Here is a 104,637-nt window from a genome sequence, read left to right as displayed (position 1 = left end):
GATCCGGTTAGCTTGCTTCTCTTGAAATTCATGTTACCCATCTCATGTCATCCGGAGGGGTTTACCCTCCAAACCTGTTGCAAAATCCATTGGATTAGGACTTAAAGACATGTTTATTAATATTAATCGCGATAATGATAATGGCCAGATAATAATTAGGTATTATCGGAGAGCTTTGAATAAGCTTTGCAGTACACATGGGAAGAGAGATAATTCAACGGTCGTTCATCTGGCCCGACAACACTGATCAATCGAGGTTCGCCGCCGATGGTTCTGAATATTGTGTACATTTCATTAATCTCCGATTGGAGCGCATGAATGCAAAAAACATCGGGATGAGTTCCTGATTTCAGAAATGATATTCTGTTTGAATATTTTGTTCAAGCCAGTTACTGATCGACCCCGTTCTACCATACCAGGAATCAATCACAACCTTAATCGAGGATCACATCGTAGGGGAATTCGTTCATTGCATGGATTTTTAAATTCCCCAAATACCATCCATGCAGTGATCATCTGGTATGCCCATCAATTCTTGCAATCGGATGTTTGCTCATCATCCTTCTTGGAGAACTTATCTCCTATGGGTTTGACCTTTCCAGTAAATAAGCACCCGCAGAATGAACAGGACGTAACTCCCGACGGATTCGATGCTCCGCATCTTGGACACAACATCTCACATCACCGTCACCCACCCTTCTCTCTCATCGTTGATATAGCCGCCCATAGAATTCGCTAAGATTATAGTGGCATAGAAAGGGGCAGAAAGATGCGACACGATTGGTAAAAACCTAAGATGGCTGGGTTGAGCGCGACGAAATATCTGTGTGTCAATCCAGCGAGCCGCACGAATGCAATGGTTATTCCTCTCTGGCTCTTTACTGGCTCGGACCTCAGGGACCAATTTTTTTCCTTATCAAATCAGGCGACTCGAATCGACGAATACGGACCTCTTAGCTCGGGGGTAATCTCTTGAGCGATCTACCCTTTGACGACTGTTGCGAGGGCTGTCAATTCATCGACGGCGACGGCAAGGAGATCGAGGCATGCCGGGACATGACCAAGAGGTGCAGAGGCGACAGTTGCGACTCCTGCCCGCCGTGCAAACGCTTTGCCGCCTCTACCGGCTTCGTTGACGGTCGATCGCTAGGAAAGATGCGGCCGAGGGCCGAGAGTGGGCTTAACCGTCCTAAGAACACGCGACAGGAGGTGTTAGTATAACCGACACCTCAGCTTGCACCGAAGCTTACCTTCGCCTTGAGGCGATGGTGCGGCCGCCCGTTCCCATGAAGCCGAGGACGGAAGCGGAAGAGGACCAAATCGCCCTTGAGCTTTTCATCCTCGAGCACGAGGGCGAAGAGTCGCTTAGAGAATATCAAGCCAACCCAACCAGGAGGGCTCTCAAGTTCTGTGAGCTTCCTCAGCATCAGCGGGAGATCATCGAACGGGCGAGGCTGAATCAAAGAGACTTTTCCAAGCCAGCGCAGGAAGTGAAGGATGGATGCCGGGGGAGGTGTTCGATTTGAAGCTCTCCAAGCTGGCCAGCGTTATCGAGGCAGTAGGCGTTCACAAGGTCCGCATACGGAAGATGCATTGCGCTTTCTGCCACGACGAAGAGAGGAAGTGCCATTGCTCTCGTTACAACGGGCATTGGGACCGATGCACTAAGCGTCGGTTCGCCGGTCGAGAGGAAACGAAAGTTCCCTGTCCGGACTTCATCCGGAGGCCGGACGGCCAGGTGTTCGAACCAGTGGGGGATGAATGATGACCGCTCACTTCCTCAACAAGATCGTGTGGCGGTTTGAACTCTTTTTCGTCCTGCCCGCCAGGCTTACGATACGAGGAGTTCAGCGCCGGTTCAAGGGGCGTGATGCTTGATGGCTCTGTCTGAGAACGAGAGAGCAGCCATGACCTCCTCGAAAACTCCGGAGTGGGGTACTCCTTGGTCGCTGTTCTGGAGGCTGGATGAAGAGTTCAGCCTGAACCTGGACGTCTGCGCCACTCCCTTGAACGCCAAGTGCTCCCGATACTTCACCAGGGAGGATGACGGACTGGCTAAGGAGTGGGCCGGGCGTTGCTGGATGAATCCTCCGTATGGAAGGGAGATCATCAAGTGGATCCGGAAGGCTTACGAGTCCAGCTTGAAGGAAGCTGAGATCGTTGTCTGCCTTCTACCGGCCAGAGTGGATACCGAGTGGTTCCATGAATGGGTATGGGGGAAGGCTGAAGTTCGGTTCTTGAGGGGGAGGGTTCGCTTCATCGATGAGAGCGGAAGGCAAGCTGACCCAGCGTTGTTCCCGTCGATGGTGGCCATCTACCGGAGGCGATGCTGATGGACGAATCCATTGAGGCCCCCGTTACTTTTCCCTCGCTCAACAAGAACCCCCTAAAGGACCCCTGTTACTCGGACGCCATCCAGATAATGAACGGTCTGAAAAAGGAAGGCATGGACGCCCTGGAGATCGGGAAGGTGGTAAACTTCCTGGTGATGCTTTCAAGGAAGAACATCGAGACGGAGGCGTTACTGGAATGCAAGCCAGCGGTCCAGAAGCCAGCCATGCTTGAGGGCCTGGACCTGAAGCAACGGCTCATGCTGGACTCTTGCATCAAGCTCAGCAAGTTCACCGCCATTGAAGCTATTCACGACGTCAGGGAAGAACACGGCAGGCACTTCGGGAGCCGGGAATCGATACACATGGTTCGATACCTGCCGTTCGTCCGTCGCGTCGGAACGTTGAACGGGCAAGCGGCCTTCGTCCTCAGTCCGGAGACAATCAAGAGCGTGATCGCGGGGGCGAGGCTTTGAGGTGCCCCTTGAAGCCCGGCCTAGCTTGCTCGGCTTCCTCCGGAATAAGGGCGTCGACGCCCTGTCCCGCATGTTCGGAGTTAGGTAATTCCTATGTTCGGAGTTCGGGTACAAATCTGTCCATTCCGAACATAGCTCCGAACATGTCCGAACATATGCTGGCTAAGCGCTATGTTCGGAGTTTTCCAAATCTTTCCGCAAATTCCGAACATAGCTCCGAACATCACCATGTAGGAGGGGGGAGATGAGCACCCCCGTAAAACCCCTCTCCACCCGCGAGACCCGCCTAAAGATATACGCTCACTTAGCGGAAGGGAAGTGTCAGGCCAGCGTGGCTAAGCTCCTTGACCTCAAGCGATCGACTGTGAGCGAACATGCGAAGGCTTTGGAGGAAGGGAACTTCATCAAGCGGATTCCGGGCAAGGAGAAGCCGGTACTCTATGAGAAGGGGCCTCGCGGTCCTGAGCTGGATATCCTCTATGTTCGGAGTTCGGAGCAAATTAACGCCAGGGGTGTAACGCAATGTTCGGAGAATCTCGCCAAGGTTCCGACCGCTAACGTTCACCATTTGAAGTTCAGATTGAACGTCGTCAAGGAAGGCGACACTCAGTTCATCTACAAGCGAGGAAGACGGTACCGCAACATCGAACGGTCCTGGGGCCAGGTACCATATCAGAACAAGTTCGTTACGGTGGAGCTAGAACAATCCTTCGCTCCTGGAGGTCTGACCACGCTATACATCTACCCTCCGGAGATGGACCTGACCGCCGACGAGCTTCCTCGCTATGAGGAGATAGCCGCCCTCGCATGCATGGAGATATCTGGCTTCATGCAAAAGAACATGGGCTGGAAGTTGGGGATTCCTGAACTCACTGACTGGCAACGGCACATCGGTATCGATAATCCGGCATTAATGAAGGGCGTTGCCGAGAAGTATTTCATGAAGTCCAAGGACGGCAAGGTCTGGACCTCCAACAGCGGCGGGCGAAGCGAAGAGGAAACGGACTCCATCGAACACGCTCAAATCCTTCTCGACCTGCCTGGGGAAGTCCTCACCATCAAGACAACGATGGTCGACCTCGTTGAAGACTTGAAGCTCATCGTCGAAGCGCTGTCGCTCTCCAAGGATGGGATGGAGCGGGTAGCGGTCATCAACGGTATCGAGCTGAAGGCCAAGGCCAAGGAAGCCCTTGATAAGTTACAGGGTAGCGTGGAGGGCTCCAAGGCGGCCGCTCCAGACAGGAATATCAACGACCCGGGGGTGATGTTCGGATGATCTGGCCGAGGCCGAGAAGACGGGATTACCGACAAAGAGGGATTGATGGAACCTCTCAACGTGGTCCTGATAATGTGCGAGGTTTGTGGAACGCCGAACGAAGTCAATGTGGAGAAGCTGAAGGGGCGCAGGAGCCCGCGTTGCTGTCATTGCGGGTGCCCGTTGAAGGGTCTGCTCTAAGGGTTCTCTCGGTCCTCCTGGTCCTGGTTGCCTCTCCTCTGTTCCTAGCGTTAGCCATCCGGCAGAGGATGAAGGAACCTGCACCTCTTCCGACCGCGCTAGTCCTCCTGCCTCCACTCTCCAGGAGGGATGAACGATGAAGGCCGCTCTCTACGCCAGGGTCTCCACTCCCAAGTCAGATAAGAAGGCTACGAACGAAGGAGACCGCGAACGGCAGGACCCGGAGACTCAGCTCATAAAGCTCCGGGCCTTCGCCCAGGCGAGGGGATACGAGATCGCCGGTGAGTTCGTGGACCGGCTGAGCGGCAAGGATGCGAACAGGCCAGCGCTCGAAGCGATGATGAAAGCGGCCTTCCGTCACGAGTTCGACGCAATATTGATTGTTAGGCTAGATCGGATCATGCGTTCGATTGCTAACTTCGTCGTCCTCAATGACGAGCTGAACGCCGCCAGGGTCGGCTTGGTCTGTACGGATCAGCTCATCGATACCACCACGCCGAGCGGACGGCTACAGCAGAACATACTCCTCGCCTTCGCGGAGTACGAACGGGAGATCATCCGCGAGAGAGTGAAGGACGGTATCGCCCGGGCGAAGTCGGAGGGCAAGAAGCTAGGTCGGCCTCCGGTCTCGAACGATAAGGCTTCCGAGCGGACCTTACGTCGACGGAAGGCGGCGGCCAATAAAGGGGGGTCTCCCTCTTTATATACTGAGGGGGCGAAAACCTGATGCGGCAGAAAGAACTCTTTTTGGCCGCCTCTTTTCCTTACTTCGGGGGTTCGGTATGAACACTTGGGAGCACGTGTGGTTCTCCTTGGTGTTCACCGTCCTGGTGATGCTCTCCCTCTCGCTCGTGGTCATCGTTGCCGAACGGATCAGGAGAAGGGGGCGGTCGACGTGATGGCCGAGAGCAGGGGAGAGAGGGTCGTCAAGGTCCGATTGCCTGTGGCTCAGGAGATCGCCTTGACCAAGCTGGACCGTATCAAGGGTTGTCATAAGTCTGAGGTCGTGGCCCTCGCCTTTGATCTCTTCCTTTCGAGACCGTCGGAAGAAATCGTTACGATGGTCCGTCAACGGAGGGAGGCGCGATGATCTCCGAGGCGAAAAACAAAGTCGTCGTCCTGCAAGTCCGAATCACTTCACGTCAGGCCGAACGGCTGGAGAAGTTCTATCGCATCCTTGGCATCAATAAGTCGGAGATAACCGACATCGCCCTGGATAATTTCTTTAGTGTCGGCCAGGAGGAGGTGATGCGGAAGGTTGAGGAGCGCCGGAGGACTGGATGACAAGTAACCTCTGGCCCCCTTTTTAAATTTACAGAACTTGAGATGTATCCTCCTCTGACGAATGATTATCGGGGTTGGAGGCATCTTCAGGTTCGTAATTTCTATCGACCCTTTTATCAATCTCTTCATCGCTCTCTTGAGGGAACAGAGCTGCCTTGAATAGCCAGATAAATGACTGCCTTCTTTTTATCTTATCCCGATTGAATTCTTCTATCGGAATTGATGATGCAATCTTCGTGAAATGATCTACAATGTCCTCCGGTCTTTCCTCAGAAATAAGTTCGAGCTTGATGATTTTTTGACCGGCCTTTAGCTTCATCAGGGCATCTGGGACATAGATAAACCCATAGAACGTTTTTGAAACTACATTTTCACCACTAACGCTTACCCTAATAACGAACCTCTCTTGGGTCGTAAATGGATACGCATTAAACAAATCCATAGTGCTGGATGAGTAGATGGCAACCTCAGAAGACATAAACTGAACGAACGGCCTATTTGATGAGTAATCAGAATTGAAAAATTTTTCATGTGTCCTTAGTTCGATGCCCACATCATCAATCGGGCAACCAAAAAACTCAACCTTCATAAAGGGCCATTTAGCAAGCGCCCTGCCATCATTCCTTATTCTGAAAGCTAGCTTGAAAGTACGAGGTCCAATGCAATCTTCAATGGAAACTTGGGGAATAAGGTCCGGCCTCAAACGGCGTCCAAAGTGATAATCGACCTGGTAGTGCTCCATGGGAACGGACCTCGCTCCGATCCTCTCGTAATATTGATGATCGTCACAACATGACATGTGAGGACTATATGCACTGGCCGGGACATCTACAATGAATATGTTTCCCGCCCCATTGTCCGATTGCATGGAAATAAAATCTAAATCATTGATATGCGGCTGAATACCAGCGATTATTTTTTGGGAAAACCATTCTTTGGTGTATGCTTTCTTTGGATTCCAATCGATTCGAGCAGCAATCCTACTCTTGCCACCATTTTCTTCCCTTTCAGAAAGCCCCACAATCAATAGTCCACCAGAGGAGTTGGAAAAGGCCGATATCTCTTTTCCAAGTTCTGCGGGGTGCTCAAGTGATGCAATCGCTTTGAATTCCAAAGTCAAACTTTCTTCATATTTTTGGTCAATGATTACCTGAATATCTGACTCTCGGACGTCTCTAAGAGATTTTCCAAAGTATTCCTGAGCATAACCTTGCTGTCGAAAAGTCCCACCATTCATGGCTAAAGTAACGAGATCATTGTTCAAATAATATGTTCCCTTCGAGCTTTCTTCCCTACCCTGAATAATCCCTTGAATAATGTAGCTCTATAGTACCTATAGCGAGACCGAATTATTCAACGGTCGTCCATCTGGCTCGATATCACTTTTCGAGTAAGGTTCGACATAGACGTACATGAAAATTATTCAAATTAGATTTTCTCCGGTTAGCGAGAACAGAAACAGAGAAAACATCTGGATGAGTTTTCTAAAAACAGAGATGAATACGATTTGAATACTGTCTTTGAAGCTCTTATGCCGTAAAAGATGTGAGGATCGTTCTGTGTTTATGCCGTCCCCCTTCTATATCACCTTTCTGCATTTTTACTCCATGCCATCGCAGATATTTTTGGAGTTATTAGGGAAAAGCCGATTCCTAGTACTATATAAAATCCAGCTAGCCATACTTGCCATTCCTTCGAGTAGCTAGTTACCAATAGTGTAGCACCAAACGAGATTATTGCAAAGGACAGTGAATAGAGAAAATACTGGGTGCCCAACTTATTGGATTTTGTATTTCCATTTATTGACTCCCTAATGATGCCGATCTGCTTCTCGGAAGCATCATCCATCTTTTGATTTACCGCAGATTGATTTTTAGCTATGGAACACTCGATACGTTCCAAGCGAGCTTCAAGACCATCGAGACGTTCGAGAACGCTCAGCATCGGATCGGCAACAATCGGAGGGGCTGTTGTGTCGGGGGTGGTCTCGGACGGCATCATAGAATTGTACCCTACATCCGTTTGTTGTTTCTTTATCTTGACTACTTGATTTAGGGGCTAGAATGTTCTCCTCGCACTCTGTTCCCTCCGTTGCATAAATCGTTGCATACCTCGGCTCTATAGTACCATAGTATGCATCGAATTATGTAAAGTTCGACAGTCTGGCTATTTTCAAGGATTATGATATTTAGTTACGATGATGGCCATGAAAAAGTATGCAAATCGGAAAATCGAGGAAATGAGAAAGCTCAAGGTGAGAAAAACTACTGGCCATCTCTTGTTTACATATAGCTTTGCATAATTGTTGCATAATCGCTTACATAGTCTGTCTGGCTAGGTAATCTTTTGTTAGCGATGATCTATACTAGCAAAATTACTCATGCGACGAATTTGGTTGTTTGAGATCGATCAAGTTACTCTTCACTCAAAACATGGGTTTTTAAGAAATCTAATCCTCACTTGCCCAGAGTTGAGGGAATTCGAATGTGGGCGATTGCCGTAAAAATATGAAATTTAACAAAATTTTAATATAATAATAGTTAGCGGGAAGGTACATTGGTGAACTCCTATTTATATCATTTGGGAAACCTCCATATAGTGTATATGAACTTATCGAGGTTGAGGGCTAGAATGGAAGAGGACGGGAAGAGGGAAAAGGATCGAGAAACTCTTTCTCACAGAATTGCACGAATTTCGTGTGATGAAGAAAGTCGGGATAAATGTTATCGAGAACTAGATGAAACTATCTATAAGATAACTCCAGAAGACTTAAACAAGCGTTTTACAATCTGAACAACATACTCCTATGGCCTGTTGGCCATAGTAGTTTTATTAATGTATAGCTAGATTTGTGTTCATGGGCGGGGGATTAGTGATTGAGCCAATTTCCCATGTGCTCGATCATATAGGGGATTCTCAACAGGCTGAGTATATTCAGCATTATCTGATGAATCGCAATATGGACGTAAAAACCATCCTCGTTGAAGATAATTACATCGATAAAGACTACCTTATCGATTTTCAACGCTATTATTCCAGAGGCTTTGAACCACCGAAATTAACAACCAAGAGGGTGCATTTCTTTGGAAAAGAACTGACGTGTGAAAAGTTGAAAGAGCTTATCTTTAATCCATCCGCAACAGAAGAAATTAATCGTAACTATCTGGGGTTTGTCGTTGTAAAACCGATATTGAAGCCAAGCGCAAACAAGTATGATGAAGCAAGGAAGAATAATGCTTTACTTGGGCGAACAGTTTTAAGAATGTACCCAAGAGATGGCGGGGATCATAGCCGAGAGTATATTGCATGCCCACAAAAGGTGAATTTATATGGACATGAGTTGGCTATTAACGCTTTGCCTTTACAAAGCCAAGATATTGCTGTAGGAGCTTGTGCCTCTGCAGCTTTATGGTGTGCGCTCCAAAAATTATTTCATTTATTTGAGATTCAAAAAGGATCACTATATGAGATTACACAAGGCTCAGAGGATGGAGCATTATTAAGCACTAGAGTATTCCCATCGCAAGGGATGACAAAAGATCAGATTTGTAGATTTTTTAGAAAAAATGGATTGGAGGTAGAACAATACAACGTGGGCAATTATTTTGGGAAGCCCGACTATGCAATGATGATTGTCACCATTTTAAAATTTTTCATTCCCGCAGGAATACCGATAATTGCTTCTTTGAGACTAAAAAAGGATGGCGACCCAGAGGCACAATATCATGCAGTCGTCATATCTGGAATATCAGATAACTCGGATGGGACGTTTAAAGAAATATATGTGCACGATGACCAGGTTGGTCCTTACGCTTCAGTTCTCTCTGTAGATGGATTCAATACTTGGAAATACAAAGAAGATGAATGGTCAAAGAAAGAAGGAATGAAAAAATTCAATTCAATAACTCTCGATGCATTAATTGTCCCACTATATCACAAAATTAGGTTACCTTTCAAGGCGATATGGAATCACTACAAAAAGATAAGAGACGAGTTGCCCTATGCAAAGGTGCATCTATCTTTTTATGAAGTAGGCAAGTTTAGGAAGAAATTACTAGACATCACAATAAGCAACAAAGAAGAAATTATTACAATGCCGATGCCCAGGTTCGTGTGGGTAATCGACATCACATACATGGATGAAACAAAGGAAACATCAGTTCTCGATGCAACTGCCCCATATGTAAGAGAAATAGTTTCTTACACACCCAATTGAGAAACTTTGGTTTTACTTTGTGCGGCCACAATTTCACCCGAAGCCTTTTTTACAAATAGTGGGAACGATTCTTTATTAGAGATTAAAGTATGCAATCATCGAAAAATCGATTGCACTTTCGGACCTGCCACATTAGTATTATCAAAAAAGACACATTGGTAAAAACACTACGACCAGTTCCTTTTTCTACTCTCCTAGATTCTAACATTAGATACGCTTGTCTTTCGGGTACCCCCCACCGATATCAATCTAAACCAAACGATTTAATTAGGCACATCCACAGGAGAAAGACACATGGATCAATACAAGCTGGAGAAGTATACCGAATGGATCTATTCGAGACTTGAAAGAAGAGTCAAGCCTAATAAGCGTTCAAAGTGTGGGGCGTTGGACGAAATGAGACAGATCACCATTATGATTAAGGACAAGAACTTGGACGCAATGGACGTTGAGTTCGGGATGCCAAGCATGGACTCCTGCGATCAGTGCGATGGTGAATGTTTCAAGGAAGATTAAGCTCATCCAGTCCAGATAATATCGCCAAAACCTCTTCCCTTTTCTTCTAGCTGACAATATATTACTTGATTAAAAACGACTACTTTCACTCACTCGCTAAGATTTCCTCTATCTCGTGTAGTTTCTTTGCTACCTTTTTTCCCTTGCTAGTTAGCTCATAAACGTATGTTAAACGAGGTTTTTCTTCAATCTGAATGGTTACTATTCCGATAGTTTCCATTCTTTTCAAGAGGTTTTTCATCCGGTCATAGCCACCGGCAATATAGCGGAGGTCGGAAGCGCTGGCTGTTTGTAAATCAAATATTTTTAGAATTATACTTACCGCAGTCGGTTCATCCAGCACTTTGATATTTAGGTTTGTACCGTGTTCCATATCAAACAGAGAACGTGGCTTAACGAGTTATATCTGATTATCTCGAATTCAATATTGAATACGGAACTAATAAATATTAACCCTCGACAATTCACATTCGGAGTTCTACATTGAATTCCGAATGTGGTGGACTCGGTAGCGTCGTGGTGGACCAGCTACCCTTTGAACCGAGGAAGAAAGAAGCAAGAACGAACAACATCACACTGACCCTGGCCGGGACTTAGCGCTTCTTTTCCTCGATAATCCCCCGGAGTTCCACCAACTCCCCCGGCCAGGCTAACTTTCAACTCAGAGGAGTATCGAGAATATGAGAGACACGAACCACATCATTGGCATGGAGCTAGGGCTTAGGACCGCGATACGAGATCGTAGATTCAAGAGAGACGCCGGAGACGTGAATACCTGGCTTGATTCGATAACTCGATTGAACCGCTCAGAAAGCAACGAGTCAAAGCAAGTGGAGGACGGGGTCATTCTGGGCTACCTCATCGGCTACCGTCTCGGCCTCTCTGCTTGGGACGGCGAGGAATCGCCGCTAGATCGTCTGAAGGAATACCTGACCGCTCAGGGCATCAAGATCATGCCCAGGCACCTGGGGGCGGCTTAGATGGCCGTCCGGACATTCATCTTCAACGACTTCTCCAAGGCTTTCGAAGAGGCTTGCCATCAGAAGGATCAGGGATGCAAGGTAAGCCTCGGAAGGGAAGTGGGAACCGCTAACAAGTGGCATGTTCGAGCTGAGGACAAGTCGTTGAAGACTAGCCAGGGGGCTTGAGACATGCCTCTAACTGATTTCGGGAGAGCCATTCAGAAAGAGGCTAGGAGTGTCACAGGAAACCGCAAGCTCCGTTACGCTGACATCCTGGAGTGGTCGTCCGGAGCTGTCAAGGTTAGAGAGGGCGAGGTGAAGTATCACCTTCCTGGGCTGGACATCAACATCGTTGTCAAGGGGGCCTGACCGTGAATGCCGTACAAATATCGGGACCCCTGGCACAACGAAATGAGAAGGTTCATGGCGTCGGCCTCTATCAGCCCGACTACCCATTATCAATACACCTTCTGGCTAGACCGGGTTGGAAAGCTTCTGAACTACCCAACGCCCAAAGTCGTCACTCTTGCCCAGCTTCGACAGCTAGAAAGGTCATACCCAGGTGCAGAATCGACCAAGGCTGTCCCCTTCACTGTGACTCGGGCAATGCTGATCTACGCCGGATGTTCGGCGGCGAGAGAGTGGAAATTCCATCATCGGGTACGCCCGAAGGTGGATGGCGTATTCCTGTCCGATGTGGACGTGGCCACCATTCGCCAATATGCCAGGGCCAGCGGCACAATAACCGAGCTGTTGTTCTCCCTCGGAGCGGACAACGGTCTGAGAATGATCGATATGAGAAGGCTCACAATGGACAACGCCAGGGAGCTATCGGTCTACAAAAAATCAACCATTGTCGGCAAGGGGCGAGGAGGCGGGAAACCAGGCCATCTGGAGCTATCCCGCATGACCGAAAAACCACTGGCCGAGTATCTGAAGCTGAGAGAGGAATGGGGCTCCAGGTATCGAGACTCCGACCGATTGATAGTCGTCCCTTCGCCGTCCGGACTCCATCCGGCAAGCAAGCAGTATATCGCCGCTCGGATAACCGCGCTCTCGGCCGCATCAGGAATTCACTTCAGGACGCACGACTTGCGGAGGACCTATGGTCATCGGTTGCACATGGCCGGGGTTCCGATAGAGACGATAGCTCGGTTGATGCGCCACGATACGATCAATCAGTCGTTCCGGTCCTACATCGGCATAGATGCCGACGAGCTAAGAAAAGCTCAAGATTTACTGGGGTGAGCGCGGCCGTGCCCCTGCACGCCAATCCAGCGAGCCGCACGAATGCAATGGTTATTTAGGCCTCAGGCCATTCCTAAAGGTGGTCAGAGCATGCAGATCGGTATCGTCGGTAAGCCTAATGTCGGCAAGTCCACCTTCTTCTGCGCGGCCACCTTGGCCAACGTGGAGATCGCTAACTACCCGTTCACCACCATCAAGGCCAATCGTGGAGTCGCCTTCGTACGCGGGCGGTGCCCGCACCTCGATTTCAACACTCAATGCGTTCCGCGCAACGCCGGGTGCGACAACGGGACGAGGATGATCCCGGTCGAACTCCTGGACGTGGCCGGGCTGGTCCCCGACGCCTGGCAGGGTCGAGGGCTCGGGAACCAATTTCTCGATGACCTCAGGCAGGCCAACGCCCTAGTCCACGTCGTCGACGCCTCGGGCTCGACCGACATCGAGGGAGCGACTGTCCCCCAGGGATCGCACGATCCTATGGAGGACATCGCTTTCCTGAAGCGGGAGATATCGATGTGGATCCGGGGAATCCTGGAGAAGGGCTGGGAGAAGGCGGCCCGGCAGGCCCACATGACTGGCCAGTCCGTAGTGCCCATCATCCACGACCGCCTCACTGGACTGGGAGTGAGCGAGGCCCAGGTGGTGGCAGCGATGCGGGACGCCGCGCTGGCGGAGAATGCCATGAACTGGGGACCAGAGGACATGCTGCGCTTGTCCGAAGCGGTCCGGAAGTACTCTAAACCTATGATCATCGCCCTCAATAAGGCCGACCTGGCCGATGATGCGGCCCTCCAGCGCCTCACCGCGTCGGCTGGGGACCTGTGCGTGCCCACTATGGCCGAGGCCGAACTCGCGCTCAAAAGAGCGGCCAAGGCTAAGCTGGTCAACTACCTTCCCGGCGATGATAAGTTCTCCGTCGCCGAGCCGTCCAAGCTGAACGCCAACCAGGTCAAGGCACTGGACAAGATCGGAGAGGCGGTCGACCGCCTGCACGGCACCGGCGTCCAGAAGTGCCTGGAGAAGGCGGCGTATGAGCTGCTCGACCTCATTATCGTGTACCCAGTGGAGGATGAGACCCGCCTCACCGACCACGACGGCCGTGTCCTCCCAGACGCATTCCTGGTGCCCAAGGGAACAACGGCCAGGGGGCTGGCGTACAAGGTCCACACCGACCTGGGAGAAACCTTTATCCGGGCGATCAACGTCAGAACACATCGTACGGTCGGCAGTGATTATCTGCTGCAGAACAACGACGTGCTGACGATCGTGTCCAGGAAGTGATATCGTTGGGTCAATGGGATGTCCGCCTTCTTGCCGCCACCTACCGCCGGGTGGAGAACGACCAGCTCGCCATGGAGTTATATGGCAAGCTGGACGACGGGCGTTCCATCACCGTACGGTACATCGGCTTCGAGCCGTACTTCGACGTCGTCGAGCCTACCCCGGCGGTGATCGAGCAGCTGCGCAAGGACTCCGACGTCCGGCGGGTGGAGGATATCTCCCTGTTCTACAAGGGAAAGCTCCGGCCATCGACCAAAGTGTTCGTGAGGTTTCCCTGGCTGGTCCCTGACTTCCGCTCCCGCCTTAGGCGAGACTTCGACGTACTGGCCGCCGACATACCGTTCCACCACCGGTTCTTCTACGACTACGACATCGGCTCGTGCATCCGCGTGCATGGCCGCGAGGGAGTGGGGGAGTACCGGACCGACCTTGTAGTGGACATGGACCGGGCGGATGGTAAAGGGCCGAGCTTCGAGAACCTCCCTCCGTTCAACCCCGACCTCAAGGTACTATCGTTCGACATCGAGAACGCCATCAAGGACGGGACGATCCTCACCATATGCTACGTCATCCGCGAGGGCGGTAAGCTACGCGGAGGACCGCCCATCAGCGGGGACGAGAGGGAGATCATCGATGCCTTCACCCAGGTCATCCAGGAGGAGGACCCAGACGTCATCACCGGCTACAACATCGATAATTACGACATCCCTACCGTCATGGAACGGGCCAAGCTGGTCAAGGCCGGGAAGCTGGCCTGGGGGCGCGATCTCTCCGAGCCCCGCAAGGTCGGCCTTCGCGGCTGGAGGATCACGGGCCGCCTGGTAGTGGACGCGTGGTGGGCGGCGAAAATGCAGCTGCGGCCGAAGCAGGAGACCCTGAATCACGTGGCCAAGCTGTGCCTGGGAGAGGAGAAACTGGACGTCGAACCGTCCAAGATGGACGAGGAGTGGGAAAAGGATCGCGACAAGGTCATGCGCTACTGCCTGAAGGACGCCGAGCTTGCCCTTCGCATCCTCGAGTATGTCGGGTCGGTCCGCCGGACCATGGACCTGGCGGCGGTATCCAAGCTGCCGATGGAGGATGTGCAGACCTCCGGCAACTCGACGCTCATCGACTCCATCCTCATTAGGGAGGCAGACCGCGTGCCCGCGCCGTTCGGGCCGGTGGGGGTACCGCTGACCGGCAACTTTGACGATGACGAGGAGGCCATCGAGGGAGGGTATGTCCATACCATCGAGCCTGGCCTCTATCACTGGGTCATCGTGCTGGACTTCAAGTCCATGTATCCTTCGCTCATCATTAACAAGAACATCTGCTTCACCACCCTCAGCGATAACGGTACGATCGTCTCACCCAGCGGGGCCAGGTTCCTATCGAAGGACCAGCGGGAGGGTTTGCTGCCCAAGATCCTCAAGGACCTCATGGCCCAGCGGGATGATATCAAGCGGAAGATGAAGACGACCGAGGACCCTGACGAGTTCCGCTACTATGACGGGCTGCAGAATGCGGTCAAGATCCTCATGAACGCTGTGTACGGGGTGTTCGCCTCATCCTTTTACCGCTTCACCGACCGCAACATCGGGAGCGCCATCACCTCGTTCGCTCGGGAGACCGTCAAGATGCTCATCCAGCGTCTCGAGGGGGAGGGACGCAAGGTCGTCTACGGGGACACCGACAGCCTATTCGTCCAATCGCCGTACCACGACCTCGATGGGACGGTAAGGTTCGGAAAGGATATATCTGAGAGGTTCTCCCGGGAAATATCCCAGATGGAGTTCCAGAAGGTTCTGGAGCCGCTGTTCTCCCATGGCAAGAAAAAGAGATACGTCGGCCGCTCGGTATGGCCGGACCAGGAACTCCTTGTCCGCGGCTACGAGACCCGGAGGACCGACGCCTTCGACCTGCAGAGCGAGGTGCTCATGGCAGTATTTGAGAGGATCCTTGATGAGAAGACGGAGGAAGCGGTTAAGATCGCCCGGGAGAACGTTCAGCAGGCCATGGAGTGCAAGGTCCCCATCGAATCGCTGGTCATCTCCCGTACCTGTAAGTCATTCAACTCTTACAAAGATCCCGACTCCCAAGCGAATGTTCAAGCAGCCCGCAAGCTTATGGCCATGGGCTACGAGTTCGTCCCCGGCATGAAGGTCTCCTGGATTGTGACCGATTCCCGGAAGACGCCCCAGGAGGTCGAGCCGTACGTCAGCGGCCGCAAGTTCGAGCACCGCCCAGATTGCCGCTACTACGCCGAGAGGATCGCGCAGACCGCTGCGCGAGCGACCGAGGTCTTCGGTTGGGGGGAGAGGGATCTCCTCACCGGCTCGCAGCAGGTCACCCTCTTCGACACATCCTTCGCCGGGGGTTCCGATACCGGAAGTAAAAAGAAGGAGCCAGCGAGCAAGAAGATGGCGAGGAAGCCAGACCTCCGGGACTTCATGTGATCGGAGCAAAATAATGATGCTGGCTACGACCTCAGTATTGAACTTGAATATCCACGCAGATACGTTTAACTTCCCCACAGGATTTTTTCACTTGGGTATCGGATTTGATAGGCAAAATGGAGATCATCGGAGAATGGGCTGCTGACGGATCACTGGAAGAGAACGAGGAACACCGCATTATCAATATGAAGGAGCTCAACAAGGCGATCAAGCAGAAGGTATATGAGGTCGATCTTCAGCTCCTCATCGCAGGCCTTATCACCATCCTTGGCATTCATCAGGACGGAAAGGAGAAGCGCTACACGTTGGAGGTCCACATCCCCCTATTCCTGGAGGAGGATGAGGAGTACGACGTTTCTATGCTGGAACGCAGGGCCGAATCCCTAAAGACGCTCAAGGAGCGCGGTTACTACCTGGAGGGGCACCGCGGCGGGTTCGTCAAATGCTTCAGGGAAGGCTCCCTGAAGGAGCTAGAGGGCGAGCTTGACTTTATCGAGGGCGCCCTGGCCATCGCCGGTTAAGGCGCGGTCAGCCCATCCTTCGGGTCCCCTGCGGCCCCGATAGGATTATATAACCTGGCATACTGTCGGCCCATAGTCACGAGAGAAATCTCGTCGGAGATGTGCCTCTGGCGACAGGGGTGAATCCATAAACGCCGCCTATGCGGCATGGTGATGCACATGACAGCGAATCAAGAGAAAGCGCCCGCGGTCGAGTCTGAAGAGGAGAAGAAGACCGTAGTGGGCAAGAACATGTACAGTTTTATCGCCGAGGCCTGGAACAGGCCGTCCGACAGCTATGTGAAGGATCTGCAGTGGGCCCGTCTGATCGACTGGCGCCGCGAGGAGAATTTCATCAAGATCGACCACCCCACCAGGCTGGACCGCGCCCGCAAGCTGGGCTTCAAGGCCAAGCAGGGGTTCATTGTGGTCAGGGGCCGCGTCCGCAAGGGGTCCCTGAGGCGCCGCCAGATACGCAAGGGCCGCCGTGCCAAGCGCCGCGGTATCAACAAGATTACCATGGGCAAGAGCCTGCAGCGCATCGCTGAGGAGCGCGCTTGTAAGAAGTACCCCAACCTCGAGGTCCTGAACTCCTACTGGGTAGGCATGGACGGACTGCACGAGTGGTTCGAGATTATCATGGTGGACCCGCATCACCCGGTCATCAAGGCGGATAAGACCATCAACTGGATCTGCTCCTCCAAGCAGAAGGGGAGGGCGTTCCGTGGCCTGACCGCCGCCGGCAAGGCGGGGCGCGGACTGAAGTGGAAGGGCAAGGGTGCCGAGAAGGTCCGCCCGTCCATCAACGCTCACAAGCACCAGGGCAAGTGAGCATCAAACCCTTACCCAATCCCTTTCCTTCTTCCTTTTTTATCTGCACCGCTGCGGCAATAGGCCTCAGAATCGGATGTGTTTTAAAGGCACGGGCCGCAGTTACGCCGAGCGGATGGCGGCCAGACGTTCTTCGACCTCAGCATCGGTCATGCCGATGAGGGGAAAGAAGGCCGGCCATCTCGAGGACAGCTCCCTGATGCGGTCGATGTCCCCGACTCCATAGCCGTGCACGGTCGCCAGCCCCTTGACGTCGTGCAGCACCTTTTGGACGTCCTTTCCGACGAAGACTTTCAGCCGTGGGTCCCAGCTCTTCAGTATGGCCGCTGGGCCGTCTTCCGACGGCGCTGCCACAAACACCCGACATCCGCGCTTCATCAGCATCCAGGCGGCCAGAGCGTCCCGCTCTGTCTCCACCGCCGCGGCCACCTTCCCCTGGCTCCCCATGGGCAGGCCCGCCGGGCCGGAGAGATACTCACTAAATATGTAGGCCCTGCGCTCCCGGACCTCGACGTAAAAGGTGACGTCCGGCCGAGTGAGGTTGACCCGGGCTCCACGATCCTCGTTGGCGAGGAAGATCGCCGATCCGACCTCTCGCCCCACGTCCATGCTCTTGTACGGGTGATTCCCTTCCCTACGGGCCTTGACGGCAAAGGACTGGCCGTCGAGGAGCACTTTTTGAGAGTACTCAGCCGCGGTCCTCTGCATCGCTTCCATAGCGCTATCGGAGATGAGCGCCGGCGATACCGAGGCAATGCCAAACACCCGGCGGAGGATGGGGACAGCTTCATCGATGCGGTCCGTGGTGATGTAGATGCGCCCCTGCTCACAGGTCACTAGCGCTTCCAGGTTGTGGGCGGAGAGGGCGGTGAGCATGTTGTCCATGAGAATGCTCTCGAAGTACCTCCGCACCCCCGAGCTTTTCAGGCCTACCTCCGCATACCGGGCCAGGATGACGTCCACGAGCGTGTGATGAGCACGCCAGTTATTATTGTTTCCCTGCTCCGGCTTTCTGCCCGGACGCTATATCCGGCCATCTCTCGGATCGCGTGCTGGAGCCGTGAAGAAAAATGTCGTATTCAGAGCTATCAGGAAGACCGCACCTATGACTGAATCAACGGCAAGGAATGGGCCGAACAGCGTCGTGCTCGCTATACTGAACAATCCATCTCCTCGCTCGATTCGATGTAAGTGAGTGGAGGTTAGCTCATCCTCGATACGACCCCTTCATAGGTTTGTGCCGATAATTGGCGAGGCAATGACGTTCGATAAATGGGCCTCTCCCGGCCCTTGCCTTCGGCCCTCGTGGGAGCTCTACAAATGCACACATTGTGATCGTTCTAGTGGCCCTCCGTGAGATCTATCATCACGGTCTAGAGCTCACTCATGCAGGCGATGGGGGAGCGGGAGAGAATGACGGGCGCTCCCGGCCCCTGCATAGGGCAGACCTTATCTACGGCGCTCTCCATCGACCACCCGATGGACCTGGTCATGGCCTTGGCGGTCATCCTTATCGCGGCCCTGGCAGGGATCGTGGGCTCGATGTTCGGCATCGGAGGTGGGGTGATCATAATACCTGCCCTGACCATAGCGCTGGGCCTTCCGATCAAGGACGCCATCGGTGCCAGCCTCATCGGAGTGATAGCGTCTTCCACCGGGGCGGCGTCCCGGTATGTGGGGCAGGGGATCGTAAACATCCGCCTGGGAATGATGCTTGAGCCCGCCACTACCATCGGCTCCATGGTGGGGGCGGCGCTGGCGGTTTATTTGAACCAGTATGTTCTGTCAGCCATCTTCGCAGCGGTGATGTTCTATTCCGCATACTACATGCTGCGCCGACCCGAGGTCACCATCCACGGCAGCGAGAAGTGCTACGACTACCTGGGATGCTGTTACGATGACCCCCTGACCGGCGAGAAGATCGCCTACACGGTCCGAGGCCTGCCCAAAGGGCTGTTGGCCTCCTTTTTCGCCGGCAACATGTCTGGCATGCTTGGAGTGGGCGGCGGCATCGTCAAGGTCCCGGTGATGAACATGTGGATGGGGGTACCGATCAGGGCCGCCACGGCCACCAGCAACTTCATGATCGGAGTGACGGCGTTGGCCGGAGCGGTGGTGTTGTACGCTCACGGCCTCATCTCCCCGGTGCTCGCGGCGTTGGTAGCAGTGGGGGTTTTCGCCGGGGCTTCGGTCGGTCCCCGCATCTCCCGGCGGGCGGCAGGGCCGATGCTACGGCGGTACTTCGCCGTCATCCTGATCGCCGTGGCCGTGCTCATGCTGCTCAAGGCCACCGGTCTCGAGGTGGGGCTATGAGGTTCGACGAGCACGAACACTCCAGGACGGAGAAGTGGGTGCAGCTTGTACTCCGCTGGGGGATGGTCCTCAGCTTGAGCGTGCTGCTTCTCGGCTTGGCGCTTTTCGTACTGTCACCGCCCGGTCAATCGGAGGTCGATCTGAGCCCAGGCGAAATCGTTGCGGGGATAGTTGACGGGAACGCCGTCGCCGTCATCGACCTGGGGATCGTGCTGCTCATCGCCACCCCCTTGACCAGGGTGCTGACCACTCTCGTCATCTTCATCGTCGACCGGGAGTACCGCTTCGTCTTCGCCTCCCTGCTCGTCCTCGGGGTCATCTCCGCAGCCATCCTCCTCGGCTAGGGATTCCTTACCTCTGGCATGGAGAAGGAAACCTTCATGAGGCGGCGGCCATTCTATGCCCGGGATGCGTCGGGATGGGAAAGGGCAGATCAAAGGACGATAAGTGGTACTTTTCGTTCCTTCCAAACAACATGGCCGGCGGGAGCACCTCTCCGCTGATACCGCTATTCGTCACCGAAGGTCTCAAGGGCACCGTCGCCCAGGTGAGCTTCATCAGCGCGATATCATCCATGGCGGCGGTACCCTCCAACATACTCTGGGGCAATCTATCCGATGCGGCCAAGAAGCGGCGGCTGTTCGTTTTAATCGGCTTCGCCGGCCTGGCACTGGCCAACCTTATGATGGCGTTCTCCCTCAACTTCACCCAATACCTCATCGCCAACGCCATCCTGGGGCTACTATCCACAGCGGCCGCCCCGGTTGGCACCGTCCTCATCCTGGAATCCTTCAAACAGGAGGAATGGGCCAAACGGCTGGGGGATTTCTCGAAGATCGGAGGCATCGGATGGGTCGTCGGCCTGCTGGTGGGTACTATCTGGATCGCCGTTTTCTCAGGGGGATCGGACTCCGCCCTGGCCATGCGCGCCCTATTCATCCTGGCTGCCGGCCTATCGTTGGTATCCATGTTGCTGGCATACCGCTGGGTGCCTGAGCCGGAGGAGGTCCTGGATCGCTCCCAGATCAACGGTTCCATTCTCCACATCCCGCTGTACGTATTCGAACGGGCGCGGTACATGCCGCACCGAGTGATCCATATTCTGAAGGTCAGCTCCGACAACATGCGCCTGCGGTACCTGCCTGCCAACCTCCGGCGGTACTATGTGTACACCATGATCGTCTTCACCGGCTTCCTGACCTTCTATGTCGGCCTGCCGACATACCTAAAGCAGTACGTGGGAATGAGCAGCACCGAGGTCTTCATCATCTACCTGGCGTCATCGGCGGCATCGGCCATCACCTATTCTCAAGCCGGGCGATGGGCATCGAGTCTGGGCAGCAAGAGGACACAGAGCTTGGCGGTGACGGGCAGGGTCTTCCTCTTTCCGTCCTTCTTCCTCGTGACCATGCTAGGCCTCTCCCACGGCGTGCTGCTGGTGGTGTTCTGCGTCCTACACGCCGCGCTGGGGTTCTGCTGGGCTAACATCTCGGTGTCCGGCAACCACATCGTGTCCAACGTGTGCCTTAAGGAGCATCGGGCCGAAGCCACCGGACTGTACAGCGCGGTTCAGGGCGCCGCCAACGTGGCCGGGGCGCTGATCGGGGGCCAGATCGCCCAATATATGGGATATAGCGCGGTGTTTGGCGTCTCCTCGATGTTCCTGGTAGTCGGCCTCGCACTGCTAAGTGTGATTAAGACGGACAAGGTCGTAGAAGCAGCCGCAGCCCCAAGTCCGGCCTAGGTCCTCTTCATCGACTCGGCAAGGTTCTTGCCATAGATCATCGCCATGGTCTCCTCCCCGGGTAGGAGTTCCTTGTTCGGGCCGGTGCTGAAGTACGTCCAGGAGGTCACGTTGATGTTGGCGCCCTTCATGATCGCCGCAAGCTTCTCGACCATCCCCGATTGCTCTCCGGCCATCCTGGTGTCGAAGAGCACCCCCTTGGCCTTGCCGTTGGTGCTTACCGACCTCTTCAGCAGCCCGGAGATCTTCCTTCCGGCGAAAAATCCGCTGGAGGGGGCTCCGAGTACCCAGTAGTCCGCGCTCGCCAGGTCTGCCGGCGAAACATTTCCGACCGCTCTGCACGTCACATCGGCCAGCCCACTCTGCTTCATGCCTGAGCATATGGCCTGTCCGACCTTCTCGGTGTTGCCTTCGTATACGATCAGTGCCTTCATCGTCCTACCCCATTATTTTCTTAACAATATTGAACCCGGGATATACTTTCGAGAGCATATTCTTTTCTACCATTTTGTATTGGAATAATTCTATTCGGAGGGGGAGATCGGGACAGAGGGAACGACCGATTGCCTTTCGGCAATGATCAGGCCAGGACGTGGACCGGGTTATCGGACCCGGGCCGATGTAAGTACCTCAGCCTCCCGAGGAAGGGGAGAGCGTTAAGCCGCCGGTCCACCTGCGCCCTGGTCCCGGGAAGCGATCATCCCCTGGGAGTCGACGATTGTACCCAGCACGGGTGCGTCCCCGGACTGTTGCTGTCCACAGGACGGGGGTGCATCGAAGCGATATTGCCCATGGGGCACCGTTATCTCGAATCTGACCCCTTTTCCCGGCTCCCCCGCCTCCTGGATGGTCATTCCAGTGATGGCGAGGACTTCCCGGCAGAGGAAGAGCCCGAACCCGGTCCCCTTGCCATAACCGTTCTGGAAAATCCTCTCTTTTTCCCCCACCGGAATTCCCGGGCCGACGTCCTCGTAGGTGATTAGCAGGTGGTCGTCGCCCTCCTGGCAGTCCATGCTGACGATGGTGTGGTCGCTTGCATACTTTATGCTGTCCTCTACCAGATTGCTGAATACCTTGCCGAGCATGGGGTCGCCGTAGATGACCAAATTACGCAGCCGATCGGATGCTTCCAGCCTCTCGATCCTCTCCCAGTCCGTGGCGATGGAACATATCAGCATGCCGACCTGCTGCCATTGCGGCATCTTTGTTCCCATCTCCTGGTATGTCTTGGTGAACTCTATCTGCCGCCAGATCGATCCGGCGCACCTGTCGATGATATCCAGGCGGGCAAGGTTTTCCGGCTCATGCGATCGACGCCTGATGATGTCCAGGTTCCCGCGGAGGACAAGCAGCTGATTGTTGATGTCGTGCCTGGTGATGTTGTAGAGAAGGTTCAACTTGCGGTTGGCGCCCTGCAATGATTCTTCCAGCATCCTGCGCTCGGTGATGTCATGGAGTACAACGAGGACCCGGTCGATCCTGCCGCCGTCCCACAAGGGAGTCTTGCTAACAAGGATGATCTTCTTCCCACCGTTGAGGTCGATAACCTCCTCGGTGACCACCGGCCTGCCCTCTCTGATCGCTTGGTCGATCTCTTCGTGACTCCTCTCGTCGAGGAAGGGTAGGGCCTGGAAAACGCTGTGGCCCACGATATCGGTGTCTAGACCGAGATCCTGTAGTAGCTCGATGCAGGCGCGGTTGACGAGGACCATGTTATCATCCACGTCCATGACAAAGACCGCGTCGCCGAAGGAGTCGATGATGTTGCAGTACCAGCTTCCGGCGTCGTTCAGGGCTTCGAAGGCCTCCTTGCGCCGCAGGGCGCTGACAAAGAGGTCGGTGGCGATCCGCATCGGATCATGGATCGCCACGCTGTCATCACCCCGCATCAGGACATTTTCGAACGCCAGGAATCCGGGGAAATACCCTTCGATCATCATCGGGAAGATGGCGATGGGGTCCTTGACGTCCGATTCCGGGAACACCATCTCCTCCATTCCAGACGGGTTACCGATGACATATGGCGTGAGCGGACCATCGCATCGTTCGATCTTCTCCAACCACCTCTTGGATTGTTCCCTCGACGCCGCCATGAAGGGCATCGGCCGACAGGTGTGTTCATCGGCACACCAGGAGCTGACGCAATCGAAACCTTGCCTCCCATCTGAGTACATATAGATCGAGGCTCTCGACGCGCCCAGGGCGGTCCCAATGACCCGAAGTCCTTCGCTGAGGACCGCATTCAGGTCCTCGGGACGGGCGCTGGTGAAGCGCGAGGACATGGATGCAATCGCCTTACCTAGGGCGGAGTGATTACTCAAGGGGGCGTCCTCGCCGCTCTCGTCAGAGTCCGATACGAACACCACCGACCCGCCCAGCGTCTCACCCTCAAACTGGACGGAAAAAGCGGATATCCAGGCCGGTACGGGCATACCGTTGCTGCGCAGCAAGCGGACCTCATGCTCCCCGACCCTGTCCTGGGCCCCTTCCGGGCTCCACAGCGCCCTCCTTGTTCTTTCATCCATGAGGTCAATGGGGGATCTTTGGAGCAGTTCCTCACTGGTGTATCCCAAAGTCCTTGCCAGGGCATCGTTCACGTAGGTGGTCCTCCACTCGCTGTCGACCACCCAGATCCCCCCCAGAGCGTTCTTGATGATCTGGAGTAAGTTTGCCTCACTGGCCTTCAGCCGATCCTCCTGCCTCCTCCGTTCGTTGACATCTGTTACAAAATAGGTCGTTCCCGCGTACTCGCCATCTTTGAACAGAGGCCTGGCCGAGACCATGGCCCAGAACTCGGTGCCGTTGCCCCGTATCATCTTGTAGTCCGTTCGATTGGTGAAACCCTGGCTACGCTGCTCCAGGTTGGCAATGGCCTGTTCTTTGGATGCAGCGGCAATATGGGAGAGCACCGGAGTGTTGATTATCTCTCCCATCGGCCTCATGAGAATGTCTTCGATGCGATGGTTGGCATAGATGATGCGGCTCGTGGGATCGATGATCATCACGCCTTCCCCGATCAGCTCGAGCATGTCATCGTTCCCGACCCCGAAGCGGTCGAACAGCCTCTTGGCCCTGTTCATCTCAGTGACGTCCTGGACCATGGTGAACAACAGCTTGCGACCGTTGCTAGCCACCGGGCCGGTGAACACCTCGACGTCCTTAACCTCGTTGCTGGCCATCCGATGCTGGGAGGAGAAGCGGTGAACGCCCTTCTCAGCCAGCCTGCAACGTTCGATGGCGTTCGAGGAAACCACAATCTCCCGGACGATGTTCATCCGCTTGAGTGACTCGTGGTCGTAGCCGTAGAACCGGCACGCCGCTTCGTTGGCATCAACGATGTTGCCGTTCTGCGGGTCGACGAACAGGATGACGGCAAGGTTGTCGTTGTACAGCTCCCAGAACGCCGCCTCGCTATCGACCGTCACGCCCTCTCCCATCTTCTGCGGCGGCACCCTATAGGTCAGCAATCTTCCGACGACGTTGTTGCCGATGATCACCGGTAAGGAGTGCTCCTCTATGACCCGACCGTCCTGGAGCTCAAGGTGGATCCGGCTCTCCGTTTCCGGCCTGCCCTCCAACTGGTTGACGTATTTGGCATAGCCGCCAGGGTCCTTGAGCATCTCCAAAGCCGGGACGAGTGCTTTTACGTCGCTGCGGGCCTCAATCGCCGAGGACGGCAGCTTCCAGATATCCAACAGCCTACTGTTGTATTGCACGACGTGATTATTACTGTCAAGGAGAAGGACACCTTCATCGCTGGACTCCAGCATAGCTTTCATCTGAGACATCGACTTCTGGAGCTCGGTCTCTGCGTTCCTGGCCGCCGTGACATCATTGCCGATGACGAGGAACTCTCGGATGTTGCCCTCCTTATCCCGGATGGCCTTGGTGTTCCATGACGCCCAGGCATTCGTCCCATCCTCCTGCCGAATTGGGAAGGTGAATGTGGATGCTTTTCCGTCGCCGGACAAGAACCTTTTCATGAGCTCACCCAGTTCCCGTTCCGGAAATTCATCGGGGCGTATGAGGGCGCCAAACATCGGCATACCGGCTACGTCGGTGGTGCATCCGAAGTACTCCTTCCCGAACTGGTTGATGAAGGTTATATTGCCATTGGCGTCGAGCTTGAGAATAATGCTGCTGGCCCCCTCCACCAGGTCGCGATATTTCTGCTCGCTCTGGGCGACCTGATGTTCGGCCTTCTTGCGCTGGACTAGTTGGATGATGGCGTTCTTCAGCTCGCCGAACTGCACCTGGGGGTTGCCCCCTTTCTGGATATAAAAGTCAGCCCCGCTGTTAAGCGCCTCAATGGCAACCTCTTCGCGGCCTCGGCCGGTGAAGAGTATGAAAGGCGTGAGATCCCCTCTCGCCCTCAGGACCTTGAGAAGTTCGATGCCGTTCATTCCAGGCATCTGATAGTCGGAAACGATGACGTCGTACGACCGCCTGGACAGGATATCCAGAACATCAAGGGAGCATTGCTCGGTGTCCACCTGGATGTCTCCAGCGTATTCGAGGAACAGCTTGGTTATTTCCAGAAGGCCAGGTTCATCGTCGATGTAGATGACCTTGGGCAATTCCATGGATGGCAGGAGTTTTAACTCTATTTATAAACCATTTCGGGACAGTAACGAAATCCGTAATGAGAATGCAATTGAAATGTAATGGTATCCGCTACTCCGGCAATCGTCGGAGGACTTGCGACAAGAGCCGCCACAGCCGCACCATATTGGGACTTGGTAGACGGCCCCCTTCGAGATCAATACTTATAAAGTTCATCGAGCCTCTTGTTGAGCTTGGCGGAGATAGATCTGAGGTGTACCTTATCCTCTTCGTCCAAGCATTCCAGCATTCGGCTCATGAGGTCCTCCATGGCAGACTTGGAGTAATCGAATGCCTCCTCCCCTTTCTTGGTCAGGAAGAGCTTGTAAGTCCTGCTGGACTCGCTCCGGTTCTCCACGAAGCCGTTCTCTATGAGGTTCCTGATGACTCGAGTGGTGAGGCCCTTGTCCGCGCCGAGGGAAGTGCACAGGTCCTTCATGGAGATACCTTCGTTGTCACCGACCTCCATGATAAAAGGGAGCTGGGAGGCGGTGAATTCCTTGTCCTTCAGCAATTTGTTCATGTAGGAGTCCATGAACGATCTCATCTTCTTTGGTGAGACGAACATATCGCCGTGACGCATTCTATCGGTTTGAAAACGTCCATGAAGTATAATATCATTTTGACTTGACTTGTCAATAATCTTTAAATACAATATTGACTTGACTTGTCAACACTAACTATGGAGGTTAGTGAATGAAAAATAATAATCCAATTCACTGGTCGAACATCGATCCAAAGCATCGTCGCTTCATCATGCTGGGATTGGTGCTAGGGATGCTAGCCGCATGCCTGGACGGGACCATCGTATCCACCTGCGGCACGATCATAGCCGCTGACCTGGGAGGTCTTGGCCTTTTCAGCTGGATGTTCACTGCATACATGCTCTGCGAGACCATTACCATACCCATTGGGGGCAAGTTATCCGACCTATATGGAAGAAAGCCGTTCTTTCTGCTAGGCCTGACATTATTCCTCGGGGGCTCCATAGTCGCCGGGCTGTCCACGAGCATGGAGATGTTCATCATCTGCCGGGCCGTACAGGGTGTAGGAGGAGGGCTTCTCATGCCCGTGGCCTCCGCGGCCATTGCCGACCTTTATTCTCCTAGTGAAAGAGGGAAGATGCAGGGCGTGATGGGTGCGGTCTTCGGCCTAGGCACCGCCCTGGGGCCGGTGCTTGGCGGCCTAATTACCGACAATGTTAGCTGGCACTGGGTATTCTACATCAACGTTCCCGTTGCTGCGGTCGCGCTGTTCCTCACTGCCAGGCAGTTCCCGTCGATGGAGGCCGCATCCCATAAAAAGATCGACTACCTCGGCATGTCTATGCTGGGCCTCTTCCTGCTGGACCTTCTGCTGTTCTTCACCTGGGCGGGAAAGGACTTTGAATGGATCAGCTACGAGTCCGGACTCATGGTGGCGGTGGCGGCAGTGCTGCTGGTCGTCTTCAGCCTGATAGAGCATCGGGCTGAGGATCCGGTCATCGCGCCTCGCCTGTTCAAGAACCGGGTCTTCGTGTGTGGAGCTTTCGCCATGCTGATCTTCGGTCTTGCCCTGACCGGGGCAATGGCATACCTATCGATGTTTAGCATCTTCATCTTCGGGCTCACTTCTCAGGAGGCTGGCTATATGTCGATCTCCATGGTCGCCGGCCTGATGATCACGGCGATGCTTAGCGGCAGGTTCGTTCAAAGAACTGGTTACCGGCCGTGGGTCATCACAGGTCCGGTGATCTCGTTCATTGCCATGGTGCTGATGTCCACCCTCGGGCTTGGAGATAGCGTGTGGTACCTGGCGGCATACATGTTCCTCCTGGGCATCGGACTGGGCTGCGTAATGGCCGTCCTCATGGTAGCGGTACAGAACAGCGCCAAGCCGGATGAGATGGGCATGACCACTTCCAGCGTCAACCTTTTCCGAGCGATCGGAGGAACGGTGGCGACGGGCGTGTTCTCGTTCCTTATCAACCTGCGCCTTAATGACGTGCTGAGGGCCGACCTGCCTGCCGATGTCTATGGCCTCGTACCCCACGACACCGACGTCCTCGCGTACATCTCGGCGATGCCTCAGTATGCCACCCAGATCCTGTCGTCCTTCGCTACGGCCATGGACTTCGCCTTCCTGGTGGCGGGAGTTATCATCCTGCTCATCCTGCTGGTAGCGCCGTTCCTCAAGGGATACGTCGTCAATAAGGAGGAGGTCCTGAAGACCCCATCGGCCAAAGTTGTCGAGGAGCGGGATGCTCGGAAGGAGCCTCAGTAGGTTATCCATGTGAGGCCCTCCAAACCCGTTATGGCCCATTCGGGCCTTTGCCCTTTTTCCACCTTAAGCCTGGATTTCTATTGCTCAACTATTCCTATGCCCTCGTCCATACGTGTATTGGTCCGACGAACTCGAATCGCAATGATCGGCCGGACCGGAAGGCCGTGCAATGACCGGATATGTGGCGCTGTTCAGAGGCATCAACGTCGGAGGCAGGAACCGCGTCAAGATGAACGATCTTCGCGGTATGTTCCTGGACCTCGGGCTTGGTCAGGTACGGACATATGTCCAGAGCGGCAATGTACTGTTCGAGTCAGAGGAGACCGAGGACCTTCTGCGGGAGAGGATCGAGCACCAGAGCGAGAGGACGCTCGGCCTCAAGACATCGGTCATTCTCAGGACCTTCCAGGAACTGAGTGGGCTGATCCGCGACCTCCCCTTCTCACCAGACGACATCGACAGGACGGAGGCGTCCTCGAAAGTGGAGAGCCTTTACGTGGCCCTCCTGGCCCGACCTCCGGGAGCCGCAGAATGGCAGGGCCTTCTGGCGCTGAAGCAGGCCGGAGAGGAGTGTCAGAAGGCAGGGAGGGATGTCTATCTCCTTTTACCTCAAGGCATCCGGGGCTCCAGATCGGCCAATAACCTGGACCGGTTGGGCGTTCCCCTTACGATGCGCAACTGGAACACGCTCAAGGCGCTTCATGCAATGACTGAGGCAACGACCGAGAGGTGAACGAACGGGAGGGCCTTCGCCCAGTATGGTGCAATAGTACCTATCGTAAAGGCTACCAACCATTCTCCATCTTCCTGATGAAACCACGATAGAACGTCCGGAAGTCATCGTTATTCATCAGCTCCCTCATGATGACGCTCATGTTGGGCCCATATCTGAGGGGCTCAACCATCATGATGAGCTCTTCGTTTGTTCTTACTCTCAGCAGATCGAACGTATCCATGAACGTGATGTCGGCAAGAGGGGAGCATTTCCACGCTAATTGGTACTCTTCCATGTTCCCGTGGTTGATGGCGTCTGCAGCCATGCGCCCAGCAGCGAGAGAGTTACGAATACCACCAAATGTGATCGGGTTGGCCTGGCAGGCGGCGTCTCCGACGAGGCATGCGTCTCCATTCACTATTTTGTCCAAGCGGCCGATGGGTATGGCTCTCCTATGCGTGTCCACGACATCGCTCGGCGCTGCGTCAGTTCCTTCAGGAAAACCCACCTTAGTATACCTGCCAGAGGGGAACTCCCATCGGTATTTACCCATGTACTTGTTATCGAAGGTGAAGCGGAGCTCATTCTCCATCGGCCTATCGATCACGTGCTGGACCACCTGCATGTATACAGACGGCTCTGTACCAAAGAGCCCCCTTCTGACAGTGGAACGGGCCCCATCAGCACCGACGAGGTACCGGCATGAGATCGTTCCCTCGGAGCTTTCCACGACGTAGCCACCGTTGGTTCGCCTCACTCCTGACACAACTCCATTCACCACCTCGCCACCAGCAGAAGTGAACGGCTTCCGCAGGCTTGATACGAGCTTACCCCGGTCGATGATGAACCCGTCGATGTCTGATGTGAGCGTGATCCCGCCCGGCCAGTGCTCCACGGCTTTAGTCACAGCATTCCTTTGAATGTCAGCGCTTTCGAGGCCTACTTCGGCAAGCCCCCGGCTGCTGATGCCTTCGCCGCACATCTGATTGTACCTAAGGAAGCTATCCTCGTCTAGTCTTTCAATCATCAGCGCGCCGTCGGACAATCGATCGATTTCTAGATGCCGCACGACCGATGAGCCTCCCGGCCCGCCGCCGACTACGATGACGCTATAGTGCCTCATAGCCTCTTCCAGGAAGAATGCTCAACAGTTCTGTATAATCTTAGGTGGGAAAAGGGTTCGCTCCGCCCTTTAGTGCTGCGATCGAGCTACGCTCGAGCATTTAGACCATTAGCCCAGGCGCATATCAAAATTGGTTAGAAGGAAGAAAAGTGCAGGGGAAGGGATTTGAACCCCCGAACCACTAAGGATAAGACCCTGAATCTTACGCCGTTGGCCAAGCTTGGCTACCCCTGCTTGTAATGCCACCTTATACTGGCACTAGATATAAATCTTATCATGGGCACAGAGCTAACGGAGATAAAGAGGATGTTCAAGCCGATTTAGCTGAGGTTAAAATGATTAAATGCACCAACAGCATCCAGGTCGGCGGAAGGGGATGGGTATGGCGAATCAGGGCGCTCCAAAATGGAACGTTAAAGGCAGTGCTGACGAACTAGATGGCTCAACGTCGCTTGATGATACTCGACTATTCATCAACCGGGAGCTCAGCTGGTTGGACTTCAACCGTCGGGTGTTGGAGGAGGCGGAGGACCCTACTCAGCCCCTCTTGGAGAGGGTGAAGTTCCTGGCCATCTGCAGCGGCAATCTGGACGAGTTCTTCATGTCCCGCGTCCCGGGACTGGTGCGCCAGTCAGCAAAGGGAGCGCTGGAGCCCCCGCCCGATGGCATGAGCCCAGCTGAACAATTGGAGGCCATCGCAGGAGAGGTGGGAGGCCTCCTGGAGGAACATGCCAGGGTGTGGAACGAACAAATCCTCCCGGAGCTGGACGCAAAGGGCATCCATGTTCGCCAGATGAGGGATCTCCAACCAGATCAAAAGGCCGCCCTGCGGAAGTTCTTCGAGCGTGACCTCTTCCCTATCCTCACGCCCCTAGCTTTCGACCTGAATCATCCCTTCCCATTCATCTCCAGCGGAGCTATCAACCTCGCTGTGGTAATCAGAGACAACACTGGTCACGAAAGGTTTGCCCGGGTCAAGGTGCCATCGGGCAGCCTCTTCCCGAGGCTGATTAGGGTGGACCAGGAGGCAGGCACCTCGCGCGACTCGCATTATGTGTTCCTGGAAGACTTAGTGGCGGCGAACCTGGATCTGCTGTTCACCGGAGTGAACGTCGTTGCCGCCCATCCCTTCAGGGTCACCCGTGACGCCGAGTTCGAGATCGAGCTGGACGAGACCCATGACCTCCTGACAGCGATGGAAGAGGGGTTGGAGTCGAGAAGGGTCGGGGAGCCTGTGCGCCTGGAGGCGGCCGCGGACATGCCCAAGCGCTTGGTCGACATGCTGGCCTCCAAGCTTGAGCTCGCGTCCCATCTCATCTACCGATCCACCATCCCCCTGGCCCTGGCGGACCTATGGCAGCTGCACGGGATCGGCCGGCCAGACCTGCAGGATACGCCCTTCCTGCCCAACGTCCCGAAGCTCGTGTCCAACGAGCAGACCATCCTGACCAACGTGGCCGAGCACGACGTCCTGCTCTACCACCCCTACGACAGCTTCCAACCCCTGATCACCTTCCTCAAGCAGGCCGCGGTCGACCCCGAGGTCATGGCCATCAAGATCACCTTCTACCGCATCGACAGCTGTTCCCCGCTGGTGGACGCTCTCATGGAGGCGAGACGCAACGGAAAGGCCGTGGCCGCGGTGTTGGAGCTCAAAGCCAAGTTCGACGAGGTCAATAATATCTCGTGGGCCAGGCAACTGGAGCATGCCGGCGTGCACGTCGTGTATGGGCCGGTAGACATCAAGATCCACGCCAAGATGTGCCTGGTGGTGAAAAAGAGCCGGGACGGTCCCATCAGGCTGTGCCATCTGTCATCGGGCAACTATAACTCCAAGACCGCGCGCACCTACGGGGATATCGGCTACCTTACCTCCGGCCCTGATATCGCCGCGGATGTCTCCGACCTCTTCAACTCCCTCACTGGCTACTGCCGCAAGGACGATTTCCGCAAGCTCCTGGTGTCCCCGGGCGGTATCCGACGGGGCATCGTGGAAAGAATCGACCGGGAGATCGCCGTCCATCGTGAGCGAGGTAGCGGACATATCGCCTTCAAGCTCAACGCCCTGATCGACAAGGGCATCATCCAGGCGCTTTACCGAGCATCGATGGCGGGGGTGAAGGTGGACCTCAACGTGAGGGGACTGTGCAGCCTGAGGCCGGGGGTGCCAGGCATCAGCGACAATATCCGGGTCACCTCCATCATCTCGAGGTTCCTGGAGCACTCCCGGATCTATTGCTTCCGCAACGGAGGGGATGCCGAGGTCCTTCTGGGCTCATCGGACATGATGACCCGGAACCTCGACCGGAGGGTCGAGATACTCTTCCCTGTCCGAGACCCCCGGATTCGGGAGGCGGTTATCAAGGACATCCTGGAGGTGCACCTTCGAGACAACGTGAAAGCGCGCGAGCTGCAGTCGGACGGCTCTTGGCGCCGGGTGGTCCGCAAGGAGGGGGAGGAACCTCTGGATTCGCAGGAGTGGTTGCTGGCCAACAGGGGAGTGTGGCATGGGGAGAAGTGAGGACCCCGGGTTCTGCCTGCTCGGGGCGACCACTCTCCTCAACCAGGTGGCCGCACTGAGCGCAAGCGCCAAGGCCGCCCGGGAGATGGATATCGAGGGTGTGCACCAGATGAGGGTTGCGTCCCGCCGGCTGCGGGCCGCGTTGCCCATCTTCAGCTCCTGCCTCAAGGAAAGCCAGCATGGGCGGTGGCGTGATGGTGTAAAAGGCCTGACCAAAGCGCTTGGAGAGGCCCGCGACACCGATGTGCAGGTCGAGTACCTACGCTCTTTCCTGGACCACACGACCGAGGTCCAGCGCCCGGGAGTCCAAGCGCTCCTGGACCTCATGGAGGCCCGCCGACGGGAGCAGCAGGAGCAGGTCCTTGGGTGGCTGGACAACATCAACGAGGAGGGCGTGTTGAAGGAGATGACCGACCTGCTGGCCAGGCGCATCCAGCGCCTGGAGGCCCGGAAGCCCGACGTGAGGGGACGCCCGAGCTACGCCGCCGGTCTTGCCCATGTTTCCTACCGCGTCGGCAAGGTGCTGGAGCTAGAGGCGTCGGTCCACGATCCCCTTGCTATAGAGAAGCACCACGCCATGCGTATAGCGGCCAAGCGGCTACGCTACACCATGGAGACATTCCGCCCGTTGTTCGATGACCAGCTGAAGGAGGATATCAGCACCCTGAAAGGAATCCAGGACCTCCTGGGGGAGATGCACGATTGCGACGTCTGGCTGGCCGGCATGGATGCGGTGCGGGAGGAGCTCACCGAGATGCCTGGGGTGGGTATCGAGACTCTCCTTCCCGGCCTCGAGGCGGTCCGGAAGGATCGGGCCAGGGAGCGGTCCGCGCTCTACGCCACCTTCGTCACGCGCTGGAGCAAACTCCGGGACAAGCGGTTCCTGGAGCGGTTGTCGGACCGGTTCCAGGCGGGGATGGCATACAAGGATCTTGCCATCCCGGTGGTGGGCGCGTGCCAGCCGGCCAAGCTGGCCATCGTCTCCGACGTCCACGGCAACATGGAGGCGCTGAGAACGGTCATGGAGCACGCCAAGGCTCAGGGCGCGGGAGGGTTCATCAACCTGGGAGACATGGTCGGGTCCGGGCCGTGCCCAGAGGAGGTTGTCTCCACTATGAAGGGTGGGCACTTCCTAAGCGTGATGGGGAACTTCGACCTCAAGGTCCTGGAGTTCACCCGTGCCTCCAAACGTCCGAAGGCCGCCTCGGTGAAGGGGGCGGTCCTGGCGGCGACTGCCCGGGACCTATCCGAGGACAGCCTCAGGTTCATTTCCGCCCTCCCCCCAGAAATCAGACTCGAGGTGCTTGGCCGTCGTGTCCTAATGGTCCATGCCAGCCCAGGCGACCCGGACGAGCAGCTCGGACCGGACACCCCAGACCAGCGACTGGCAGAGCTCGCCCGCATCGCTGATGCGGACATCGTTATGGTGGGCCACTCCCACCGGGCCTTTGTACGCCAGGTCGGCGACACCTTGTTCATCAACCCTGGCAGCGTCGGCCGTCCGGTGGACCACGATCCCCGGGCGTCGTACGCCGTCCTGGACACCGCTGACTTCTCCGTAGCCCTCCACCGGATCGAGTATGATGTCGAGGCCACCGTCCGCGCGCTCAAGGAGAAGGGATTACCCGAGGACGTGGCGAAGGTCGTGCGGGAAGGCCGCTCGGCCTCCGAGGAGCGCGGGCGCAAGAGCATCCCGGTGGACCGGGTGGTGGCCATGGGGCGGCTGGAGAGGGTCGCCCGCAGGATGAACGTTGACCACCAGCACGCCGAGAACGTGCTGCGCCTGTCCACCTCTCTCTTCCGGCAGCTGAAGCCCCTTCATGGGCTGGGTGGAAAGGACCGCTTCGTGTTGGAGGCGGCTAGCCTGCTCCACGACGTCGGCACCACTGAGGGCATGAAGGGACATCACCGCGCCTCATACCGCCTGATCATGGAAGCTGAGCTGCCCCTGAGCCCGGAGGACAAGCGGCTGGTGGCATGCATGGCCCGCTTCCACCGGAAGCGTCCGCCGCGCGATGGGGACGCCGAGATTGCGGCCTTCGATGAGAAAGAGCGCCGCCGGCTTTACATGCTGACCTCCATCCTCCGGGTGGCCGACGGCCTGGACTACCAACACGTGGGGGCGATAAAGGACGTCGAGTGCGCCATCTCCGAGGCGGAGGTGGTCATCAAGATAAAATCCGACAACGACTGGACACCAGAGGCCGAGGCCGCCGTGAAAAAGGCCGATCTGTTCGAGCGGACCTTCGCCCGGAAGGTGAGATTGGAATGAACGGCTGGAACCCCCGCACCGGCCATGTGGTCGCCTTCATCGACTTGGGGACCAATTCCGTCCGCCTCCTGGTCGTCCGCCTGAACCCCAATTGCTCATACACAGTGATGACTCAGGAAAAGGAGGTCGTGCGCCTGGGCGAGAAGGAGTTCGTCGACCGAACCCTACGCCGGGAGGCCATGGACCGAGCGGTCCATGTCTGCACCAAATTCGCCGAGCTGTCCCGGACCTACGGCGCCGACGAGATCATCGCCGTCGCCACCTCGGCCGCTCGGGAGGCGAGCAACCAGGGGACGCTGGTGGAACGAATGAAGGAGGAGGCGGGGATCGACCTGGGCATCATCTCCGGCAAGGAGGAGGCTCGATTGATCTTCCAGGGTGTGAGATCGGCGATCGACCTGGGAGCGCGGACGGCGCTGTTCGTCGACATCGGCGGGGGGAGCACCGAGGTGATCGTCGGGGATCAGAACGGCCATTCGTTCCTGGACAGCCTGAAGCTGGGGGCCATCCGCACCACCGCGGCGTTCCTTCCAGACGGGTACAAGGGCCCCATCGAGGACTCGGTGTACAACAAGATGAAACGTCATGCGCGCAGCGAGATGGTCCACACGGTCAAGGCCATCTCCAAGCGTAAGTTCGACCTGGCGGTGGGGAGCTCGGGAACCATCATGAACCTGGCGGAGATGGCCGCGCGGGCCTACGGCGGTAAACCGGGCATCCTTCGTATGGCTCATCTCAAGAAGCTGACGGCGATGATGCGGGCCATGACCCTGGAGCAGAGGAAGCTGGTCCCGGGCATCAATCCCGAGCGGGCGGACATCATCCTGGGAGGGGCGGCCATTCTGGAGGCTTTCATGGAGGACCTCAAGGTAGAGGAGCTGACTATAAGCGAGCGAGGGGTCCTCAACGGGCTGCTGGTCGACTACCTGTCGGGCATCGAGGGATACCCCCATGCGGAGGGGCTGTCGATCAGGGACACCAGCGTGCTTCAGCTTGGCCGCTCTTGCAACATCGACGAGGGCCATGCCCGCACCGTTACCAGGATCGCCCTCGAGCTGTTCGACAGCGCCCAGGCCATCGGCCTGCATGACCTCAGCAAGAAGGACCGAGAGCTGCTGAGGCACGCATCGTTCCTCCACGACGTGGGGGACTTCATCTCATTCAACAACCACCACGCCCACTCCTACTACATCGTCAGGAACGCCGACCTGCTGGGCTTCGAAGGTCGGGAGCTGGCGACCATGGCCAACCTGGTCCGCTACCATCGCAAACGGCCCCCCCGGCGCAAGGACCCCACCCTGCAGGAACTGGACGAGAAGACCCAGCAGAAGATCATAATCATGTCTACCTTCCTTCGCCTGGCGGAAACGCTCGACCGCAGCCACGCCAACCTGGTCTCATCGGTGCAGTTCAAGAAGGGGAGTAAGAACGCCGTGGTCCTGGAGGTCACTTCCGATGCGGATGTGTCGCTGGAGGTATGGGGGGTAGAGAACCACGTCAAGGCGTTTAAGCAGGCCTTCGACCGCGACCTGAGCGTCGAGGTCAAGGGGCCTCGCAACGATTATGGCCTCGCCGGTCCTTCCTGGACCACATGAAGGAGAGGCTGCAGGAATACAAGGAGAAGCGGGACTTTACCAGGACCCCGGAGCCTGTCGGCGAGGAGGAGTATATGGCACCGTTCTTCGTCGTCCAGGATCATCATGCATCCTCCCACCACCATGACTTCCGTCTGCTCATGGACGGGACCTTGAAGAGCTGGGCAGTCCCCAAGCTGATGCCCGAGGAGCCGAAGGTCAAACGGCTGGCGGTGCAGACCGAAGATCATCCGGTGGCCTACGGCGGCTTCGAGGGTACGATCCCCGCGGGCGAGTACGGAGCCGGGGAGGTCCGGCTCTTCGACCGCGGGCCGTACGAGCTGCTGGAAAGAACGAGCAGTAAGATCGTCGTCAAGCTTGATGGCCAGAAGCTCAATGGAACCTACGCTCTGATCAAGTTCAAGGGCAAGGAAGGTTCAAAGAAGAACTGGCTCGTGATGAGAATGCGTTAATAAAACTACAGGAAGAGGTTTGATGAGAAGGGTTTCAGCCCTTCTTCATGATCTTCATCCAGCCGCCGCTCTCGAAGACACCGAGACCGCGGGTCTTGAGGGTCTTCTCGAACTCGTCCCAGGGAATGATTTCCAGGCGGTCGTTGGAACCCTTGGTGAACTGGATCCCGTTCGTTCCCTTCACCCGGCCGGGCTTAAGACCTTTCTTCTTCGCGATTTCCTTGGCCTTATCGACGTTGATCTGCTCCATGACCAATGATTTCCCTCCAGTGTTCATAGGGGCGATGGTAACCATTCGACCCAGATAGTAATGGCCCAGTTTCATATATAATATTTATCCTATAAACCTTCATAGCCAGTCTCCAAAAAGGTGCGAAAAAGTAGGTTATTAACGCTATTTATGGTAGATAGCCGTTCTTGACTGGCCCTCTACTCTAAAAAATGGTAACCGATAAATTGGTCATCAATACATTTATTGATGAACTGTATTCTCGTGATGGTTGGAACTTATGTCCTTGTTCGGTTCATCGGGCATCAGAGGCGTGGTGGGTCAGGATTTCACCGTTGACCTGGCGGTAAACATCAGTGAGGCCGTAGGAAGCCTACACAGGAGCATCGTTCTCGGTCGGGACACGAGGACCAGCGGCCCGATGGTGGCCCAGGCCCTCATCGCCGGAGCGACGTCCCTGGGCGCGGAGGTCCACGATGCCGGGATGGTGTCCACGCCTACCCTCGCCAGAGCGGCCTCGGAGTTCGATTGCGGCCTAATGGTCACGGCGTCCCATAATCCATCACCATACAACGGGGTGAAGATGTGGAATCCAGACGGTTCGGCCTTCGATACAGTACAGATGAACGAGGTGGAAAACAGGATCATCAACCATTCATACGAGCCCAAGGGATGGCGCCATGTCGGGTCCTGTCACAGGCTGGAGGGGGCGGTGCGGCGACACGTGGATGCGATCACCGCCTCGATCGGTGCGGCGACCTCCAGGGTCGTGCTCGATTGCGGCTGCGGGGCTACCTTCGAGGTCAGCCCTCTCACCCTGAGGACGCTGGGCTGCGGAGTGACCTCCCTAAACTGCCAGGCCGACGGCCACTTTCCCGGACGCACCCCGGAGCCGACCGAGGACCAGCTGTACGACCTAAAGGAGCTGGTGATGAGCAAGGGGGCCGATCTGGGCATAGCCCACGATGGTGATGGGGACCGCATGGTGGCGGTCGACGACAAGGGGCGATTCATCGACGGGGACCGCCTGATCGCCCTGTTCGCCACCTACCTGAAGGTCAGAGGCGTCGTCGCCCCCATGGACGCCTCCATGGTCCTGGACGACATCTCTGGCCAGGTCGTGAGGTGCAAGGTCGGCGATGTATACGTAGCCGAAGCGTTGAAGAGCAGTGGCCTGGAGTTCGGGGGGGAGCCATCAGGAACTTACATATTCCCTCAGGAAACGTTCTGCCCCGACGGCGTGTACGCCGGAGCCTTGTTGGCCAAGATGGCCTCGGAGGACCGCCTCTCGACGATGATCGATGCCTTGCCCTCATACCCGGTGCGGAGGTCGTCCCATAAGTTCGAGGCCCGCAAGCGCTCCGAGGTCGAGAACCGCCTCAGAGAGGAGTCCCAGGGCCTGGACTGCGAGAAGCTGCTCACCCTGGACGGCTACCGGGCGGAGTATCCAGATGGCTGGTTCCTCGTGCGCCTCTCGGGCACCGAGCCCAAGCTCAGGGTCACCGTGGAGGCTAGGGATGAAAAGGAGCTGGAGAGGCTCGCGGAGCTCTCTACCAGGATGGTCGGGAGGTGCCTGAAATGAAGGCCCTGGTGCTGGCCGCGGGAGAGGGGACGAGGCTACGGCCCCTTACTTCCAATATTCCCAAACCGCTGCTGCTGGTGGCAGGCCGCCCGTTCATGTCCCACGTGCTGGAGGCACTGGGGGAACTGGGCATCAAGGACATCTATATCCTGGTTGGGTGGAAGGCCAACAAGATCAAGGAATACTACGGCGACGGCTCCCGGCTGGGACTGAACATCAAGTATCTGGAGCAGAAGGAGAGAATGGGTACAGCCCATGCCATCGGTTGCGCCGAGGGCTCGATCAACGAGCCGTTCATGTGCTTGAACGGTGACGTGATCATGTTCCGGGAGGACCTCGGTTGCATGCTGGAGAAGTTCAAGGAAACGAACTCCACGGTCATGGGTGCGGTAACGGTGTCCGATCCTCAGAGGTTCGGGGTGCTGGAAGTGCACGGCGAACGGTTGCAGAAGATCCACGAGAAGCCCGAGGTCCCGCCGACCAACCTCATCAACGCCGGGGCCTTCGTCTTCAATCCCGAGATATTCGCCCGCATCCGGGCCACCCCCAAGTCGGTGCGCGGGGAGTACGAGATCACTGATACCCTGAACTCGCTGGCGGCGGAGAGCAACGTCTATGTCGAAAAGCTCACCGAGGGATGGATGGACGTCGGTCGACCGTGGGACCTCCTGGAGGCGAACGAGATCCTGATGTCCAAGCTCAAGCGGAGGATCGACGGGACGGTCGAGCCGGGAGCGGTTCTTAAGGGCGAGGTGATCGTGGAGAAGGGCGCCCTGGTGAGGAGCGGGGCGTACATCGAGGGCCCAGTATACATCTCGGAGGGCTGCGACATCGGCCCCAACTGCTACATCCGCCCGTCCACCTGCCTGGGACCAGGGGTCAAGGTCGGGGCGGCGGTGGAGGTGAAGAACTCCATCATCATGGCCAAGACCCACGTGCCCCACCACAACTACGTGGGCGACAGCCTCATCGGGGAGCGCTGTAACTTCGGGGCGGGAACCAAGGTGGCGAACCTGAGGTTCGACGATCGGACGGTGAAGGTGACGTTCAAGGGCCAGCTGATCAACTCTGGCCGGCGCAAGCTCGGAGTGATCATGGGAGATGATGTCAAGACCGGCATCAACGCCATGATCGACCCGGGGACCATCATCTTCGAGAACTCCCTCATCGGACCGGGTGCGGTGGTCCGGGGGAACGTGGGGCCGGGAAGTAGGGTACTCTAGAGGTCCACGACCTCCAACCCCACCTCCCTACCGTTCCGGTCATACGCTCTCCAAGAGCGCTTATCGAACGGCAGGCAGGTGATGATATGGGTGTTGCCGAAGTTGCCGAACAGGTGCAGATCGGCGTCCGAGGGCCGGTTCGACGGCCCGGGATGGGAGTGAACCGTGCCGACCACGCTCAGGTCGATGGGCAGCATGTGCAGTTGCATGAACGCGGAGTGCTCGTTGGAGTAGCTACCGGGAAAGAGGAGGATCTCGGTGATGACCCCATTCTCAGCCCTCAGGGCAGCCACGAACTCGTTGGGCAACGATTCCTTAGCGGCCTCGTTGACCATCTCCAGGACATCGGGGTCGATGCCCCACACCTTTCTGCGTTCGGTCAAGGGGAACACACCAGCTTCTCTCGGAGCCGGGGGTAGAAGTTCCTCTCCATGCGTACGAAGCGGCTCTTCCGTTCGGCCAGGCAGAACTCGGTCATCTCATCTCCCTCCATCGGCCTCTCCTGCTGGCCGTCGATGACGCACAGGCACGGTTTCGGCCGTGCCAGTTCCAAGCGCACGTGCGAGGATGCCGGCACCACCAGGGGGCGGGTGGCGAACTTGAACGGCGCCATCGGTGCGATGAGGAAGGCTTCCACCCGGGGGTCGATAATCGGTCCGCCTACCGACATGGCGTAGCAGGTCGAGCCGGTCGAGGTGGCGACGATGATCCCATCGGACCGGACGTCCATGGCCAGCTGATCGTCGACGTACACATTGAAATGACGGATCTTGGCGATGTGGGCGGTGTGCACCGCGGCCTCGTTGGTCGCGTCGTACAGCCTCTCGTTCCCCACCTTGGTCGCCAGCTTGGCCCGGTCCTCGATGAAGTAATCACCGGAGAGCAGGCGGTGGAGGCCGGTCCTGAGGCCTTCCTCGGTGATCTCGGTCAGGAAGCCCAGGGCCCCGGCGTTCACCCCCAGGATGGGGGCATCGGTGCGCTGCAGGGAACGGAGGATCGTTCCGTCCCCTCCCACCGTGACCAGGACGTCGATGTCCATGTCCTCTATGGGCATCCCCGGCCGGCCGAACAGCCGGGCCAGGCCGGATTCCAGGACGATGTCCTGGCCCTCCAGCTCGCTGAGCACCTGTCTGCTGACCCTGATGGCTTCGGGTATCTCCGAATTCGCCGTGAGACCGATCCTCACAATAGCACCTCCTTGGCCCTCTTGTCCCCGTAGGCCAGGAAATTGCTCCTGGCCGCCAGCTCGAAGGGCATGTCCAGGACCTTGCCGTCAAGGTCCACGATCTCCCCACCGGCCTCCCTCAGGAGGAGCGCACTAGCGGCGATGTCCACAATCCGGATGCCTTTCTCGTACGCCTCGGCATTGAAGTAGTAGGCATCGAAGCACCCTTGCGCCACCAGGGCCATCTCCAGCGACGCGCAGCCTATGGCTCTGACCCTCGAGGAGCGTTTGACCAGCTCGAAGGTGTGGGGGTGAACGAAGCGGCCAAGGTAGAAGAGCATGGCCGGCTCCGCGGTCTCGAACCTACGGACCGAGATCGGATCGCCGTCCAGGGTGGCACCCTGGCCACGGCTGGCTTTGAACAGCGCCCCGGTCACCAGGTCCAGCAGGACGGCGTGCTCCACGCCGAGCAGCGACCGCCGGCCGACCGCCAGGGATACGCTGTACATCGGGACGTTCATCGTAGAGTTGTGCGTGCCGTCGATGGGGTCCACCACCAGGGTGTCCTCGTACCCGCGGTCCACCAGGCCGACCTCCTCGCTGAGCACGTTCACCGGAAGGCTCCTCTCCTCGACGGCTTTCAGGATGACGTCCTCGGCGACCTTGTCGATGCTCGAGGTGGGCGTGCCGTCCGCTCCGATGTACAGCTCCTCCCCTCGGTCGAAGTCCTTGGGGAGCGATCTGACCGCGTCCCTGACAAGATAGGCTATCTGCTCCAGTTCCCTCAGCATCGCCGGTGTATCGCACCGCCCCCTTAATTATCTAGTGTGGCAAAATGGTTTTATGCTGGGCGTTACGTAGAACGGAACGAGGGCGAACAAGATGGAGAACAGACCTTTGATGGCTCCTCTGGTGACCATCGACCATGATCGGGAGAGATACAAGATCCAGATCGGACTGCCAGGTGTGAAGCGGGAGGGGATCGAGCTGGAGGTCACCGAGAGCAGCTTCTGCGTTCACGCGGATAGGGAGGACGCGGTCATTGCTGGTTGCTACTTCCTAGCTCACCCGGTGAACATCGAGGAGGCGGACGCGGCCTTCGACGGCAACATGCTGAACTTCGAGATCCCCTTCAAGACCCCCATCAGAGGGAGGACGGTGGAGGTCCGCGATGGTACTCTGGACTTCGCACAGGAGAATCCCCGGAGGATCGAGCTGAAGAACGGCTACGGCAGCGGAACCCAGTAGGCCATGGCCGCGAGGCCTGACGATGTTAGTATCGGCTACCAGCCCAACGGCTTGGCATGCGGCCCGTTGATCGGATGCTGGGTGGCCTTGAGGCCTGGGATTCGCATAATCTCCCTGATCCCGATGCCTGTCGGTCGCTAGGCTTGTTGGCGGCTTCGGCTCTCCCCTCATCTATTTATTCGGCGGTGCGTTCCATCGTATCGATGAGCGATTACGAGATGCACCCCGCCGGGTTCGAGGGCGTCTTCACCGACGGTGAGCGGCTGTACACCAGGAACTCCGCTCCGGGCAAGGCGGTCTACGGCGAGAAGCTCGTCCCCTGGAACGGGGCTGAGTATCGGGAATGGGTGCCGACGCGGAGCAAGCTGTCCGCCTACATCCGCTCCGGCGGGAAGTATTTCCCCTTCCGTCCGGACTCCGGGGTCCTTTACCTCGGTGCGGCCAGCGGTACGACCGCCAGCCACGTGGCGGATATCGTGACCCAGGGCACGGTGTACTGCGTGGAGATCTCCCCTCGTTCCTTCCGCGACCTGGTGCCGGTGTGTGAGACGCGGCCCAACATGGTGCCCTTCCTTGCCGATGCTACCAAGCCCCAGGAGTACTCCTTCGGGGTGTCCGGGGTGGACTTAGTTTACCAGGACATCGCCCAGAAGGGCCAAGCGCAGATCTTTCTCAAGAACTTCAAGGCCTTCGCCGCCCGGAGCGGGTTGCTGGTGATCAAGTCCCGCTCCGAGGACGTCACCCAGGATCCCCTGAGGATCTACGAGGAAGCGAGACGCCAGCTCCAGGCTGGCGGGCTCAAGGTTCGGGAGGTCGTGCGCCTCGACCCCATGGAGAAGGACCATGCCATGATTGCGGTGACTTCGCCATGAGATACGTTTACGGCATAGCGTTCCGCGGCGAGGAGTTCATCATGGTGTTCAATCCCCGCCGGGGCGGATGGGAGATGCCGGGCGGGAAGATCGAGGAAGGCGAGTCCGACCTGCAGGCGATGGTGCGGGAGTTCCGGGAAGAGGTCGGGTGGGAGTTCGTGGCCGTCGCCTCCACCGACGTCGAAGGGGTCAGTGTCTTTGCCGGGGAGCTGGGCGGGCCGGCGCCATCGGGAGAGATGGAGTGGAAGGCCTTTCGCGAACTTCCGGAGCGCCTATCCTTCCCTCTCGTGGAGTACATGCCGCTCATCGCCTGGGGCAGGGAGGCCGTGGAGCGCCACAGGGCCCTTCAGGCAGGGAGCGCGACCGCTTAAGGATTAAATACTAGGATGGGAATTGGCTTAAACCTCGCCACCTAAACGCTATTCAGTTCACAATTGGAGGTTTCATCATGGCTCGTATGCACGCCAGGAGGAGGGGCAAGTCCGGGTCCCAGCGCCCGTTGATCACTGAGAACCCGGCATGGGTCCCCCTCAACAAGGAAGAGATAGAGGAAATGGTCATCAAGATGGGGAAGGACGGTGTTCCTTCCGCTCGCATCGGCCTTCTTCTTCGCGACCAGCACGCCGTACCCGACGTCAAGCTCGCTACTGGAAGAACGGTCCTGGACATCCTGAAGGAGAATGACCTGCAGCCGACCATCCCGGACGACCTGATCGCCCTGATGAGGAGGGCTATCAACCTGCAGACCCACCTTCAGGAGAACAAGAAGGACCTCGCCAACAAGAGGAACCTTCAGATGGTGGAGTCCAAGATCCGCCGCATCGTGAAGTACTACAAGCGCGAGGGAAGCCTTCCCGCGGACTGGCAGTACTCCATAGCCAACGCCGAGCTCCTGATCGAGTGAGCGCGTATGGACCCAGGCACTCAGTTGCCTGATAAACTCCTTTCCCGCATTTCTATTGCCAAGGCGGAGCTGGAGCGTGCTTCGGAGGTCCGCCTTGTTTCTCATTACGATGCCGATGGCATATCCTCGGCTGGCGTCATGTGCAACGCCCTGATACGGGCAGGCAAACGCTTCCACGCCACCATGACTAAGAGTCTCACCGATAAGCTCATCGCCGAGGCGTCGCCAGGATGCGAGACCATGGTCTTCAGCGACATGGGCTCGTCGCATCTCGAGACCTTGGAAGGACTCAATTGCAAGGTCATCGTGCTCGATCACCATTCCCCTCAGAAGGACTCCGAGAAGGTGGTGCATGTAAACCCCCACCTGGCGGGCATCGATGGCATGACCTCGGCGTCAGCGTCGGCGGTGTGCATGCTGCTCGCCGCCAATATGGACGAACGAAACTGGGACCTGCTGCCTATCGCCTTTGCCGGGATCGCCGGCGACCGGCAGGCCATTCGCGGCCTCTCCGGTCTGAACCTGTGGCTGTTCGAAGAGGGACGAAAGCGGGGGGTAGTAGAGGTCCGCTCAGGCTCAATGCTTCCCGAGGGCCCTCTGCTAACCGGGTTGGTCGGATCGACCGACCCCTACATCATCGGGGTCTCCGGCTCCCCCGAGGGCACCAGGGCGTTGCTTTCCGAGGCAGGGATCTCCGAGGACGCGGACACCGACAAGCTGGACGTCGGCATACGGATGAAGCTGTCTTCCCTCATCGCCCTCCGCCTGACCGCCCAGGGAACGCCGATGAGCACCCTGGACGAGGTGGTGCACGAGCGGTACTTCTTTCCCCGGTGGGGCATGAGCGCCGACGCCCTGGCCGGCCTCCTGAACGCCTGCGGACGATCGAATAACGAGGGTGTGGGCCTCGCCCTATTGCTCGGCGACCCGTCGGCCATGGAACAGGCCCGAAAGCTGAGGCAGACATATGTCGACGAGGTCCAGGCTTCCCTGAGGACAGTAGTACGGAACGGGGTCGCTCAGATGGTCAACATCCAATACTTCATCAACGAGAACCTTGGCCTCTCTGGCATCCTTAGCGGGGTCACCATGCAGTACTTCGGGAACCGCGACAAGCCGACCCTGGCCCTCGCCGAGTCGGGGGACGAGATCAGGATCTCCTCCCGTGGCACCTTCGATCTCTTGGAAAAGGGCGTGGACCTGGCCGCGGCGCTAAGGGAGTGCGCGCAAAAGGTCGGAGGCGTGGGCGGCGGCCACCGCATCGCTTCGGGCGCCACGGTGCCCAAGGGCCGGGAGAAGGAGTTCCTCGACCTCGTGGATAAGATGGTCGGAGAGCAGAAGGCCCAGAAGAAGGACGCCGGATGATCAGCGCCAGGTGACGACCACTTCATCGGTCCGGTAGCGCTGGTCGACCTTGGTGTCCTCCACGGTCATGCGCACACCGGCTTTGTGCATCAGCATGCCGGTCCATGCGATCATGGCTCCGTTGTCAATGCACAGCCGAGGCTCGGGAACGAACATCTCCGCTCCCCGATCATGGGCCATCTTCGTCACCATGGCTCGAAGGCGCTTGTTCTGGACGACCCCACCGCCGAGGAGCACCTCTCTCTTCTCGATGTGCGCCATCGCCCTCTCAGTAACCTCGGAGAGCATGGCGAAGCAGGTCTCCTGTACCGAGAAACAGATGTCCTCCAGCCTCTCGCCCTTGGCCCGATGGGCGATCGCCGCGGTCATGATGCCCGAGAACGCCAGGTCCATCCCCTTCACCGAGTAGGGAAGGTCAAGCAGCTTGTCGCCCTCCAATGCCAGCTTCTCGATCTTAGGTCCGGCGTAGTAACCCAGACCGAGTTCTCGACCCAGCTTGTCGAACATGTTGCCTATCCCGATGTCCAGCGTCTCCCCGAAGATGCGGTACCGGCCGTTGGTGAAAGAGATGACCTGGGTGTTCCCGCCCGAAGCGTACAACAGCACGGGGTCGGTGCAATCGGTCTTGGCTACCCCGATCTCAAGGTGCGATATGCAGTGATTTACCCCAACGATGGGGCGGTCCAGGGATAGGGCGAGAGCGCGGGCGGCGGTGGCTACTGTCCTCAGGCAGGGGCCGAGCCCGGGACCCTGAGAGAAGCACACCACATCGACGTCCTTCATTCCGACGCCGGCGGCCTGGAGGGCCTTCCGGATGAGGGGCACGACGACCTCAGAGTGGTGATTGGCGGCCTCCCGGGGGTGGATGCCTCCCCTTTCTGGACGATACATGTCCAGCTCGTTCGCCAGCACGTTGGCCTCCTCGTCCACGATCCCCACCCCGCAGGTGTGGGCTGTGCCTTCGATCCCCAGACAGATCATGTTCTTAGGTCGCCTGCTCACGCCTTGACGCCGTTACCGGCTAGCTCGTTTAAACGGGCCATGATGGCGATGGCACCTTCAGTGACCTCGTCATCGACCACTAGGATAGGAGTGTGCTTACCCAGGATCTCATAGTACGCGGCCTCGGCTAATCCCTCGGCGGTAGAAGTGTCCACGTAGCTGACGCTCAAGCCAGCGGGGACCCTCTCCTTGATATAATCGCACTTCTGACAACCCGGTTTGGTGAAGAGTAATATCTCTGGCATCCAAATCTCAACCCCATAATGGGGGTGGGATTAATAGGTTTTCATAGCGACAGTTTTACTGGTGGGAAGCGTCGGCAGCTCTTTCCCTCGCTGATCGTAACACCAGAATATGCGAACACCGGCTGTATGGCGACCGTCGTGCGGCCTTTGCCTCAACATCCCCTTTCCGCTACCGGGAGTGAGCTCTTCATCAGGCGCATCTTCGACGATCGCTGAAATCTCTGCCCAAAGGCCGATGACCCGATGCGGGGATCGGGACGACCTGTATGGGAGCTGCAAGAAGGGCGTTCGGCACCTCTGGCCTGGCTTAGGAGAGCAAGAAGGACTCCAACGGGTTGAAGGCCGTGACCTCATCTGTCGATGGGGCGAAGGCCGATCGGCCCATAGGCCAAAGTGAGATATCTGGGCAATAGGTAAAGGATATCGCGCGGCTGAGGCTACTCAAATAGGCACACCAGGGGCTTAGCTTACTAGATCGAGCATGACCCAAGAATAATCCTCGGATGTTCAGTAACTTCTACGGCAAGATGTTGATCTAAAAATCGGTGATCTCTCCCAAGCTTGTGTAAGTGTGTATCTCTGGTCGGCATCCAGACATTTCCTGGATATCCTCGATGCACTTCCTCATCGGAACCCTGAACTCTATCGGAACGACCATGCCGAGGTGGAACCCCCTCGAAATGACATCGCTTGCCCTGATGACCGAATCCTCGGGGGAGGCGAGGCTCTCCAGCGATTCAACGATCTCATAGCCTATGAAATCATTGAATTCTTTGACGGTTATTATCGCTTCATTTTCCTTCAGAGTGTATTCGACCTCTGCGATAGGTTTTTCCTTTCTCATTTGACGACATCTCTGGGATGCCACGAGTTCGATGATAGCGAGGTTAGCCATGCCGGGGAAAACGGATTACTTCCTTATTTAATATCGGAAAGGATAATACTTACTCCGAGAGCGAGCGACCGTATTCATATTCCTCAGCTCCTTCACGGATGCGGCGAGGGATTGCTCGTGATCGCTTGCCTTTGTTCTGACGTTGGTGAAAAATAGGAAGAAAAAGAATCCTCGACCATACGGGCCGAGTTGGTTGCTGTTCATCCGCTACCGAGGAGGAAGTACAGCGAAGTTGCTTGCAGCATCCCATCGTTGAAGGGCTCAGTCCTCTTCCCTGACCGTTCCGATCTCTTCCTTCGATAGCTGATTTCGGACGGTGACTTCCTTTCCTCTCTCGGTTAGGGACCTGAGGTTGGACGCCGTGTTGGGATACGCTACGCCCTTTTCATCGACAAGTTCTGCCCTGTTGTACAGGAGGTCGATGCTATTGCTTGCTTCTTCTGGCGTCTTAAAGTCCTTCGGTTCAAAGGACTCCGAACTTATGCGTATCGGGGCCATTTGTTTCACCTCGACGTGGGCGTGCGGAGCGCATCCTTATTTGTAATTGTCTCTGAGGTGGCCGCGTGATGCCTCAATCAACCTTTTTGCTCCATGGTCGCTCAGGTTCAGAGTCCGAGGACATGGGCGGTCCATCTTCGTCAGATTACTAGATCAGGGCGTGAACGTTTCCCGAGAGTAATTTTATCCTAACAACGACGACAGCCCCAATCGCTCAGCATTTCAGCAGTTACCAGGAAGGGATTTATGATGTGATGATTTGTAATGATCAGCTGAAACGAGACTATGCGCCCTTTGTTGAACTAATCAATTCATAAGCCTTCATGTGGGCAGTACATGGATCGAATAACTTGATAGATCCGAAGGCATCTCCCCGATGAGCCAGCCGTTGGATGTGGTCTCGCTATAGAAGTAATTGCCTCCATCGTATCGTACATAGCTACCAGAATACTCGGTACCCTCAACGCCGACGGCCATATGCCCTACAGCCCCTTGTGTCGGCAACAGTTCTAGGAGAACCACACTATCATCTATTACCGGGGCTTTCAGAAGTGAGGCAAAGAGCGTGGAGTGGTCCTTGCAATCTCCGACGTCATCGACCAATGTCTCCACCGGATAACGGGGATAATCCACGTCATTGGTCGTATTCTCGTCCGTCCCGTAAGGTATGTTCTGTACGAAGGACAGGACGAATTGGGCAGTATCGTATCCGCTTGTCACAGAATCGTTCTTCAGCTCCTGAGCTATTCGATCCACGACCTCATCATTTGCCGTCACATAGGATGAGTAATCGGTGGTACGGGCCTGGTTCTTGTATTCGGCAAATAAGGGCTCGGGGATGGTAACGTTGATGGTCCAGACTGAGTTCGAATCATAGGGATATATCCATGAATAGGATGCCGAGAAATTGCCGACCGCATCCGTGATCTTCTGGCCGCCACCACTGGTATCGGTCGTGTTCAGAGATATCAAGCCGTGCGATATGGCCATTACCATGAGCAACAATACGAGTATGACCGTTATTGCGACGAAAATAACCGCACTAGCAACCCAATGCTTTTTCGGAGGCAATGAGCGCGAGCTACCGTATTGTGAACCGTCAGGGTCCGATGATGTGCTCGTTGGAATCGAAGATTTATACTGAGCATCTGGGACCGAGGGAGGCGTTGATGACGATTGCGCTGTTCCCTGAACAATTCGCGCTCCACATCTGTGACAGAAGATTGCGTGTTCTTGGACATTGATTCCACAATTAGAACAATAAGCCAATCGAGCCACCTCTGAAAGCGATTTAGTTCATGGCATTATAATAGGATTATGAATAATACCTCCTCTTTGACGACTAATAAAAAGTGATTCTAATAAAAAAGGCCATTATCTTGATCCGAAGGCAGAATGGAAACGAAAATGGAATGATTAAGAGGTTTTAGATGGTACATCAAAGTCGAACCCTGCCCCATCGAGGTGGCTGTTACCATTGATTGGCGACATTGGATAGCCAGTCACCTTATCTATCACGTAGTAGAAGCCCATCATGTAGGCATATTCGCTTCCAGCTGCTGTTAATTGCACCCTGAAGTGAAGTCCGTGTGTAATGCAATCGCCAGCATAGGACCAAGTGATGGAGTAAACCGGAGTGCTAAGGCCATTGACACTGACCATGTTGGGTTCGAGCAACGTCTCAGTGCCGGTGGAATCATTGACCAGCCACACCCTTTCAACGAACGGGAAATCGAGCACCGAGGTCACATACCCGCTGTATTGGGGATAGACGCAATGGTCGGTGAAGGTGAAGTCATAGATGCCACCTTCTGTAAAAGGGAACGTTAGATTGGTCGTCGATTCTGTCTGGAATATGGACCAACTTGCCAGAAATTGGGCCCCCTGGTTCCCTAAGACTGTATAGTTCAGGGATAACCCATCACCGATCTGCGCCCCCGTGTCCATATCGAAGGGGACGAATTTAACCTCCTGGATACCCAGCGCCCAGGTGGTCACAGCGATCGAGATATTGTGGTACGCCATACTGGACCCGTCGTAAGTCCACGTGCAGTTGGCTACCGATGCATGATCGATCAACACGCCACGGCAGCCGCCTTCGTATGGACTAAATAATGCAGTCACAGGCGCCCCCGAACCGAAGGAAGAATTGACCATGACCTTCTCGGGCGATAAGCTGTGGAAGTATGCCATGATCTCAATATGGGTTGCATTGGACTGATCAGCCACCCAGATGCTAAGGCCGCCCGCGCAGGGCTGAGCGTATCTTGGTTGCGCAAACGGATACAAGCTCATATCGCCGAATGGCAGGTTTTCAAACGTCATATTGACGCGCGGTTCACTCTTATCCACTTTCGCACTGCTGTCCGATACCGTAGGCACGGCAGCATTACCGCCATCGGGCGCAGCCGCATCGTTATTAGTTCGATCGTCACGAGAGCCATTGAAGCCGCTGGAATTACTGGAGTCGTATCCGGCCCTCTGGGCGTTCAAAAAGGTCGCTCCTGCCGCAACTCCAACCAATCCGATAACGACAACGATGACCGAGGAGATCACCAATGTCTTCTTTTCCATCTTCCCATCTCGTGGACCTTTGGTCCAAGACATGTATCCAGATCACTAGTATTTACGGCTTTATCTTTTTTGATATTTATAATGGTCTCTTTTAGACTCCCCGTTTGCTCGATGCCGTGTGAGATGTCCGATCACTATTCGTCTCTAGTTCGACCTCATGATCGCTTTAAAAAACCTATCCGAACCCTCTGACCTGCCACCTTTCTACCTGGATAGGCACCACACACAACATTTATCGTCTCTCCTCCAACTGAAAGCATTCGTTCGCCGCATGGACGTTTGAGCCCCCCGATAACTCCGCTGCGGTGACCATCCAGCCCATCCTCGCTTCCCTTAGGTGCTAGGCATTGAGCTGGATGAACTTCTCCCGAGAATCGCTGCTCATCCATCTTCCCCAGGGGCCATTTCTTCCATTGCCAAGAGGTCTTCTTTGAACAAGTACCCGCAGAAGGAGCAGGCATCGGCTCCTAACGGGTTAACGGCTCCGCATCTAGGACATAACATTTCCAATTTCCCCGGGGCCCTCTTGTTCAGGCACCTCTTCAAGATGTTGGTCTGAGAATCTTGTTATGTTACTAGATACTCAGAATTAATCCTCTGATACCATTTGCCGAAAGGAATCGAGGTAGGCATTCATTATCGGATGAACACACTTACGACAATGACGGCATCTCACATCGGATTAATTCCTATGGATTCCTCAAGGTCCATTCCATGCCTCGATTGATCCCATTAACAATGAATACGACAGTACGCCTGTAATAAATCAAAATCATTCCACGGGCCGTCATCTAGCTTGACGATTAATTATAGAAATTGCCTAGAAAATTGTATCCTGAAACTTCAGGTGAAATTGTTGAATGCATTATCCACGCCCTAACATTCTTATCACCAGATAGTAATGAATACGCATGAGGTGGGGAAGCAAGCAACATTTTACCGGCACAGGGATTTTCTGCCTGGTAATGGGTATAGCCCTGCAATGGCCGGGCACGATGTGGTTAATGACGGCGTTCAACAACATGATGGTTTGCCTTTACGTATCCGGTGCAGGCTTCCTATTCATAAGTCTAGGGATCGTCATCCTCGTTATCAACAGCCTTAGAGTGGAATGAGCCAGGAGTACGCTGAGTGTTCTCCTCACCCTATCCACTCACTGCATGATCGCTGCGTACAGCTTGCAATAGCCCTATGGCATGCGGCGAATCATGAAAGCTCGACAGCCTGACCCTTCGGCAGATACGGTGGACCGGGCCATAGTTCTATTATGTAATGGGGTGGGGAGCGGTTATATCCCTCCATCCCGATTCGGTGATGGATGGGACGATGGGATCGAAATTCATAGCTCAATGTAAGGCCTGCGGGTTCCGTTCGGAGGAGCTGTACGCTGGCTTCGGTTTCCAAGGAGCAGGGGACCACTACATGTGGCCATCCATATGCCCCAAGTGTCACAGCTTCGGTCTCAAGGACCAGAGGCATCCCCCGCAGAACTGCCGCCGGTGCAAGGCGGAGGTGGTGTTCTACGGTTCGGAGGATTTCTCCAAGAAGTACTATCCAGATATCACCAAGGTGGAGCCGGTCGGAGAGGATACCTCTAGGAACATAATGGATGGCAGGCATGTATGTCCTCAGTGCGGGAAGGTGACCCTGACCTTCGAGTCACGAGGGGACTGGGCCTGAGGCTAGGCACACGACCCTGCTCCGACTTTATTCGCGGTCGCCATCCTCAGTGGTCTCTCGGGTCTTGCTCATCGTGCTGTTAGTTTTTTCAAGTCAACGTATAAAAATGGATAAATAATCAAATTTTCCGCTCTTCGAGCGGTAACCATATAAATATGACGGGCTACGAAGGGCTCTTTGATGAAAAACAGGGCAAATGAGCGGACCGCTTGCTGTGAGAGGCCTTCCGTAGGAGATGCTGGCCGATGTTCCCATGGCAGCGAGTGTTGGCCGAGCATGAGGTCGACGGGGAGGGAAGAGATTGCCCCGTAGATTCCCCTTGGCCAAGTTTACCGGTGTCGGGCTTTTTGTCCTGGGCAGCATAGTGCTGGCCTTCTCCATAGTAGGGTTGGTGCCGGGTAACCAGCCGGATGAGGCTGGCGCGGTGATCTTCACCTACTTAATGATCGATATCCTGATGCTGTTCGTGGCCACCTTCATGGTCTCAGCGGGCATGTTCTTCTATATCTACGGGGGAAGCTGGAGGGGCTCCAGAGAGCTTAGGCATCGCAGATCGTGATCCTCCGCTTGCAACACCGCTGACGATTCATTCCTCAGCATCGCGGCAGAGAAGTGAGTACCATCTCCCCCGACATGATCGAGCATGAGGTCCAGTAGGCAGTGAAGTCAGAGGCAGCATTGTACGATTTCTTCATGGCAAAGGAGATGAAGGTCTCCGACCACGATGCATATAATCTTCTCAGATTGGTGGACGAAATGTGCTATCAGAACAGTAAGCCATCGAGGACCACTAACGGAAGGTGAAGAATGAGGCATAGGCTCCCATCTCCGAAACCAACTGGGTGCTATCGCGGTCGAGGACAAAGTAGTTGCGGACATCAACATGTCCCCGGAGGACCTAGACAGGCTCTCCGTTTTTTAAAACGGGACTGGCGACAGCTCCCTTGGCGCTCCTTTATTGGGCTGCGGCGACCGCCGTCGCCGTGCATCTGGCTCAATGAACGATCCGTCCACTCAGCATGCTGGTCGCCAGCGAAAAGGATATAGACCAGAACGATATATGGACAAATCCCGCATGGGACGGGCTCATGGTCTAGTGGCTATGACGTCTCCCTGACACGGAGGAGATCGCCGGTTCGAATCCGGCTGAGCCCACTTTTCTCATTTCACCATTGTCTGATCCGATTGAAGGACACCTGATTGTTCTTCGCCTGATGCGTACTCCTTCGCTCTTCGATCAGTATGGCCAGACATCTCGACCGTGCTGTTGCTCATCGCCGAGGAAGCTACCCACATCACTGGGTGGACCCCTAGGAATGTCATGTAAACATGAAAATCTACAAGGGCAGCCGATGCAGTCAACGTTGAGTCCATTATCTAGTCTCGTTTTTTGTAATATTACGTATTCGATGAATGTACGGTATTTGTAAAAAAATAAGATAAAACATTATAACATTGGTAACAAGTCACCATTTTGTCTCTCTAAAATTATATCGCATAGACAAACGTCTATTTGATGAGACGGTAGATTTATCTATTGAATCGTTGCTGTCCATTTTGCGGTCGAGAAGAACTCGGGTGGCAGCAAGATGAACGGCAAACACACGAATGAAATGAGGGATAAGGTGGAAAGAGGCATGATCGACAAGATGGCCGATCCCTCCCCATCGCTCATGGACCAGATGAGGGAGATTAGCGCTGTCGAATACGTCCTCAAGATCCCAAGGTCGATGGACCCCAAGGTGGCGGAGATGATTAACCTGAGGCACAAGCAGTTCGTGGAGGAGGAGATCAGGCATTTCACTCAGGCCCTGAGATATGCCGAAGACTCATCGGCCGAGCGCGGAGCAGCTTCTCGTCGGTCCCGTACGGATTGAACCGTGTCCGGACCGCATCTCCTTTCTTTATTTTACACTCACTTTGATAGCGAACTTGTAGGCGATTATAATCCTGGATAGCCCGTGGACGGCAGCGAATCTGGGATGCATATTGACAATGATAACTAGTCGGAAGTAGAAAGGAAAGAGAAAGGGTTTGAGAGAGAGCCATCATCCTCAGTGGATGGGTAGGCCCATCTCAACGAGCCTGTTCACGGCCTTGTCGTAGACCCCCAGATACTCCTGTGTGGGGAGGACCTTATTCACGTCGTAGCACTCCCTGAAGCTCTTGCCCTTAGGAGCCTTGGCGTAGTCCTTCTCATAGCTGCTGATGAGAGTCTCGAGTATCTCGTTCACTTTGGAGATCTTCATCCCCGCCGTAGCCATCGCGGCCTCTCCCATGATCCTGGCCTCCATACCGGTGGTGTAGTCCTGCACCACGCCCTTGGCCGCCGCGGACCCGGACAGCAGTTCCCTGCCGGAAGCGGTATCGGTGATGGCCTGGGCAGCTGTCTCCAGCAGGCACATTTCCGTGCACGGGCCGGCAATCGGGTAGTATTGATTGGCCAGGAGTAGGCCGGTGTTGGCATCGATCGCCGCGGCAGCATGAGCGGCCACCTGCAGCGTCTCCCTTGCCGTGGTGATACCCCACCGGATGTGGATCGGCCCATCGAGGTGGAAGCTTCCGGAGAGCAGCGAGAACGATGCCAGAGTGGTGGCGATGTCGCAGATCGCAGTCTCCTCCACCCCGCCGGTGTATCCGCCGAAAATGGGCATCTGCTCGACCATTATGGTATCCCCGTGTGCGGTCCACCCGGCGATCATGTTCAGACCGGCCATATCGATCTTTAGCTCGTTGAGCTGCGATACCTCGTGAGCATCACAGTTCCTCTGACCTCCAAGGAGGTCCCCAGCGAGACGGCCCGCTGCGGACAGCGGGGTCTCAGGGCCCTATATGGCCATGTGCGGCCGGCCAGCCCTGGTGCGAGCCTCCCGGACCGCCCGGAGCTCGGCCATGGTGGCCCGTATCTCCCAGGGAGTGTTAGTCTTGGCAGGGTGACCTTCGATGGTCGCCATCACGCCGTTGACCAGGGTATCCACGGTGGATTCCTGAGCGTAAGATTGCATGACCTGGATGAATATATCCTCGGAAACGGGGGCACCGGTAGGTCCGCCCTGGATGAGGGGTTTGATTGCTTCGTTGCCGTGCCTGGGGTTGAAGTAAGCGGCGTCGCGCCCCTCGCCCATGACCAGGCGCTTGGGAGCCCTCTTGATGCCTTCTTTGACCTCTTCCTCGGTGATCTTGATGACCTTTCCGGTGTCAGCGTTGTACATACCGGTCGTAACCAGCATCTCCATGCCGGCCAGGAACAGGTTGTTGATCAGCTCCTTGTCCTCAGGGATGATCTCCTTGCCGAAGTTGATGTTGTACTTCTGCCGGATGTTCATCAGGTTCATCGGGAGGATGTTGTAGTCGAACTCCTTCTCAACGACCTTTGGGCCCTTCACCGAACGCTCGTATGCCTCGAAGATATCGACTGGCTTGCTTGCTGCCATTATTTTCACCCCTTCATGAGCTGATCCACGATGGCGGCGGCCTCGGCCCCTGACGGGCAGTAGGCGTCTCCCCCTATACTCTTCACCCATTCCTCGTTGCAGGGGGCACCACCGAAGATGCTCTTGACCGTCACCTTCTCTTCCTTGAGCATCTCCATAATCTCCTTCTGACCGACCACGGTAGTGGTCATAAGGGCGGAAGCTCCGATCACGTCTGCTTTATTGGTCTTCACAGAATCGACGAAGGTCTCGATCGGGACGTCCCGGCCTAGGTCGATGACCTTATAGCCAGCACCGGTCAGCATGGCCGCAACGACGTTCTTGCCGATCTCATGGATGTCTCCGATAACCGTACCAATGACAACTGTGCCCTTGGTCGCGACGGCAGCTCCCTTTAGGTGGGGCTCGAAAATCTTCAACGCCGCTTCCATAGCGTTCGAAGCGGCGAGTACCTGCGGAAGATAGATCTTCGCCTCATCGAACTTCTGGCTGACGACTTCCATGCCCTTTCCCAGACCGTTCTCCACGGCCTCCGCCGGAGGAATCCCTGCGTCCAGTGCCTCCTGGGCGGTCTTCTTGGCCAATTCAACGTTCCACGTTTCTATTGACTTCTGAAGATTTGCTAATATCGTTCCTTTATCCATGAAGCTCTCCTATTGTATGCATATGCATTCAACTATTAAAGGATATCAGTAATTCAGTTAGACTATGCAATTATTTATGAAATGAGCGTACCAATAGACAAATCATCATATCTGGCTTCCTAACGAAGAACATCAACACGAAAAAGGGATCATCACCGCATATATTAAGTATAGAAGATTATCAGATGCAAAAGTAGTATATTGTATGCATAAAGATGCCAAAAGATACAAATATCGACAAGCCTTTCGTTTTATTAGCAAAATGTGCAAAAGGATCGCGCTCATCGATCTGAAACGAGGAATGATATGACAACCGCCGAGTCTGCAAGGAAGGAATTGTCCGACGCGATCGTCGCGTACAACAAGGATAGGGTAGTGACCGCCGTTCAAAACGCCAGGACCGTACTCAAGCCTCAGGAGATCATCGACGCGCTGGCCTCCGGGATGAACGAGGTCGGGGTACGGTTCGAACGGGGGAAGCTCTTCCTCCCTCACGTCATGGTCGCCGCGGACGCGATGACCATGGGAGTGAAGGTGATCGAAGGTGATCTGCCCAAGGGTGCCAGCAACGGTGGCCTCGGAGTAATCGTAACTGGGACGGTGGAGGGCGATGTCCACGATATCGGCAAGTCGATCGTATCGACGATGCTCCAGTGCGCTGGGTACAAGGTGTTCGATCTGGGGCGGGATGTGCCAATAAGGAATTTCATTGAGAGCGTGAAGGAGAACAATGCATGCATGGTCGGGATGTCCGCCCTCATGACCACCACCATGCAGAGCCAGAAAGAGTGCATCGACCTCCTCAAGGAGGAGGGGCTGAGAACCAAGGTCAAGGTCATGGTCGGAGGGGCACCGGCGACCCAGGCTTGGGCGGATAAGATCGGCGCGGATGGTTATGGGGAGAATGCCAGTGAGGCAGTCCACAAGGCCAACGAGCTGCTCGGCAACAAGTGAATGCAAAGGAGGAAAACGATGGCGACTGAATACGCGCTTCGCAGGGGAGATGGCAAACGTCTCCATATGAGCAAGGAGGAAATCAGGGACGGCCTAGAGGAAGGGTCGAACATCGCGGCCGATCTGGGTTCGATCTCACCCCTGACCAGCAATGATCTCGACAAGCTCGCCGAGATCCTGATGATGCCTGGCAGGATGGTCGGGGTGGAACATGGGATGGAGGTCCCGGTCACCCATGACATTGGGACCATCAGGCTGGATGGGGATCAGGGCAACAGTGGTGTGGGAATCCCATCCAGCAGGCTGGTAGGGATGATGTTTCACGAACGGGCCATGGGCGCGGACACCATGGAACTCGGCCACATCGATTACAGCTTCAAGCCGGTCAAGCCAGTGATCGCCAACGAGATGCAGGCAATGGAGGTCGTCCAACAGAACATGATCGTTCCCGTTCTGTACGGAGCCATGCCCAACATGGGCCTCTACTATACCCCGGACGGTCCCTTCGAAAACCCTGGCGACCTCATGAAGGCCTTTAAAATCAAGGAGGCCCAGGAGTCCACCGAGAAGGCTGCCGAGCACCTCACCCGAGACATCGTCTGGATCATGCAGCGGATGATGAAGGCTGGTGCCGACGGGGTCAACTGCGATACGACCGGTGCCGCCGGCGATGGTGACTTCTACGCCACCGTTCATGCTATTGAGGCATTGAGAAAGCAGTATCCCGAGATGTACATCGAGGCCGGGATGGCCGGGGAGATGGTCCTGGGCATGCACGGCGAGCTTAAGTATGACGGTCAGACCTTGGCCGGGCTGTGGCCCCATGAGCAGGTTAAGGTGGTGGCCAAGGCCGGCGCTAATATCTTCGGGCCTGTGGTCAACACCAACACCAGCAAGTCCACCCCCTGGAACCTGGGTCGGGCGGTAACCTTCGTCAAGGCCGCGGTCAAGGAATCACCAATCCCCTGCCATGTCAATATGGGCATGGGCGTGGGCGGTATACCTATGTTCGAGACGCCGACCATCGATGCCGTCTCTCATGCCAGCAAGGCCATGGTCGAGGTCGCCGGCGTCGACGGCATATAGGTTGGGGTCGGCGACCCGATGGGTATGCCGATCACTCATATCATGACCAGTGGTATGAGCGGAATCAGGGCTGCCGGGGACCTGGTGGCCAGGATGGAACTTGCTAAAACGATGAGGATCACCCAAGCCAAGGATTACGTGGCTAAGAAGCTAGGCGTTTCGACGATGGACCTCAGCGACGAATATGTCATGAGAGAGGTCAGGGAGCAGCTCGGAATCGGGGTGATCACCTCCGTGACCGGAGCTCCCAAGGGCCTTGCCGCCAAGATGAACATAGAAAAGCTTCTGGACATCAAGATCAACTGCTGTGAAAAGTTCAGAAAACAGCTGGCTTGAGGATGATGGTCTCACCAAACCCCTTCCCTTTTTCTTAACCTACTGAGCGGGAGGCGATCCGAGCGATATCGATTCGGACCTCGGCCGAGCGGAGAGGCTCGACATAAGTCGAAACAACCTAGCCGAAAATGGATATTTGGTCAATCCCGTTGCTTGTTTGTAGACAATAGACCATATTTTTAAATAAATAGTAGGCATATCAGTTATTACTGCATACATAAGCATGCAGGAGGATGTAAAATGGCTCAGCACTACTATCCAGGAAGGCAGATTCTGGATGGGGTCAGTTTAGAGCTCTTCTCTTCAGAAGGACTCAGGGCCATCGACTATGCCACCATGGAGATCCTACAGGACCCCGGTATCCAGGTTTCGGATGCCGAGGCCCGGAAGATCTTCAAGGATGCGGGCTGCGAAGTCGATGAGAAGACCCATGTGGTCAAGATCCCTCAGTACCTCGTAAGAAGAGCCCTGATGACCGCCCCCTCCAGGTTCACCCTCTATGGGCGCGATAAGAAGAACAAGCTGATACAGGAGCACCTCGGCAAGGTGCACTGGACCTGCTTCGGTACCGGCATCAAGATGTGCAACTACATCAGCAAGGGCCAGTACCAGACCGTCGACTCGACGGATAAGGACCTGGCGAACACAGCGAAGCTGGTCGACTGGGCCGAGAACATCGATTACTTCTCCCTAGCAGTATCGGCCAGAGATTGGGCGGGGAACGGCAAGGAAGATGTTCACGAGATGTACACCTCGATCATGAACACGACCAAGCACTTCCACCACATCGATCCGGTCGGAGAGAACGTGGAGTATTACTTCGACATGGCCAAGGCCTACTACGGCGGCGATGAGGAGGAGGCTCGCAAGAAGCCGATCTTCTCCATGCTCCTTTGCCCAACGAGCCCGTTGGAGCTGAGCAGCAACGCTTGCCAGGTCATCATCAAGGGCGCTCGCTACAGCATACCTACGAACGTCCTAAGCATGGCCATGTCCGGAGGTTCCGCCCCCATATTCCTGGCGGGAACTCTGGTCACCCACAACGCCGAGGTTCTGGCGGGCATTACCCTGTCCCAGCTGACGGTCCCCGGGTCCCCGGTCTGGTACGGTAGCTCCACCACTACCTTCGACGTGAAGAGAGGCACCGCCCCGGTCGGCTCTCCCGAGCTCGGCATGATCAGCAGCGCGGTGGCGAAACTAGGGCAGTACTACGGGCTGCCGACGTATGTAGCTGGCATATAGGCTGATGCCAAGCTCCCTGATGCGCAGGCGGGTCACGAGAAGACCATGACCAATCTTCTCCCCGCCATCGCAGGTGCCAACACCATCTATGGTGCTGGCATGCTGGAGCTTGGCATGACGTTCTCTATGGAACAGCTAGTGATAGACAACGACATCGTCAGCATGACCAAGAAGGTCATGCAGGGAATCCCGGTTACCGAGGAGACTCTGGGCGTGGAGGCCATCAGGAAGGTGGGCATTGGTAACAACTTTCTTGGCCACAAGACGACGATGGCGAACATCGACCTACCCTCTGACCCCATGGTGATCAACCGTGACATGATCGGGGACTGGATGATCGCTGGCAGCAAGGACATGGCCGCCGCGGCCCATGATAAGGTTGTCCAGATCATGAAGACCCACGTCGTGCCGCCGATCGACGCTGACATCGTGAAGGACCTCAAGGCCATCGTGGAGAGAGGAGACAAGGCGTTCAAGGGGCAGCACTGAAGGGTGGTCACAATGGCAACAAAAGAAGCAATCATTGAAATGGCCAGGAAAGCGGTCCTGGAGTACGATCAGGATGCCGCCGTCGAGGCGGCCAACGAAGCGATTAAGGCGGGCGTCAACCCGGTGGAGATCATTCAGAACGGCTTCACCAAGGCTATGAACGAGGTCGGCGACAAGTATGGGGCCAAGCAGCTATTCCTGCCGCATGTCATCGCCGCATCGGAGACCATGACCGCGGGCATCAACGTATTGACGCCATACCTGGAGAAAATGGGAGTCAAGGAAGGCCCTGGGCTGGGTACGGTGATCATTGGGACCATCGAAGGTGACATCCACTGCATCGGGAAGGACATCGTAGCTATCATGCTAAAGATCGCGGGCTACAATGTGCACAACATCGGCAGGGATGTTCCTGTGAAGGACTTTATCACTGCGGCCCAGAAGAACAATGCCAATATCATAGGCTCCTCCGCACTAATGACCAGCACCATGGTCAATCAGATCAAGATCGAGGATCTCCTCAAGGAGGAGGGGATGCGCGATAAGGTCAAGACCATGGTCGGTGGAGCACCCGTAACCAAGGACTGGGCGACGCACATAGGTGCCGACATCTATGCCGAGAACGCATCGGATGCTATAGGCAAATTGAAGGTCGCTCTGTCCTGAACGTTTTTCCTTTCCAGGTGCACACCCGTGCACCTGGTCGTTAATTTATTTAAAAATCATGCGGAGGAGAGGTCTTGGATACAAATGTAATAGGTAACGCTAATGTGAAAAAGGTCGGTGGGGTCGATCTCGAGGCACTAAGGCAGAACGAACACAAAAAAAGAATTCGAATAGGATACATGATGGCTTTGTTCTGCGCCATCCTTTGGGGCCTCTGGTACATCCCTGGAAATGCTCTTTGGGTACTGAACCCATTCGATGACATGCTGGCGGCGATGTCGATTACCGACGGGGAGACCACTGCCCTGATCGTCACCGCAGTGCTCATCTCGGCTTTCAACGCCCTCACCGTCATCATTGCTCTGATGATATGGAACGGGGCTCTTGGCAAGTTTAGAGAGATGGGCAGGACTCTTAGGGAGATGCGCCCGTGCACGAAGTGGTTCTTTTTAGCTTCGATCTTCGGGGGCCCGGTGGCAATCCTTGGATCGTTCATCGCCATGGGCTTCGTGGGCGCCTCATTCGCCGCGGTGGCAGCCCTGTTGTACCCGGTGGTCGGTTCGGCGCTGTCATACTATTGGCTTGGCCAGAAGATCTCCAAGCGGGCAATGATGGGGATCGTGATCATCATTCTTGGTGGCTTCACGATCTATGCAGGAGGCCTGCTCAACGATATAGCCAACGGGGGCGGGTCCTTCTGGGGATACGTCGGCGGCATCATGGCAGCGTGCGGCTGGGGCATCGAAGGAGCCATCGCCAGCAAGGGACTGGATATCTCCGAACCGGACATCGGCATCACCCTTAGGTTCCTCGGTGAGAACATCATCTGGTGGGTCATCATCATCCCCATCCTCGCTCTGGCCGGGTTCCCCCTGTACACTTACGCTGCCCAGGTGTTCGATCCCCTGGTCATGGGCGTGTTGATAATGGCAGGCATCACGTTCGGTTTCTGCTATGTCGCGTGGTACAAGTCCTTCCCCCTGATTGGAGTGGGCAGAGGACAGGGTATCGGTAACCTGTACGGCCTATTCGCGGTGATATTCATCTTCCTGTTCGTCGGGCAGGCCCCGGAGTGGACGATCCTCCTCGGCGGTATCCTGTGCGTAGCAGGCAGTTTGGTGATGTTCACGGAGGAGAGCCTGGAACTCCAATCCCTAAGAGGTGAGTGATACGGCTCGCAACCGACCGATCAAGTTCCGCATCCTTGAGATATGCTCGGACGGCAAGACCCATTGGAACAGCGACATCGTCAAGACCATCCAGTCCGAATATGAGGCGAAGAGCGCCTACGCACGGGATTCGATCAACTTCGACATCATCGAGCTGGCTGCTGGAGGTATGCTGAAGGAGGTCGACGTCAAGCAGGATGATGGCACCTATAAAAAGGGCGCTTTGCTCCACAAGTACGTGATTACGGATTTCGGAATACTGAGGGCGAAGGAGTCCTGCTTCGCAGGAATATGATAAGGAGGGAAAAAATGCAATCCGAAGTAGCCCAGGCGGCATACAACCAATACTTTGCGAGCGGCATAATACCGGCCTCGGACATAGCGTACATCGTCGTCATCCTGATAGTCGCCGCCCTTGCCCTTTGGCAGGCCCGGACGTTCGCGTCCAAGTTCTGACCCTACGCTACAGGCAATAAACCCCTTTCCAACCACCTTTTTTTAAAACGATCGACTGCCCGGAATGCCTGGAACGAATCAGCTTTGGTGTGATGCGCACATGAGGGCGCAATATTGGGGAGAGGAAAATATTGCATAAAATAACACTGGTCACTAATTTGTCTATTAAATGCTTTAGTTTTATTACATATGAATACAAAAAGCAAAGAATTATAGCTGAGCTGAACAATCCTCCGATGGCAAGGGCGTAAGGAGTGTTGGTTCGGTGACCACCAGGCCTCTACAGCCACGGCAGCCGGGTTCGACTCCCGGGCACTTCGCCACTCAAACCCTAGCCGATGGTCGATATGATGGAGTACACAGCATCACAGTTCCAACGCATACGGGAGATGGGGGGCGAGCCGGACGATCTTGCCCACTTCGTATCGGCGGAGGAGAGAGACCATTCCTTCCAGGATCGTGTCGCTGCCCTCCAGAGCGAGAACCGGACCGCCATTCGGGCGATCGCCGAGACACCCGCACGGAACCCCGTTGCGTCCCTAGAGGATGAACTGGCCAAGGTCCTGAACCAACGCGGTTTCGTCGAGGTCAAAACTCCCATGATCATATCTGGGGTTTCGCTGACCAAGATGGGCATAGCCGATGGGCATCCTCTCCTCGATCAAGTGTTCTGGGTAGGTTCGAAAAAATGCCTGAGGCCGATGCTGGCGCCTAACCTCTACTTCCTGATGAGGCATCTAAAGCGCAGCATCCCCCTGCCGATGAGGCTCTTCGAAATCGGACCGTGCTTTCGCAAGGAATCGCGGGGGTCCAACCACCTCGAGGAGTTCACCATGCTCAACTTGGTAGAGCTGGGGCCTGATGGCGATGCCATGGACCGCCTAAGGGAGCATGCTGAGGCAGTCATGGGTGCCGTCCACTTGGACTACGAGCTGGTGGTCACCGAATCGGAGGTGTACGGGAAGACTTTGGACGTCGAGGTCAACGGGGTCGAGCTGGCCTCAGGCGCTGTCGGTCCCCTGCCGATGGACGAGGCCCACGGCATCACCGATCCCTGGGCGGGTATCGGTTTCGGCCTCGAGCGCATCGCCATGCTCCAGAGGGGAGAGAGGAACATCAAGAAGGTGGGCCGGAGCCTGATCTACCTTAACGGCGCACGCATCGATGTCTAGCAGGTGAGATGTTTGAAGGATAATGATCTGGACGATATTCTGAAGAGGGCATGGGACCGAGAACCGCTCTCCAACATGGACATCCAGGGACTGTTGTCGGTCGGGGAGGGCGACGACCTCAAGGAGCTGTTCCGGGTGGCCAAGGCCATCCGTCGGAGGAGCTTCGGGGACCAGGTGTTCCTGTATGGATTCGTCTACTTCTCGACCTACTGCCACAACGATTGCTCGTTCTGCTTCTACCGAAGCTCGAACCAAGAGAGCGTCAGGTACCGCAAGACGAAGGACGAAATTATCGCGCTGGCGACATCGCTGGAAGATGCTGGGGTGCATCTGATCGACCTGACCATGGGCGAAGACCCTCTGTATCGCTCGGAAGGTCGGAGGCACGCCCTTCTTGATATTATTGGAGCAGTGAACGAGGCGGTCGATGTTCCACTCATGGCCTCCCCCGGCGTGATGCCCAAGAGCATGTTCGAACCCCTCAGAGAGGCGGGTGTGGATTGGTTCGCTTGTTATCAGGAGACACACAATCGCGATCTGTTCGTCAAGCTGAGGCCGGACCAGGACTATTCCTTCAGATATAATCAGAAACTGTGGGCGCAGGATGCGGGGATGCTCGCCGAAGAGGGCATAATGATCGGAGTTGGGGAGTCCCTGCGCGATCGAGCCGACTCCATCCAGATAATGGGCAATCAGGGAGTGCGCCAGGTCCGGGCCATGACCTTCGTCCCTCAAGCTAATACTCCGATGTGGTCGATTCCCTCATCCTCGTACACGGAGGAGCTGGTCACCCTAGCAGTCATGAGGCTGGTCCATCAGGACAAGCTCATCCCCGCCTCCCTGGACATCGAGGGGATCAGGGGGCTCCAGCCCCGTCTGGACGCCGGAGCCAACGTGATCACCTCGATCATCCCTCCGTCTGAGGGGCTGGCCGGTGTCGCTCAGCATGACCTGGACATAAATACCGGCGGACGATCGGCTCAGAGCATCGAGGGGATGCTCGAGGACCTTGACATCAAGGTCGGTTCGACCTCACAGTATGAGGAACTGATCGAAGGGTGGAAGCGTACATTGAGATGCGAGGTGCCGACGTGACCACCCTTGGCGTAGTCGGTGGTAAGCTCCAGGGCATGGAAGCCGCGTACCTGGCCAAGAAGGCTGGGATGAAGGTGGTGGTACTGGACAGGGACCCGAAAGCTCCAGCCTTGGCCCTGGCGGACGAGGGCGTGGTCATCGATACGACAATGGAGAGGAAACGCACGATCGATCTGCTCACGGATTGTGACGCGGTCCTTCCGGCCAATGAGAACCTCGATACCCTGGTGGGCCTCACCAACATGCTCTCTTGTACGGACGTACCGCTGATCTTTGATATCGATGCCTATCTGCTTTCATCATCAAAGATTAGGTCCAACCAGTTCATGAAGAGGCTGGGCATCCCTCAGCCCAGGACCTGGCCGGAATGCGGGTACCCGGTCGTGGTCAAACCAAGTGGAGGATCGGGGAGCGATGGTGTGACCCGGGCCACAGACCATCGGACGATGGTCTCCGGGGTGGAGAAGATCGAGGGGCGTGGCGACGAAGTGGTGATCGAAGAGTTCCTGGACGGGCCATCAGTGTCTATCGAAGTCATCGGCGATGGTACTAACTTCATTCCCCTGGTCACAACGGAGGTCTTCCTCGATGACGCCTACGACTGCAAGATGGTGGGCTCCCCTTGGGAGGCCAGGGACGGCGGTGCGGAACCGGTGCTGATCGACGCTTCGCGGACCATGGCCCAGGCGCTGGGACTGCGGGGCATAATGGATGTCGAGGCGATCGTCGTCAATGGTGTACCAAGGGTTCTGGAGATCGATGCACGGATACCTAGCCAGACTCCTACGGCAGTCTTCCACTCCCATGGCATCAATATGGTGGACATGCTCGTGAAGATGAGCCTCGGAGAGGCGTTGGAAAAACCCTCGAGAGACGGGGCGAAGGCCGCGTTCTACGAGCACATCTCGGTCGATGACGGCATCATGAGATCCTGCGGGGAAGGCAGGTTTGCCGAGGTCAGCAGGCCGCGGATCGTTCCGGGCCTGTTCGGATCAGACGAGATGATCACCGACTACGAGCCGGGGAAGAAGAGCTGGAGGGCCACCATCATCACCTCGGCTGATGATGCCAGAGCCGCCCGTGAGAAGCGCGCGAAGGTCATCCAGGACATCATCAACAACGAGGGCATCTCTCAATACACAGACCCCCAACCAGAGGGATATGAATGACCAGGCTAACCACGAATGACATCCATGACCTTTTCCGCTCCCTCAGCGAGCGGGATGCCGATCTGCGGAGAAAGACGGGGCTCACCCTGAAGGGGCTGGCCCTCAGTGCGGTCGGCCATGCCCAGGACGGCCTAGACCTTGGCCAGTTCCGGGTCGCTGCGGTCCCCGTCGATAGTGGCCAGGGCATAATCCCGGAGTTCAGCCGCTCGGTGTGCTCCATCGTTCGCCATATGGGCATGGACGGCTTCGTGACCGCCAAGGGGGATGTGGCCGGAATCGCGGAAGCGATGGCCGGGGGAGCGGACATCGTGTTCCTAGCTGATGATGATGAGTTCATCGCCCTGAACCTGCGTGCTGGACGATTTGCGGATAACACCCGATCCACCGCCCTGGGCTACTGTGCCGCTTTGGAGGCTGCCCTGGGCGGGCTCACTGGCAGGGACGTGCTGGTCATTGGCGCCGGGAGGGTGGGGTCCTATGCCATCCCGCATCTCCAGGCCCGGGGGGCCAAGGTGTCCCTTCTGGAGCAGGACCGGGACAGGGCTGTGGAGGCCAGCAGAAGATTCGGGGTGGCCCTAGTCCTCGATGCTCGGCATGGCATCTCCCAGGCCAAGGCTATCCTCAACGCATCCCCGGCCCCCGTGCCCGGTGGATGGATCTGCGAGGATGCGGTCATATCCTCGCCCGGCGTACCCTATGCCTTCGACGAGGAGGGGGAGCGAAGAGCCATGGCCATCATCCACGATCCCCTGCAGATAGGCGTGGCGGTCATGGCTGCGTGGAGCGCAGGGATGTCCTATCATGCCATCGGCGGCCCTCAACAAGCCCCGGCCGAGGTCCTTGAATGAACGAGGTCGGCATCGCCCTGGACCTGGGCACGAGCGGGTTCCGGGGCCAGGCCGTGGACCTCAGCGACGGCAAGACTGTCTCCACAGCGATCACCGTCCGTCATCCCCTTCCCGGGTCCAATGTAATAGACCATGTCAACTTCGCGATTGAGATCGGTGAGAACGAGGCCAATTCCATCATCATGGAGGCCGTCGATCGCCTCATCGACCACCTGGGAGTGGACCCCTCAAGGATCTCCAGAGTGGCGGTGTGCGGGAACCCGTTCCAGCTGTCCCTGTTCCAGAACATCGAGATCCGGGACCTGGCCTTCGCGGGTCGAAGGAAGCTGGAAAGACTCGGCGTGGTCCCTCCCAGGCGTGACGGGGATATCCTTCAGGCCCGTGCTCTCGGACTTAAATCGAATCCTTCTGCCGAGGTCATTATCCCTCCCGCCGTCGGACACGAGATAGGAGCGGACGCCCTGGCCATGCTCCTGCTGACCGGGGCCATGGACGAGGAGCGTCCGTGCATGGTTATCGATTACGGCACCAATGCGGAGATGGCCCTGGTCGCCGACGGACAGGTGTTCACCGGATCTGCTGCGGCCGGACCGGCATTGGAAGGCCAAGAGATCGCTATGGGGATGTTAGCCGCCCCTGGTGCCATTTCCGACGTCATGATCGCCGGCGACGGATGGGTCAATCTCGTGCTGGACTCCGATCTTGCTGCACAGGAGGGTGACGAGGTCGATCCCTTGAACGGTTCGGTGAGGTCCCAGGGCATTATGCATGGACGATCCAGGGGCATCACCGGCACTGGAGTAATAGCAGCCCTGGCCAGCGGTATTGGGACAGGGTTGGTATCCTCATCGAAGATCGGGACCCCGACCCGTAACCTGTATCTTCAGGATGGGGTGACGATATCAGAGAGCGATGTATCCGAGGCGGGCAAGGCCATCGGAGCGATACGGGCGGGTTACCTGACGCTGATGAATAAGGCGGGAATATGGACCGACCAGGTCTCCACCGCCTTCATGTCCGGGGCGACCGGACTATATGTGGATGCCCGTAAAGCCCAGCGCATCGGCCTGGTCCCTCCGGGGGCGGAGCGCATCGTCCAGGTTGGCAACACATCCCTCCTGATGGCTAGGGAACTGGTCATGGAACCGACCAGATTGGACGAGCTAAGATCGTTCTCCACCCACCTGCGCGCTACCCATTGCATGTTCGCCACCTCCGAGATGTTCAAGAATATCTACTCGATCGAGCTGTCACTGTGGGCTTATGGGATGCCGATGAGCGCCTACAATGACATGTTGGCGATCTATAAGCTTCCCCCCATACCGCTGGAGCCGGTGGAGGCAAACGTGTCCAGGAGAATGGAACGGGATATTCCGGACCTGGGGCCGATGGGCGTGACCATAGTGAGCGACATTGGGACCGAGCTGGTGATCGCTCTCGATGATTGTTTGAGCTGCAAGCAGTGCGAGAAGGCGTGTCGAGAGGGTGCCATTCGCATCGAGAATAATGATATGGGCGTAGGAAGTGCATTCATTCGATCAGAGCTTTGTGCGGGGACCGCCTGCAGGAGATGCGAGGCGGTCTGCCGGACCAAGACTCTTCGTCTCAGCAGGGCCAAGCCCTTGGGTTAGGGTCCCCGCCCTCCAGGCTCACCCTTTCTTCCCTTGCTCTAAGAGCTGCTGAACATCCATCCGCTGGGTGTAGATGCGCTTCTCATCGGTCTCGTGCAGATGTTCAAGGAAATATCTGACGGCCATCGAGCTGAACTCAGAACGGTTACGGAACAACTTCTTCCTCTTGACGTAGTCGTCCATCTGGTCCGCTATCCCCTTGGCCACACGATAGGAGATGGTAATCGAAGAGTCGTCGCTCTCATCGCTGTCCATGAACCGGGAAATGCCCATCGGGTTAAAGTAATTACGTATGTATACAAAAAATCTCCGAAATGAGATATGTCAAGGTAACGGCCCGCCTATTATTTGCGAGATTGTCTTGCTCTTGGGACATTGGAGGATCCCCTGTCGACCTTTGTAATCATTCTATTACAAATACATGCACAACGATGCAAATATCTATCGCATTAATAACGGAGAAGCGCGTTCCTCCGGGCGTTAGAAATGATCGGCCGTGGTCTCCTAGAAGATATTCTGGCACATGCTGCCAGCAGGTGCATCGTAGTGGACGCTGACGACAAGGTTATCTATGCCAGCCCGCGCCTCCGCGATCTCCTGGGCCATGATGCAGATGTTCTTATCGACCGACCGCTCAAGGAGACACTGGCAACGTCCGAGCTGGTGGAGGCGATCAGGACCAACGCCCGATTGACAATAGATGGAGGAGAAGAGACCGTTGCTCAGATCGAACTCTCTGACGCACTCTCAGGCCGGATCTATGAGGTCCGGTCGGTTCCCCATAAGAAGGATGGACAGGCTGGCATGGCGATAGTTTTCATTGACGAAGTCACCGGGCGCATGGACGCTGAACGAGCTCATCGGTGCATCGACCAGATCGTGAGCGAGTTAAGGCCGCCGACGGAGGCCGACAAGGCTGTTCCCAGGGTCCTCGCATTGATCAACGATACTTTCAGGTCCGATGTCTCGGCCGTTCTCACCCGACGGGATGGCTTATGGAGCCCAAAGTTCGCCTTGGGCCATGAGCTCTCGCTGATGAACTACTTCCGCCTCGATGAGAGGCCAGGCCTCACCAGAATGGTACAATCGATCAACGAGGTTCACATTCTCAACGAAGAGGACGAGAGCGGGATCTACAGCGTTCTCGCCAAGGAGTGGAAGGTCCGCACGGTGGTGGCGATACCTATCCACGCCGGTGGGGACGAGCGGGGCATACTCGTTCTAGCCTATCGTGCCCTTCCTGAACCCTTATCCAGCACCAATCTGCGCCACCTCCGGAACATAGGGGCGATCCTCTCCATCGCCTTCAGCGAGGATCGGGACGTTCTCCGATCGGAAAGCGGGGCAGGATGCATGAGCACAGAGCTGAGCGCCATAGAGACGTGCTCGGCCCTGATCGATGTCAGAGGAAGGATGAAGTGCTCAACCCCAAAATTCGATTCCCTGGTACCCGAGGCGTTCCGGGGAGCGAATATCCTGTCCATGCCGTACGCCTCCCTTCGTCCCGAGTTCAATGGCACCCCCCTTGAAAAAGTGCTCGAACGGACTGTGGCTTCCAGTGGGGCGATGACCGTCGGAACGATCCATAGGCCGGACGAACGAGGCAATTTCAGGGACTGGCAGATCGTCTTCTCACCGGTACCCAGCGGCAGGAGGGACCCTGACGTTCTCGTCCACCTCATCGATATCACCGAGTGGGGAGTGACTAACCGGAAGAACGCCAGGCTGATCCATGCCATCCGCGAGGAGCAGTACAGAGTGAAGACCCTATTGGACTCGGTCCCCGTGGGAGTATATATCAGTGATGCGGACGGCCGGATCCTGGAGATCAACGGGATGGGATCCAGGATATGGGGGCAGAACCCCCTGCCCCGAGACATCGAAGAGTATGGAGATTATAACGCCACATGGCCCACGACCGGGGTGCGGCTGACGACGGACGATTGGCCGCTGGCGAAGGCCGTTAGGCGGGGGGAGACCACCATCGGGGAAGTGATCGATTACCGTAGCTTCGACGGTCGAGAGGGCACCATCATCAACTCGGCCGCCCCCATCCGCAACTGCAATGGCGAGATCATCGGAGCGGTGGAGATCGACCAGGACATCACCGAGATGAAGGCGCTTGAGCGAAAGTTGGAGGCGGCCAAGGCCAATCTGGAAGCGATCATCAATCAGATGCCCGCGGGTGTGGCCATCGCCGAGGGGCCCCGGGGCCGGATCGTAAACTGCAACAACGAGCTGAAGAGGATGCTTCTCCAGAACGAGGAGATGCCCTCATCCATCGAAGGATACTCCCGATGGGGATTTCTCGACCCCGACAGCTGCGCTCCCCTAAACTCGGAGGAGCATCCCCTGGCCATTGCGCTCCGGGAAAGAAGGACGGTGAGCAATCACCAATCGGTGGTTCGGCAGAGGGACGGGGGTCTGATTACCGTCCTCACCAGCGCCTCTCCGGTCATCGGCAAGGATGGGAATATCATCGGAGCGGTGGCAATCTTCACGGACATATCCCATCAGAAAGAGATTGAGAACCGGCTGGAGAAACAGACCAGGGACCTAGCACAGTTCAACGCTGACCTTCAGAGGTTCGCATATGTAACGTCAAACGAGCTGAGGGAGTCGCTCAAGTCCATCAATAACTACCTGAGCCTCATCGAGAAGAACAGCTCGTGAACGACCCCGAAACGGTGCATCGACGGCATTGGACGAAGTAGATGGATCAACATCGACGGACGGCCAGGTGCGCTTCGTAATGACGGTGAGGCCGCCCTCAGCAAGGGCCCCTTGGTGTACGTGGTCGATGGATCGGAGAATCCGGGGTGGCCTTCAAGGTCCTGAACAGCTGCACCACCTTCGTGTACAGCTCACCCGAGCTGGACAGCAACGCCTCGCACAAGGCAGATGTCAGAGGGTCGGTCAGCGAGACCTGACAAGTACGAGCTGTGCACCACCTTCACCGTGACCGGTGCGGGATCGGTGCAGCCCAGCGGCAATGGCATTGGTGGGGGCCCACCCCCTCTTCTTTTTATGCTGCTTGGAACCATGTGGCCGGGGACGGCTACGGAGTCACGACACCATTGTTTGCAGCATGATCACTTTCGGTCACCCATACGGTCGAACTTGATGTCGATGTGGGTGCCATCACACAGAGGCATCCGCTTGGACTGCCCACAGCGGCACAGCGCCACCCGGTTTCTCACGATATAGGGCTCCCCGTCGGCGCCCTCGATTATCACCCCGCCCTTGACCCACAGGGGGCCGCTGACTCCGCGCATGGGGTCCTCGGTAACGCTGATCTCCCTCTCGAAGACCGGCTCGATGGGCTTTCCCGTTGCCTTGTCGTATACGACCAGACGTCCCGCTGGGCACTGTCCAGCCACCTCCACCGCCAACCCCCTCTTGTCCTCTTCCCCCGACTCGGAGACCAGCTTACCTATCCCCCCGCCGCGATGGCAGAACTGAGCTCTGGCGCAGGGCGCGGCATTAGGGTCCAGGTCCACTCCTGGACCCTTGACTAACTTGGGTTCCTCGGCCCGCGTCCGGCGCACCGCCGTCTCCGTCCCGTCGAACCCGGCAAGGTGCGAACCGTCACAGTAGGGCGGATCGTTCGATCTTCCGCACCGGCAGAGAGCGTAGTTCTCCTGATCGGTCAGGTCGGCGACCTTTTTCCATTCTCGCGGGTTCCCGTCTGGACCGCGCACGATCTCCTCGCGGACCAACGGAATGCGGCCCGATACAAGGTATGGGCCGTCCTTGCAGACCTGAATCTTGGCGTTCTTGCTTGCGACCATGGTTGAGCTATTGCCCCCGTCTAGCAGGGGCGTGGTAAGATGATATTGTTTTCCAATCAACAAGTAAAAAGGATAAAGAAGGGGTTTTGAAAGGGTTTGGCGTGAGGATATCAAGGGCGATCTTTTCGATCGTCCTCAGTTCATCTTCCTAGACACCCACAGGTACACACCGGCCAGGGCCCCGGTAGCTGCCAGGGAGATCATGGCCAGGGAGTTCTCTCCGGAGGACCCGCCCATCACATAGGCGTTGGACGAGGCGAAGGAGGTCGACTCCACCGTGACCGGATTAGCCACCGACGAGGAACCTATGATCGGCCAGTTGACCCAGCTGAACAGGTTCCTCAGCCAGTTGGAGCGCCAGGACGACACGGTCCGGGTATCGGTGCTGCTGGAGGCGGTATTGTTGGTCGTGGAGCTGCTGGAATTGCTTCCGGCAGAGGTACCGTTGGTGCCCGTGGTCTGAGTGGGGCTGGAGGTCTGGTTCGAGGTCCCAGTGGTATTGGCACCGGTGTTGGTGTCTTCGCCCGGGGTCACCGTGCCGTTGTTCCCGGAGGTGTTGTCATCGGTCTTCGCGGGAGCCGCGGTCACCGTCAGGGTGTACTCCTGGGTTATCGTCCTGCTGTCCGCGGAGGTCGCGGTGACCTTCACGTAGTAGGTTCCAGCCTGGGCAGGGGTGCCGGAGATCGTGTCTCCGCTGACCGACAGGAAGTTAGCGCTGGTGGTCAGGGAAACGGTGGTGGTCAGGGAGGTCGTGACACCATAGGTGTAAAGCGAGCCAGCCTGGACACTGGTCGACGGGGCGGAGGTGAACTTGAGCTCCGCCGGGGTCGAAGTGGTCACCGGATCGGGGAGCAGCCCGCCGGTGTACGGGTATTTCGCGGTCCCGGTCAGCACCATGGTGCCGATCATCTGCCCGCCGGCGTTGTAGATGCTCTGCTCACCGAAGGCGTACCTGGTGAGCGGATACACGCCATTGTAGCCGAGCTCACCCCAGTACAGGGGCTTGCCCGCCGCGTTGGCCCACGCCTGGGGGTCGCTGAACAGGTAGGTGTTCGAGGATCCGGTGGCCGAGGCGTAGTAGTGGCGGTGAAGGATTTCGAACCCGCAGTTACCAGTGGCGAGGTTGAAGTCGCTCTGGCCCCACGAGAACATCTTGCCGAGACCGGCGACGCCCATGGTCCTGGGGTGGGTGCTAGCACCAGCGGTAGCCGCAGCGACCGCCTTGGCCCAGGTGTTGAACGCGGTCTTGCCACCGTGGCTGCTCCAGTAGTTGGTGGCGACCAGGTCGTGATCGGGCTCGTTGAACACATCATACATGAAGATGGCGTTCTGGCCATCAAGGGCCTTCATGGTGTCCTTGGCGTAGGCGATGTAGTTGGCGTAGGCGGTGGAGGTGGTATCGAACACCGACCCGCTGCCGCCGTAGGTGTAGGTAGGATATTCCTGCGACCCGGCCAGCACGAAGCACAGCCACACGCCGTGCTCCTCAGCCTCGGCGCACATGGTCTTCAGGAGGGTAATGTACTCATCATGGTGGTAGAGCCACGCCTCATACTGGAGTGAAGACCCCCACTTGTCGCCCGCGCCTATGCGGACCATGTTGCAGTCATAGTAGGCGGTGATGGCGAAGTACTGGTGCCAGAACTGCTCGGCGGTCTCGTGGTAGGGTATGTAGCCCTGGTTGGAGGTGTCCGGCCCATTGAGGTGCGAGGTCTTGCCGGCAACAGCGGTCTCCCCGTTGATGTAGGCGAGGATCGCATATTGGAGGGCCGTGGTCTCCACCTGTCCAAAGAACTTTTGGGAGGTTGCCTCCCCGTTAATGAGTATCTGCGTGCCCGACACGCTGACCCGACCATAGGTGGTCGCCGCCGAGGCAGACGGAGCGTCGCAGATTATGATCATCCCAGGCAGTAACAGGGCCATTATCGCCAGAGCTACCGCTAGCTTGTGATTCATTTTAATCAACCTTTCCTCACGCGATTACTATTCCGACGAGCGGGACGTAGGGTACTTGAACGTTTCTTTTCAATCTCTAAAATATGTTTCTCAGTATTTTATTTGATAAATATTAATTTTAATAATGACCTCGATAGGCGAAAAAATAAGCCAGAGGTGCGTATGAGAGGGGTCATTATCAGTGCTCATTAATGATAATATCTGCCGTTTCGTCCGACATTTTTTGGACTTTGTCCGACGATCCGCTCAAGGTAAGCCCGGGCCCGTTCCATCTCCGTTTCCCATGTCGGCAGATGCTCAAACCTCGCCCTCGCGCAGGCCGACATCTCGGCTCGCAGGGAGGGATTGATCAGTGCACGTAGATTGCCGGCAATCCCTTCCTCATCCCCTCCCTCGCACAGGAAGCCTTCCCTTCTATCAGATATTATCTCCCGCGCCCCACCCGAAGCGGGGGCGATGACCGGTAGCCCGGCAGCCATGGCCTCCACGATCACCAGCCCGTACCCTTCGTGATAGGAAGGCATGACCAGGACGTCCGCCGAACACATCATCTCGACCTTCTCCTTTTCGGCCAGGCGCCCGTGGAAACGCACAACCTCGCCCAGACCCTCCGCCGCCACCACGTGCCCGACCGACAGCAGGTACTCCGTGTCCAGGGCCGCCCCTACGACGTCCAGGCGGACCGCGGACCGGGGGAGCTTGGCTATCGCCCGGACCAAGACGTCGAGCCCCTTGTGTGGCATAATGTTGCCTAGGTACAGGACGGTAAGTGGGCCTTCCCTTCCCTCCCGGGAGCAGGCAAGAGGGGCGATGTGGTCCCTCCCCGGGTGGGCGACCGCACCCTCTGCTCCAGGGACTAGCTCCAGCACCGAACATCTCGTGGCCCAGCTGTTGAAAATGAACCCGTCGGCCGTTCGCAGGTACCTCTGCTCCAGGATACGGGAACGGGCCGCCCGGCATGGGTTCCTCTCTGCCACCCATGAGAGGTGGTGCACGATGGGGATTATGGGCATTTCCGAGGATCGGCGGAAGCGCTCGTTGAGCAGACACAGGGACGGGTGGTTGAGCTCGTCCTCCAGCAACACCTCGGCATCCAACTCCAGCAATCGCCTCAGCAGACGTGGGTCGAGGTTGTCGAGCAAACCCGTCCCCGCCCTCCGGTGGGGCATGGATATGACCTCCACCCGATCCCCCCTGGCGCGGAGGTGCCGTACCAGCATGCGATCGTAAAGGTAACCGCCGGTCGGCGTCTCCAGATCACCGTAGATCACCAGGCCGGCCTTCATCCCTTCGGACCCTCATAACCGGCCCAAGCCTCCTGATCCTCCCACACCCGCACCTCGAGGGACCGGCCCGCAGCGAGCATGGGCCTCAGCTGGTCGTAGATCTCCCGTGAGAGGTTCTCCAGGGATGGTGCCATCGATCGGAACTCCGGTAGCTCGTTGAGACAGCGGCCCTCGTACCGTCGGAGGGCCGCAATCAGCGCCGACCTCAGGAGATCGATGTCCACCAAGTACCCTTTGGCGTCGACCTCCGCACCGGCAACGGTCACCTCTACGAGGTAGTCATGAGCGTGATCCACGCTCTCCTCCGGGGAGCCTCCGGCGAGGTGATGAGTGGAGGTGAGTCTGGCACTGAGCCCAGTGCGGTACATGTCAGCCCTCCGGATATTCTAATATGACCTGGATGGCGTCGGCGGCGTTCTCGTCGAGGAGCCGATATGCAGAGGGAGCCTTGCCGAAGGGAAGACGGTGAGTGATCAGGCCTGAAGGTCGGAGACGGGAGACCAGTCTCCAGGCTTCCTCGATCCGCCTCGCCTTGGTCCACCGAGGAGCCAACGCTCCGCCGATCCTGCTGACCTGACTGCTGATGATGCGCAGGCGCTTGCGGTGGAAGTCCTCCCCCAGGGGACAGCTGAATGCCTGGTTCCCATACCACGAGCCGATGATGATCCGTCCCTCCACCCCACACAGGTGGGTCGCTAGCTCTAGGGCCTGGGGGTTGCCGGTGAGTTCGAACGCCAGATCCGCAGAACGATCTCCAAGCCCGGTAATCTCCTGGAAACCTTTCGGTCCCTGCGACGGATCGACGCTGGCATCGGCCCCCAGGCCCATGCTCCGTTCCCTCCGCAAGGGAACGAGATCGGCGGTCACCAACCGCGACAGCGGCATGAGCGCCAGGACCGCAGTAGTTAGTAGGCCGATCACTCCCTGCCCCATCACCACTGCTCTCTCCCCCACCAGGGGAGCGGCGTCCATGACCAGCGAGAGCGCGGTCTCCGTCGGGGGGAACATGACGGCATCCTCCACTGCGATTCCCGGGGGGACCGTAAGGACCTCGGCCAAGGTGGCGTTGAACAGGCTCTCGTGGCTATGGAAACTGAAGACCGTTCTCCCCTCCCAGCCAGATGGCACCCCCTCGCCCGTCGATTCCACCACCCCCACCGTAGCATAGCCGTACTTGAACGGACGGTGGAGGCCTTCTCTCAGGGACGGGATGGTGGTGTCAAGGGGAGTCCCATCGTCCACCAGGCCACGGTAGAACAGCATCTCCGTCCCCGCGCTTATCCCCGAGACCAGGCTACGGACCTGGACCTCTCCCGGGGCGGGAGGGGGGACCTCCTCCCGGCGCAGCATGACCTCCCGGGGGGCGGTGAAGTAGAGCGACATGCGCATGTTCTTCTGCACGTCCCACAATTGGCAGCGGCCGGGTCATGTAACTATCGGGCAACGGTCGTTCTCTGGCAGACGTTCTTCTCGAACGTTTATATTCCTCCAGGCCAATCTCGATGGACCATGTCCGATGAGGTCCAGGGGCTTAGGGCGCACTGCTTGTGGCACGCCGCCGACGGGCGGTGCTCCAATTGCAAGGCCCGCAGGATCAGGAACGACGTCCTTAAGATGAAGGACTACGACATCTGTGAGAAGGATCGGGACTACGAGGGATGCGAGTTCTTCGTGGAGAAGCCCGTGCCCAAGAAGTAGGATCGCATGACCCCCGATGATATGCTGGACCTGATGGAAAGGCTCCTCGTGGAGGAGACCCGGGAGAACGCCTTGGAAGAGCTGGAGAAGATATGCCGGGAGGGCTGTACCGATCCCCGGGCGGTCACCTACCTCATACCTGTACTGCACGTCCCCGATGATCTGTCGAGACGCCGGGCCTCCTGGCTCATGGGCAAGCTAGCCCAGAACAAGACCTCCACCTTCTGGCCGCTGGAGGAGCTGAACAACTTGCTCCATGACCAGGATGCCGAGGTCCGGGAGAACGCCGCCTGGGCCATCGGAGAGCTGACCGGCATGAGGGTTGGGGGCCTGGGGAGCATCGAGCACCTCAACCGGCTGCTGATGGATCCCATACCCAGCGTGAGAGGGATGGCCGCTTGGACCCTGGGGCGGCTGGCGGAGCGGCTGAGGTTGGGATTCCAGTCCTCGATCGGACCACTCCGGTCGCTCCTCGACGACCGGTACGACAGTGTCCGCCGGAGCGCCCAGTACGCACTGGACCACCTAACGACCATTGGTGTCGAGGAATAAACGACAGGATCCCGGGTCGGGCGTGCCCTGGTGGCACGGCGCCCGAGGCTCAAGTTCATAAACGCCTGGGTCATAGGCATTACGAGGTATCAGGACATGAGTGCTCGTGAGGTGACCATCGGGCTCGTCCAGATGAGCATGGCGCAAGAGCCGGAGGCCAACCTCCGCAAGGCCATAAGGATGATCGGGGCTGCATCGGACAAGGGCGCCCAGGTCGTTTGCCTGCCCGAGCTGTTCGCAACCCCTTACTTCCCGCAGTACGACGTAGTAAAGGGCCTGGGGCGGGAAAGTGTTTATAATGACAGCATTCCCGGGCCGACCACCGAGGCGCTGTCCCGGGCGGCTGCCGAGGCCAGGGTCGTCCTCATTGGAGGGTCGATCTACGAGCGCGCCGGGCCCCGTCTCTTTAATACCGCTGCGATGTTTGACGAAGAGGGCAGGATGCTGGGCATCTACCGCAAGACCCACATCCCCCACGACGAGGACTTCTACGAGCAGAGCTACTTCGACCCCGGTGACACTGGATTCCAGGTGTTTCCCACCACCCGCGGGTGCATCGGCCCGATGATCTGCTATGACCAGTGGTTTCCGGAGGCTGCCCGGTGCAACGCCCTCAGGGGGGCGGAGATGGTGTTCTACCCCACCGCCATCGGGACGGTGAATGGGATCGAGCAAGCCGAGGGGGATTGGCAGCAGGCCTGGGAGAATGTCATGCGCGGCCACGCCATCGCCAACGGGATGGTTGTGGCGGCGTGCAATCGTGTGGGGGTCGAGGACAAGATGGAGTTCTGGGGTGGGAGTTTCGTGATCGACGCGTTCGGTCGGACCCTGGCGCGGGGCTCTGGAAGAGAAGAGATCGTCCTTGCTACCGTGGACCTGGAGCACGGCGAGAGCGTGCGGAAGGGGTGGCGCTTCTTCCACAACCGCCGGCCGGAATGCTATCGCGACATAGCGGAGAGGAAATGAACAAGGAGCGATGAGGATGGAGAAGACGACCCCGAGGTCCCTTGATTATTACATGCCCGCAGAATGGGCACGCCATGATGCGACCTGGCTATCCTGGCCCAAGAACCCCCTGACCTTTCCTGACGGCGTGCTGCCCGGCGTGGAAAGGACCTATGTCCAGATGATCGCCGCCCTCAGCCCGGGGGAGAAGGTCAAGGTGCTGGTCAACGACGACCATACTGAAGCACATGCGCGGGAGCTTCTGAACGGCTCCGGCGCTCACATGGCTAACGTGAAGTTTTTCCATATCCAGTCATCGGACGTGTGGATCCGTGATTACGGGCCGACCTTCCTCGTCCACAAGGACCGCCCGTGGAGGGCCGCGGTGAAGTGGAGGTTCAACGCCTGGGGGGGCAAGTATGACGATATCATGTACGATGACATCGCCGGGGAGGAGGTGGTCCAGTCGGCGAGGGTGAAGACTTTCCGGCCGGGCATAGTCCTGGAAGGCGGGTCCATAGATGTCAATGGCCGAGGCACCGTGCTCACCACCGAGCAGTGCCTTCTCAATCCCAACCGCAATCCCCAGCTCACCAGAGAGGACATCGAGACCTACCTTGAGCAGTACCTCAACATCTCCAAGGTGATATGGCTGATCTCGGGCATAGAGGGCGACGACACCGATGGCCACGTCGACGACTTCGCCCGCTTCGTGGGGCCGGAGACGGTGGTGTGCGCCTTCTCCGAGGAAGGGGGCGGCCATAACCCTGAGGTCCTGGCCACCAATCTGCGCATCCTCGAGGAGTATCGCGACAACTACGGGCGGCCGCTCAAGGTCGTCAGGTTACCAATGCCGGCGCCCATACCCCTGCCCGAGGAGGACCGGGTCCTTCCCGCGAGCTACGCCAATTTCTACATCGGCAATGAAGTCGTCCTCGCCCCGGTGTTCGATGATCCCCACGATGCGGAAGCACTGCGCGTGCTCGGCGAGTGCTTTCCCGACCGCCGGACCGTGCCCATCCTGGCCCGCGACCTGGTGTATGGATATGGGGGATTCCACTGTGTCACCCAGCAGGAGCCGGCGCCGACGGCGGTAAAGGGGACGGCCGGCGAGGCCTAGAGGAGAGAAAAGGGGCCGGCCGCCGCGTTGAGATTGATCATACCGTTTGGGTGAGGTGGTTGCCGCACTCCAGGGCCATGGCCGGGCAGGCATCCACGCACATCCCGCAAGCGATGCAGCGCTCCTGCTCGAACTGCACCTTCCAGCTCGCCTTGTTCAGCTTGTAGGCCCGCACCGGGCAGATGGAGATGCACATCGAACAGTCGGTGCACCTTGATTCGTCCCGGATCACGAACCGGGCGACCTCGCCCACCTGAACCTTGTTGTCCTCCAGGAAGGCGATGGCCTTGAGTATGCTGTCCTCGGTGCCCTTCAGGGAGAGGATGAGCTTCCCTCCTCGCTCGTTCACCTCGGCCCTCAGGATGCTGATGTCCAGATCGTAGTCCTTGGCCATGCGGAAGGTGAGGGGGGAGTCCACCTGGTCAGGCGAAAAGGTCAGGATGAGTTTCTTCTCGGCCATGTTCAAGCCTCCGTGCGGGAGTTGATCTCGAGAGGGCGCTGCACCTGCTCCGCGGGGAACGGCTCGACCGGGCGGGAGAGATGGAACCGCTTATCCTGAATCCACTTCTTCAGCTCCTTGGTGATGTCCAGGGCCTTACGGTACGAGGACAGGGACGAGGTGCGGACCTCCTTGCCGTTGATGTCGATGGACCCGCTGCGCAGCTGGGCATAGCTGACCTCCTTCATCGGCTTGCGGGCACGGGAGCGCACTGCGTAGTCCAGGACTGGAGCGAAGATCTTGTCATCAGTGATGGATAACGAGCGCACGATATCCTCGTCCAGGGCTGGTATGGGAACCCCTATGCCGAGGCCCAGGGACCAGCCGTACTTATGAAAGTATAGCCCCCGAACGTAGTCGGGAGACATCTGTTTGAGGTCACCGATAACCGCCAATGCGCGCGCCGCTGCCGCCGGCACCCCATTCTTCTCCGGCACATTGGTCTTGAACTGCGTTCCCTCCCACGATACGTATCCCACGCCTCCGCCGAGAAATATCCTGGTCCCCAGACCGATGGTCCTCAGCTTAGGATCGTTGAGCAGCGGGGACAACTGCCCGGCGCTGCAGAAGGTGGCGTTGCCATGCCGGGGCAGTAGCTTGCCCATGTACGTATAGAGGAGGTCGTCCGAGGAATTGGTGGCCACTGCGTAGTTCTGATACATGTTCCTCGGATTGAAGAGAAAAGCCTGGTTGACCGTTCTCAGGGAGATGTAGGTCTCGATGCTCTTGCGCGGATAGCAATCGGTGCCATAGGCAGTCGCCCGGAGCTTAACGGGTTTACCGGAGACCAGCTCCTCGATGACCTTGGCCCCGCCGTACTCCATCCCGTCGCCATCCCTTAGCTCCGTCGCCCCGATGTAAGCGTCCACCGCGGCCAGGCCGGTGTAGGCGGGCACGTCGTTCAACCATACCTTGGTCATCTTGATCGGCGGCTCGGCATGCCCGAAGTTGATGAAAGCGCCCGAGGAGCACATGGCGCCGAAGGTGCCCGTGGTTACTACGTCCACCTCCTTTGCCGTCCTTTCAACACCATGTTCCTGGACGGCGGCCTTGAGCTCCTCTGCTGTGAGCACGACCGCATCTCCGGAATCGATCTTCGAGTTGATCTCCTCGTAGCTCTTGCTCATTGTTACACCGTCTTAGCCAGCCATTTCCTTCTCTCGAATGCCCGGCCTTGGGTCTTGCTAACAATAGTTAAATTATTTAACCATTGTTATTCGAAGGAGCACACCTAGAATCGACGAACGATTAATAACGCCCTAAATGGTTGCATCTCCCGGATGATCTGGCTCGATAGCATTGCTGCGGCCGTGGTCGCATCGGAGGTCGTTCTGGATGGCACTTGAGCTTTCTCTCTATGTGGTGACGGACCGCGGCCTGTCGCTAGGGCGGGGGCATCTCGAGGTGGCCCGCCAAGCGGTGGCCGGGGGAGCGGACGTGATCCAGCTGCGGGACAAGAACCTCACCTCGGCGGAGCTCTACCATCTAGCGGTCCAAATGGGAAAGGAGGTCCAGGGAGCGGGAAGACTTTTCGTCATCAACGACCGGTTGGACATCGCCCTCGCGGCCGGGGCGGACGGCGTACACCTTGGACAGGACGATCTTCCGGCAATAGTGGCCAGAGCCATTGCTCCCCATCTGACCATCGGAGTCTCTGTCAGTTCGGTGGACGAAGCCGTCAAGGCGGAGCGGGACGGGGCGGACTATATCGCGGTCAGTCCACTGTTCGAAACCCGGTCTAAGGGCGACGCCGGTCCCGGACACGGCCTAAAGGTCCTAAGGGCGATCAAGGAGGCAGCCGCCATACCGGTAATAGGAATAGGGGGGATAGACCGTTCCAACGTGACCGAGGTCATCGAGTCGGGAGCGGATGGCGTGGCCGTCATCTCTGCGGTGGTGTCCCAGCCAGATATCGAGGTGGCGGCCCGGGAGCTGAGGTCCCTGGTGACCGATGTCAAGGGGCGCCGGGTCCACTGAGATGCATGTGGCAGAGGCTGAAAGTCCCGAAAAAATAAGGGCCGATGGTTAGAAGTTCTATATACCAACACTTATACGAAGGAAGACATTGGAACGATTGTTATGCTCGCTCTTGGCTTGCTCTCGGGGGATGCGGACTCCTCCCTGGCGGTAAGGATGGTTATGGACCAGGGGATCAAGGTCATCGTCCTTAGGTTCATTTCGCCCTTCAACCGACGTGTGTCCGGGGAGAGCAACAGCACCTCCGACCTGGCAAGCCGAATGGGTCTCAAGCTTATCGCCGTTCCGAACTGCCATGATTATCTGGATATCGTCCGGGAGCCGAAGTTCGGGAGGGGTTCGGGCATGAATCCGTGCATCGACTGCCGGATCTACCTCCTCAGGAAGGCAAAGGTCATCGCCGATGAGGAGGGGGCCGACTTCATCTTCACCGACGAGGCGATCGGGCAGAAACCGTTGAGCCAGCACTGGAAGATCATCGAATTCATCGAGAGAGAGGCAGGGCTTGAGGGGAAGGTGCTCCGGCCGCTCAGCGCTGGTTTGCTTCCCGAGACGGAAGCGGAGAGAATGGGATGGGTGGATCGAAAGGCGCTCAAGAGCGCTTCCGGCCAGAGGAGGAAAGGAGGGCCCATAGTAAAGGTCAGCGACGCCTTCGACTACCCATGTCCGGCAGGTGGATGCATGCTCACCGACCGCCGTTTCGCGGCTCGGCTGAAGGATTTCCTGGAGCACGGGGTGAACGAGCTTACCTTGAAGGACGTTAACCTCCTCAAGATCGGCCGCCACTTCCGCGTGGACGGTCACAAGGTGATCATAGGGAGGGATCGCGACGAGAACATCCACCTATTGACCTTTGCCTCCGACCAGTATGCCGTGCTCTCCCCGGTCTCCATACCCGGGCCGGTGGGGATACTCGAGAACGAGGGAATGGAGAGCCTGGAGACGGTAGCTTCCATGGTCGCCCGTTATTGTGATCATGGAGGCAAGAAGGTACAGCTGAAGGTCTCGTCAGTGTTCGGAGGCGGCACGCTGGAGGCTGAGCCGATGAAGGTGAAAGAGGTCGAAGCCTACCGTGTAGAATAGGCTGAATTCCCTGCCTCGATCGTCCAATCGAGACGAGGACTACTTGCACCGGCCCATGAGGCCACCCATGGCCTCGTGCGTCACCAACCCTATGACATTCTCCTGGGCATCGATGACCGGGAGGGCGGAGATGCGGTGCCTCTCCATCTTGGAGATGGCATCCTCGATGGGCTCATCGGCAGTGGTTGTAATGGCGGGCGAGGTGATTATCTCTCGCAGGTCGGTGAGACGCCGGGCTACCGCCTTGGCTATGTCCCAGGATGTGACCATCCCATTGATCTTTCCGTCCGCGGACACCACCGGCAGATGGTTGACCTCCAGATGTATCATGAGCTCGGCGGCCACCTCTATGGTGGTGTCCTCGCTTATGGTCCTGACCGGCGACACCATCACGTCCCCGGATGAGATGTGATTGAAGAAACTCTTCAAAATGTAGTTTACCTGCCCGCCCTCAATGAGGAAGGCATCATGGCCATAGGACGAGCGTATCTCGCTGTAGAGAACCTTGACGTTGTTCGCGGACAAGGCCGATACTATCTCCTGGGATTGGTAGACAGGATACAGCCAGTCGGACGATATCCCGACCACCAGGACCTTGGCCTTCACACCGGACAGACCGGTGATTAAAGACCTATCCACTGTGAGGTCGAAGTAATCTATGGCCTTGGTGACGTAGAGGTAGGTGTTGGGGTCGAACCTTTTTATGAAGTTGTCCCCTTGGTGGTAAAGGTAGCTCTCTACCTGGAAGTCGGTGGTGAAGTCGAACCCGACCCGATCCTTGTCCTTCAGCTGGCGCCCGAACTTGCTCAGCATGGAGTCGTCACTTAGATAGGTTATGTGCCCGACCATGCGAGCGAGAGCCAACCCTCTCGACGGGGGCTCTCCTCCATAGTAATTGCCCCCGTTCCAAGCTGGATCAGAGGTGATGGCCCGCCGCCCAACCGCATTGAACGCAATCTGCTGGGGGGTCGAGCAGGCGGTGCTGGCCATGACCACCGCTCTCTTCAAGGCCTCGGGGTAGGATATCGCCCATTGCAGGACCTGCATCCCACCCATCGACCCTCCGGCAACGGCCAGTAGGGTGGTTATTCCCAGATGTTCCAACAGCATTTTTTGGGCATTGACCATGTCCCTGATGGTAATGACCGGGAAGGTGGTCCCATAGGGCCCCCCGGTGGCAGGGTCGAGGGAAGAGGGGCCCGTACTTCCCCTGCACCCCCCTATGACGTTCGAGCAGATGATGAAGTACTTGTTGGTGTCAAAGCCCTTGCCAGGCCCAATGGCGATGTCCCACCATCCAGGTTTGGACTCTCCGTTGTGATACCCGGCGGCATGGGCATCCCCAGAAAGGGCGTGGCAGATGAGAATGGCATTGCTCTTCTCCCTGTTCAGACGCCCATAGGTCTCGTAGGCTATCCGCAAGGGGAAGAGCGTGCCCCCGCCCTCCAACTTAAGGGGGCCGGGGAGGTCGACGTACTTCGTCTCCACGATCCCCAGGCCATGTTCCATGTTTTCACACCCCGTTCAGTGCCTGATCGAGGTCAGCTATTATGTCCACCACATCCTCGATGCCCACCGCCAGCCGAATGTAGTCCGGGGTGACGCCAGTGGACTTCTGCTCCTCGAGCGTCAGCTGCTGATGGGTGGTGGACGCCGGATGGATGATCAGGGTCTTGGTATCCCCGATGTTGGCCAGATGGGAGGCAAGCTTGACCGTCTCGATCACCTTCTTGCTGGCCTCCGCCCCTCCCTTCACCCCAAAGCCTACGAGGGGGCCGTAACCTCCCTGCAGGTACCTCGATGCAAGTTGGTGGTTCTGGTTATCATGGAGACCTGGATAGTTGACCCAGGCGACCTTGGGGTGGTGCTCCAAGAACTTGGCCACGGCCAGGGCATTCTCGGAGTGTCTCTGAACCCTCAGGTGGAGGGTCTCCAAGCCCTGGATGAGCAGCCAAGAATTGAACGGCGAGATGGTGGCTCCTGTGTCCCGCAGCAACTGGACCCGGATCTTGAACGCCAAGGCCACGTTCCCCAGGCCTGGGAAGTTGCCGAAGGCGTCCCAGTAGACCAGCCCATGGTAACTGGGGTCAGGTTCGGTGAACTCAGGGAACTTACCGTTATTCCACTTGAACTTCCCGGAGTCAACGATCACACCACCGATGGAGGTCCCGTGACCTCCGATGTACTTGGTGGCCGAGGCCACCACGATGTCAGCACCGTGGTCGATCGGAGCGACCAGACCTACGCCAGTAGTGTTATCCACGACCACCGGGATGCCAGCATCATGGGCTATCTTGGTGATGGCTTCGAAGTCGGGTGTGTCCAGCTTGGGGTTCCCGATCGATTCCAGGTAGATGGCCTTGGTCTTTTCGTTGATCCCCTTACGGAATGCTTCGATGTCTCCCGAGCTCACGAAATTCACATGCCGCCCGAACTTGGGGAAGGTGTAGTGGAGCAGCTCAAAGGTCCCTCCATACAGGTTGTCCGCCGACAGGATCTCATCCCCCGGTCGGGTTATGGCGAGAAGCGCATAGGTGATCGCCGCTTGTCCGGAAGCGGTGGCCAAGCCAGCGGTGCCGCCCTCGATGGCGGCGATGCGTCTCTCGAACACATCGGTGGTGGGGTTCATGAGGCGGGTATAGATGTTGCCCAGCTCCTTCAGCCCAAATAGGTTGGCAGCGTGCTCGGTGTTCTTGAAAACATACGAGCTGGTCTGGTACAAAGGTACCGTCCTACATCCAGTAACGGGGTCTGGAACCTGTCCCGCATGGACGGCCAAGGTTCCTAATCGTCTTTGGTTCTTGCTCATTTTCATTCCTCTGCGTTGTTCATTTGTTCTGTTGGTCGTTCGTTCCGTGTTGCGCTTTTTTGGATCGTCAGATAGCGGTCATTGCTGCAGCCTACGAGGGGAGCTATCGCTGAAGATGGTTCATCGATAACCCTGTTGTACTGCCCGAACGGCTACAAGGAGAGAGCCCGAGATATCGGGCCCTGTTCAGCCTTCCTCCGGGAACAGGTCGGTGCTGAGGTACCTCTCACCGAAGTCAGGAGCTAACGTCACGACCTTCTTGCCTTTACCTAGCTCCTTAGCCAGCTCCAGAGCGGCGTACACCGCCGCACCGGAAGAGGTCCCTACGAAGATCCCCTCCTTCGTGGCGAGCTTACGGGATGTGACCTTAGCATCCTCATCCTTTACCTGAACGATCCTATTGACCAGGTCCAGGTCGAGCACCCTCGGTACGAAGCCAGCGCCGATGCCCTGGATAGTATGGGGGCCTGGCTTGCCGCCTGACAGAACGGGCGATGCCGCTGGTTCAACGGCCACGAGCAGGGCCTTGCTCTCTGATTCACGAAGCCTCCGTCCTACCCCGGTGATCGTTCCACCAGTACCTACCCCGGCCACGAAGGCGTCGAGGTCCGGCACATCTTGGAGGATCTCGGGGCCTGTGGTCTTATAGTGGATCTCGGGATTGGCAGGGTTATCGAACTGCTGAGGGAGGAAGGAGTGGAGCCTCTCCGAGTGTATGGCCTTCGCCTTATCGACAGCCCCGGTCATCCCCAATGCCTTGGGAGTTAGCACTAGCTCCGCGCCTAGCGCCTTCAACAGCCTCCGCCTCTCTATGGACATGCTCTCAGGCATGGTGAGCACCAGGCGGTAGCCCTTGACCGCACATACCATCGCTAGACCGATGCCGGTGTTGCCGGATGTCGGCTCAACCAGCACTATCTCCGTGCCCGGGCTCAGCTTCCCTTCCTGCTCGGCTGTTTCGATCATCGCCAGGGCGATACGGTCCTTGACCGACCTCATGGGATTGAAAGATTCCAACTTCACATACACTTCCGCGGAGTCCTTTTCCGGGATCTTGTTCAGTCGTACCAAGGGGGTCTTTCCGATCGTTTCCAGTATGTTGTTGTATTTCATTGCTCATCACCTTTCCATCATTTTGTCATCTATGTGAATTTAACATTAGCATGCACTATGACTGGCCGATGGGTCGGCAATCACATTGGGCCTATTGAGAAAACCATGGTCGAACGCATACATCCGAAGGCTTCCGTACCCGCTATCTCGGTAGCCTCCCGCGTCCCCGCTAAATGTGTCCGCCCCGAGTGGCCGTGAGACTCTTCCACGACCGATATGGCGGCAACTTCGCCCGATGCTATCGGGCCCGTTCGTTCTTCATTTTCGTTCAAGCTGATACCTTCTCTCCGGCAAGACTATCAGGTCATCGTTCACCGGATAATCCTGTAACAATTGTTAATTTATTTAAAGATAGGTATGCTTCCGATTCTATTGTGAATAATCAAGAAGGCCCGCTGATATTCTGTGCGCAGCTTTGAAAGAGCAGGGAGTGACCGGCCGGAGAGGGCATCTGGCAGGCGCCCCTGTGTTAATTCATTTTATCGCGACCCGTGCTCCGTTCTTAAGATCAGCAGGAGTAAGGGCAGCCACCTCATCCATGAGCGCAACCTTGAACGCGAACGGGCCGGAGGCTTTCCTAGCCGCACGTTCCCCGGCTATGCCAAAGGCCACCAGGGCAGCCGCAGAGGTAGCCAAATGGTCATCAGAGGTCGTTGCGAATGCTCCCACCAGTGAGGAGGCCATGCAGCCCGTTCCCGATATGCGGCCCATCATCTCATGCCCATTATCAATCAGGACCGTCCGCTTGCCGTCAGTGACGATATCGGTCGCCCCGCTCATGACCACGACCGCGCCGGTCATTTCTGCGAGAGCGCGGGAGACCTCCGTCGGATCGCCGCTTATCCCTTCCGAGTCTACCCCTCGGACCTTTCCTCCCGTTCCGGCCATGGTCCCAATCTCACCCCCATTGCCCTTGATGATTGCTATATGGACCTGCTGCAGCAGCTTGGCGGCGACCTCGGTACGATATCTGGTGGCGCCAGCCCCTACCGGGTCCAGGACGACAGGTATGCCCAGCTCATTGGCCTTGTTCCCGGCGATGACCATGAAGTCCACCTGCTCCCTCCGAAGCGTGCCTATATTGAGAACCAGCGCACCGGCCAATGAGACCATGTCGGCGACCTCCTCCTTGGCCTCGGCCATTACCGGAGCGGCACCGATGAACAGGGTGATGTTTGCGCAATCGTTGACCGTCACGTAGTTGGTGATGTGATGCACCAGCGGCCGCTTCTCCCTGAGGCGGCCTAACAGTTCCGATAATGTGCTAGCGTCCATGGAGATCCTTGTCCGGCCCGACATCCCTGTGAGAAGGATTCGAACGGCCGGGTTGAGATCGTTCGTTTCTATTTATCTCTTAATCCCGCCCCGATCGCAAAACAGCATCGCCATCGATACGGCCTATGAAGCCCCCTTTGCTCCCGGTCGACCAGACCACAGTTTCATGAGGCGGTAGACGTTATCTCACCTTGGGGATGCCGACATGAACAGGAAGAGTCCGCCCATGCACGGCGGGATGACCAGGAGTGAGTTCGACGGCCTGAGAGATGATCTGAAGAAGCTCATCTGCGAGCATCCTCGAGCCAAGTTCACCATCCTATTGGTCGACGGCCGGGGGCGCCGAACCGAAGATCTGTCCCGAGCGGCCAGGTACGGGTTCACCGTCCATGAGGACGATCGCCTCATCTTTGAAGAGGTGGGCAGGGTGACCGCCGGGGTCATGATCAAGGGGTGATCGCCGCGTGCCGCCGAGAGGGTCGGTCGGGCCTTCGAAGAGGAGGGGAGTAACCTTGATCCCCAGTAGGCTGAGGCCGTTCGTTTACATCATTCTATCCGCCGCCCTGTTCGGTATCAGCGCCCCGGTGGCCAAGCTTCTGGTTTCCGATATTGGCCCAGTGGCCCTGGCCGGACTGCTGTACCTCGGGGCCTTCCTAGGACTGGTTCTCCTAAGAGTATCGCCGTTGGGGAGGAACGAGAAGGAGACCGTGCTGAAGCGGTCAGAGCTTCCCTATCTTGCCGGCTCCATCATCTGCGGAGGGGTCATCGCTCCCATCCTGCTGATGACGGGCATCGCGTCGGTGACGGGCATCGCGTCCTCTCTCCTCCTCAACCTGGAGGGGGTGGCTACCGCGCTGATAGCCTGGTTGGCGTTCAAGGAGGCGGTGGGCAGGCGAACGTGGGCCGCCCTGGTCGTGATGACTGCGGCAGGGGTCCTGCTGGCCTTGGACACCGGGGGCGGGGAGACCTCGATTTTCGGGGCCGCCCTGATCGTCATGGCCATGGCTCTATGGGGACTGGATAATAACCTTACGAGCAAGATCGCCAGCACTGGCCCGCAGCGAATCGCGATGCTCAAGGGCCTGGTGGCGGGGACCGCCTCCCTATCTATGTCCTTCCTCCTGGGGCAGGCCCCTGCCCTAGGACCAGAGATACTGGCCGCCCTCCTGTTGGGCTCCCTGAGCTACGGTGTGAGCCTTGTCCTCTTTATCCTGGCCCTCGGATCTCTAGGCCCGGCAAGGACGGGAGCATTCTTCGCTCTGGGACCGTTCATCGGCGCGGTGGCCGCAGTGGTCCTGCTGCAGGAGATGCCCAACCTTGTCATTGTACCGGCCGGGGCCCTGATGGCCTTGGGCGCCTACCTGCTGCTGACAGAGAGGCACACCCACCTCCACTGGCACTCCCGAGTGGTGCACGAGCATGTCCACGAGCACGGCAACGAACATTCGCATGCTCACCACCCAGAGATCACCGGCCCCCATAGCCACGAGCACGTGCACGAAGCGGTCCTCCACGAGCACGAGCACTCACGGGACGGGGAGCATCATCAGCATTGAGATCCATCGTCAGGCACTGGGGCAATCTGGATTAGCATCGGGGGTGCCCTAAAGTTCACCCCAAAGGTTATTAAGCGGCCGTCTGTGTTGGCCGTCCTACCTAGCGGGAGCGTGTTCAGACTGCCTGATGCCGACCAAGCCTTGGACGCGATGTTCGCCGGGGACTCACCGTCCACCAGGCAACAGTCGTCCTACTTCTACCGGATGGCCCCGTTCCGGTTGCAGATCGAATGCACCGCGGAGTGCTCTGCCGATTGCACGTATTGCTATGCAAAAAGCGGCGGTCCGACCGGTGAGCCGCTGTCCTCCAGGGAGATCAAGGGCATCCTGCGCCAGGCGGCCAATATTGGCATAAAACAGATCGACTGGATGGGCGGGGACCCCATGGAGAGGCCGGACTGGAGGGAACTCCTCCAGACTGCCCGGTACAATGGGATGACCAACAACCTGTGGACCTGCGGGGCGAGGTTGAACGACATCGGGCAGGCTAAGTGGGCCATCGACCTGACCCGGGACGGGTACATCATGGTGCATCTAGATTCCCTGGACCCCGAGGTGCTGGTGGCGATGCGATCATCCTACAACCCTCGCACCACTCGGGACACGCTGAAGGGCATCGAACTGCTAGAGGAGATGGGCAAGCCTCCCCAGGAGATCGGCAACCTGCTAATGATGACCGCCGCCCAGGATGTCGAAGATATCAAGAGGACAATGAGCCAGCTGTATCATGGGTACGGCGTGAGGACCTGCCTGATGTCCCTCAAACCGGTGGACGAGACTGGAAAGCTGTATCCTCTGCTCCCCCGCCCGGAGGACGTGGCGGAGGCCTACCGCCATCGCGACCAGCTGTTCCTGGCCGGGCGGGATATGGGCTGCCAGGACTTTCCCCGCGAATACTGCGGGACCACCATGTTCATCTCCCTGGACGGGAGGGTATCATCCTGCTACTCCCTGCGCCGGAACCTTGGCTCGGTACGCGAGTACTCGCTCGAGGAGATCGCTTCCAATGCCTCCTCCTCGCTGTTCTTCACCGCCTTCAGGAAGTACTCCGACGATGTGGTGTGCGGCTCCTGTGACCGCGAGCTCTGCTGGGGATGCCGGGCCAACGCCTTCTACTTCGGCGGAGGCTCCTATCTCAAGGACCCCATCTGCCCCCGCGGCGCGGGGACAAGGCGGCCGGTCCTGCCGTATTAGTCGTACAAGGCTGGCTCGAGAACGAACTTGCAGAAGTTGCTCTTGGTGCCGAAGCACTCTGATTGAGTCACTCTCAACGGCACCCCGGTCCGGGAATCGAAGATCGATTCCATGATCCCTTCGTTGAGGATGCATAGTGTCTTCCCCACGTCCGGCGCGTCGGACATGTCATAATCGTCCTTGACGATGAGGGTCAGGGGCACCAGTGAGTACACGTTCACATCTCCGAGATCATGGCGGGCGTAGAACTCCTTGACCTCGTCGACCAGCCCTTTAACGTCATTGGACTTCATGTGCCGGGCCATGGCCAGCCCTATCTGGCGGCCGATATCCTTGAGCACGGGGTCCATGTTAAGACCGATGGCCTCCACCCCGATGACCAGCGCCCTGAGCTCGCCCTTGATGAATCGGGTGGGCGAGCCAATGCTCTTATCGATTATGCTGGTGACCGACCGGCTGAGGTCCTCGCGCGGAACCACCGAAGATCCCACCGGCTTGGAGACCAGATAGAAAATCTTGCGGCGATTGTCCGAGGGGTCGTCCCTGGACGCCACCAGCCCTTCCTTGACCATCTTGTCGAGGTGGACGGACAGCGTCGACTGGGCTTTGCCGGTGAGCTGGGCGATCTCCGATAGACTGAGGTCCCGCCTCTGCAGTTCGCTCAATATCTTCTGCCGTACCGGGTTAGAGATCTGCTTCAACCCGGAGCTGGTGGAGTACACATCAAGAGCGGAGCTCTTCTTCATCGGCTTCGATGGAATAATGGCGCAGTGCCTATTAATTCCCTTCGAATGTTCGCTTAACGGCGTTAAAGTATCAAGCCAACATCTTAGTATATCTGTTGGGAATGACACAGCGGGCATTACCATGAGGGTGCTGATAGGCAAGGATAGCATCGAGACGAGGGCGGTCTGGTTCGAGGACGGCATGGTCCGGATGATCGACCAGCGCCTGATCCCCCAGAAGTTCAAGATCATCGACATGGCCGACCATCACGAGGTCGCGGAGGCCATCCGCAACATGACCGTGAGGGGGGCCCCCTCCATCGGCGCCGCCGCGGCCTACGGAATGGCCCTGGCCGCCAGGAATGAGTTCGATGTTCAGAAGGCCGCCGAGGAGCTCAAGGGAACACGACCCACCGCCTTTGACCTGTTCTACGCGGTGGACCATATGCTCAGCTCGCTGGAGCTGGGGGATGACCCGGTGCAGGCCGCCGACGCCTATGCCGACCAGGTGGTGGAGCGCTGCCGCCTCATCGGCAAGTACGGCGCTGAGCTGATCGAGGACGAGATGAACATCATGACCCACTGCAACGCAGGGGCCCTGGCCACGGTCGACATCGGTACTGCTCTGGCCCCGATCAGGACGGCGTGGACCGAGGGACGGCATATCTACGTGTACGTGTCGGAGACAAGGCCGCGCCTGCAGGGCATGCGCCTAACCGCCTGGGAGCTGTACAACGAGGGTATCCCCCACTCCATCATCGTCGACGGTGCCGCAGGTCATTTCCTGCGTAAGGACGTCAACATGGTCATAGTGGGCGCCGACCGCATCGCCTCCAACGGGGACTTCGCCAACAAGATCGGCACCTTCGACAAGGCGGTCATGTGCCACGAGCTGGGGGTGCCGTTCTATGTCGCCGCTCCCATCTCCACCTTCGACTTCTCCATCCCCAGCGGGGACAATATCGTCATCGAGGACCGCTCGGCCGATGAGGTCACCCACATTGGCAAAGAAAGGCTGGCCCCGGAAGGGTCCCCGGCCCTCAACCCCTCCTTCGACATGACTCGGGCGAAGTACGTGACCGGGTTCATCACCGAGGTCGGGGTGCTGCGACCCGCTGAGATCGGCCGGGTGCGTAAGGAGAAGTTCGCCGAGGAGGGGGATCTCTGAACGAGGAGCAGGGCCGCCGAGACCTCGCGTCCATAGCCCGCCTGGCCTACGAACGTCGGTTGACCTTCGGGGCCGGAGGGAACCTAAGCCTCCGTTTGGACGAGAGCACCGCGCTCATCACCCCGTCGGGCACCATAAAAGGTCTCCTAGCACCGGAGCAGATGATCAGGGTGAGTATCGAGACCGGGAAGGCAGAGAAGGGGAGGCCGTCGATGGAGACCCCTTTCCACACCGGGATCTACCGCTCCCGGCCGGAGGTAGGGGCGGTTATTCACCTCCACCCACCGTCGTGCACCGTGCTCGCCCTCCTCCATCGCACGCTCCGTCCGGCCATAACTCCGGAGGGCGTCCTGGTCCTGGGCAACTTCGTGCCCATGATCGCCTACGCCACTCCCGGGAGCGAGGAGTTGGCCCAGAACATCGTGACCCAGCTCGGCACGGCCAACTCCTGCCTGCTGGAGAGCCATGGCGCCCTGGCGGTGGGCAGGGATGTCATGGACGCCTTCGGAAGGATGGAGACGATGGAGTACATCGCCTCCCTGCAGCTGCGCTGCGAGTCCCTGGGCGACCTGGAAGACCTTCCTGAGGAGGAGGTATCCAGGATGCTATCCAAACATTGATGAACAGACAAGGAGTCCCGGTCCGGATGATCCTGGTTACAAAGTGGTTCGGCGTCTTCCTGGTGGACAAAGAGAAGCAGAAGGTGATACGCCACACCCTCTTCGAGAAAGACCCCAAGGCCATCGCCACCAAGCTCGCCCTCGTCCAGAAGGGCGAAGTGCTGCCCGAGGAGGCAGCCATGGCCCAAAAAAGGATGCGAGTCGCCGAGCCCCGGCTGTCCCCCCTGGGAAAGCCAGAGTTCGTGGACTCCGCTTTCATCCGGCCGGAGGATTACGGGTTCTCCCCGCAGCTAATGCAGAAGGTCATGGTCGAGCTGGGAAAGCTGCGGACCAGGGAACCCCTCCCTGCCGACCGCTTCATCGTCCAGGCCGTGCGCGCACTTGACGACACCATTGAGATGATCAATCTCACCAGCGAGCGGCTGCATGAATGGTATGGCTTACACTTCCCTGAACTCGCGGACTATGCCCGGGAGGAACGTTACGCTCGGCTCATCGCCGAGAAGGGCTCGCGGGAGGTCATCCAGGATGCCCTGGACCTGCAGCTGGAATCGGTGGGTTCGGAGCTGGAGGAGAAGGACCTAGAGGTCGTGAGGGGCTTCGCGAACTCCCTCATCCAGCTTTACGAGGAGAAGGCCAGGCTGGAAGCGTACATCGCCGAGCGCATGGAGGAGGCGGCCCCCAACATCACCTCCATCGTCGGGGCCAGCCTGGGAGCGAGGCTCATCTCCATCGCCGGAGGGCTGAAGCGGCTGTCCCGCATGCCCGCGGGGACGGTGCAGCTGCTGGGTGCGGAGAAGGCCTTGTTCGCCCATCTCCGCCAGGGCAAGCGGCCACCCAAGCACGGGGTCATCTTCCAGCATCCCACCGTCCACAGGGCCCCCTATTGGCAAAGAGGCAATATTTCGCGGACGATGGGTGGCAAGCTGGCCATCGCCTCCAAGGTCGACTATTTCAAAGGTGAGTTCATCGGGGATCGGCTGAACGAGGACATCGCCAAGCGGGTCGAGGAGGTCATGCGCAAGTACCCCGAGCCTCCCAAGAAGGAGCAGCGGCCCCGAACCGACTACCGACCCAAGGGCCAGTACCATGGGCCGCCCCGCCAGGGACGGCCGCAGCAGCGTTGGGCCGGGAAGAAAGGGGGGCGGTGAGGGCAGTGTCCCGCTGACCGTCACTGGCCTACCGTACCGCTGATGACCCTCCATACGGGCGTTGGATGAAGCAAATTATTTAAACAGGGGGCGATTTCCCTCCAATTGATATATATGTGGACTCAGGCCGAGGTCAGGGAACTCAAGGTAGGACGCTACATGCTTATTGATGAAGAACCCTGCAAGATTCTCTCCATCGACACTTCCAAGCCCGGCAAGCACGGCGAGGCCAAGAGCCGGATCGATGCTGTTGGGCTCTATGACGGTAAGAAGCGCAGCGTCGTCCACCCGGTGAAGCACAAGGTCCAGGTGCCCATGATCGACAAGCGCAAGGGGCAGATCCTGGCCATAGCCGGGGACGAGGCCCAGATGATGGACCTGGAGACCTTCGAGCAGTTCTCCCTGCCCATCGATGAGGAGCTCAGGGGCCAGATCAACCCCGGTGACGAGGTCCTCTACATGGTCGCGATGGGCAAGAGAAAGATCACCAAGGTCTGAGCAGGTCACCACAATGCCCTCTCCAGGAATAACCTTCCTGGGCGCGGACACGCCATATCCGGCCTCCAAGTTCGTCGTACTGGGCGTTCCGTTCGACCTGACCACGGCCTTCCGCCCGGGAGCGCGGTCCGCCCCCACCGCGATACGCGAGGCGTCCTATCATTCTGAGAGCTACATGCTGGAGCATGGGCTTGACTTGACAGAGGTGGGCGTGCACGACCTAGGCAACCTACCCGACTACGCTACCGTCGATGAGATGGTAGAGGGCACCAAGCAGGCGGTCAAGGGCATAGTGGCCGATGGCAAGTTCCCCCTAATTTTGGGCGGAGAGCACACCATCAGCATCCCCACTATCGAGTCCTTCGAGGATGTCGGGGTCATCTTTATCGATGCCCACCTCAACTACAATGATGTGGGGATGGGACAAAGGTACTGCCATGACACGGTGGTCCGAAGGGTCGCGGAGCGCCTGGGCAAGGACAATGTCCTGGCCTTCGGGGTGCGCTCCATATCTAAGGAGGAGCATACTGAGGGCAACCTGCCAGAATACATCGATTCCTTCACCATCGCCCAGGAGGGCGTGGAGAAGGCGTTCAAGCGGGCCCTCAACATCATCAAGAAGGACAAGATCTACCTGAGTCTGGACGTCGATGGCCTGGACCCAGCGTTCGCGCCTGCGGCGGCCATGGCCGAGCCGTTCGGACTGACCTCGTTCGACGTGAAGAAGTGCATCAACATGCTCGGTCCCCGCCTGGCGGGCTTTGACGTGGTCGAAGTTTCCCCACCCTACGATAAAGGCAATACCGCAGCCCTCGCCGCCCGGATGGCCCAGGAAGCGGTGGCCGTGGCCTGGAAGTACCGCCGCGTGGAAAAGGAAAAAGAATCAACCGGCCCGCGTCCCTTCTGGAAGCGCTGACCGGCTTCGTTTTTCTACCCGATCAGGTCGCAGAGGACCTTCTCGCAGTCGTCGGAGCGCTTGCGAGCATCCTCCGCGCTCCTGGCCTCGGAGTACACTCTGAACAGCGGCTCGGTGCCCGACGGCCGGACTAGGGTCCAGCCGTCATCGTAGCAAATCTTCACACCGTCGGTGGTGTCCACCCGCTGCGCGGCGTAATGCTCGACCAGCGCCGCCAGCACCTTCTCCTTGCGGTCGTCCGGGCACTCCATCTTGCGCTTGTCCTGCGAGTAGTGGGGGATGCGGTCGACCAGCTTGGACAGGGGCCCGTCGGAGGCCACGATCTCCAGCATCTTGGCCACGGTCATCGCTCCGTCCCGGCAGTGCTGGTGCTGAGGGAAGATCAACCCGCCGTTCTCCTCGCCGCCGAACAGCGCACCGACCTCGATCATCTTCCTTGCCACCACCGGCGCTCCGACGCGGGTGTATATCACCTTGCCGCCGGCCCGGCGGACGACGTCCTCTACTGCCATGGACGATGAGACCGGAGTGACGACGGTCCCCCCTCCGTTCGCTCTTACCATGGCCTCAGCGGTTATGGCGAGGGACTTGTCCCCGTACATGTATCGGCCCTTATCATCCACAAAGATGGTCCGATCGGCGTCCCCGTCATGGGCGATACCCATGTCCGCCCCGGTGTCCTTCACCATAGCGATGAGGTCCTTGAGATGGGCCTCCACCGGTTCGGAGGGGTGCCCCGGGAAGGTTCCCTGGGGATTGCAGTTGAGGGTGATCGCCCTCACGTTGAGGTCGTCCAGCAGCTTTGGCGTGGAAACCGAACCGGCACCGTTGGCGCAGTCCAGGACCACCGTGAGCCCGGCCCCCCGGATAGCGTCGGCGTCCACCAGCCGCTTGACCGAGGCCAGATAGCCGTCGATAGCGCCCGTTGCCTGGCGCATGCTCCCCACGCCCTTCCAGTCCATGCTGCTGAAGCTCTTGGTGAAGTACAGGCGCTCGATCTCCTCCTCCTTGAACCGCGGCATCTCCGTGCCGTCGGCGTCCACACACTTGATCCCGTTGAACTCAGGGGGGTTGTGGGAGGCAGTGATCATGATGCCGCCCGTGAGCCCGTTGTTCTTGACGTAGTGCTGGACCACAGGGGTCGGGACCAGACCGAGATCCAGTACCTCCGCCCCGGCGCACATGACGCCGGCGGACACCGCGCTCTTAATCATCGTTGCGGAGGTGCGGGAGTCGTTCCCGATGGCCACCCGACCGCCCATGAACGTCCCTATCGCCTTCCCCAGGTCCATGGCCAGCTGGACGTTCATGTCCTTGCTGATCACACCCCGGACCCCGTTAGTACCAAAAAGCCTCTCCGCCATCATATCACCGAACTTTGTGCGCCTCGGAAGTAATTAGGATGTGTATAATGTCAGCGACGTCCTTGCACGAGTCCGCGGCGTTCTCGATGCCGTGGAGCATGTCTCTCAGGAGGAATACCGCCCGAGGGTCGATGTCCGAGAACAGTATCTCCTTCTTGGTGACAAAGTATAGCTCGTCCAGCACATGCTCGAGCCGCTCCACCTCCCGGGAGTGCTTCTCCGCCATCTGCTCGTTTATACCTAGATTCTCGATGCTGGCCCTGAGCTCCTTGGCCGCCCGCTCCAGTTCGATTGTCATTTCATGGTAGTGGGACCATAGGGTGACCGGGACCTTCACCTTCGCTTCCAGGATAAGCTGGAGATTCATCCCCGCCTCCTTGGACCAGTCGGCGATGAAGTCCATGCGACGGACCAGGCGCATAAGGTCCTCGCGTTCTTTGGGCTCCATGTCCCCCTTGCTCAGTTCCATGCTTATCCGCTCTTCGACGCTGTCCGCCTCCTGCTCGGAGAGTAACATGCGGTTAAGGGCGTCCATGGCCTTGATGGGGTCCGAGCCGCACAGGGCGGTCACCGCCTTGTTCAGCTCAGAGGCCGCATCCCCCACCGCGCGAACATGATCGCGTATCCCACTCATGACCACCGACTCGCGGCGCTTTCCGAACCACTCCAATAATGATTTCCTTTCACTCAAGCTTTATCGCCTCTTGCACGCCCTCGGGCGGTCTGGGGTAAAGTATTCCGGACCTCTTGCTCCAGATAAGGTCCACGCGGTCGCCTATATTATAATCTCGGTCCTCGGATGTACTGACATCGAAGGTCAACCGGTCCTCGCTCTCTGTTTCCACCGATATTCGGATGTATGTACCCATGAACGATATGCCCTTCACCACCGAGCGAAGACCTTCGGTGGCGGGGTGCACTCTTTCCGGGCGTATCGATAACACGACCGCGTCGCCGCTACCGAAGTCCGAGGGCCTAGCCTCCACCACCGTCCCGTCCCTCAGCTCGACCAGGGTACGGTCTTCCAGCACCTCTTTGACTACTCCCTCCAGCAGGTTCGTCTCCCCGACGAAGTTGGCGGTGAAGAGGTCCTTGGGGGCGAGATAGAGCATCTCGGGGGTGTTCGTCTCCACGATCCGGCCGTTGCGCATCAGGACGATACGGTCGGACACGGTCATAGCCTCCTCCTGGTCATGGGTGACATGGATCACCGTCAGCCCAAGGTCCTTGGTTATGCGCCTCAGCTCGTAGCGGAGGTCCATGCGCACCCTGGCGTCGAGGGCAGAAAGCGGCTCGTCCAGCAACAGAAGTTTGGCCCCCGAGGCCAGAGCGCGGGCCAGTGACACCTTCTGCTGCTCCCCGCCCGAAAGCTCGCCGGGGAACATGGACATGCGGTCCAGTAGCTTCACCAGCTCCAGATAGCGGCGGGGTATGTCCTGTGCCTCCTTCTCATCCATGCCCCTGACAATGGGGCCGTAGGCGACGTTCCCCAGAGCGTTGAGGTGAGGGAACAGGGCTATGTTCTGGAACACATACCCGATGTCCCTCTCCTCGATGGGCACTCCTTCCATGTCCCTCCCCCCGATGAGCACCTTGCCCTCGGTGGGCTCGATGATCCCGGCGATCATCCGGATCAGGGTGGTTTTTCCGCAGCCAGATGGCCCTAGGATGGTCACGTACTCGCCATCGGCGATCTTTAGGTCGATGTCCCGGGAGGCAGTCACTTTTCCGAACCGCTTCATGATCCCCTTCAGCTCCACCTCCGGCATCAGTCCACCCTCAGCTCATTGTCCAGTCCGCCCTCGGGGTACGGGAAGACCGAGGCCTTCTGCACCCCCCAATTGAGGCCGATCTCATCCCCCACCGTCACCTGATCCCGGCGGGAGGCCGGCAGCTTCACCGAGAACCTTTCCAGCCCCGGTATGCCGACGTCCAGATGCACTATGCGGCCCTCGAACAGCGTCCTCTCCACCGTCCCGGTAAGGAACGCGTCGCTCTTCTTCACCACCCTGGTGTTGCCGATCTTGATCGCCACCACTACCTTGGAGTCGACCGGCAGGGTGCATGGGCGGGCGAACACTATGCGGCCCTCCTCGTCGTGCACCGTCGTCGTTCGCCCATGGCCGGAACACAGGATCGACCCGGTGAAGAAGTTGGACTGTCCCACGAAGTTGGCGACGAAGGGGGTGGCGGGACTGTCGAACACCTCCCGGGGGGTGCCGATCTGGACGATGCGCCCGTCCCTGATGACGGCGATGCGGTCAGCCATGACCATGGCTTCTTCCTGGTCATGGGTGACATGGATGACGGTGAGGCCGAGGCTCTTGGCCATGGACCGGAGCTCGTACCGGAGATCGATTCTCAGGCGGGCGTCCAGGGCCCTCAGTGGCTCGTCCAGTAGAAGCACGTCCGGGCTCGTGGCCAGGGCCCTGGCCAGAGCGTTCCGCTGCTGCATTCCTCCAGACAGCTCGCGGGGGTACGAATCGGCCCTTTTAGTAAGACGCACGAGGTCCAGCAGCTCGACCAGAGTCTGCTTCTTCTCCTCCTCGGGCATCTTCCTGATGCTCGGTCCGAACAGGATGTTCTCGGCCACAGTCATGGTCGGGAACAGGGAGTAGGTCTGGGACAGCAGCACGGCGTTCCGCTCCTCCGGCTCCAGCCTGGTGATGTCACGGTCGTCGAAGAGCACCTGCCCGGAGTCCGGCTTGGTAAGCCCAGCGATGATCCTCAGGGCGGTCGTCTTGCCCGCTCCGGTGGGCCCCAGGAGGCACAGGTACTCGCCGTTGTTCACCGTGAGATCGAGGTCATCGGCGGCCACCACATCATCATACCGCTTGCTGATCTCCTGAAGGGCGATGCTGGGCGTTCAGATCGCCTCCTTCCTCTTGGTGATGTAGCGGAGCATGAGCATGAAGATGTAGGAGACGACGATCAGAATGATGCACGCCAGTCCGGCCTGGAAGAACGCGTTGCTCTTAACCAGGGAAACGATGAACACGGGGGCGGTCTGGGCGTTATTGCCCAGGATGGCCTGGGTGGCGCCGGTCTCTCCGAGGCTGCGGGTGAAGGCCATGATGGCTCCAGCAAGGATGGAACCCTTGATTAGGGGATAGAGCACCCGGCGGAACGACTGCATGGGGTTTGCGCCCAAGGTCCTGGCCGTCTCCTCGAAGGACGGGTCGATCTCCTCCACCGCCCCGGCCACGTTCCTCACGACCAGAGGATAGGTGAACGCTACGTGGGCCAGGATGAGGATGACGAACTGAGCCCCGCTGAGCACCCCCGCCGCGCTCCAGAATAGGCTGAGCGATATGCCCAGGGCGGCGGTGGGAACGATCAGGGGAACATTGACCAGTACATCGAGGATGTGTGACGACTTCCGGTCAGGATGCTTGGAGATGTAGAGCGCGAAGGGGATGCCCATGGCGATGTCAATAACCGTGACGATGCCGGCCAGCAGGAAAGAGTATCCCAGCGCGGAGAAGAACTGCCCCCACTCGGCGGCCTGAGGCGTCGAGAACAGCACGTAGGTGAAGATGAAGAAGGACGGCACCAGGACGAACAGGGCCAGGAAGAAGAGGGCCCCCCCGTCCTTAAGCTTGGGAAAGATGCCTCGGCTGAGCATCTTCTCCGGCATCGGCCACACCTTGCGCAGGGGGATGTGGAACTTCATGATGAGAAGCTTGAGCACCACCAGCAGGATCAGGGCCAGGATGATGAGCAGGATGCTTACGAAGGCCAGGGCCGGAGTGTAGCTGGGGTCGGTTAGGGACAGAGTCTTCCAATCCCCGATAAGCGTGGGCCCGGTGGCGAAGTCGCTGGCCGCGGTGACGCCCATGCGGGACATCGTGCTCAGGGCGATCATGGTCCCCCCGGTCTCGCTCATGCTGCGGGAGAAGCACAGGATCACACCGGTCGCCAGGCCAGCCCGGAAAAGCGGCAGGGTTACCGTGCGGGCAGCGGTCAGCCGGCTCGCCCCCAGCGTCCGGCCAGCGGTCTCGTAGGTCTCGTCGATCTCCTCCAGGATGGCCGACAGGGAGCGGACCATATAGGGATAGGAGAACACGATGTGCAGCAAGATGATCAGGATGAAGGGGGAGGAGATGATAGAAAGGGAGAAGGGGGGAGGGTTTGGGTTCACGACCCAGAAGATCGCTGCGGAGAAGCCCAAGGCGGCAGTGGGTACCGCCAAAGGCATATCTATCAACGTATCCAGCAACTCCTTTCCCCTGAAGTTCTTGCGTACCAGCATCCACGCTACAGGGAGGCCGGCGAGGAAGTCGATGATCGTGACGATGGTGGCGATGGCGAAGGACGCGATAATGGCGTCCTGGATCATACCCATGGTCTCCGGGTTGCTCAGAACGGTGAGGCTGATGGCATCCCAATCGGTGAAGGCATAGGTAACGACGTAGACCGTGGGCAGGACGATGAAGAGGAGGAAAAAAGCGATGATGAAGGCGTTCCAGCCCTTGCGGAACCCCTTGTGGTTAATGAACTCTAGGAATTGATCCCGTCGCTTCATTGCTTAACCCTGCAGGCCTTTACCACCGTAAAGACTGGTGCGATAAATAACTACTGGGAGAGGTTTGGGGCACCGTCACTGCCTGGCCAGGACCTGGTCCCTGACCACTTCATCCCTGGCCACCACGCAATCGGGGCCGATTATGCTGTTCTGGACCTTGGCTCCCTCCTCCACCAGCGCCCCTCGGAGCACCATGCTCTCCGATACCTCGGCGCCCCGGGATATGAGAACATCGTCCTCGATGTACACATGGGGACCGATCCGGCACCCTCGGAGGTGAGCGCGGAGGACCGTGTTGGCTCCGATCACCGCAGCCTCCTCCTCCTTGATGAGGTCGGGCGAGATCCTTCCCCCGCCCAGGTCGAGCAGGGTCCGCTGGGCGGCGAGGATGTTCTCCCGCGTCCCGCAGTCGATCCAGTGGCCCTTGAACTCGTAGCCGTAGAGACCCTTGTCGAGCACCTTAGGAAAGACCTCCCGCTCCATCGACACCACGCCCGACGGGATCTGGTCGAGGATCTCCCGCTCGAATATGTACACACCGGCGTTGATCGAGTTGGAGATGGCTTCCTCCCTCTTCGGCTTCTCCTGGAAGGTGGTGATTCGCCCACGCATGTCCCTCCCCACGACCCCGAAGGCCGAGGGGTCCTCGACCTGCCACAGGGACATCGTTCCAATGCCTCCATGGGAGCGGTGGTATCGGAGCATGTCGTTGAGGTCGATGGAGCACACCACGTCGCCGTTGAAAGCGATGAAGGTATCATCGAGATAGTGGGAGACGTTCTTGATGGCCCCGCCTGTGCCGAGGGGTTGCTCCTCGTTGACCAGGACGATCTTGCGGCCCACATCATGGGTGCTGAAGTACGCGTCCAGGGCGTCACGCATGTAGGAGACGGCGAGGATGACGGTGTCGACCTCAGCGGGCAGCGGATCGATTATGTGGCTAACCAGCGGCTTACCTAGGAGAGGTACTAGCGGCTTGGGCATCCCGTAGGTCAGGGGCCTGAGACGGGTGCCCAGGCCTCCGGCCAGGATCAGGGCTTTCATGTCCGCTCGACTACTGCAGAAACCTAGGCACGGTTCACAGCGGGGAGATGCTCACGACATTGTTGCCGCGCAGTACCACGACCCCCAAGCGTCTGGTCTGCTCGGAGGTACGCTCCTCGGTATCCTCCAGGACCATGTTCATGTAATCATCGTAGCCGACCAGCTTTCCCTCCAGGACCCTGGTGTCCTTGAGCAGAAGAGAGATCCGGTGGTCCATCGACTTCTCGAGCAGCGCGAGCGGCATCACCATAAATAATCACTTGCCTTGGGATTGTAGGGACGTAATTTAAGCTTTCCGTAAGGGGAGGGCGGGGCCAAGCGGATCGCAGAACGGCACTTCAGTTTTGTGGGCTGGTATATAGAATGCATTAAATCGTTCGATACAGTTGAAATCGCTGCGGCTATGGACACGGAGACTCGGCTCATCCTTGACATCGCGCTGATCCTAGGTTCAGCAGGTCTGCTCAGCATCCTGTTCGGGAAGTTGAAGATGCCCACGGTCATAGGGTACCTTGCCGGGGGGGTCCTCCTCGGCTCGGTGGTGGTGCCGGGAGTGGCCATGGACCAATCCACCCTTTCGATCTTCTCCACCATCGGCGTCATCCTGTTGATGTTCTTCATCGGCATCGAGCTCAACCTCAGGGGGTTGCGCCACACCGGGCCTTCGGCGTTCCTCATCGTGTCCATCGAGATGACCCTCATGGTCATCCTCGGATACTACTTCGGACTGATCATCGGCCTGGAAGAGGTCCAGGCGGTGTT

Annotated in this window: 105 protein-coding genes, 2 tRNA genes and 3 pseudogenes (1 of these 110 running past the window's edge); 69 read left to right on the top strand and 41 right to left on the bottom strand. The window is 57.7% G+C overall.

Annotated elements, in window-relative coordinates:
- Positions 1 to 972: 972 nt before the first annotated feature.
- The 10 genes from SA339_11980 (at position 973) to SA339_11935 (ending at position 5,546) form a co-directional block, all read left to right on the top strand.
- Positions 973 to 1,221: a hypothetical protein gene (locus tag SA339_11980; protein ID MDW5563934.1), complete on the top strand. Its 249-nt coding sequence runs from the start codon at positions 973 to 975 to the stop codon at positions 1,219 to 1,221.
- 65 nt (positions 1,222 to 1,286) lie between these two features.
- Entirely contained in the window at positions 1,287 to 1,526 is a 240-nt protein-coding gene (locus SA339_11975; GenBank protein MDW5563933.1) for a hypothetical protein, read from the top strand.
- Complete coding sequence (locus tag SA339_11970; GenBank protein MDW5563932.1) at positions 1,523 to 1,765, top strand: hypothetical protein; 243 nt, start codon at positions 1,523 to 1,525, stop codon at positions 1,763 to 1,765. The genes SA339_11975 and SA339_11970 overlap by 4 nt, the downstream gene beginning before the upstream one ends.
- 112 nt (positions 1,766 to 1,877) lie before the next feature.
- Entirely contained in the window at positions 1,878 to 2,333 is a 456-nt protein-coding gene (locus SA339_11965) for a DNA N-6-adenine-methyltransferase (protein MDW5563931.1), read from the top strand.
- Entirely contained in the window at positions 2,333 to 2,806 is a 474-nt protein-coding gene (locus SA339_11960) for a hypothetical protein (GenBank protein MDW5563930.1), read from the top strand. The genes SA339_11965 and SA339_11960 overlap by 1 nt, the downstream gene beginning before the upstream one ends.
- 244 nt (positions 2,807 to 3,050) lie before the next feature.
- Positions 3,051 to 4,082: a winged helix-turn-helix domain-containing protein gene (locus tag SA339_11955; GenBank protein MDW5563929.1), complete on the top strand. Its 1,032-nt coding sequence runs from the start codon at positions 3,051 to 3,053 to the stop codon at positions 4,080 to 4,082.
- A gap of 45 nt (positions 4,083 to 4,127) precedes the next feature.
- Positions 4,128 to 4,262 carry a hypothetical protein gene (locus SA339_11950; GenBank protein ID MDW5563928.1) on the top strand — a complete coding sequence of 45 codons (135 nt, stop codon included), beginning with the start codon at positions 4,128 to 4,130 and terminating at the stop codon, positions 4,260 to 4,262.
- A 136-nt stretch (positions 4,263 to 4,398) separates the two neighbouring features.
- Positions 4,399 to 4,989, top strand: a complete 591-nt coding sequence (locus SA339_11945; GenBank protein ID MDW5563927.1) for a recombinase family protein — start codon at positions 4,399 to 4,401, stop codon at positions 4,987 to 4,989.
- Positions 4,990 to 5,160: 171 nt separating this feature from the next.
- Positions 5,161 to 5,352 carry a hypothetical protein gene (locus SA339_11940; protein ID MDW5563926.1) on the top strand — a complete coding sequence of 64 codons (192 nt, stop codon included), beginning with the start codon at positions 5,161 to 5,163 and terminating at the stop codon, positions 5,350 to 5,352.
- Positions 5,349 to 5,546, top strand: a complete 198-nt coding sequence (locus tag SA339_11935; protein ID MDW5563925.1) for a hypothetical protein — start codon at positions 5,349 to 5,351, stop codon at positions 5,544 to 5,546. The genes SA339_11940 and SA339_11935 overlap by 4 nt, the downstream gene beginning before the upstream one ends.
- 28 nt (positions 5,547 to 5,574) lie before the next feature.
- Here the strand turns inward: SA339_11935 and SA339_11930 are convergent, their stop codons facing one another.
- Both SA339_11930 and SA339_11925 read right to left on the bottom strand, forming a co-directional pair.
- Positions 5,575 to 6,810: an ATP-binding protein gene (locus SA339_11930; protein MDW5563924.1), complete on the bottom strand. Its 1,236-nt coding sequence runs from the start codon at positions 6,808 to 6,810 to the stop codon at positions 5,575 to 5,577.
- 320 nt (positions 6,811 to 7,130) lie between these two features.
- Positions 7,131 to 7,544 (bottom strand): hypothetical protein, encoded by a 414-nt coding sequence (locus SA339_11925; GenBank protein MDW5563923.1) that lies wholly within the window; start codon positions 7,542 to 7,544, stop codon positions 7,131 to 7,133.
- Positions 7,545 to 8,403: 859 nt separating this feature from the next.
- Here SA339_11925 and SA339_11920 point away from each other — a divergent pair.
- Together SA339_11920 and SA339_11915 are read left to right on the top strand one after the other, a co-directional pair.
- Complete coding sequence (locus SA339_11920; GenBank protein MDW5563922.1) at positions 8,404 to 9,762, top strand: hypothetical protein; 1,359 nt, start codon at positions 8,404 to 8,406, stop codon at positions 9,760 to 9,762.
- A 294-nt stretch (positions 9,763 to 10,056) separates the two neighbouring features.
- Positions 10,057 to 10,278, top strand: a complete 222-nt coding sequence (locus SA339_11915; protein ID MDW5563921.1) for a hypothetical protein — start codon at positions 10,057 to 10,059, stop codon at positions 10,276 to 10,278.
- 85 nt (positions 10,279 to 10,363) lie between these two features.
- On the opposite strand, the gene SA339_11910 is transcribed toward SA339_11915, so the two are convergent.
- Positions 10,364 to 10,651: a hypothetical protein gene (locus SA339_11910; protein MDW5563920.1), complete on the bottom strand. Its 288-nt coding sequence runs from the start codon at positions 10,649 to 10,651 to the stop codon at positions 10,364 to 10,366.
- A 307-nt stretch (positions 10,652 to 10,958) separates the two neighbouring features.
- Between SA339_11910 and SA339_11905 the strand changes: the two genes are divergently transcribed.
- From SA339_11905 to SA339_11870, 8 genes are all read left to right on the top strand, one after another.
- Positions 10,959 to 11,258 (top strand): hypothetical protein, encoded by a 300-nt coding sequence (locus SA339_11905; protein MDW5563919.1) that lies wholly within the window; start codon positions 10,959 to 10,961, stop codon positions 11,256 to 11,258.
- Positions 11,259 to 11,426, top strand: coding sequence for a hypothetical protein (locus tag SA339_11900; GenBank protein MDW5563918.1), 168 nt, complete (start codon positions 11,259 to 11,261; stop codon positions 11,424 to 11,426). It begins immediately after the preceding gene.
- 3 nt (positions 11,427 to 11,429) lie between these two features.
- The gene (locus tag SA339_11895; GenBank protein MDW5563917.1) at positions 11,430 to 11,609 is read left to right on the top strand and encodes a hypothetical protein; all 180 of its coding nucleotides are present in this window, start codon (positions 11,430 to 11,432) and stop codon (positions 11,607 to 11,609) included.
- Between the two features lie 42 nt (positions 11,610 to 11,651).
- Positions 11,652 to 12,488, top strand: coding sequence for a site-specific integrase (locus tag SA339_11890; protein MDW5563916.1), 837 nt, complete (start codon positions 11,652 to 11,654; stop codon positions 12,486 to 12,488).
- 90 nt (positions 12,489 to 12,578) lie between these two features.
- Positions 12,579 to 13,769 carry a redox-regulated ATPase YchF gene (locus SA339_11885; protein MDW5563915.1) on the top strand — a complete coding sequence of 397 codons (1,191 nt, stop codon included), beginning with the start codon at positions 12,579 to 12,581 and terminating at the stop codon, positions 13,767 to 13,769.
- Between the two features lie 5 nt (positions 13,770 to 13,774).
- A complete protein-coding gene (locus SA339_11880) occupies positions 13,775 to 16,207 on the top strand; it encodes a family B DNA polymerase (GenBank protein MDW5563914.1) in 2,433 nt (810 codons plus the stop codon).
- Between the two features lie 116 nt (positions 16,208 to 16,323).
- Positions 16,324 to 16,728, top strand: coding sequence for a hypothetical protein (locus tag SA339_11875; protein MDW5563913.1), 405 nt, complete (start codon positions 16,324 to 16,326; stop codon positions 16,726 to 16,728).
- Between the two features lie 159 nt (positions 16,729 to 16,887).
- The gene (locus SA339_11870; protein ID MDW5563912.1) at positions 16,888 to 17,538 is read left to right on the top strand and encodes a 50S ribosomal protein L15e; all 651 of its coding nucleotides are present in this window, start codon (positions 16,888 to 16,890) and stop codon (positions 17,536 to 17,538) included.
- A gap of 102 nt (positions 17,539 to 17,640) precedes the next feature.
- On the opposite strand, the gene SA339_11865 is transcribed toward SA339_11870, so the two are convergent.
- Positions 17,641 to 18,501, bottom strand: a complete 861-nt coding sequence (locus SA339_11865; protein MDW5563911.1) for a THUMP domain-containing protein — start codon at positions 18,499 to 18,501, stop codon at positions 17,641 to 17,643.
- Positions 18,502 to 18,924: 423 nt separating this feature from the next.
- Between SA339_11865 and SA339_11860 the strand changes: the two genes are divergently transcribed.
- The 3 genes from SA339_11860 (at position 18,925) to SA339_11850 (ending at position 21,595) form a co-directional block, all read left to right on the top strand.
- Complete coding sequence (locus tag SA339_11860; protein ID MDW5563910.1) at positions 18,925 to 19,851, top strand: sulfite exporter TauE/SafE family protein; 927 nt, start codon at positions 18,925 to 18,927, stop codon at positions 19,849 to 19,851.
- On the top strand, positions 19,848 to 20,195 hold the full coding sequence (locus SA339_11855; GenBank protein ID MDW5563909.1) for a DUF1634 domain-containing protein: 348 nt from the start codon (positions 19,848 to 19,850) through the stop codon (positions 20,193 to 20,195). Before SA339_11860 ends, SA339_11855 begins: the two co-directional genes overlap by 4 nt.
- Positions 20,196 to 20,269: 74 nt before the next feature.
- Positions 20,270 to 21,595 (top strand): MFS transporter, encoded by a 1,326-nt coding sequence (locus SA339_11850; GenBank protein ID MDW5563908.1) that lies wholly within the window; start codon positions 20,270 to 20,272, stop codon positions 21,593 to 21,595.
- Here SA339_11850 and SA339_11845 read toward each other — a convergent pair.
- From SA339_11845 to SA339_11835, 3 genes are all read right to left on the bottom strand, one after another.
- Entirely contained in the window at positions 21,592 to 22,029 is a 438-nt protein-coding gene (locus SA339_11845) for a hypothetical protein (protein ID MDW5563907.1), read from the bottom strand. The genes SA339_11850 and SA339_11845 overlap by 4 nt on opposite strands.
- Before the next feature lie 222 nt (positions 22,030 to 22,251).
- A complete protein-coding gene (locus SA339_11840) occupies positions 22,252 to 26,178 on the bottom strand; it encodes a PAS domain S-box protein (GenBank protein MDW5563906.1) in 3,927 nt (1,308 codons plus the stop codon).
- A gap of 176 nt (positions 26,179 to 26,354) precedes the next feature.
- Positions 26,355 to 26,765, bottom strand: a complete 411-nt coding sequence (locus tag SA339_11835; GenBank protein ID MDW5563905.1) for a winged helix-turn-helix transcriptional regulator — start codon at positions 26,763 to 26,765, stop codon at positions 26,355 to 26,357.
- Between the two features lie 128 nt (positions 26,766 to 26,893).
- Here SA339_11835 and SA339_11830 point away from each other — a divergent pair, with 128 nt between their 5' ends.
- Entirely contained in the window at positions 26,894 to 28,459 is a 1,566-nt protein-coding gene (locus SA339_11830) for an MDR family MFS transporter (GenBank protein MDW5563904.1), read from the top strand.
- Positions 28,460 to 28,628: 169 nt separating this feature from the next.
- Entirely contained in the window at positions 28,629 to 29,192 is a 564-nt protein-coding gene (locus SA339_11825) for a DUF1697 domain-containing protein (protein ID MDW5563903.1), read from the top strand.
- 52 nt (positions 29,193 to 29,244) lie between these two features.
- Here the strand turns inward: SA339_11825 and SA339_11820 are convergent, their stop codons facing one another.
- Positions 29,245 to 30,201, bottom strand: a complete 957-nt coding sequence (locus SA339_11820; protein MDW5563902.1) for an NAD(P)/FAD-dependent oxidoreductase — start codon at positions 30,199 to 30,201, stop codon at positions 29,245 to 29,247.
- Positions 30,202 to 30,447: 246 nt separating this feature from the next.
- Positions 30,448 to 30,531: transfer RNA gene (locus SA339_11815), tRNA-Leu, on the bottom strand.
- Between the two features lie 148 nt (positions 30,532 to 30,679).
- Between SA339_11815 and ppk1 the strand changes: the two genes are divergently transcribed.
- Genes ppk1 through SA339_11795 form a run of 4 tightly spaced genes read left to right on the top strand, consistent with a single transcriptional unit; the run spans position 30,680 to position 37,137 of the window.
- On the top strand, positions 30,680 to 32,818 hold the full coding sequence (ppk1, locus tag SA339_11810; protein ID MDW5563901.1) for a polyphosphate kinase 1: 2,139 nt from the start codon (positions 30,680 to 30,682) through the stop codon (positions 32,816 to 32,818).
- Positions 32,805 to 35,090 carry a YfcE family phosphodiesterase gene (locus SA339_11805; protein MDW5563900.1) on the top strand — a complete coding sequence of 762 codons (2,286 nt, stop codon included), beginning with the start codon at positions 32,805 to 32,807 and terminating at the stop codon, positions 35,088 to 35,090. The genes ppk1 and SA339_11805 overlap by 14 nt, the downstream gene beginning before the upstream one ends.
- Positions 35,087 to 36,685 (top strand): Ppx/GppA phosphatase family protein, encoded by a 1,599-nt coding sequence (locus tag SA339_11800; protein MDW5563899.1) that lies wholly within the window; start codon positions 35,087 to 35,089, stop codon positions 36,683 to 36,685. The genes SA339_11805 and SA339_11800 overlap by 4 nt, the downstream gene beginning before the upstream one ends.
- Positions 36,682 to 37,137, top strand: coding sequence for a DNA polymerase ligase N-terminal domain-containing protein (locus SA339_11795; protein ID MDW5563898.1), 456 nt, complete (start codon positions 36,682 to 36,684; stop codon positions 37,135 to 37,137). Before SA339_11800 ends, SA339_11795 begins: the two co-directional genes overlap by 4 nt.
- A 34-nt stretch (positions 37,138 to 37,171) precedes the next feature.
- On the opposite strand, the gene SA339_11790 is transcribed toward SA339_11795, so the two are convergent.
- Positions 37,172 to 37,387 (bottom strand): hypothetical protein, encoded by a 216-nt coding sequence (locus SA339_11790; protein ID MDW5563897.1) that lies wholly within the window; start codon positions 37,385 to 37,387, stop codon positions 37,172 to 37,174.
- A gap of 259 nt (positions 37,388 to 37,646) precedes the next feature.
- Here SA339_11790 and glmM (SA339_11785) point away from each other — a divergent pair, with 259 nt between their 5' ends.
- Positions 37,647 to 38,948: a phosphoglucosamine mutase gene (gene glmM / locus SA339_11785; GenBank protein MDW5563896.1), complete on the top strand. Its 1,302-nt coding sequence runs from the start codon at positions 37,647 to 37,649 to the stop codon at positions 38,946 to 38,948.
- Entirely contained in the window at positions 38,945 to 40,171 is a 1,227-nt protein-coding gene (locus SA339_11780) for a sugar phosphate nucleotidyltransferase (protein ID MDW5563895.1), read from the top strand. Before glmM (SA339_11785) ends, SA339_11780 begins: the two co-directional genes overlap by 4 nt.
- On the opposite strand, the gene SA339_11775 is transcribed toward SA339_11780, so the two are convergent.
- The 3 genes from SA339_11775 to SA339_11765 are packed head-to-tail and all read right to left on the bottom strand — an operon-like array spanning position 40,168 to position 42,127.
- Positions 40,168 to 40,554 carry a Mov34/MPN/PAD-1 family protein gene (locus tag SA339_11775; GenBank protein ID MDW5563894.1) on the bottom strand — a complete coding sequence of 129 codons (387 nt, stop codon included), beginning with the start codon at positions 40,552 to 40,554 and terminating at the stop codon, positions 40,168 to 40,170. The genes SA339_11780 and SA339_11775 overlap by 4 nt on opposite strands.
- Complete coding sequence (locus tag SA339_11770) at positions 40,551 to 41,357, bottom strand: NAD(+)/NADH kinase (protein ID MDW5563893.1); 807 nt, start codon at positions 41,355 to 41,357, stop codon at positions 40,551 to 40,553. Before SA339_11770 ends, SA339_11775 begins: the two co-directional genes overlap by 4 nt.
- Positions 41,354 to 42,127 carry an inositol monophosphatase family protein gene (locus SA339_11765; GenBank protein MDW5563892.1) on the bottom strand — a complete coding sequence of 258 codons (774 nt, stop codon included), beginning with the start codon at positions 42,125 to 42,127 and terminating at the stop codon, positions 41,354 to 41,356. The genes SA339_11770 and SA339_11765 overlap by 4 nt, the downstream gene beginning before the upstream one ends.
- Before the next feature lie 91 nt (positions 42,128 to 42,218).
- On the opposite strand from SA339_11765, the gene SA339_11760 reads away from it, so the two are divergent.
- The 5 genes from SA339_11760 to SA339_11740 all read left to right on the top strand — a co-directional run bounded on the left by SA339_11760 (position 42,219) and on the right by SA339_11740 (position 45,725).
- Positions 42,219 to 42,584, top strand: coding sequence for an Hsp20/alpha crystallin family protein (locus SA339_11760; protein ID MDW5563891.1), 366 nt, complete (start codon positions 42,219 to 42,221; stop codon positions 42,582 to 42,584).
- Between the two features lie 203 nt (positions 42,585 to 42,787).
- A complete protein-coding gene (locus SA339_11755) occupies positions 42,788 to 43,456 on the top strand; it encodes a fibrillarin-like rRNA/tRNA 2'-O-methyltransferase (protein MDW5563890.1) in 669 nt (222 codons plus the stop codon).
- Positions 43,453 to 43,827 carry an NUDIX domain-containing protein gene (locus SA339_11750; GenBank protein MDW5563889.1) on the top strand — a complete coding sequence of 125 codons (375 nt, stop codon included), beginning with the start codon at positions 43,453 to 43,455 and terminating at the stop codon, positions 43,825 to 43,827. Before SA339_11755 ends, SA339_11750 begins: the two co-directional genes overlap by 4 nt.
- A 77-nt stretch (positions 43,828 to 43,904) precedes the next feature.
- Positions 43,905 to 44,360, top strand: coding sequence for a 30S ribosomal protein S15 (locus SA339_11745; GenBank protein ID MDW5563888.1), 456 nt, complete (start codon positions 43,905 to 43,907; stop codon positions 44,358 to 44,360).
- Between the two features lie 24 nt (positions 44,361 to 44,384).
- A complete protein-coding gene (locus tag SA339_11740; protein MDW5563887.1) occupies positions 44,385 to 45,725 on the top strand; it encodes a DHH family phosphoesterase in 1,341 nt (446 codons plus the stop codon).
- Here the strand turns inward: SA339_11740 and SA339_11735 are convergent, their stop codons facing one another.
- The 6 genes from SA339_11735 to SA339_11710 form a co-directional block, all read right to left on the bottom strand.
- The gene (locus SA339_11735; protein MDW5563886.1) at positions 45,726 to 46,727 is read right to left on the bottom strand and encodes a bifunctional N(6)-L-threonylcarbamoyladenine synthase/serine/threonine protein kinase; all 1,002 of its coding nucleotides are present in this window, start codon (positions 46,725 to 46,727) and stop codon (positions 45,726 to 45,728) included. It lies immediately after the preceding gene.
- Entirely contained in the window at positions 46,724 to 46,972 is a 249-nt protein-coding gene (locus SA339_11730; GenBank protein ID MDW5563885.1) for a hypothetical protein, read from the bottom strand. Before SA339_11730 ends, SA339_11735 begins: the two co-directional genes overlap by 4 nt.
- A 535-nt stretch (positions 46,973 to 47,507) precedes the next feature.
- The gene (locus SA339_11725) at positions 47,508 to 47,867 is read right to left on the bottom strand and encodes a hypothetical protein (GenBank protein ID MDW5563884.1); all 360 of its coding nucleotides are present in this window, start codon (positions 47,865 to 47,867) and stop codon (positions 47,508 to 47,510) included.
- Between the two features lie 261 nt (positions 47,868 to 48,128).
- Entirely contained in the window at positions 48,129 to 48,365 is a 237-nt protein-coding gene (locus SA339_11720) for a hypothetical protein (GenBank protein ID MDW5563883.1), read from the bottom strand.
- Positions 48,366 to 48,686: 321 nt separating this feature from the next.
- A complete protein-coding gene (locus SA339_11715) occupies positions 48,687 to 49,367 on the bottom strand; it encodes a hypothetical protein (GenBank protein ID MDW5563882.1) in 681 nt (226 codons plus the stop codon).
- A 414-nt stretch (positions 49,368 to 49,781) separates the two neighbouring features.
- Entirely contained in the window at positions 49,782 to 50,939 is a 1,158-nt protein-coding gene (locus SA339_11710) for a hypothetical protein (protein ID MDW5563881.1), read from the bottom strand.
- A 911-nt stretch (positions 50,940 to 51,850) separates the two neighbouring features.
- Here SA339_11710 and SA339_11705 point away from each other — a divergent pair.
- From SA339_11705 to SA339_11685, 5 genes are all read left to right on the top strand, one after another.
- Positions 51,851 to 52,054: a hypothetical protein gene (locus tag SA339_11705; protein MDW5563880.1), complete on the top strand. Its 204-nt coding sequence runs from the start codon at positions 51,851 to 51,853 to the stop codon at positions 52,052 to 52,054.
- 211 nt (positions 52,055 to 52,265) lie between these two features.
- The gene (locus tag SA339_11700) at positions 52,266 to 52,619 is read left to right on the top strand and encodes a hypothetical protein (GenBank protein ID MDW5563879.1); all 354 of its coding nucleotides are present in this window, start codon (positions 52,266 to 52,268) and stop codon (positions 52,617 to 52,619) included.
- Positions 52,620 to 52,920: 301 nt separating this feature from the next.
- Positions 52,921 to 53,178, top strand: a complete 258-nt coding sequence (locus SA339_11695; protein MDW5563878.1) for a hypothetical protein — start codon at positions 52,921 to 52,923, stop codon at positions 53,176 to 53,178.
- Between the two features lie 523 nt (positions 53,179 to 53,701).
- Positions 53,702 to 53,774: transfer RNA gene (locus SA339_11690), tRNA-Val, on the top strand.
- Between the two features lie 434 nt (positions 53,775 to 54,208).
- Complete coding sequence (locus tag SA339_11685; protein ID MDW5563877.1) at positions 54,209 to 54,496, top strand: hypothetical protein; 288 nt, start codon at positions 54,209 to 54,211, stop codon at positions 54,494 to 54,496.
- 177 nt (positions 54,497 to 54,673) lie between these two features.
- On the opposite strand, the pseudogene SA339_11680 reads toward SA339_11685, so the two are convergent.
- Positions 54,674 to 56,053: pseudogene (locus tag SA339_11680) on the bottom strand (monomethylamine:corrinoid methyltransferase).
- Between the two features lie 5 nt (positions 56,054 to 56,058).
- Complete coding sequence (locus SA339_11675) at positions 56,059 to 56,697, bottom strand: corrinoid protein (protein MDW5563876.1); 639 nt, start codon at positions 56,695 to 56,697, stop codon at positions 56,059 to 56,061.
- 306 nt (positions 56,698 to 57,003) lie between these two features.
- On the opposite strand from SA339_11675, the gene mtbC reads away from it, so the two are divergent.
- The 12 genes and pseudogenes from mtbC (at position 57,004) to SA339_11615 (ending at position 69,010) form a co-directional block, all read left to right on the top strand.
- A complete protein-coding gene (mtbC, locus tag SA339_11670) occupies positions 57,004 to 57,651 on the top strand; it encodes a dimethylamine corrinoid protein MtbC (protein ID MDW5563875.1) in 648 nt (215 codons plus the stop codon).
- A pseudogene (gene mtbB, locus SA339_11665) lies at positions 57,652 to 59,073 on the top strand ([dimethylamine--corrinoid protein] Co-methyltransferase). It abuts the gene before it with no gap.
- Between the two features lie 240 nt (positions 59,074 to 59,313).
- Positions 59,314 to 60,804 (top strand): annotated as a pseudogene (gene mttB, locus SA339_11660) ([trimethylamine--corrinoid protein] Co-methyltransferase).
- Positions 60,805 to 60,816: 12 nt separating this feature from the next.
- Positions 60,817 to 61,470, top strand: coding sequence for a B12-binding domain-containing protein (locus tag SA339_11655; protein ID MDW5563874.1), 654 nt, complete (start codon positions 60,817 to 60,819; stop codon positions 61,468 to 61,470).
- A gap of 74 nt (positions 61,471 to 61,544) precedes the next feature.
- Positions 61,545 to 62,639, top strand: a complete 1,095-nt coding sequence (locus SA339_11650; GenBank protein ID MDW5563873.1) for a DMT family transporter — start codon at positions 61,545 to 61,547, stop codon at positions 62,637 to 62,639.
- Positions 62,632 to 62,934, top strand: a complete 303-nt coding sequence (locus SA339_11645) for a hypothetical protein (protein MDW5563872.1) — start codon at positions 62,632 to 62,634, stop codon at positions 62,932 to 62,934. Before SA339_11650 ends, SA339_11645 begins: the two co-directional genes overlap by 8 nt.
- A 14-nt stretch (positions 62,935 to 62,948) precedes the next feature.
- On the top strand, positions 62,949 to 63,095 hold the full coding sequence (locus SA339_11640; protein ID MDW5563871.1) for a hypothetical protein: 147 nt from the start codon (positions 62,949 to 62,951) through the stop codon (positions 63,093 to 63,095).
- Between the two features lie 338 nt (positions 63,096 to 63,433).
- Entirely contained in the window at positions 63,434 to 64,267 is an 834-nt protein-coding gene (gene pylSc / locus SA339_11635) for a pyrrolysine--tRNA(Pyl) ligase large subunit (GenBank protein MDW5563870.1), read from the top strand.
- A gap of 12 nt (positions 64,268 to 64,279) precedes the next feature.
- Positions 64,280 to 65,362: a methylornithine synthase PylB gene (gene pylB / locus SA339_11630; GenBank protein MDW5563869.1), complete on the top strand. Its 1,083-nt coding sequence runs from the start codon at positions 64,280 to 64,282 to the stop codon at positions 65,360 to 65,362.
- Positions 65,359 to 66,531 carry a 3-methylornithine--L-lysine ligase PylC gene (gene pylC / locus SA339_11625; GenBank protein MDW5563868.1) on the top strand — a complete coding sequence of 391 codons (1,173 nt, stop codon included), beginning with the start codon at positions 65,359 to 65,361 and terminating at the stop codon, positions 66,529 to 66,531. The genes pylB and pylC overlap by 4 nt, the downstream gene beginning before the upstream one ends.
- Positions 66,528 to 67,379, top strand: a complete 852-nt coding sequence (gene pylD / locus SA339_11620) for a 3-methylornithyl-N6-L-lysine dehydrogenase PylD (protein MDW5563867.1) — start codon at positions 66,528 to 66,530, stop codon at positions 67,377 to 67,379. Before pylC ends, pylD begins: the two co-directional genes overlap by 4 nt.
- Positions 67,376 to 69,010: a methylamine methyltransferase corrinoid protein reductive activase gene (locus tag SA339_11615; GenBank protein MDW5563866.1), complete on the top strand. Its 1,635-nt coding sequence runs from the start codon at positions 67,376 to 67,378 to the stop codon at positions 69,008 to 69,010. Before pylD ends, SA339_11615 begins: the two co-directional genes overlap by 4 nt.
- An 18-nt stretch (positions 69,011 to 69,028) precedes the next feature.
- Here the strand turns inward: SA339_11615 and SA339_11610 are convergent, their stop codons facing one another.
- Entirely contained in the window at positions 69,029 to 69,265 is a 237-nt protein-coding gene (locus tag SA339_11610) for a hypothetical protein (protein ID MDW5563865.1), read from the bottom strand.
- 231 nt (positions 69,266 to 69,496) lie between these two features.
- Here SA339_11610 and SA339_11605 point away from each other — a divergent pair, with 231 nt between their 5' ends.
- Positions 69,497 to 71,683: a PAS domain-containing protein gene (locus SA339_11605; protein ID MDW5563864.1), complete on the top strand. Its 2,187-nt coding sequence runs from the start codon at positions 69,497 to 69,499 to the stop codon at positions 71,681 to 71,683.
- Positions 71,684 to 72,102: 419 nt separating this feature from the next.
- Here the strand turns inward: SA339_11605 and SA339_11600 are convergent, their stop codons facing one another.
- The 5 genes from SA339_11600 to SA339_11580 form a co-directional block, all read right to left on the bottom strand.
- A complete protein-coding gene (locus SA339_11600) occupies positions 72,103 to 72,801 on the bottom strand; it encodes a CDGSH iron-sulfur domain-containing protein (GenBank protein ID MDW5563863.1) in 699 nt (232 codons plus the stop codon).
- Between the two features lie 135 nt (positions 72,802 to 72,936).
- Positions 72,937 to 74,757: an Ig domain-containing protein gene (locus SA339_11595; protein ID MDW5563862.1), complete on the bottom strand. Its 1,821-nt coding sequence runs from the start codon at positions 74,755 to 74,757 to the stop codon at positions 72,937 to 72,939.
- A 188-nt stretch (positions 74,758 to 74,945) separates the two neighbouring features.
- Positions 74,946 to 76,043, bottom strand: a complete 1,098-nt coding sequence (locus SA339_11590; GenBank protein MDW5563861.1) for a glycosyltransferase family 4 protein — start codon at positions 76,041 to 76,043, stop codon at positions 74,946 to 74,948.
- Positions 76,040 to 76,411: a 6-carboxytetrahydropterin synthase gene (locus SA339_11585; protein ID MDW5563860.1), complete on the bottom strand. Its 372-nt coding sequence runs from the start codon at positions 76,409 to 76,411 to the stop codon at positions 76,040 to 76,042. The genes SA339_11590 and SA339_11585 overlap by 4 nt, the downstream gene beginning before the upstream one ends.
- Before the next feature lies 1 nt (position 76,412).
- The gene (locus SA339_11580; GenBank protein ID MDW5563859.1) at positions 76,413 to 77,444 is read right to left on the bottom strand and encodes a zinc-binding dehydrogenase; all 1,032 of its coding nucleotides are present in this window, start codon (positions 77,442 to 77,444) and stop codon (positions 76,413 to 76,415) included.
- 108 nt (positions 77,445 to 77,552) lie between these two features.
- Between SA339_11580 and SA339_11575 the strand changes: the two genes are divergently transcribed.
- The 4 genes from SA339_11575 (at position 77,553) to SA339_11560 (ending at position 80,358) form a co-directional block, all read left to right on the top strand.
- Positions 77,553 to 77,741, top strand: coding sequence for a hypothetical protein (locus tag SA339_11575; protein MDW5563858.1), 189 nt, complete (start codon positions 77,553 to 77,555; stop codon positions 77,739 to 77,741).
- A gap of 6 nt (positions 77,742 to 77,747) precedes the next feature.
- On the top strand, positions 77,748 to 78,293 hold the full coding sequence (locus tag SA339_11570; protein MDW5563857.1) for a HEAT repeat domain-containing protein: 546 nt from the start codon (positions 77,748 to 77,750) through the stop codon (positions 78,291 to 78,293).
- A 96-nt stretch (positions 78,294 to 78,389) separates the two neighbouring features.
- Positions 78,390 to 79,259: a carbon-nitrogen hydrolase gene (locus SA339_11565; protein ID MDW5563856.1), complete on the top strand. Its 870-nt coding sequence runs from the start codon at positions 78,390 to 78,392 to the stop codon at positions 79,257 to 79,259.
- A 16-nt stretch (positions 79,260 to 79,275) separates the two neighbouring features.
- The gene (locus SA339_11560) at positions 79,276 to 80,358 is read left to right on the top strand and encodes an agmatine deiminase family protein (GenBank protein ID MDW5563855.1); all 1,083 of its coding nucleotides are present in this window, start codon (positions 79,276 to 79,278) and stop codon (positions 80,356 to 80,358) included.
- Between the two features lie 37 nt (positions 80,359 to 80,395).
- Here SA339_11560 and SA339_11555 read toward each other — a convergent pair whose 3' ends face one another.
- Together SA339_11555 and SA339_11550 are read right to left on the bottom strand one after the other, a co-directional pair.
- The gene (locus SA339_11555; protein MDW5563854.1) at positions 80,396 to 80,818 is read right to left on the bottom strand and encodes a 4Fe-4S binding protein; all 423 of its coding nucleotides are present in this window, start codon (positions 80,816 to 80,818) and stop codon (positions 80,396 to 80,398) included.
- A 2-nt stretch (positions 80,819 to 80,820) separates the two neighbouring features.
- Positions 80,821 to 81,984 carry a homocysteine biosynthesis protein gene (locus SA339_11550; protein MDW5563853.1) on the bottom strand — a complete coding sequence of 388 codons (1,164 nt, stop codon included), beginning with the start codon at positions 81,982 to 81,984 and terminating at the stop codon, positions 80,821 to 80,823.
- 208 nt (positions 81,985 to 82,192) lie between these two features.
- On the opposite strand from SA339_11550, the gene thiE reads away from it, so the two are divergent.
- Entirely contained in the window at positions 82,193 to 82,834 is a 642-nt protein-coding gene (thiE, locus tag SA339_11545; protein MDW5563852.1) for a thiamine phosphate synthase, read from the top strand.
- A 102-nt stretch (positions 82,835 to 82,936) separates the two neighbouring features.
- Positions 82,937 to 83,917, top strand: a complete 981-nt coding sequence (locus tag SA339_11540; GenBank protein MDW5563851.1) for a hypothetical protein — start codon at positions 82,937 to 82,939, stop codon at positions 83,915 to 83,917.
- Between the two features lie 39 nt (positions 83,918 to 83,956).
- Here the strand turns inward: SA339_11540 and SA339_11535 are convergent, their stop codons facing one another.
- The 4 genes from SA339_11535 to thiM all read right to left on the bottom strand — a co-directional run bounded on the left by SA339_11535 (position 83,957) and on the right by thiM (position 89,138).
- Positions 83,957 to 85,426 (bottom strand): homoserine O-acetyltransferase, encoded by a 1,470-nt coding sequence (locus tag SA339_11535; protein ID MDW5563850.1) that lies wholly within the window; start codon positions 85,424 to 85,426, stop codon positions 83,957 to 83,959.
- 4 nt (positions 85,427 to 85,430) lie between these two features.
- Positions 85,431 to 86,726 (bottom strand): O-acetylhomoserine aminocarboxypropyltransferase/cysteine synthase family protein, encoded by a 1,296-nt coding sequence (locus tag SA339_11530; protein MDW5563849.1) that lies wholly within the window; start codon positions 86,724 to 86,726, stop codon positions 85,431 to 85,433.
- Positions 86,727 to 86,912: 186 nt separating this feature from the next.
- Positions 86,913 to 87,839, bottom strand: a complete 927-nt coding sequence (cysK, locus tag SA339_11525; protein ID MDW5563848.1) for a cysteine synthase A — start codon at positions 87,837 to 87,839, stop codon at positions 86,913 to 86,915.
- Positions 87,840 to 88,313: 474 nt separating this feature from the next.
- Entirely contained in the window at positions 88,314 to 89,138 is an 825-nt protein-coding gene (thiM, locus tag SA339_11520; GenBank protein MDW5563847.1) for a hydroxyethylthiazole kinase, read from the bottom strand.
- A gap of 181 nt (positions 89,139 to 89,319) precedes the next feature.
- Here thiM and SA339_11515 point away from each other — a divergent pair, with 181 nt between their 5' ends.
- From SA339_11515 to SA339_11505, 3 genes are all read left to right on the top strand, one after another.
- The gene (locus tag SA339_11515) at positions 89,320 to 89,571 is read left to right on the top strand and encodes a hypothetical protein (protein ID MDW5563846.1); all 252 of its coding nucleotides are present in this window, start codon (positions 89,320 to 89,322) and stop codon (positions 89,569 to 89,571) included.
- Between the two features lie 55 nt (positions 89,572 to 89,626).
- Entirely contained in the window at positions 89,627 to 90,670 is a 1,044-nt protein-coding gene (locus SA339_11510; GenBank protein MDW5563845.1) for an EamA family transporter, read from the top strand.
- 87 nt (positions 90,671 to 90,757) lie between these two features.
- The gene (locus tag SA339_11505) at positions 90,758 to 91,864 is read left to right on the top strand and encodes a radical SAM protein (protein MDW5563844.1); all 1,107 of its coding nucleotides are present in this window, start codon (positions 90,758 to 90,760) and stop codon (positions 91,862 to 91,864) included.
- Here SA339_11505 and SA339_11500 read toward each other — a convergent pair.
- Positions 91,861 to 92,610: an ArsR family transcriptional regulator gene (locus SA339_11500; protein MDW5563843.1), complete on the bottom strand. Its 750-nt coding sequence runs from the start codon at positions 92,608 to 92,610 to the stop codon at positions 91,861 to 91,863. The genes SA339_11505 and SA339_11500 overlap by 4 nt on opposite strands.
- 121 nt (positions 92,611 to 92,731) lie before the next feature.
- On the opposite strand from SA339_11500, the gene mtnA reads away from it, so the two are divergent.
- The 5 genes from mtnA to speB all read left to right on the top strand — a co-directional run bounded on the left by mtnA (position 92,732) and on the right by speB (position 96,942).
- Positions 92,732 to 93,757: an S-methyl-5-thioribose-1-phosphate isomerase gene (mtnA, locus tag SA339_11495; GenBank protein ID MDW5563842.1), complete on the top strand. Its 1,026-nt coding sequence runs from the start codon at positions 92,732 to 92,734 to the stop codon at positions 93,755 to 93,757.
- On the top strand, positions 93,754 to 94,377 hold the full coding sequence (locus tag SA339_11490; GenBank protein ID MDW5563841.1) for a class II aldolase/adducin family protein: 624 nt from the start codon (positions 93,754 to 93,756) through the stop codon (positions 94,375 to 94,377). The genes mtnA and SA339_11490 overlap by 4 nt, the downstream gene beginning before the upstream one ends.
- Positions 94,377 to 95,528: a ribosomal biogenesis protein gene (locus SA339_11485; protein MDW5563840.1), complete on the top strand. Its 1,152-nt coding sequence runs from the start codon at positions 94,377 to 94,379 to the stop codon at positions 95,526 to 95,528. The genes SA339_11490 and SA339_11485 overlap by 1 nt, the downstream gene beginning before the upstream one ends.
- Positions 95,529 to 95,642: 114 nt before the next feature.
- Positions 95,643 to 96,026: a translation initiation factor IF-5A gene (locus SA339_11480; protein MDW5563839.1), complete on the top strand. Its 384-nt coding sequence runs from the start codon at positions 95,643 to 95,645 to the stop codon at positions 96,024 to 96,026.
- 13 nt (positions 96,027 to 96,039) lie between these two features.
- Complete coding sequence (gene speB, locus SA339_11475; protein MDW5563838.1) at positions 96,040 to 96,942, top strand: agmatinase; 903 nt, start codon at positions 96,040 to 96,042, stop codon at positions 96,940 to 96,942.
- A gap of 14 nt (positions 96,943 to 96,956) precedes the next feature.
- Here speB and glmM (SA339_11470) read toward each other — a convergent pair whose 3' ends face one another.
- The 7 genes from glmM (SA339_11470) to SA339_11440 all read right to left on the bottom strand — a co-directional run bounded on the left by glmM (SA339_11470) (position 96,957) and on the right by SA339_11440 (position 104,125).
- Positions 96,957 to 98,309: a phosphoglucosamine mutase gene (gene glmM / locus SA339_11470; GenBank protein ID MDW5563837.1), complete on the bottom strand. Its 1,353-nt coding sequence runs from the start codon at positions 98,307 to 98,309 to the stop codon at positions 96,957 to 96,959.
- A 1-nt stretch (position 98,310) separates the two neighbouring features.
- Positions 98,311 to 98,997, bottom strand: coding sequence for a DUF47 family protein (locus SA339_11465; protein MDW5563836.1), 687 nt, complete (start codon positions 98,995 to 98,997; stop codon positions 98,311 to 98,313).
- The gene (locus SA339_11460; GenBank protein ID MDW5563835.1) at positions 98,990 to 100,075 is read right to left on the bottom strand and encodes an ABC transporter ATP-binding protein; all 1,086 of its coding nucleotides are present in this window, start codon (positions 100,073 to 100,075) and stop codon (positions 98,990 to 98,992) included. Before SA339_11460 ends, SA339_11465 begins: the two co-directional genes overlap by 8 nt.
- Positions 100,075 to 101,124: an ABC transporter ATP-binding protein gene (locus tag SA339_11455; protein MDW5563834.1), complete on the bottom strand. Its 1,050-nt coding sequence runs from the start codon at positions 101,122 to 101,124 to the stop codon at positions 100,075 to 100,077. Before SA339_11455 ends, SA339_11460 begins: the two co-directional genes overlap by 1 nt.
- A gap of 48 nt (positions 101,125 to 101,172) precedes the next feature.
- Positions 101,173 to 102,831, bottom strand: coding sequence for an ABC transporter permease subunit (locus SA339_11450; protein ID MDW5563833.1), 1,659 nt, complete (start codon positions 102,829 to 102,831; stop codon positions 101,173 to 101,175).
- Positions 102,832 to 102,906: 75 nt separating this feature from the next.
- Positions 102,907 to 103,875 (bottom strand): NDP-sugar synthase, encoded by a 969-nt coding sequence (locus tag SA339_11445; protein MDW5563832.1) that lies wholly within the window; start codon positions 103,873 to 103,875, stop codon positions 102,907 to 102,909.
- Positions 103,876 to 103,909: 34 nt separating this feature from the next.
- Positions 103,910 to 104,125, bottom strand: coding sequence for an LSM domain-containing protein (locus tag SA339_11440; GenBank protein MDW5563831.1), 216 nt, complete (start codon positions 104,123 to 104,125; stop codon positions 103,910 to 103,912).
- A gap of 153 nt (positions 104,126 to 104,278) precedes the next feature.
- Between SA339_11440 and SA339_11435 the strand changes: the two genes are divergently transcribed.
- Positions 104,279 to 104,637, top strand: partial view of a cation:proton antiporter gene (locus SA339_11435; GenBank protein ID MDW5563830.1) — the 5' portion only. The gene runs 1,441 nt beyond the window's last position; only the first 359 of its 1,800 coding nucleotides appear in the window; it begins with the start codon at positions 104,279 to 104,281; its stop codon lies beyond the right edge, outside the window.

Source organism: Methanomassiliicoccus sp. (genome assembly GCA_033485155.1).
In the GTDB taxonomy this organism is placed as follows: domain Archaea; phylum Thermoplasmatota; class Thermoplasmata; order Methanomassiliicoccales; family Methanomassiliicoccaceae; genus UBA6.
The sequence above is the reverse complement of the archived record's forward strand: the minus strand, read 5'-3'. Positions and strand labels throughout refer to the sequence as shown.

Coding starts and splice junctions, on each gene's coding strand:
- SA339_11800 (MDW5563899.1), top strand. CDS start 35,087: ATGAACGGCTGGAACCCCCGCACCGGCCATGTGGTCGCCTTCATCGAC.
- mtbC (MDW5563875.1), top strand. CDS start 57,004: ATGACAACCGCCGAGTCTGCAAGGAAGGAATTGTCCGACGCGATCGTC.
- SA339_11905 (MDW5563919.1), top strand. CDS start 10,959: ATGAGAGACACGAACCACATCATTGGCATGGAGCTAGGGCTTAGGACC.
- SA339_11820 (MDW5563902.1), bottom strand. CDS start 30,201: ATGATTGAAAGACTAGACGAGGATAGCTTCCTTAGGTACAATCAGATG.
- thiM (MDW5563847.1), bottom strand. CDS start 89,138: ATGTCGGGCCGGACAAGGATCTCCATGGACGCTAGCACATTATCGGAA.
- SA339_11745 (MDW5563888.1), top strand. CDS start 43,905: ATGGCTCGTATGCACGCCAGGAGGAGGGGCAAGTCCGGGTCCCAGCGC.
- mtnA (MDW5563842.1), top strand. CDS start 92,732: ATGAGGGTGCTGATAGGCAAGGATAGCATCGAGACGAGGGCGGTCTGG.
- SA339_11845 (MDW5563907.1), bottom strand. CDS start 22,029: ATGAAGGCACTGATCGTATACGAAGGCAACACCGAGAAGGTCGGACAG.
- SA339_11870 (MDW5563912.1), top strand. CDS start 16,888: ATGACAGCGAATCAAGAGAAAGCGCCCGCGGTCGAGTCTGAAGAGGAG.
- SA339_11480 (MDW5563839.1), top strand. CDS start 95,643: ATGTGGACTCAGGCCGAGGTCAGGGAACTCAAGGTAGGACGCTACATG.
- SA339_11755 (MDW5563890.1), top strand. CDS start 42,788: ATGAGCGATTACGAGATGCACCCCGCCGGGTTCGAGGGCGTCTTCACC.
- SA339_11585 (MDW5563860.1), bottom strand. CDS start 76,411: ATGTACCGCACTGGGCTCAGTGCCAGACTCACCTCCACTCATCACCTC.
- SA339_11960 (MDW5563930.1), top strand. CDS start 2,333: ATGGACGAATCCATTGAGGCCCCCGTTACTTTTCCCTCGCTCAACAAG.
- cysK (MDW5563848.1), bottom strand. CDS start 87,839: ATGAAATACAACAACATACTGGAAACGATCGGAAAGACCCCCTTGGTA.
- pylSc (MDW5563870.1), top strand. CDS start 63,434: ATGGTCGATATGATGGAGTACACAGCATCACAGTTCCAACGCATACGG.
- SA339_11700 (MDW5563879.1), top strand. CDS start 52,266: ATGGGATCGAAATTCATAGCTCAATGTAAGGCCTGCGGGTTCCGTTCG.
- SA339_11855 (MDW5563909.1), top strand. CDS start 19,848: ATGAGGTTCGACGAGCACGAACACTCCAGGACGGAGAAGTGGGTGCAG.
- SA339_11750 (MDW5563889.1), top strand. CDS start 43,453: ATGAGATACGTTTACGGCATAGCGTTCCGCGGCGAGGAGTTCATCATG.
- SA339_11615 (MDW5563866.1), top strand. CDS start 67,376: ATGAACGAGGTCGGCATCGCCCTGGACCTGGGCACGAGCGGGTTCCGG.
- thiE (MDW5563852.1), top strand. CDS start 82,193: ATGGCACTTGAGCTTTCTCTCTATGTGGTGACGGACCGCGGCCTGTCG.
- SA339_11445 (MDW5563832.1), bottom strand. CDS start 103,875: ATGAAAGCCCTGATCCTGGCCGGAGGCCTGGGCACCCGTCTCAGGCCC.
- SA339_11935 (MDW5563925.1), top strand. CDS start 5,349: ATGATCTCCGAGGCGAAAAACAAAGTCGTCGTCCTGCAAGTCCGAATC.
- SA339_11965 (MDW5563931.1), top strand. CDS start 1,878: ATGGCTCTGTCTGAGAACGAGAGAGCAGCCATGACCTCCTCGAAAACT.
- SA339_11595 (MDW5563862.1), bottom strand. CDS start 74,757: ATGAATCACAAGCTAGCGGTAGCTCTGGCGATAATGGCCCTGTTACTG.
- SA339_11730 (MDW5563885.1), bottom strand. CDS start 46,972: ATGCCAGAGATATTACTCTTCACCAAACCGGGTTGTCAGAAGTGCGAT.
- SA339_11825 (MDW5563903.1), top strand. CDS start 28,629: ATGACCGGATATGTGGCGCTGTTCAGAGGCATCAACGTCGGAGGCAGG.
- SA339_11885 (MDW5563915.1), top strand. CDS start 12,579: ATGCAGATCGGTATCGTCGGTAAGCCTAATGTCGGCAAGTCCACCTTC.
- SA339_11575 (MDW5563858.1), top strand. CDS start 77,553: ATGTCCGATGAGGTCCAGGGGCTTAGGGCGCACTGCTTGTGGCACGCC.
- SA339_11915 (MDW5563921.1), top strand. CDS start 10,057: ATGGATCAATACAAGCTGGAGAAGTATACCGAATGGATCTATTCGAGA.
- SA339_11780 (MDW5563895.1), top strand. CDS start 38,945: ATGAAGGCCCTGGTGCTGGCCGCGGGAGAGGGGACGAGGCTACGGCCC.
- SA339_11485 (MDW5563840.1), top strand. CDS start 94,377: ATGAACAGACAAGGAGTCCCGGTCCGGATGATCCTGGTTACAAAGTGG.
- SA339_11910 (MDW5563920.1), bottom strand. CDS start 10,651: ATGGAACACGGTACAAACCTAAATATCAAAGTGCTGGATGAACCGACT.
- SA339_11530 (MDW5563849.1), bottom strand. CDS start 86,726: ATGAGCAAGAACCAAAGACGATTAGGAACCTTGGCCGTCCATGCGGGA.
- SA339_11895 (MDW5563917.1), top strand. CDS start 11,430: ATGCCTCTAACTGATTTCGGGAGAGCCATTCAGAAAGAGGCTAGGAGT.
- SA339_11950 (MDW5563928.1), top strand. CDS start 4,128: ATGGAACCTCTCAACGTGGTCCTGATAATGTGCGAGGTTTGTGGAACG.
- glmM (MDW5563896.1), top strand. CDS start 37,647: ATGTCCTTGTTCGGTTCATCGGGCATCAGAGGCGTGGTGGGTCAGGAT.
- SA339_11790 (MDW5563897.1), bottom strand. CDS start 37,387: ATGGAGCAGATCAACGTCGATAAGGCCAAGGAAATCGCGAAGAAGAAA.
- SA339_11720 (MDW5563883.1), bottom strand. CDS start 48,365: ATGGCCCCGATACGCATAAGTTCGGAGTCCTTTGAACCGAAGGACTTT.
- SA339_11795 (MDW5563898.1), top strand. CDS start 36,682: ATGAAGGAGAGGCTGCAGGAATACAAGGAGAAGCGGGACTTTACCAGG.
- SA339_11940 (MDW5563926.1), top strand. CDS start 5,161: ATGGCCGAGAGCAGGGGAGAGAGGGTCGTCAAGGTCCGATTGCCTGTG.
- SA339_11710 (MDW5563881.1), bottom strand. CDS start 50,939: ATGGAAAAGAAGACATTGGTGATCTCCTCGGTCATCGTTGTCGTTATC.
- SA339_11460 (MDW5563835.1), bottom strand. CDS start 100,075: ATGCCGGAGGTGGAGCTGAAGGGGATCATGAAGCGGTTCGGAAAAGTG.
- SA339_11920 (MDW5563922.1), top strand. CDS start 8,404: ATGGGCGGGGGATTAGTGATTGAGCCAATTTCCCATGTGCTCGATCAT.
- SA339_11500 (MDW5563843.1), bottom strand. CDS start 92,610: ATGAAGAAGAGCTCCGCTCTTGATGTGTACTCCACCAGCTCCGGGTTG.
- SA339_11560 (MDW5563855.1), top strand. CDS start 79,276: ATGGAGAAGACGACCCCGAGGTCCCTTGATTATTACATGCCCGCAGAA.
- SA339_11605 (MDW5563864.1), top strand. CDS start 69,497: ATGATCGGCCGTGGTCTCCTAGAAGATATTCTGGCACATGCTGCCAGC.
- SA339_11600 (MDW5563863.1), bottom strand. CDS start 72,801: ATGGTCGCAAGCAAGAACGCCAAGATTCAGGTCTGCAAGGACGGCCCA.
- SA339_11860 (MDW5563910.1), top strand. CDS start 18,925: ATGCAGGCGATGGGGGAGCGGGAGAGAATGACGGGCGCTCCCGGCCCC.
- SA339_11515 (MDW5563846.1), top strand. CDS start 89,320: ATGAACAGGAAGAGTCCGCCCATGCACGGCGGGATGACCAGGAGTGAG.
- SA339_11805 (MDW5563900.1), top strand. CDS start 32,805: ATGGGGAGAAGTGAGGACCCCGGGTTCTGCCTGCTCGGGGCGACCACT.
- SA339_11925 (MDW5563923.1), bottom strand. CDS start 7,544: ATGCCGTCCGAGACCACCCCCGACACAACAGCCCCTCCGATTGTTGCC.
- SA339_11890 (MDW5563916.1), top strand. CDS start 11,652: ATGAGAAGGTTCATGGCGTCGGCCTCTATCAGCCCGACTACCCATTAT.
- SA339_11900 (MDW5563918.1), top strand. CDS start 11,259: ATGGCCGTCCGGACATTCATCTTCAACGACTTCTCCAAGGCTTTCGAA.
- SA339_11565 (MDW5563856.1), top strand. CDS start 78,390: ATGAGTGCTCGTGAGGTGACCATCGGGCTCGTCCAGATGAGCATGGCG.
- SA339_11765 (MDW5563892.1), bottom strand. CDS start 42,127: ATGCTGAGGGAACTGGAGCAGATAGCCTATCTTGTCAGGGACGCGGTC.
- SA339_11655 (MDW5563874.1), top strand. CDS start 60,817: ATGGCAACAAAAGAAGCAATCATTGAAATGGCCAGGAAAGCGGTCCTG.
- SA339_11725 (MDW5563884.1), bottom strand. CDS start 47,867: ATGGCTAACCTCGCTATCATCGAACTCGTGGCATCCCAGAGATGTCGT.
- SA339_11875 (MDW5563913.1), top strand. CDS start 16,324: ATGGAGATCATCGGAGAATGGGCTGCTGACGGATCACTGGAAGAGAAC.
- SA339_11975 (MDW5563933.1), top strand. CDS start 1,287: ATGAAGCCGAGGACGGAAGCGGAAGAGGACCAAATCGCCCTTGAGCTT.
- SA339_11450 (MDW5563833.1), bottom strand. CDS start 102,831: ATGAAGCGACGGGATCAATTCCTAGAGTTCATTAACCACAAGGGGTTC.
- speB (MDW5563838.1), top strand. CDS start 96,040: ATGCCCTCTCCAGGAATAACCTTCCTGGGCGCGGACACGCCATATCCG.
- SA339_11640 (MDW5563871.1), top strand. CDS start 62,949: ATGCAATCCGAAGTAGCCCAGGCGGCATACAACCAATACTTTGCGAGC.
- ppk1 (MDW5563901.1), top strand. CDS start 30,680: ATGGCGAATCAGGGCGCTCCAAAATGGAACGTTAAAGGCAGTGCTGAC.
- SA339_11835 (MDW5563905.1), bottom strand. CDS start 26,765: ATGTTCGTCTCACCAAAGAAGATGAGATCGTTCATGGACTCCTACATG.
- SA339_11685 (MDW5563877.1), top strand. CDS start 54,209: ATGAACGGCAAACACACGAATGAAATGAGGGATAAGGTGGAAAGAGGC.
- SA339_11840 (MDW5563906.1), bottom strand. CDS start 26,178: ATGGAATTGCCCAAGGTCATCTACATCGACGATGAACCTGGCCTTCTG.
- SA339_11540 (MDW5563851.1), top strand. CDS start 82,937: ATGCTCGCTCTTGGCTTGCTCTCGGGGGATGCGGACTCCTCCCTGGCG.
- SA339_11610 (MDW5563865.1), bottom strand. CDS start 69,265: ATGGACAGCGATGAGAGCGACGACTCTTCGATTACCATCTCCTATCGT.
- SA339_11550 (MDW5563853.1), bottom strand. CDS start 81,984: ATGAGCAAGAGCTACGAGGAGATCAACTCGAAGATCGATTCCGGAGAT.
- SA339_11570 (MDW5563857.1), top strand. CDS start 77,748: ATGACCCCCGATGATATGCTGGACCTGATGGAAAGGCTCCTCGTGGAG.
- pylD (MDW5563867.1), top strand. CDS start 66,528: ATGACCAGGCTAACCACGAATGACATCCATGACCTTTTCCGCTCCCTC.
- SA339_11850 (MDW5563908.1), top strand. CDS start 20,270: ATGGGAAAGGGCAGATCAAAGGACGATAAGTGGTACTTTTCGTTCCTT.
- SA339_11675 (MDW5563876.1), bottom strand. CDS start 56,697: ATGGATAAAGGAACGATATTAGCAAATCTTCAGAAGTCAATAGAAACG.
- SA339_11440 (MDW5563831.1), bottom strand. CDS start 104,125: ATGGTGATGCCGCTCGCGCTGCTCGAGAAGTCGATGGACCACCGGATC.
- SA339_11760 (MDW5563891.1), top strand. CDS start 42,219: ATGGAGAACAGACCTTTGATGGCTCCTCTGGTGACCATCGACCATGAT.
- SA339_11590 (MDW5563861.1), bottom strand. CDS start 76,043: ATGAAGGCCGGCCTGGTGATCTACGGTGATCTGGAGACGCCGACCGGC.
- SA339_11955 (MDW5563929.1), top strand. CDS start 3,051: ATGAGCACCCCCGTAAAACCCCTCTCCACCCGCGAGACCCGCCTAAAG.
- SA339_11830 (MDW5563904.1), top strand. CDS start 26,894: ATGAAAAATAATAATCCAATTCACTGGTCGAACATCGATCCAAAGCAT.
- SA339_11945 (MDW5563927.1), top strand. CDS start 4,399: ATGAAGGCCGCTCTCTACGCCAGGGTCTCCACTCCCAAGTCAGATAAG.
- SA339_11535 (MDW5563850.1), bottom strand. CDS start 85,426: ATGGAACATGGCCTGGGGATCGTGGAGACGAAGTACGTCGACCTCCCC.
- SA339_11555 (MDW5563854.1), bottom strand. CDS start 80,818: ATGGCCGAGAAGAAACTCATCCTGACCTTTTCGCCTGACCAGGTGGAC.
- SA339_11705 (MDW5563880.1), top strand. CDS start 51,851: ATGAGGTGGGGAAGCAAGCAACATTTTACCGGCACAGGGATTTTCTGC.
- glmM (MDW5563837.1), bottom strand. CDS start 98,309: ATGATGGCGGAGAGGCTTTTTGGTACTAACGGGGTCCGGGGTGTGATC.